Source organism: Perlucidibaca sp. (assembly GCF_057084925.1).
On the sequence record NZ_JBXMRC010000009.1, the window covers coordinates 1 to 113,236 of the forward strand.

Annotated in this window: 112 protein-coding genes, 3 tRNA genes and 1 other RNA gene (1 of these 116 cut by a window edge); 34 read left to right on the top strand and 82 right to left on the bottom strand. The window is 57.8% G+C overall.

Going from position 1 to position 113,236, the window contains the following annotated elements; all coding sequences use genetic code 11:
- The first annotated feature begins 44 nt into the window (after positions 1-44).
- The 3 genes from AC14IB_RS02375 to AC14IB_RS02385 all read left to right on the top strand — a co-directional run bounded on the left by AC14IB_RS02375 (position 45) and on the right by AC14IB_RS02385 (position 1,969).
- Positions 45-590 carry a LemA family protein gene (locus AC14IB_RS02375; protein WP_484230495.1) on the top strand — a complete coding sequence of 182 codons (546 nt, stop codon included), beginning with the start codon at positions 45-47 and terminating at the stop codon, positions 588-590.
- Between the two features lie 72 nt (positions 591-662).
- Positions 663-1,466 carry a TPM domain-containing protein gene (locus AC14IB_RS02380; RefSeq protein ID WP_484230390.1) on the top strand — a complete coding sequence of 268 codons (804 nt, stop codon included), beginning with the start codon at positions 663-665 and terminating at the stop codon, positions 1,464-1,466.
- Positions 1,466-1,969: a TPM domain-containing protein gene (locus AC14IB_RS02385; protein ID WP_484230391.1), complete on the top strand. Its 504-nt coding sequence runs from the start codon at positions 1,466-1,468 to the stop codon at positions 1,967-1,969. Before AC14IB_RS02380 ends, AC14IB_RS02385 begins: the two co-directional genes overlap by 1 nt.
- 6 nt (positions 1,970-1,975) lie before the next feature.
- Here AC14IB_RS02385 and AC14IB_RS02390 read toward each other — a convergent pair whose 3' ends face one another.
- From AC14IB_RS02390 to AC14IB_RS02430, 9 genes are all read right to left on the bottom strand, one after another.
- A complete protein-coding gene (locus tag AC14IB_RS02390) occupies positions 1,976-2,371 on the bottom strand; it encodes a DUF1499 domain-containing protein (protein WP_484230392.1) in 396 nt (131 codons plus the stop codon).
- Positions 2,372-2,460: 89 nt separating this feature from the next.
- A complete protein-coding gene (locus AC14IB_RS02395) occupies positions 2,461-3,639 on the bottom strand; it encodes a vWA domain-containing protein (protein ID WP_484230393.1) in 1,179 nt (392 codons plus the stop codon).
- Between the two features lie 15 nt (positions 3,640-3,654).
- Positions 3,655-4,503, bottom strand: a complete 849-nt coding sequence (locus tag AC14IB_RS02400) for an AAA family ATPase (protein WP_484230394.1) — start codon at positions 4,501-4,503, stop codon at positions 3,655-3,657.
- An 84-nt stretch (positions 4,504-4,587) separates the two neighbouring features.
- Positions 4,588-4,914 carry a hypothetical protein gene (locus AC14IB_RS02405; protein ID WP_068858823.1) on the bottom strand — a complete coding sequence of 109 codons (327 nt, stop codon included), beginning with the start codon at positions 4,912-4,914 and terminating at the stop codon, positions 4,588-4,590.
- Complete coding sequence (locus AC14IB_RS02410; RefSeq protein WP_484230395.1) at positions 4,911-5,237, bottom strand: YcgL domain-containing protein; 327 nt, start codon at positions 5,235-5,237, stop codon at positions 4,911-4,913. The genes AC14IB_RS02405 and AC14IB_RS02410 overlap by 4 nt, the downstream gene beginning before the upstream one ends.
- The gene (rnd, locus tag AC14IB_RS02415; RefSeq protein ID WP_484230396.1) at positions 5,234-6,406 is read right to left on the bottom strand and encodes a ribonuclease D; all 1,173 of its coding nucleotides are present in this window, start codon (positions 6,404-6,406) and stop codon (positions 5,234-5,236) included. The genes AC14IB_RS02410 and rnd overlap by 4 nt, the downstream gene beginning before the upstream one ends.
- The gene (locus AC14IB_RS02420) at positions 6,406-7,566 is read right to left on the bottom strand and encodes an acyl-CoA dehydrogenase family protein (RefSeq protein ID WP_484230397.1); all 1,161 of its coding nucleotides are present in this window, start codon (positions 7,564-7,566) and stop codon (positions 6,406-6,408) included. The genes rnd and AC14IB_RS02420 overlap by 1 nt, the downstream gene beginning before the upstream one ends.
- Positions 7,567-7,617: 51 nt before the next feature.
- Positions 7,618-8,016 (bottom strand): DUF6713 family protein, encoded by a 399-nt coding sequence (locus AC14IB_RS02425; protein WP_484230398.1) that lies wholly within the window; start codon positions 8,014-8,016, stop codon positions 7,618-7,620.
- A 30-nt stretch (positions 8,017-8,046) separates the two neighbouring features.
- Entirely contained in the window at positions 8,047-8,247 is a 201-nt protein-coding gene (locus tag AC14IB_RS02430) for a hypothetical protein (RefSeq protein ID WP_484230399.1), read from the bottom strand.
- Between the two features lie 196 nt (positions 8,248-8,443).
- Here AC14IB_RS02430 and AC14IB_RS02435 point away from each other — a divergent pair, with 196 nt between their 5' ends.
- Entirely contained in the window at positions 8,444-9,250 is an 807-nt protein-coding gene (locus AC14IB_RS02435) for a helix-turn-helix domain-containing protein (RefSeq protein WP_484230400.1), read from the top strand.
- Between the two features lie 10 nt (positions 9,251-9,260).
- Here AC14IB_RS02435 and AC14IB_RS02440 read toward each other — a convergent pair whose 3' ends face one another.
- The 4 genes from AC14IB_RS02440 to dnaX are packed head-to-tail and all read right to left on the bottom strand — an operon-like array spanning position 9,261 to position 12,595.
- Complete coding sequence (locus AC14IB_RS02440; RefSeq protein WP_484230401.1) at positions 9,261-9,869, bottom strand: DJ-1/PfpI family protein; 609 nt, start codon at positions 9,867-9,869, stop codon at positions 9,261-9,263.
- 37 nt (positions 9,870-9,906) lie between these two features.
- Positions 9,907-10,503: a recombination mediator RecR gene (gene recR, locus AC14IB_RS02445; RefSeq protein ID WP_484230402.1), complete on the bottom strand. Its 597-nt coding sequence runs from the start codon at positions 10,501-10,503 to the stop codon at positions 9,907-9,909.
- 3 nt (positions 10,504-10,506) lie between these two features.
- The gene (locus AC14IB_RS02450) at positions 10,507-10,836 is read right to left on the bottom strand and encodes a YbaB/EbfC family nucleoid-associated protein (RefSeq protein WP_484230403.1); all 330 of its coding nucleotides are present in this window, start codon (positions 10,834-10,836) and stop codon (positions 10,507-10,509) included.
- Positions 10,837-10,861: 25 nt separating this feature from the next.
- Positions 10,862-12,595 (bottom strand): DNA polymerase III subunit gamma/tau, encoded by a 1,734-nt coding sequence (gene dnaX, locus AC14IB_RS02455; RefSeq protein ID WP_484230404.1) that lies wholly within the window; start codon positions 12,593-12,595, stop codon positions 10,862-10,864.
- Positions 12,596-12,775: 180 nt separating this feature from the next.
- Here dnaX and AC14IB_RS02460 point away from each other — a divergent pair, with 180 nt between their 5' ends.
- A complete protein-coding gene (locus AC14IB_RS02460; RefSeq protein WP_484230405.1) occupies positions 12,776-13,999 on the top strand; it encodes an alpha/beta hydrolase family protein in 1,224 nt (407 codons plus the stop codon).
- Positions 14,000-14,057: 58 nt separating this feature from the next.
- Here the strand turns inward: AC14IB_RS02460 and AC14IB_RS02465 are convergent, their stop codons facing one another.
- From AC14IB_RS02465 to AC14IB_RS02485, 5 genes are all read right to left on the bottom strand, one after another.
- Entirely contained in the window at positions 14,058-14,348 is a 291-nt protein-coding gene (locus AC14IB_RS02465) for a sll1863 family stress response protein (RefSeq protein WP_068858794.1), read from the bottom strand.
- Positions 14,349-14,436: 88 nt separating this feature from the next.
- Positions 14,437-15,702, bottom strand: coding sequence for a BaiN/RdsA family NAD(P)/FAD-dependent oxidoreductase (locus AC14IB_RS02470; RefSeq protein ID WP_484230496.1), 1,266 nt, complete (start codon positions 15,700-15,702; stop codon positions 14,437-14,439).
- A complete protein-coding gene (locus AC14IB_RS02475) occupies positions 15,683-16,099 on the bottom strand; it encodes a hypothetical protein (RefSeq protein ID WP_484230406.1) in 417 nt (138 codons plus the stop codon). The genes AC14IB_RS02470 and AC14IB_RS02475 overlap by 20 nt, the downstream gene beginning before the upstream one ends.
- Positions 16,100-16,139: 40 nt before the next feature.
- Positions 16,140-16,235: signal recognition particle sRNA small type (ffs, locus tag AC14IB_RS02480), an RNA gene on the bottom strand.
- 99 nt (positions 16,236-16,334) lie between these two features.
- Positions 16,335-17,303 carry an alpha/beta fold hydrolase gene (locus AC14IB_RS02485; protein ID WP_484230407.1) on the bottom strand — a complete coding sequence of 323 codons (969 nt, stop codon included), beginning with the start codon at positions 17,301-17,303 and terminating at the stop codon, positions 16,335-16,337.
- A gap of 96 nt (positions 17,304-17,399) precedes the next feature.
- Here AC14IB_RS02485 and AC14IB_RS02490 point away from each other — a divergent pair, with 96 nt between their 5' ends.
- The 4 genes from AC14IB_RS02490 (at position 17,400) to AC14IB_RS02505 (ending at position 23,432) form a co-directional block, all read left to right on the top strand.
- Positions 17,400-17,930: a methylated-DNA--[protein]-cysteine S-methyltransferase gene (locus AC14IB_RS02490; RefSeq protein ID WP_484230408.1), complete on the top strand. Its 531-nt coding sequence runs from the start codon at positions 17,400-17,402 to the stop codon at positions 17,928-17,930.
- A 77-nt stretch (positions 17,931-18,007) separates the two neighbouring features.
- A complete protein-coding gene (locus tag AC14IB_RS02495; protein ID WP_484230409.1) occupies positions 18,008-19,279 on the top strand; it encodes a TolC family protein in 1,272 nt (423 codons plus the stop codon).
- The gene (locus AC14IB_RS02500; protein ID WP_484230410.1) at positions 19,276-20,358 is read left to right on the top strand and encodes an efflux RND transporter periplasmic adaptor subunit; all 1,083 of its coding nucleotides are present in this window, start codon (positions 19,276-19,278) and stop codon (positions 20,356-20,358) included. The genes AC14IB_RS02495 and AC14IB_RS02500 overlap by 4 nt, the downstream gene beginning before the upstream one ends.
- A complete protein-coding gene (locus AC14IB_RS02505) occupies positions 20,355-23,432 on the top strand; it encodes an efflux RND transporter permease subunit (RefSeq protein ID WP_484230411.1) in 3,078 nt (1,025 codons plus the stop codon). Before AC14IB_RS02500 ends, AC14IB_RS02505 begins: the two co-directional genes overlap by 4 nt.
- On the opposite strand, the gene AC14IB_RS02510 is transcribed toward AC14IB_RS02505, so the two are convergent.
- A complete protein-coding gene (locus AC14IB_RS02510; RefSeq protein ID WP_484230412.1) occupies positions 23,426-25,189 on the bottom strand; it encodes a cation:proton antiporter in 1,764 nt (587 codons plus the stop codon). The genes AC14IB_RS02505 and AC14IB_RS02510 overlap by 7 nt on opposite strands.
- Positions 25,190-25,326: 137 nt before the next feature.
- Here AC14IB_RS02510 and AC14IB_RS02515 point away from each other — a divergent pair, with 137 nt between their 5' ends.
- Positions 25,327-26,373 (top strand): MBL fold metallo-hydrolase, encoded by a 1,047-nt coding sequence (locus tag AC14IB_RS02515; RefSeq protein WP_484230413.1) that lies wholly within the window; start codon positions 25,327-25,329, stop codon positions 26,371-26,373.
- A gap of 23 nt (positions 26,374-26,396) precedes the next feature.
- Here AC14IB_RS02515 and AC14IB_RS02520 read toward each other — a convergent pair whose 3' ends face one another.
- The 3 genes from AC14IB_RS02520 to AC14IB_RS02530 all read right to left on the bottom strand — a co-directional run bounded on the left by AC14IB_RS02520 (position 26,397) and on the right by AC14IB_RS02530 (position 28,629).
- The gene (locus AC14IB_RS02520) at positions 26,397-27,263 is read right to left on the bottom strand and encodes an SDR family oxidoreductase (RefSeq protein ID WP_484230414.1); all 867 of its coding nucleotides are present in this window, start codon (positions 27,261-27,263) and stop codon (positions 26,397-26,399) included.
- Between the two features lie 117 nt (positions 27,264-27,380).
- Entirely contained in the window at positions 27,381-27,608 is a 228-nt protein-coding gene (locus AC14IB_RS02525) for a GlsB/YeaQ/YmgE family stress response membrane protein (RefSeq protein ID WP_484230415.1), read from the bottom strand.
- Positions 27,609-27,651: 43 nt separating this feature from the next.
- Positions 27,652-28,629: an SMP-30/gluconolactonase/LRE family protein gene (locus AC14IB_RS02530; RefSeq protein WP_484230416.1), complete on the bottom strand. Its 978-nt coding sequence runs from the start codon at positions 28,627-28,629 to the stop codon at positions 27,652-27,654.
- A 28-nt stretch (positions 28,630-28,657) separates the two neighbouring features.
- On the opposite strand from AC14IB_RS02530, the gene AC14IB_RS02535 reads away from it, so the two are divergent.
- Positions 28,658-29,590, top strand: a complete 933-nt coding sequence (locus AC14IB_RS02535; protein WP_484230417.1) for an alpha/beta hydrolase family protein — start codon at positions 28,658-28,660, stop codon at positions 29,588-29,590.
- A gap of 12 nt (positions 29,591-29,602) precedes the next feature.
- Here AC14IB_RS02535 and fumC read toward each other — a convergent pair whose 3' ends face one another.
- The 5 genes from fumC to AC14IB_RS02560 form a co-directional block, all read right to left on the bottom strand.
- On the bottom strand, positions 29,603-30,988 hold the full coding sequence (gene fumC, locus AC14IB_RS02540; RefSeq protein WP_484230497.1) for a class II fumarate hydratase: 1,386 nt from the start codon (positions 30,986-30,988) through the stop codon (positions 29,603-29,605).
- An 8-nt stretch (positions 30,989-30,996) separates the two neighbouring features.
- A complete protein-coding gene (locus AC14IB_RS02545; protein ID WP_484230418.1) occupies positions 30,997-31,263 on the bottom strand; it encodes a DUF2789 domain-containing protein in 267 nt (88 codons plus the stop codon).
- A 74-nt stretch (positions 31,264-31,337) separates the two neighbouring features.
- Positions 31,338-31,412, bottom strand: a tRNA-Glu gene (locus AC14IB_RS02550).
- 5 nt (positions 31,413-31,417) lie between these two features.
- Positions 31,418-31,493, bottom strand: a tRNA-Ala gene (locus AC14IB_RS02555).
- A gap of 132 nt (positions 31,494-31,625) precedes the next feature.
- Positions 31,626-32,111, bottom strand: coding sequence for an Lrp/AsnC family transcriptional regulator (locus tag AC14IB_RS02560; RefSeq protein ID WP_484230419.1), 486 nt, complete (start codon positions 32,109-32,111; stop codon positions 31,626-31,628).
- A 143-nt stretch (positions 32,112-32,254) separates the two neighbouring features.
- Between AC14IB_RS02560 and AC14IB_RS02565 the strand changes: the two genes are divergently transcribed.
- Positions 32,255-33,910 carry a 2-isopropylmalate synthase gene (locus AC14IB_RS02565; protein WP_484230420.1) on the top strand — a complete coding sequence of 552 codons (1,656 nt, stop codon included), beginning with the start codon at positions 32,255-32,257 and terminating at the stop codon, positions 33,908-33,910.
- On the opposite strand, the gene gltX is transcribed toward AC14IB_RS02565, so the two are convergent.
- Both gltX and AC14IB_RS02575 read right to left on the bottom strand, forming a co-directional pair.
- The gene (gltX, locus tag AC14IB_RS02570) at positions 33,911-35,437 is read right to left on the bottom strand and encodes a glutamate--tRNA ligase (protein ID WP_484230421.1); all 1,527 of its coding nucleotides are present in this window, start codon (positions 35,435-35,437) and stop codon (positions 33,911-33,913) included. It abuts the gene before it with no gap.
- A 103-nt stretch (positions 35,438-35,540) separates the two neighbouring features.
- Positions 35,541-38,540 carry a parallel beta-helix domain-containing protein gene (locus AC14IB_RS02575; RefSeq protein WP_484230422.1) on the bottom strand — a complete coding sequence of 1,000 codons (3,000 nt, stop codon included), beginning with the start codon at positions 38,538-38,540 and terminating at the stop codon, positions 35,541-35,543.
- Between the two features lie 160 nt (positions 38,541-38,700).
- On the opposite strand from AC14IB_RS02575, the gene AC14IB_RS02580 reads away from it, so the two are divergent.
- Positions 38,701-39,201: a YMGG-like glycine zipper-containing protein gene (locus tag AC14IB_RS02580; protein ID WP_484230423.1), complete on the top strand. Its 501-nt coding sequence runs from the start codon at positions 38,701-38,703 to the stop codon at positions 39,199-39,201.
- A gap of 55 nt (positions 39,202-39,256) precedes the next feature.
- Here AC14IB_RS02580 and AC14IB_RS02585 read toward each other — a convergent pair whose 3' ends face one another.
- The 20 genes from AC14IB_RS02585 to leuC form a co-directional block, all read right to left on the bottom strand.
- Positions 39,257-39,616, bottom strand: coding sequence for a VanZ family protein (locus AC14IB_RS02585; RefSeq protein ID WP_157686324.1), 360 nt, complete (start codon positions 39,614-39,616; stop codon positions 39,257-39,259).
- A gap of 53 nt (positions 39,617-39,669) precedes the next feature.
- Positions 39,670-39,746 (bottom strand) — tRNA-Val (locus AC14IB_RS02590).
- Positions 39,747-39,872: 126 nt separating this feature from the next.
- Positions 39,873-40,814 (bottom strand): lysophospholipid acyltransferase family protein, encoded by a 942-nt coding sequence (locus tag AC14IB_RS02595; RefSeq protein WP_068858751.1) that lies wholly within the window; start codon positions 40,812-40,814, stop codon positions 39,873-39,875.
- Entirely contained in the window at positions 40,811-42,022 is a 1,212-nt protein-coding gene (locus AC14IB_RS02600; protein WP_068858749.1) for an O-succinylhomoserine sulfhydrylase, read from the bottom strand. Before AC14IB_RS02600 ends, AC14IB_RS02595 begins: the two co-directional genes overlap by 4 nt.
- 24 nt (positions 42,023-42,046) lie before the next feature.
- Positions 42,047-43,552 carry an amidophosphoribosyltransferase gene (purF, locus tag AC14IB_RS02605; RefSeq protein WP_484230424.1) on the bottom strand — a complete coding sequence of 502 codons (1,506 nt, stop codon included), beginning with the start codon at positions 43,550-43,552 and terminating at the stop codon, positions 42,047-42,049.
- Positions 43,553-43,561: 9 nt separating this feature from the next.
- On the bottom strand, positions 43,562-44,080 hold the full coding sequence (locus AC14IB_RS02610; RefSeq protein ID WP_068858745.1) for a CvpA family protein: 519 nt from the start codon (positions 44,078-44,080) through the stop codon (positions 43,562-43,564).
- A 68-nt stretch (positions 44,081-44,148) separates the two neighbouring features.
- Positions 44,149-45,033, bottom strand: coding sequence for an SPOR domain-containing protein (locus AC14IB_RS02615; protein WP_484230425.1), 885 nt, complete (start codon positions 45,031-45,033; stop codon positions 44,149-44,151).
- Positions 45,034-45,036: 3 nt separating this feature from the next.
- Complete coding sequence (folC, locus tag AC14IB_RS02620; RefSeq protein ID WP_484230426.1) at positions 45,037-46,302, bottom strand: bifunctional tetrahydrofolate synthase/dihydrofolate synthase; 1,266 nt, start codon at positions 46,300-46,302, stop codon at positions 45,037-45,039.
- Positions 46,299-47,165: an acetyl-CoA carboxylase, carboxyltransferase subunit beta gene (accD, locus tag AC14IB_RS02625; RefSeq protein WP_484230427.1), complete on the bottom strand. Its 867-nt coding sequence runs from the start codon at positions 47,163-47,165 to the stop codon at positions 46,299-46,301. Before accD ends, folC begins: the two co-directional genes overlap by 4 nt.
- A gap of 44 nt (positions 47,166-47,209) precedes the next feature.
- Positions 47,210-48,016 carry a tryptophan synthase subunit alpha gene (gene trpA, locus AC14IB_RS02630; RefSeq protein ID WP_068858737.1) on the bottom strand — a complete coding sequence of 269 codons (807 nt, stop codon included), beginning with the start codon at positions 48,014-48,016 and terminating at the stop codon, positions 47,210-47,212.
- Positions 48,013-49,236, bottom strand: coding sequence for a tryptophan synthase subunit beta (gene trpB, locus AC14IB_RS02635; RefSeq protein ID WP_068858735.1), 1,224 nt, complete (start codon positions 49,234-49,236; stop codon positions 48,013-48,015). The genes trpA and trpB overlap by 4 nt, the downstream gene beginning before the upstream one ends.
- A complete protein-coding gene (locus AC14IB_RS02640) occupies positions 49,233-49,868 on the bottom strand; it encodes a phosphoribosylanthranilate isomerase (RefSeq protein ID WP_068858732.1) in 636 nt (211 codons plus the stop codon). Before AC14IB_RS02640 ends, trpB begins: the two co-directional genes overlap by 4 nt.
- A 133-nt stretch (positions 49,869-50,001) precedes the next feature.
- The gene (locus AC14IB_RS02645) at positions 50,002-51,000 is read right to left on the bottom strand and encodes a FimV/HubP-related protein (RefSeq protein WP_157686323.1); all 999 of its coding nucleotides are present in this window, start codon (positions 50,998-51,000) and stop codon (positions 50,002-50,004) included.
- Positions 51,001-51,111: 111 nt separating this feature from the next.
- Positions 51,112-51,927, bottom strand: coding sequence for a tRNA pseudouridine(38-40) synthase TruA (gene truA, locus AC14IB_RS02650; protein WP_484230498.1), 816 nt, complete (start codon positions 51,925-51,927; stop codon positions 51,112-51,114).
- An 11-nt stretch (positions 51,928-51,938) separates the two neighbouring features.
- Entirely contained in the window at positions 51,939-53,591 is a 1,653-nt protein-coding gene (locus tag AC14IB_RS02655) for a FimV/HubP family polar landmark protein (protein ID WP_484230428.1), read from the bottom strand.
- 50 nt (positions 53,592-53,641) lie between these two features.
- Complete coding sequence (locus AC14IB_RS02660; RefSeq protein WP_484230429.1) at positions 53,642-54,616, bottom strand: Asd/ArgC dimerization domain-containing protein; 975 nt, start codon at positions 54,614-54,616, stop codon at positions 53,642-53,644.
- Positions 54,616-55,746, bottom strand: a complete 1,131-nt coding sequence (gene asd / locus AC14IB_RS02665; protein WP_484230430.1) for an aspartate-semialdehyde dehydrogenase — start codon at positions 55,744-55,746, stop codon at positions 54,616-54,618. Before asd ends, AC14IB_RS02660 begins: the two co-directional genes overlap by 1 nt.
- A gap of 38 nt (positions 55,747-55,784) precedes the next feature.
- Entirely contained in the window at positions 55,785-56,858 is a 1,074-nt protein-coding gene (leuB, locus tag AC14IB_RS02670) for a 3-isopropylmalate dehydrogenase (RefSeq protein WP_484230431.1), read from the bottom strand.
- A 27-nt stretch (positions 56,859-56,885) separates the two neighbouring features.
- Positions 56,886-57,539 (bottom strand): 3-isopropylmalate dehydratase small subunit, encoded by a 654-nt coding sequence (leuD, locus tag AC14IB_RS02675; RefSeq protein WP_484230432.1) that lies wholly within the window; start codon positions 57,537-57,539, stop codon positions 56,886-56,888.
- A 29-nt stretch (positions 57,540-57,568) separates the two neighbouring features.
- Positions 57,569-58,987, bottom strand: coding sequence for a 3-isopropylmalate dehydratase large subunit (gene leuC / locus AC14IB_RS02680; protein WP_484230433.1), 1,419 nt, complete (start codon positions 58,985-58,987; stop codon positions 57,569-57,571).
- Positions 58,988-59,249: 262 nt separating this feature from the next.
- Here leuC and AC14IB_RS02685 point away from each other — a divergent pair, with 262 nt between their 5' ends.
- The 5 genes from AC14IB_RS02685 to AC14IB_RS02705 all read left to right on the top strand — a co-directional run bounded on the left by AC14IB_RS02685 (position 59,250) and on the right by AC14IB_RS02705 (position 63,365).
- Complete coding sequence (locus AC14IB_RS02685; protein WP_484230434.1) at positions 59,250-59,462, top strand: AbrB/MazE/SpoVT family DNA-binding domain-containing protein; 213 nt, start codon at positions 59,250-59,252, stop codon at positions 59,460-59,462.
- Complete coding sequence (locus tag AC14IB_RS02690) at positions 59,462-59,854, top strand: PIN domain-containing protein (protein WP_484230435.1); 393 nt, start codon at positions 59,462-59,464, stop codon at positions 59,852-59,854. Before AC14IB_RS02685 ends, AC14IB_RS02690 begins: the two co-directional genes overlap by 1 nt.
- 3 nt (positions 59,855-59,857) lie before the next feature.
- Positions 59,858-60,754: a LysR family transcriptional regulator gene (locus AC14IB_RS02695; protein WP_484230436.1), complete on the top strand. Its 897-nt coding sequence runs from the start codon at positions 59,858-59,860 to the stop codon at positions 60,752-60,754.
- Between the two features lie 180 nt (positions 60,755-60,934).
- Positions 60,935-62,134, top strand: coding sequence for an alkane 1-monooxygenase (locus AC14IB_RS02700; protein ID WP_484230437.1), 1,200 nt, complete (start codon positions 60,935-60,937; stop codon positions 62,132-62,134).
- Between the two features lie 145 nt (positions 62,135-62,279).
- Positions 62,280-63,365 carry a calcium/sodium antiporter gene (locus tag AC14IB_RS02705; RefSeq protein WP_484230438.1) on the top strand — a complete coding sequence of 362 codons (1,086 nt, stop codon included), beginning with the start codon at positions 62,280-62,282 and terminating at the stop codon, positions 63,363-63,365.
- Here the strand turns inward: AC14IB_RS02705 and AC14IB_RS02710 are convergent.
- Positions 63,351-64,247 carry a metal-dependent hydrolase gene (locus AC14IB_RS02710; protein ID WP_484230439.1) on the bottom strand — a complete coding sequence of 299 codons (897 nt, stop codon included), beginning with the start codon at positions 64,245-64,247 and terminating at the stop codon, positions 63,351-63,353. The genes AC14IB_RS02705 and AC14IB_RS02710 overlap by 15 nt on opposite strands.
- Positions 64,248-64,347: 100 nt before the next feature.
- On the opposite strand from AC14IB_RS02710, the gene AC14IB_RS02715 reads away from it, so the two are divergent.
- A complete protein-coding gene (locus AC14IB_RS02715) occupies positions 64,348-64,971 on the top strand; it encodes a TetR/AcrR family transcriptional regulator (RefSeq protein ID WP_484230440.1) in 624 nt (207 codons plus the stop codon).
- On the opposite strand, the gene AC14IB_RS02720 is transcribed toward AC14IB_RS02715, so the two are convergent.
- The 3 genes from AC14IB_RS02720 to AC14IB_RS02730 are packed head-to-tail and all read right to left on the bottom strand — an operon-like array spanning position 64,949 to position 70,679.
- Positions 64,949-68,008, bottom strand: coding sequence for an efflux RND transporter permease subunit (locus AC14IB_RS02720; RefSeq protein ID WP_484230441.1), 3,060 nt, complete (start codon positions 68,006-68,008; stop codon positions 64,949-64,951). The genes AC14IB_RS02715 and AC14IB_RS02720 overlap by 23 nt on opposite strands.
- Positions 68,005-69,168 (bottom strand): efflux RND transporter periplasmic adaptor subunit, encoded by a 1,164-nt coding sequence (locus tag AC14IB_RS02725; protein ID WP_484230442.1) that lies wholly within the window; start codon positions 69,166-69,168, stop codon positions 68,005-68,007. Before AC14IB_RS02725 ends, AC14IB_RS02720 begins: the two co-directional genes overlap by 4 nt.
- Complete coding sequence (locus AC14IB_RS02730; protein ID WP_484230443.1) at positions 69,165-70,679, bottom strand: efflux transporter outer membrane subunit; 1,515 nt, start codon at positions 70,677-70,679, stop codon at positions 69,165-69,167. Before AC14IB_RS02730 ends, AC14IB_RS02725 begins: the two co-directional genes overlap by 4 nt.
- A 68-nt stretch (positions 70,680-70,747) precedes the next feature.
- On the opposite strand from AC14IB_RS02730, the gene AC14IB_RS02735 reads away from it, so the two are divergent.
- From AC14IB_RS02735 to nhaD, 9 genes are all read left to right on the top strand, one after another.
- Entirely contained in the window at positions 70,748-71,380 is a 633-nt protein-coding gene (locus AC14IB_RS02735; protein WP_484230444.1) for a TetR/AcrR family transcriptional regulator C-terminal domain-containing protein, read from the top strand.
- 10 nt (positions 71,381-71,390) lie between these two features.
- Positions 71,391-71,996 carry a trimeric intracellular cation channel family protein gene (locus AC14IB_RS02740; RefSeq protein WP_484230499.1) on the top strand — a complete coding sequence of 202 codons (606 nt, stop codon included), beginning with the start codon at positions 71,391-71,393 and terminating at the stop codon, positions 71,994-71,996.
- A gap of 91 nt (positions 71,997-72,087) precedes the next feature.
- On the top strand, positions 72,088-72,468 hold the full coding sequence (locus tag AC14IB_RS02745) for a response regulator transcription factor (protein ID WP_484230445.1): 381 nt from the start codon (positions 72,088-72,090) through the stop codon (positions 72,466-72,468).
- A complete protein-coding gene (locus AC14IB_RS02750) occupies positions 72,465-73,196 on the top strand; it encodes a YaiO family outer membrane beta-barrel protein (RefSeq protein ID WP_484230446.1) in 732 nt (243 codons plus the stop codon). The genes AC14IB_RS02745 and AC14IB_RS02750 overlap by 4 nt, the downstream gene beginning before the upstream one ends.
- Before the next feature lie 100 nt (positions 73,197-73,296).
- Positions 73,297-74,301: a HEAT repeat domain-containing protein gene (locus AC14IB_RS02755; RefSeq protein WP_484230447.1), complete on the top strand. Its 1,005-nt coding sequence runs from the start codon at positions 73,297-73,299 to the stop codon at positions 74,299-74,301.
- Positions 74,291-75,760 carry a glycosyltransferase family 2 protein gene (locus AC14IB_RS02760; protein ID WP_484230448.1) on the top strand — a complete coding sequence of 490 codons (1,470 nt, stop codon included), beginning with the start codon at positions 74,291-74,293 and terminating at the stop codon, positions 75,758-75,760. Before AC14IB_RS02755 ends, AC14IB_RS02760 begins: the two co-directional genes overlap by 11 nt.
- Before the next feature lie 35 nt (positions 75,761-75,795).
- Complete coding sequence (locus AC14IB_RS02765; protein ID WP_484230449.1) at positions 75,796-76,647, top strand: class I SAM-dependent methyltransferase; 852 nt, start codon at positions 75,796-75,798, stop codon at positions 76,645-76,647.
- Entirely contained in the window at positions 76,644-77,495 is an 852-nt protein-coding gene (locus tag AC14IB_RS02770) for a PPK2 family polyphosphate kinase (protein ID WP_484230450.1), read from the top strand. Before AC14IB_RS02765 ends, AC14IB_RS02770 begins: the two co-directional genes overlap by 4 nt.
- A 120-nt stretch (positions 77,496-77,615) precedes the next feature.
- Positions 77,616-78,902 carry a sodium:proton antiporter NhaD gene (nhaD, locus tag AC14IB_RS02775; protein ID WP_484230451.1) on the top strand — a complete coding sequence of 429 codons (1,287 nt, stop codon included), beginning with the start codon at positions 77,616-77,618 and terminating at the stop codon, positions 78,900-78,902.
- Positions 78,903-79,261: 359 nt separating this feature from the next.
- Here the strand turns inward: nhaD and AC14IB_RS02780 are convergent, their stop codons facing one another.
- Positions 79,262-79,543 carry a hypothetical protein gene (locus AC14IB_RS02780; RefSeq protein WP_484230452.1) on the bottom strand — a complete coding sequence of 94 codons (282 nt, stop codon included), beginning with the start codon at positions 79,541-79,543 and terminating at the stop codon, positions 79,262-79,264.
- 458 nt (positions 79,544-80,001) lie between these two features.
- Between AC14IB_RS02780 and AC14IB_RS02785 the strand changes: the two genes are divergently transcribed.
- From AC14IB_RS02785 to AC14IB_RS02795, 3 genes are all read left to right on the top strand, one after another.
- Positions 80,002-80,406 carry a helix-turn-helix domain-containing protein gene (locus tag AC14IB_RS02785; protein WP_484230453.1) on the top strand — a complete coding sequence of 135 codons (405 nt, stop codon included), beginning with the start codon at positions 80,002-80,004 and terminating at the stop codon, positions 80,404-80,406.
- 66 nt (positions 80,407-80,472) lie between these two features.
- On the top strand, positions 80,473-82,707 hold the full coding sequence (locus AC14IB_RS02790) for a VIT and vWA domain-containing protein (RefSeq protein WP_484230454.1): 2,235 nt from the start codon (positions 80,473-80,475) through the stop codon (positions 82,705-82,707).
- Positions 82,708-82,772: 65 nt separating this feature from the next.
- A complete protein-coding gene (locus tag AC14IB_RS02795) occupies positions 82,773-83,396 on the top strand; it encodes a hypothetical protein (protein WP_484230455.1) in 624 nt (207 codons plus the stop codon).
- Between the two features lie 64 nt (positions 83,397-83,460).
- Here AC14IB_RS02795 and AC14IB_RS02800 read toward each other — a convergent pair whose 3' ends face one another.
- Positions 83,461-83,595: a hypothetical protein gene (locus AC14IB_RS02800; protein WP_484230456.1), complete on the bottom strand. Its 135-nt coding sequence runs from the start codon at positions 83,593-83,595 to the stop codon at positions 83,461-83,463.
- Positions 83,596-84,099: 504 nt separating this feature from the next.
- Here AC14IB_RS02800 and AC14IB_RS02805 point away from each other — a divergent pair.
- On the top strand, positions 84,100-84,948 hold the full coding sequence (locus tag AC14IB_RS02805) for a LysR family transcriptional regulator (RefSeq protein ID WP_484230457.1): 849 nt from the start codon (positions 84,100-84,102) through the stop codon (positions 84,946-84,948).
- A 71-nt stretch (positions 84,949-85,019) separates the two neighbouring features.
- Here the strand turns inward: AC14IB_RS02805 and AC14IB_RS02810 are convergent, their stop codons facing one another.
- The 20 genes from AC14IB_RS02810 to AC14IB_RS02905 form a co-directional block, all read right to left on the bottom strand.
- The gene (locus tag AC14IB_RS02810) at positions 85,020-85,937 is read right to left on the bottom strand and encodes a nucleotidyl transferase AbiEii/AbiGii toxin family protein (RefSeq protein WP_484230458.1); all 918 of its coding nucleotides are present in this window, start codon (positions 85,935-85,937) and stop codon (positions 85,020-85,022) included.
- Complete coding sequence (locus tag AC14IB_RS02815) at positions 85,930-86,694, bottom strand: type IV toxin-antitoxin system AbiEi family antitoxin domain-containing protein (protein ID WP_484230459.1); 765 nt, start codon at positions 86,692-86,694, stop codon at positions 85,930-85,932. The genes AC14IB_RS02810 and AC14IB_RS02815 overlap by 8 nt, the downstream gene beginning before the upstream one ends.
- Before the next feature lie 94 nt (positions 86,695-86,788).
- Positions 86,789-87,037 carry a DUF2274 domain-containing protein gene (locus AC14IB_RS02820; RefSeq protein ID WP_484230460.1) on the bottom strand — a complete coding sequence of 83 codons (249 nt, stop codon included), beginning with the start codon at positions 87,035-87,037 and terminating at the stop codon, positions 86,789-86,791.
- Positions 87,034-88,329 carry a TraB/TrbI/VirB10 family type IV secretion system protein gene (locus AC14IB_RS02825; RefSeq protein ID WP_484230461.1) on the bottom strand — a complete coding sequence of 432 codons (1,296 nt, stop codon included), beginning with the start codon at positions 88,327-88,329 and terminating at the stop codon, positions 87,034-87,036. Before AC14IB_RS02825 ends, AC14IB_RS02820 begins: the two co-directional genes overlap by 4 nt.
- Positions 88,310-89,287, bottom strand: coding sequence for a P-type conjugative transfer protein TrbG (trbG, locus tag AC14IB_RS02830; protein ID WP_484230462.1), 978 nt, complete (start codon positions 89,285-89,287; stop codon positions 88,310-88,312). The genes AC14IB_RS02825 and trbG overlap by 20 nt, the downstream gene beginning before the upstream one ends.
- 10 nt (positions 89,288-89,297) lie before the next feature.
- Positions 89,298-90,005 (bottom strand): conjugal transfer protein TrbF, encoded by a 708-nt coding sequence (trbF, locus tag AC14IB_RS02835; RefSeq protein WP_484230463.1) that lies wholly within the window; start codon positions 90,003-90,005, stop codon positions 89,298-89,300.
- Between the two features lie 2 nt (positions 90,006-90,007).
- Complete coding sequence (trbL, locus tag AC14IB_RS02840; RefSeq protein ID WP_484230464.1) at positions 90,008-91,279, bottom strand: P-type conjugative transfer protein TrbL; 1,272 nt, start codon at positions 91,277-91,279, stop codon at positions 90,008-90,010.
- Positions 91,272-91,541 (bottom strand): EexN family lipoprotein, encoded by a 270-nt coding sequence (locus AC14IB_RS02845; protein ID WP_068858626.1) that lies wholly within the window; start codon positions 91,539-91,541, stop codon positions 91,272-91,274. Before AC14IB_RS02845 ends, trbL begins: the two co-directional genes overlap by 8 nt.
- A 13-nt stretch (positions 91,542-91,554) precedes the next feature.
- Positions 91,555-92,277: a P-type conjugative transfer protein TrbJ gene (gene trbJ, locus AC14IB_RS02850; protein WP_484230465.1), complete on the bottom strand. Its 723-nt coding sequence runs from the start codon at positions 92,275-92,277 to the stop codon at positions 91,555-91,557.
- Positions 92,274-94,700, bottom strand: coding sequence for a conjugal transfer protein TrbE (trbE, locus tag AC14IB_RS02855; protein ID WP_484230466.1), 2,427 nt, complete (start codon positions 94,698-94,700; stop codon positions 92,274-92,276). Before trbE ends, trbJ begins: the two co-directional genes overlap by 4 nt.
- A gap of 7 nt (positions 94,701-94,707) precedes the next feature.
- Entirely contained in the window at positions 94,708-94,974 is a 267-nt protein-coding gene (locus tag AC14IB_RS02860; RefSeq protein ID WP_068858621.1) for a VirB3 family type IV secretion system protein, read from the bottom strand.
- Positions 94,971-95,312: a TrbC/VirB2 family type IV secretion system protein gene (locus AC14IB_RS02865; RefSeq protein ID WP_484230467.1), complete on the bottom strand. Its 342-nt coding sequence runs from the start codon at positions 95,310-95,312 to the stop codon at positions 94,971-94,973. The genes AC14IB_RS02860 and AC14IB_RS02865 overlap by 4 nt, the downstream gene beginning before the upstream one ends.
- Positions 95,309-96,238, bottom strand: a complete 930-nt coding sequence (gene trbB, locus AC14IB_RS02870) for a P-type conjugative transfer ATPase TrbB (RefSeq protein ID WP_484230500.1) — start codon at positions 96,236-96,238, stop codon at positions 95,309-95,311. The genes AC14IB_RS02865 and trbB overlap by 4 nt, the downstream gene beginning before the upstream one ends.
- 62 nt (positions 96,239-96,300) lie before the next feature.
- Positions 96,301-96,783, bottom strand: coding sequence for a CopG family transcriptional regulator (locus AC14IB_RS02875; RefSeq protein ID WP_068858615.1), 483 nt, complete (start codon positions 96,781-96,783; stop codon positions 96,301-96,303).
- On the bottom strand, positions 96,780-98,729 hold the full coding sequence (locus tag AC14IB_RS02880; protein WP_068858614.1) for a conjugal transfer protein TraG: 1,950 nt from the start codon (positions 98,727-98,729) through the stop codon (positions 96,780-96,782). Before AC14IB_RS02880 ends, AC14IB_RS02875 begins: the two co-directional genes overlap by 4 nt.
- Before the next feature lie 243 nt (positions 98,730-98,972).
- A complete protein-coding gene (locus AC14IB_RS02885; protein WP_068858612.1) occupies positions 98,973-99,464 on the bottom strand; it encodes a DUF411 domain-containing protein in 492 nt (163 codons plus the stop codon).
- A complete protein-coding gene (locus AC14IB_RS02890; protein WP_068858610.1) occupies positions 99,461-100,048 on the bottom strand; it encodes a c-type cytochrome in 588 nt (195 codons plus the stop codon). The genes AC14IB_RS02885 and AC14IB_RS02890 overlap by 4 nt, the downstream gene beginning before the upstream one ends.
- A 15-nt stretch (positions 100,049-100,063) precedes the next feature.
- Positions 100,064-101,521: a multicopper oxidase family protein gene (locus AC14IB_RS02895; protein ID WP_484230468.1), complete on the bottom strand. Its 1,458-nt coding sequence runs from the start codon at positions 101,519-101,521 to the stop codon at positions 100,064-100,066.
- Entirely contained in the window at positions 101,521-101,823 is a 303-nt protein-coding gene (locus AC14IB_RS02900; protein ID WP_068858608.1) for a hypothetical protein, read from the bottom strand. The genes AC14IB_RS02895 and AC14IB_RS02900 overlap by 1 nt, the downstream gene beginning before the upstream one ends.
- Before the next feature lie 39 nt (positions 101,824-101,862).
- Complete coding sequence (locus tag AC14IB_RS02905) at positions 101,863-103,566, bottom strand: TolC family protein (protein WP_484230469.1); 1,704 nt, start codon at positions 103,564-103,566, stop codon at positions 101,863-101,865.
- 154 nt (positions 103,567-103,720) lie between these two features.
- On the opposite strand from AC14IB_RS02905, the gene AC14IB_RS02910 reads away from it, so the two are divergent.
- Positions 103,721-104,413 carry a heavy metal response regulator transcription factor gene (locus tag AC14IB_RS02910; protein WP_068860622.1) on the top strand — a complete coding sequence of 231 codons (693 nt, stop codon included), beginning with the start codon at positions 103,721-103,723 and terminating at the stop codon, positions 104,411-104,413.
- On the top strand, positions 104,394-105,776 hold the full coding sequence (locus AC14IB_RS02915; protein ID WP_484230470.1) for a heavy metal sensor histidine kinase: 1,383 nt from the start codon (positions 104,394-104,396) through the stop codon (positions 105,774-105,776). The genes AC14IB_RS02910 and AC14IB_RS02915 overlap by 20 nt, the downstream gene beginning before the upstream one ends.
- Before the next feature lie 19 nt (positions 105,777-105,795).
- Here AC14IB_RS02915 and AC14IB_RS02920 read toward each other — a convergent pair whose 3' ends face one another.
- The 7 genes from AC14IB_RS02920 to AC14IB_RS02950 all read right to left on the bottom strand — a co-directional run.
- Complete coding sequence (locus AC14IB_RS02920) at positions 105,796-106,425, bottom strand: RNA polymerase sigma factor (RefSeq protein WP_068858603.1); 630 nt, start codon at positions 106,423-106,425, stop codon at positions 105,796-105,798.
- The gene (locus AC14IB_RS02925; protein ID WP_484230471.1) at positions 106,422-109,547 is read right to left on the bottom strand and encodes an efflux RND transporter permease subunit; all 3,126 of its coding nucleotides are present in this window, start codon (positions 109,545-109,547) and stop codon (positions 106,422-106,424) included. The genes AC14IB_RS02920 and AC14IB_RS02925 overlap by 4 nt, the downstream gene beginning before the upstream one ends.
- On the bottom strand, positions 109,544-110,842 hold the full coding sequence (locus AC14IB_RS02930; protein ID WP_484230472.1) for an efflux RND transporter periplasmic adaptor subunit: 1,299 nt from the start codon (positions 110,840-110,842) through the stop codon (positions 109,544-109,546). Before AC14IB_RS02930 ends, AC14IB_RS02925 begins: the two co-directional genes overlap by 4 nt.
- Entirely contained in the window at positions 110,839-112,110 is a 1,272-nt protein-coding gene (locus AC14IB_RS02935) for a TolC family protein (RefSeq protein WP_484230473.1), read from the bottom strand. The genes AC14IB_RS02930 and AC14IB_RS02935 overlap by 4 nt, the downstream gene beginning before the upstream one ends.
- Before the next feature lie 100 nt (positions 112,111-112,210).
- Positions 112,211-112,468 carry a hypothetical protein gene (locus AC14IB_RS02940; protein ID WP_484230474.1) on the bottom strand — a complete coding sequence of 86 codons (258 nt, stop codon included), beginning with the start codon at positions 112,466-112,468 and terminating at the stop codon, positions 112,211-112,213.
- A gap of 181 nt (positions 112,469-112,649) precedes the next feature.
- Entirely contained in the window at positions 112,650-112,901 is a 252-nt protein-coding gene (locus tag AC14IB_RS02945; RefSeq protein ID WP_484230475.1) for a hypothetical protein, read from the bottom strand.
- Positions 112,898-113,236: the 3' portion of a YnfA family protein gene (locus tag AC14IB_RS02950; RefSeq protein WP_227512995.1), read on the bottom strand. It continues 6 nt past the right edge of the window; only the last 339 of its 345 coding nucleotides appear in the window; the start codon falls outside the window, past its right edge; it ends in the stop codon at positions 112,898-112,900. The genes AC14IB_RS02945 and AC14IB_RS02950 overlap by 4 nt, the downstream gene beginning before the upstream one ends.

Sequence of the window (113,236 nt, forward strand, 5' to 3'; positions counted from 1 at the left end):
AACGCTCACTTTTTGCTTTCTTCGCCCTACTCACTTCGCTGCTGATGACCAGCTGCGGCTACAACACATTGCAGGCGCAGGACGAAGCCATTAAGGCCAGCTGGGCCGAGGTGCTTAACCAATACCAACGGCGCAGCGATTTAGTGCCCAACTTGGTGAATACGGTGAAGGGCTACGCGTCGCATGAAAAAGAGGTTCTGATTCAGGTCACCGAGGCGCGCGCCAAAGTCGGCAGCATTCAAATGGATGCAGACAGCGTCAATGACCCGGCCGCTCTGAAACGCTTTAGCGAAGCCCAAGGCGGGCTCACCTCGTCATTGTCCCGACTTTTGCTGGTTACCGAGAACTACCCGCAGCTGAAGTCCGATGCCTTATTCCGCGATTTACAGGCGCAACTAGAAGGCACTGAAAACCGCATTACGGTCGCGCGTAACCGCTACATTCAAGCCGTGCAAAGCTATAACACCACGGTTCGCTCCTTCCCCAGCAACCTCACCGCCATGGTGGTTGGCTTGCAGGTTAAGCCGAGCTTTACCGTTGAAAATGAAAAGGCAGTAAGCACCGCACCTGCCGTGAACTTCGGTCAATAAGTGCGGGCTTTCGGCGCTGTTCTGTTCAGGCTGAGCTTGGGCCTGATATTAAGTATCAGCTCAGCGCTGAGCATGGCGACATCTGAGCTCTCGCCTGCCAGCCTTAGCTCAGAAATCCCTGTTCCCGCCTTGCAGCAGCGGGTCACTGACCTGACCCAAACGCTCAGCGCCAGCGACCTGCAAACACTGGAGCAGCGACTAGCCGCTTTCGAGCAAGAAAAGGGCAGCCAGCTTGCGGTGCTCATGGTCGCTACTACTGAAGCTGAGGGCATTGAATCCTTTGCGATTCGCGTCGCAGAACAATGGAAACTAGGCCGCAAAGGTATCGACGATGGCCTCATCCTCGTCATTGCTAAAGACGACCGTCGCTTACGCATCGAAGTGGGCTATGGCCTAGAAGGGGTGATTCCAGACGCCATTGCCAAGCGCGTGATCAGTGAAACCATCGTGCCTCGCCTGAAAGTGGGCGACTATGCCGGTGGTATTGATGCAGGCATGACACAGCTCATGGCGCTGATTGACGGAGAGCCACTCCCTCCTCCCTCACGTCAGGCTTCAGAGTCCTCAGAAAATAACCCACTGGGCATGGCGCTGATGGCCGCGATGGTGGTCGGGCAAATTTTACGCAGCCTACTGGGGCCTGTTTTAGCCGGCGGCATCATTGGGCTGGGCTTGTTTGGGCTGACCTGGCTCATCACAGGCGCGCTGGGCATGGCCCTCATGCTCGGCTTGGGCGGATTTTTTGTCACGCTGCTGGGCATTATGGGCTTACTGAATCAAGGCGGCAGACGCGGCGGGTTTGGTGGAATGGGCGGTGGTGGTTTTGGCGGCGGCGGTGGTGGTTTTGGTGGCGGGGGAGCATCCGGCAGATGGTAATGCAACGATTGAAACGTATGCTTAAACACGGCCTAAGCAGTGACTGGCAGCGGCGTAGATGTTTCCCCAGTCAGAGCTTGGATAAGATCGAGGCGGCCATCCGTGACTGTGAGTCGGCTCATGCCGGTGAGATTCGCTTTGCCGTGGAAACCGCGCTGCCCTTTCGGGCGCTGTGGCAAAACCAATCACCGCGCGAACGCGCCATAGCGATTTTTGCACAGCAGCATGTCTGGGATACCGAACACAACAATGGTGTCTTGGTTTATGTCTTATTGGCCGAGCGGGATGTAGAAATCGTTGCCGATCGCGGCGTGGGGAATACGCGGGTCGATGCCCGTGAGTGGGAGGCCTGCTGCCAGGTGATGGAAGAGCACTTCCGCCGAGGTGAGTTTGAGGTCGGTGCTGTTGCAGGTATTCAGGCCGTAGCAGCCGTTTTGCAGCGGCACCCACCGGCCCTGCCCGATGCATGCAATGAACTGCCCAACAGCACCATCCTGCTCTAACGGCGTTTAAAGCTGAGATCGAATCGCTTCAATGCGCTTGCGGTTTACACCCAGATCGCTGTAGCCCAAACGCGACGCTGAACGCACATGCACCACGCCGCGATCGGCATCGAGTGCAAACTCCACATCATCCACATAGCCCATGAGCGGGCTGGTGAATTCGGCATACACGTAGCTAGGCGTTTGCTGAATCACCTTAGCCCCTTTCTGCGCCGCTACCACTTTAGCCACCTTGGCGAAGTATACGTTGGCATCGCCCTGCACCTTAAACGGCAAAATAGCGGCGTAATGGCCGGGTGCCGCCTGACTATTTACCGAGTTAGGCTTATTTGAAGGGGGCTTCAAATAGCCGTTATGAAAGCCCAAATCGGTGGGTCTGCTGCCAGAGAATAGTCCCATCATACTTCCCCAAGAGTTTGCGCTGACGCAAAGCATCAGCAGGAAAAAAAGGCCGGTGCGGCGAGGTGCTGTCATTGTTATTGGCTCACGATTTATTTGCTCAAATAACGCATAGCGTCTTCGATGCCTTTCAGCGTCAAGGTATGCATGCGGTTTTCCAGCAGCTGCAACGTCATTTCCGTCGATGGCGTCATCTTCCAGTGCTTTTCCGGCTCCGGATTCAGCCACACCACTTTCTGAAAATGATTGGTTAAGCGTTGCATCCAGACTGCGCCCGGCTCTTCATTGAAGTGCTCTACCGAGCCGCCCACCGACTGGATCTCATAGGGCGACATGCTGGCATCGCCAATAAAGATCACGCGATAGTCCGAGGCATACTTGTGGATGATGTCGTAGACCGAAGTGCGCTCGCTCCAGCGCCGGAAGTTGTTCTTCCACACCGACTCATAGAGAAAGTTGTGGAAGTAGAAGAACTCCAGATGCTTGAACTCAGTTTTGGCAGCCGAGAACAGTTCTTCGCAGACACGCACATGCGGATCCATGGAGCCGCCCACATCAAAGAACAGCAGCACTTTCACCCGGTTGCGACGCTCAGCGACCAGCTTGATGTCGAGCATACCGGCGTTGTGGGCGGTGTGGCGGATGGTGTCATCGATGTCGAGAATTTCTTCCGCGCCCTGTCGCGCAAAGCGGCGCAGACGGCGCAGCGCCAGCTTGATGTTGCGAATACCGAGTTCAACATTATCATCGAGATTACGGAACTCGCGCTTCTCCCAGACCTTGACCGCGCTCTTGTTGCGCGACGGCCCGGCCATGCGGATACCTTCCGGATTCGCGCCGTAAGCGCCAAACGGTGAAGTACCGCCGGTGCCGATCATCTTGTTGCCGCCCTGATGGCGCTTTTCCTGCTCATTCAAGCGCTCCATGAATTTCTTCAGCAGCTCTTCCAGCGAACCAGCCTTCTGCAGCTCGGCCAGCTCTTCCGGCGACAGCTGCTTTTCCAGCTCTTTACGCAGCCAGTCTTCCGGGATCTGCTTGCTCAGATCGTCCATCGACACGCTATCGAGGCCATCGAAGTAAGCCTTAAACGCACGGTCAAACTTGTCGAAATGGCGCTCATCCTTGACCAGCGTGAGCTTGGCCAACTGATAGAACGCCTCTTGATCGGCATAGACTAAGCCGGACTTCAGCGCCGCATTGAGGTCGATGAGCTCACGAATGCTGGTCGGCACTTTGAAGTCACGTAACGTCTGAAAAAAATGGACCAGCATGGGAGCGCCCTCGCCTTACTGTGCGGTTTCGCGTCGATTCATAAAGGCTAAACGCTCAAGCAGCGCCACGTCGGCTTCGTTCTTGAGCAGCGCACCGTAGAGCGGTGGAATCGCCTTACGGGTGTCGCGGTTACGTAGAATGTCTTCCGGAATATCGTCAGACAAAATGAGCTTCAGCCAGTCGATCAGTTCCGATGTGGTCGGCTTCTTCTTCAAACCCGGCACTTTGCGCAGGTCAAAGAAGATATCCAGCGCGTCTTTAAGAAGCTGCGCTTTCACATCGGGGTGATGCACTTCCACGATCTTCTTCATAGTGTCGGCATCGGGGAACTGAATGTAGTGGAAGAAACAGCGACGCAGGAAGGCGTCTGGCAATTCTTTCTCGTTGTTCGAGGTGATGATGACGATGGGACGCTGCTTGGCTTTGATGGTCTCGCCGGTCTCGTAGACAAAGAACTCCATCTTATCGAGTTCGGTGAGCAAATCGTTCGGAAACTCGATGTCGGCTTTATCAATTTCATCAATCAGCAACACCACACGCTCTTCCGCCTCAAAAGCTTCCCAGAGCTTGCCCTTCTTGATGTAGTTACGGATGTCGTGGACGCGCTCGGTGCCGAGCTGGGAATCACGCAGACGAGAAACCGCATCGTATTCGTACAGACCTTGCTGGGCCTTGGTCGTTGACTTGATGTGCCACTGGATCAGGCGCACACCAAAGGCTTCGGCGACCTGCTCGGCCAGCAGGGTCTTGCCGGTACCGGGCTCGCCCTTGATCAGCAGCGGCTTCTGCAACGTAACGGCAGCATTGACCGCAAGCGACAGCTCCGGCGTGGTGATGTAACGGTCGGTCCCGATAAAGGCCATGGTATTCCCTCAATAAATTCACAATCAAAAATGCAGACTAGCGTGATGCAGACTGCGTGTCAGCCGAACAAGGATTCAGCGAAATTAAATCGACTCGCGACGACGCCGAGCTGCATCGAGCACTAATGCCAAACCACCAAACAAAAACCACGGCAATATCGCCTTAAACACACCCAGCGGCGACTTCATGAGTAGCTGCAATAAAACCAGCATGAGCGCAGGCGCTAAACTCAGATTGCCCTGCTCGGCGAGCAAGGCGGGGCTAAACAATACCACCAGAAAAAACAGGCGCGCGAGCCGTTCACTGTTGGGGAACCAAACCGCAAGGTGAGGCGTAATAAAGACGCGATACAACACGGTGGCCGCCGCCAAATACAACAGCCAACAAATCAGGTAAATCATCCAGCTCATGATGATGACTCCGAGTCGGCGTTATCCGCGGCCGAGCGACGACGCCAGGCCGGCGCGTCTTGCGCATGGGCACTAAACGATTCCGGAGGGGGTGGCATCTGCAAATAGAATTGCTGACTCGCCAATTTTTCCAAGACCTGCTCAATATCGGCACGGGCCAGCTTGCGTTCCGGCACTAAGAACATATCCGTGACATGACGCGGTGTGCCGAACATCTGCATCAAAACCTCAGGTACCTGCTTCAAGCCCACGGCTTTAGGCACGTACAAATACATTTCATCTTTCTTCGAGCTCTTATAAATCGAGCACAGCACAGGACTCATGACACTTTCCTCATACGCGACCACTGCGCCAATTCATCGCGATAGCTTAGCAGGACTTGCTCCACGCTCAGACTGAGTAACGGCGCGCGCCAACCCGGAATTTGCGCAATACCGGCGGCAATATCGTGATCAACAGCAGCCAACACGACCTTATCGGCCAAACGTTTGCGCCATAGAACATCCAATGGCAGTTGCACGGTTTGAGCGACATCCGCCAAGCCCTGCTTGAGCGCATCATAAACGCTACTGGCCTCGCGGGGCAGCGGCGGTGAAAGTCGCGATGGCAACGCCGCTTCCGGCAAGGCACGCGCCGCAGCGACTAACGCCAGCAATTCGGCGCCATCGCGACGCGCCACGCGAGGATTCAGCTCAGGAATGCCTTGAAAGTCAGCGGCATTTCTCGGCTGACGACGAGCCATCTCAAACAAAGACAGTGGTTTTAGTAAATGCCCACGCGGCACATCGCGCGCCACCGCTTCTTGTTCCCGCCAAGCCATCAACGCCTGCAGCACAGCAAGCTCACGCGGCGATAAACGCCAGGCATTGCCATGTTCCTGGTAGCAGGTCTCAGCATTCACTGGCTGGGCTAAACGGCAAACCTCCGCGCATTCCGCCGCGTAAATTGAGGCCAGTCCCCGTGCCTGCAAGCGCTGCATGAGCTCAGTATAGAGTGCTGGCAGGTGGCGCACATCCAAGGCCGCATAGTCGAGCTGATGCTGAGTTAAGGGCCGCTGCAGCCAGTCCGTACGTGAGGCATCCTTGGGAATCTCAATGTCCAGCACAAGCTGCAAAGCTTTCTGATAACCGACCTGCAAACCCTCGCCGAGCATCGCCAACGCAATTTGGGTGTCGTGGATGGTGCCGAGACCTTGCGAGGTCAGCGGCGTCAGCACTTCCAGATCTTCCGAGCAAGCATGCAGCACTTTCAGCGGACCTTGCGGGCCAAGCACGGCATCGAGCATGCGCAGATCAGGGATGGCAATCGGATCGACCAGCGCCTCGCCCTGCCCGTCGCCGAGCTGGATCAGCCCGATCTTCGGGTAAAAGGTATCGACGCGGATGAATTCGGTATCGAGTGCGAGGGGTCGGGCTTGCAGCCAGCGCGGCAAGGTCGCTTGCAGACCCTCCGCGCTGTCGAGGTAAAGCGTTTCTGACGCAGTTTGATTCACTAGAGTTCCAGTTGTTTGGCAATCACTTCGTTCATGATCTCGTAAGTACCGCCGCCAATCGAGAGAATTCGGTTGTCGCGGTATAGTCTTTCGACCAGTGACTCGCGCATGAAGCCCATGCCGCCGAAAATCTGCACCGCCTCGGTGGTGACAAAGTCGCTGGTCTGGGTGGCGAAATTCTTCGCCATCGACACTTCCTTAATCGACGGGATGCCTTCGGCGATGCGCGCGCCCACGCGATAGGTGAACTCTCGGCTGGCTTCGAGGCGCGGGGCCATGTCGGCGAGCTTGTGGCGGATGATCTGCATCTGGCTCAGATGCTTGCCGAAGGCCTGACGCTCACGCGCCCAGCGTAAGCTTTCCTCGAGCGCCAGTTGCGACGTCATATTGGCCATCACGGCCAAATTTAGACGCTCCATCTGGAAGTTGCTCATGATCAGCAGGAAACCGGCGTTTTCGCTACCGATCAGATTTTCCGCCGGCACAATAACATTGTCGAAAAAGATCTCGGCGGTGTCAGATGCCCACCAGCCCATCTTCTTCAACGGTTTTCCGGTGGACACACCGGCACGCGAACGCTCGATCAGCAACAGGCTGATGCCGGCATAGCCAGGCCCGCCGGTGCGCACGGCGGTGACATAGAAATCGGCACGGATGCCAGAGGTAATATAAATCTTACTGCCGGTAACGACATAGTGATCGCCATGCTCATCACTGTGACTGCGCACGGCGCGGGTCTTCAGACCGGCCACATCGGAACCGCCGGACGGCTCGGTGATGGCCAGCGCAGCGATCATGTCGCCAGCGAGTACCGGCGGGATGAACTTGTCCTTCAGTGCCTGGCTGCCCCATTTCTCGAGTGGCGGCAGCGCGATATCGAGCGAACCGAGGCTGGCCGCAAACCCACCCGAGCCACAGCGCATGAGCTCTTCGGTAACCGCGATTTTTAGAAACACATCATCACCGGTTCCGCCATAAGCCGGGTCATGGCCCACACCCAGCAGTCCGGCATCACCGGCTTTTTTATAGATTTCGCGTGGAAAACTGCCGGCCTCTTCCCAATCATTGATAAACGGTAGGATTTCGCGCTCATTGAATTGGCGGGCCGTGAGACGAGCCTGCTCGTGAATATCGTTGAAATAATGCGTGTACAGACTCATGAAAATACTCCCAGACGCCGCGAGGAATAGCGGCGTGACCGGGCGGTTCTATCATTCAGCTGTCGGTGCATCAAGCAATTTGTGTCGGCTAAGCCAAAGAAAATAAAAGGCCAACACAGCGGCCCCATAAATCAGGCTTTGCGACAGCAGAGAATGAAACGTGTAAAGCGGATCTGCACTTAAACGAAAGTGCAGACCGGCGTGAATGACCGCAAAGATAGCGAGAGCTTGCTCAGTGCGGTCACGCACCGAAACGTTTGCATGCCGCATCAAGGCCAGTAACGCTGCAAAGAGCGGGACATGGAGCAAAACAAACCAAAACTGGCCTTGAGCTGGGGGCAAATCGCGTAGCACATAAAGTAAACGCCATTCGGACTGGGCAACGGCATCCAACTCATGTGTCATCAGCATCGCTAACAACACATAAAAAACGTAATTTCGCAGATTCAATTGAGCCTCCAAAGATTCAAGTTAGGCCGATTAGCGTGTGGCTGATGGCTTTTTAGTGAGCAAATACAGCAAGGGGCCAAATGAGCCCAGCATCAGCGTGGCCAGCAGCCAAGGCCAGGCGTTTCGCCCTGTGGTTTGAGCATCACGCCACAGCCAAACCATGACCAAGGACAATGCAATCACCAGATCAATAAAGATCTGCATACCCGCCAGACTTTGCAAAGGCGACATGAAAAGGCCGATTTAACCCACCTCTCGCAGGGCCATCACAGTCAGTGCGCCAAATAAAAAAAGAGTGATTGTTATGAGTGTGCGCTGCATGGTGCTACTCCTGAGATTAGGTGAACCGACTATCTCGACATTAGGTTATGGCCGCAATTACCTCAGAGGTCATTGAAAGGTTGGAGTACTGTGGTTGAATACCCACATGAATACACAGCCTTTAAATCACCTCACCCACACCCTGCAACGAGCTCGCCGGGCAAAACGCTATAGCCAACTGGAGCTGTCGCTGCGCTTGCAAATTTCGCAACGTCATCTCAGTTTTGTTGAAAGTGGCCGAGCCAAACCCAGCCGTGAGCTACTCATGGCCTGGCTACAAGAATTGGAGACACCTTTGGTGGTGCGCAATGAGGCCATGCTGCAAGCAGGTTATGCGCCTGCCTACAGTGCCGCCCCGCTCAATGACCCTTCGTTGGCGCAGGCAAATGAGGCGCTGACTCAGCTGCTGAACGCCCATGACCCCATGCCCGCGCTTGTCATCGACGCCGGCTGGAACTTATTGCACATGAATCGTGGCGGACAATGGCTCACCGCAACGCTGATGCCTTGGGCGGCCAATTTGCCCGCCGACATGCCCGTGAACTTGCTGGATGTGATGGCTCACCCAGAAGGCCTGACAAAACACATGACTAATCTGGCTGAGGTAGGGCCAACGCTGCTGGCTCACCTTCGGCACGAGGCCAGCATGCAACCGGGAATCGACGAAAAAGTAGATGCGTTCGCGGCGCTGTTACGCGAACGTTTAGGCTCATCACACCTATTTACAAACGTGCGGCCTAGTGCCCCGATTCTCACCACGCGCTTCGCGACGGCCCATGGCGAGCTGGCGTTCTTTAGCATGTTCACGACCTTTGGCACGCCACAGGACATCACACTGGCATCGCTGCGGGTAGAGCATATGTTTGCGGCCGATGACGCCACACGAAACGTAATCAACGCGCAGCTAACGTGATTATTTGCGGTTAACTAACGTTTTCATTCCAAACAACATCCATTTGTTTGGCCGTGAGCAGTGCCAGCTCACGACTGACCAAACGCTCAACCAAATGCAAGCTCATGTCGATGCCAGCCGATATACCCGCCGAAGTCACGATTTTGCCCTCATCTACCCAACGCGGACCGGCCACCACCGTGACGGCCGGATAGCGCTCACGCAACGCTGCGATGTCTTCCCAGTGCGTGGTCGCGCTGACGCCCTGTAATAGCCCTGCTTCAGCCAACAAAAAAGCCCCCGTGCAGACGGATGCGGTCAATTCACTCTGCTGCGACTGTGCAGCAATCCAGCGAACCACCTCGGGCTTTTCCAGTTCAGCATCCACCACGCCGCCGGCAATCAACAACACATCCACCGGTGGGTGACTGGCGAAACCGTAGTCCGGGTGAACCACGAGGCCTGCGCGAGCCTGAACCGGAGCCCGCGCTTGGGCTACCGTAAAAACGGAGAACGGTAATGGCTGGGCGGGGTTATTGCGTTGGAACACACGCGATGCTGTGGTGAAAACCTCGTAGGGGCCTGCGAAATCCAGGACTTCCGCATTGGGGAAAAGGTAAATCGCGATGGCTATTGTCATAGGAGGCGTGTCATAAGCGGCGTGTCTGGCCGCTGAGCTAAACCGGCCGTCGCCCGCTCAAGGCATGCGTCAGCGTGCTACCGCCCAAATATTCCAGCTCGCCACCCACGGGCACGCCCTGCGCCAAACGCGTCACCATCAACGGCAAGCCACGCGTGGCTTCACGCAGATAATGCGCAGTCGCCTCACCCTCCACGCTGGGATTGGTCGCAATGATCAGCTCTTCGATCTCAGGCGTCGCCCGTAAACGCTCGATCAGTGCCGGCAAGCCCAGTTCGTTAGGGCCGATGCCGTCGAGGGGCGATAGACGACCGAGCAGGACAAAATAGCGGCCTCGGTAGCTACCGCTCTGTTCAAGGGCGATAACATCCATGGGACTTTCCACCACACAGAGCAGGTGTTGCTCGCGGCTGCTATTGCTGCAGATATCGCAAATGGGCTGCTCGGTGAGGTTGCGACAGATACTGCAGTGCTCAACATGGTGCAGCGCCTGCTCTAACGCACGGGCCAAGCGCAGTCCGCCCGGTCGCTGACGCTCCAGCAGAGTCAACGCCATGCGCTGCGCTGATTTCGGGCCTACACCCGGCAGAATGCGTAAGGCATCAATAAGTTCGCGCAGCAGCGGGCTAGGCATGGCTTAGAACGGCATCTTGAAGCCGGGCGGCAAGCCCATGCCGGCCGTAGCCGAGCCCATGGCATCTTTACTCGCGGCTTCAACTTTACGCACAGCATCGTTTACCGCAGCGGCAATCAGGTCTTCCAGCACTTCTTTATCTTCGCTGAGCAGGCTGTCATCAATGACCACACGCTTCACATCGTGCTGACCATTCATGGTGATTTTCACCAGTCCCGCTCCGGACTCGCCAACCAGTTCGGCTTTCGCCAAGGCTTCTTGTGCCTGGGCCATCTTTTTTTGCATCTGCTCCTGCATGCGCTGAGCTTGTTGCATTAATTGCTGCATATTCATTGGCTTATATAACCTATCTAAAAAGTTAATGAGGAAGAGTGATGGAGTCCGCAACCAGCGTTGCATCGAATGTGGTCATCAGCGCTTTCACCACCGGGTCTTGGCGCAGTGCCGCCTCGGCGTTGACTAAGCGCTCATTCTGCAGGCGCTGGCGACGCTGAGCCGGTGTTTCTTCGCTGGGCTCAACAAACTCGAGAGGGATGTTGCGATCCGGAAACTGCTGCGCCAGCTTTTGCTGCAACTGCGGCAAGGCTTGACCGCCCGCTAGCATCTGATGGCGTGGCGATACGTGCAGCTCCCAGCGGGTTGGTGAGCGCTCCACCAGCAAGGCATTACGCGCCAAATTAATGGCAGCGCCGGTTAAACCTGAATGTTCAACCCAATCGGCCCAACGCTCCCCTGTCCAAGTGGAAGTCGCCACCGCAGGCTGCACCGCCGCTGGCACCGACGCTGACATAGTGGCCGACACAGCATCTGGAACAGGCTCAGGCTCAGGCTCAGGCTCAGGTTCAGGTTCAGTGGCAGCAACGTGTACAGGCATTACTGGCGCAGCTGGTGCAACAGCCGCTGGTGCAGTAGAAACCGCGCTCACCGTGCTAGCTGCCACCGCGACAGGCGCACGCTGAGTGGGCACGCTCATGACCGCACCACCACTACCACCCGCTACAGCTGGGTTCAGCGGCCGAAAGGCCAACATGCGCAGCACCGTCATTTCAAAGCCCGCACGCGGATCAACAGCCAGTGGTAAGTCTCGACGGCCTTGAATCGCCATTTGGTAATACAGCTGCAAATCTTCGGCAGTCAGCGCCGCTGCGAGATTCAGCAGGCGATCGCGATCACCCTCGGCATTGTCGATAGCATCGGGCACGGCCTGTGCCACCGCCAAGCGATGCAGCACGGTAATGATTTCCCCTAGCGCACCGGCAAAATCAATACTCTGATCGGCCATGCCTGCAACAACGTGCAACAGAGCCGCGGCGTCACCAGCGTGGATAGCATCCAGCACGCGGTACACCAAGTCACGATCAATAGAGCCCAGCAAGCTACGCACTTCCGCTTCGCGCAGCAGTCCCTGACCAAACGCAATGGCTTGGTCGGTCAACGACAAAGCATCACGCATAGAGCCTTGCGCCGCGCGCGCCAGCAACCAGAGCGAGCCTTCATCACTGCTAATGGCCTCCGCTTGCAGCACATGCTGCAAATGCCCGACCACGCGCTCCGGCGTCATGGGCTTCAGCGCGAATTGCAAGCAACGCGACAGAATGGTGATGGGCAGTTTTTGCGGGTCAGTGGTGGCGAGCAAAAATTTGACGTGGGGCGGTGGCTCTTCCAAGGTCTTCAACAGTGCGTTAAACGCGGCCTTGGACAGCATGTGAACTTCGTCAATCAAGTACACCTTATAGCGCCCGCGTGTAGGCAAATATTGTGCGTTATCAATCAGTTCGCGCACATTATCAACGCCGGTGTTAGACGCCGCGTCAATCTCTAGCAGGTCGGCAAAACGGCCATCTTCAATTTCTCGACAACTACTGCAGACACCACAGGGCGTGGCCGTGATGCCGGTTTCACAATTCAGGCAGCGCGCCAGAATGCGCGCAATCGTGGTTTTGCCCACGCCCCGCGTGCCGGTGAGCAAATAGGCATGATGCAGCCGGTTCTGTTCCAGCGCATGGCTGAGCGCGCGCGCCACCACATCCTGTCCGACCAACTCCTCGAAGCGGCGCGGACGGTATTTGCGGGCCAACACCTGATAGCTCATGCGAATATCCGTTAACAATGAAATCTAGCCTATCGTAGCGGATGCTTCGCGTTGGCCCAAGCCATTCGTGACCTGTTCTGGTCAGCAAAATCCGCATGGCGGCACAACTGACAACTCGCTATTGCACAATGACTCATGAGTCGCTACTTTCCCGCATCTTCATTTTTTACAGGGATCGTTATGTCCTCGCCTGCCCAGCGCGTTTCACGAATTGCCAATCAAACCTATCAGCGCGCTAGCAAAATCATTAGCCACCAACCGTGGTGGCTGGGCCTGCCCGAAGACTTTGCGCAATGGCCCGACCGCTTTGATTTAGACACGGTGCCGCAATTGATGGTGCGATCCACTGCCGCCGTCGACACCGTGTTGCGTACGGGCCTAGCCACCCTCGCCGGCATTTTGGCTATTCCCACCACGCTGCGCCCGCGCTTAGTGGCACTCGACAAAGCTAATCGAGGCTTTTATCAGCAGCTTGCTGCAGAGGGAGATGCCACACGTTGCTATCCGAAACCAGCGCGCGGCGTCACCATGACTCGTCACAAGCCCGGATTTTTAGACTACCGACCCGACGTGGGCCATGTGGAGGTGCTGTCCTTCGAGAGCGCCTTCAAAACCCTGAATCCGGCACTGCAAGATCATTACAGCCAGTTCACCCGCAATCGCACCGCTTGGGCCGAACACTGGCAACACGGTGACCGCCCCCGGCCAACCATAATCGTGATTCATGGCTTTACTGCCGACCCGTATTGGCTAAACAGTCGCTTCCTCGCCCTGCCTTGGTTCTATAAGCAGGGCTACGACATCTTACTGGTCACCTTGCCCTTTCACGGTCGCCGCCAAGAGCGCAGCTCGCCCTTCAGCGGCCACGGCTGGTTCTCGCATGGCTTCAGCCACATGAATGAAACCATGGGCCACGCCATTCACGATATTCGCGTCTTTATGGATTATCTGGAAGAACGAGGCGTGCCGCAGATGGGCGTCACCGGCATCAGCCTCGGTGGCTATACCTCGGCCTTGTTGGCCTCAGTTGAAGAGCGCCTGAGCTGCGCCATCCCGAATGTGCCGGTGGTGAGCATCATGGACATTGTGTTGGAGTGGTATCCGGCCAGCTGGATTGCTCGCGCGGGCATGAAGCTAGGAGATATTTCCGTAGCAGAGGCTCGCGCCTCAGTGGCGATTCAATCTGCGCTGAGCTTTAAGCCCAAAATTGAACGTCAGCGGCTGATGTTGATTGCCGGTGCTGGCGACCGCTTTGCACCGCCAAAACACACGCATATTCTCTGGGAGCATTGGCAGCATTGCCGTCTGCACTGGTTTCCGGGCAACCACCTGATTCATCTCGATCAAGGTCGCTACCTGCACGCCATGCGCAGCTTTTTGAAACACATTAAGTTTGTACCCTGAACGGGCTAGTGTGTGCGATGCCGGCTTGTACCAAACGTACAAGCCGGCTTAAACCACCTTAGGACTTGAGTTTGTCCAGCAGGGACTTAACGGTGTTAGTTGCTTCACCGACCAAGCCTTCAACGGTGGCTTTAATTTCGTCCACTTTGCCTTCACCAGCCGTCAGCAGCTCATCAAACTTGCCTTGTGCATCAGCCTGTAGCCCTTTTAGTTTTTCTAACTGATTATTCAGTTCAATTTTAGCGTCAGCACTGGCGCCTTCGGCCTTGGCTTTTAACACCTCGGCTTGTGCTTTCCATTCATTAAGCTGGGCTTGTAACTTCTGCTGGTATGCGTCTAATGCACTCATGATCAACTCCTGTTATCGACAGCGTTATGCGGATACTTTCCGCACAAGACTTATTCTTATAAACCTATGTCTGCACAGGGTAAAGGCCTCACCGACTGAAGGCTGTGGCTAACCAGTCAGCCGCACCCTGCCCAGCAACGCGCCCCGTAGCCCAACACGCCGTTAGCAAATAACCGCCGGTGGGCGCTTCCCAGTCCAGCATTTCTCCCGCACAAAACACACCGGGCATGGCCTGGAGCATGAGCGTGGGGGTGAGTGACGACCAAGCCACTCCGCCAGCCGAACTAATGGCTTCATCCAAAGGGCGCGGTGCGAGCAACGTGATGGGCAGTGACTTCATACGAGCGGCCAGAGCAGCGGCATCGACTAATTCAGACTCAGAAACGACTTCGCGTAGCAACGACGCCTTAACACCTTCCAGTCCGATGCGTTGCCAATGACGCGCCAGCGTGAGTTTTCCGCGTGGCTTTGCTAAGGCCGCGTGTAGCTGGGCTAACGGCATATCCGGCAGCAAATCCAGCACGATTTCCGCACGGCCCTGTGTGGAAATGCGATCGCGAATGGCCGCTGAATGGGCATAAATCAAACTGCCCTCCAGGCCCCATTGAGTCAGCACACACTCGCCTTTACGCGCTGGCATCGATAACCAAGGCAGGTCCAAGCTGATATTTTTGAGCGGCGAGCCGGCCCGTTGCTGCAAAATCGGCGACCAGGCCGCTTCAAAACCACAATTAGCCGGCCGCAAGGGCTGCACGGCAACGCCACGCTGCTGTAACCAAGGTAGCCACGCGCCATCGGAACCTAAGCGAGCCCAGCTGCCACCGCCGAGCGCCAAGACAGTCACGCGGGCTGTCACCAAGCACTCACCCGACGGCCCCGTAAACGTCAGCGCGCCAGACGCATGCCAGCCCGTCCAGCGCTGTCGCGTGTGAACCTGCAAACCTTGGCTGCGCAGACGTTGCAACCAGCGTCGCAGCAGGGGTGCCGCCTTCATTTCCTGTGGGAACACACGCCCCGAACTGCCCACAAAAGTCTGCACGCCAAGGCCATGCACCCAGTCGCGCAACGCGGCGGCATCGAACGAAGAAAGCATGGGCGCTAACTGCGGGGAAGACTCGGCATAGCGTGCGAGAAACGCGTCAGCCGCTTCAGCATGGGTGATATTGAGGCCGCCGATACCGGCGAGCAGTAACTTGCGACCCACCGATGGCATGGCATCGAAGAGATCAACACGATGCCCCGCCAACAACAGCTGCTCGGCGGCCATCAGGCCGGCAGGCCCACCGCCAATAACAACGGCTGTTAGTGGCTCAGCGCCCTGCTCAAGCCAAGGGTCAGTCACGCGATCCGTCATCACGGCCGAGACGCTTCAGTTCGGCAAAACGAACAATGACATAGGCAATCAGCGACACCACGAAGAACACCAGCAGCATCCAGGCAATGCCTTGCAGCGTCTCGATGACGGTGCGGTAAAGCTCCAGCACCCAGCGCTCGGTGGTCAGCGTCAGGATCATGGCGTCCTTATCACCGGCCATGGGCGAGATATAGCGTTCTAAGTCGTAAATGCGCACGCCGGAGGAGATACCCACCACGAAGATGGCGAATTGCATATAGCGCTGCCAGGCCTGAAAAATATCGTCAGCGATGAGGCGTTGCAGAATGCGTTGCAGCGGTTGTGCAAAAGCACGAGCAGCGAGCAAAGAAACCAGTGCAGACAGCACCAAGGTCACAAACAAGAGGGTCAGAAACATAATGCCTCCGCCAACAGGGTAAAGCGGGGTTGGGTGGCAACCCTACCAGCCCGACCTCGGCACAGACTCCATGACGACCGTTGCTTCCTTCCGGACCTGGCGGGATTAACCATTTTGCCTTGCGAGGAGACCGGCAGGGTCACCATAGCGTCACTCATGGCTGAGCGAGCGCGCAGTATAGAGAAAAGCCCCCGCGCTGCAAACGCTGGCGAGCGCTTTTCCGGTTCAAATCAGCTCAATCGCGATTGAAAGCATCGAGCTCTTGCTTGAGTACGCGCATGACCTGCATGGAGTTCACCATTTCCATGTGGCCCACACCGGGCAGCGTAATTTCTCGGCCATAGTGAGCTGCCACGCGAGCATTGCTCTGCGGCGCCACAATGCTGTCATGGGGAGATACCAGCGTAATAAACGGGATCGGGCATGGCTGAGCCTCTGCTTCAGCGGTGAGCGCTGCAGCCCAGGCATTGCCAGGCGTCAGTTGCTGAATAATCGGGCCCATGTTTTCCTTGCCCTCCGCCAGCACCGTGCCATTCAAGGGCGAGCCCACTGCAATGGCTAACGCTGACTTGGCCAAACCACCAAAGCGATGCAGATATAGGCGTATGACCAAACCACCCATGCTGTGGCCAATCAGAATGACGCGCTCGGCTCCTGTGTCCTGCAAGACCTCATCTACAAACCGCGCCAGATGTTCAGCGTTTGGCTCAACACCGGCAAAAATAGGTTCGGGGCTCACGCAATACACTTGACCGTAACCATTGCGCAGCAAGTATTTGCGCCACGCATAGAGGTAGCCACGGTTGGTGAAGAAGCCAGGGACTAGAACGATCGGCAAGCCTTTATGTGGCAGGCCAGACGGGGGATTGTTGGGCACCAGCCAGGGCTCGAAAGCAAACAAGAAGGGATACGTCAGAATGGCCGCCCACCACTCACGTAGCAGCATGGCCACGGTCGCTGCACAGCCAATTTCATGCTCTGCGAGCTTCGGTGAGCGGTTTTTCCACGTGGGCAGCCAGTTACCCAGCGTCATCAGAAAGCGTAAGGACACAAAGACCAGCAAAGAAATGGTCACAACACGGAACGGTGATGCCCCTTGAACCATGACGGCATAGCTACCAATGCCGATATACAGCGCCGCCTCAATGAGGAATGCCTTAAAAAAGCCACGACCATGGCCAGTAAATCCTTGCTCTTGCACCATGAGTGCAGCTCCTTTGTCATTTTTATAAGTAGAGATTGGCGGGCTCAATACCTACGATAGGATAGCTGACAGAACTCGTCCCAGAAAGGCCACGCCATGACTCAACGGTATCGCGACTTGAATAGCCCCATGGGCCCGCTTCGCCTGCTCGCCAATGACACGCACTTCACCGGCCTCGCACTACCCTTTCGTCGTCGCAACGGCGTGCTTCAGCCACTTGCAGCCGCCGAGCCCGACTGGCAACACCACGCCGATCTCCTGCCCTCGGTGGCCGAACAACTAAACGCTTATTTTGCCGGCAAGCGACAGGTCTTTGAACTTGAGGCCTTTGAGTTACCTTGCGCTTTCCACGGGACCGAATTCCAACGCGAAGTCTGGCAGGCCTTGATGCGCATCCCCTATGGCAAAACCTGTTCCTACGGAGATATTGCACGTCACATCGGGCGACCCAATGCGGTTCGTGCCGTGGGCGCTGCCAATGGTGCGAACCCTATCCCAATCATTGTGCCCTGCCACCGTGTGATCGCCGCCAATGGCGCACTGCATGGCTTCGGCGGGGGGCTAGAGCTTAAACAACGGCTGTTGCAATTAGAGCAAGGCCATTATCAAGACTTTAGACTAATCTAAACAAAAGTTCATTTCGCAGACGCTCGTTGGCAAGACAATTTAGATAGACTCCATGGCAAAACCATTTGAGCACTGCCATGAACCCAGAACCATTGCGCCTGCCCCGACTCGTGCTCGGCGCCCTACTGTTTCTGCCCTTATTGGTCACCGCTAATTCATCGGTTTACGGCCCTGACAACCATGAGCATAAAGAGCTGGTGCGAAGCAATTCGCTGACTCTAGCTGCCGCTATTGCCGCCGCCCAACAAAATGCTCCGGCCCAAAGCGCTCTCCTCGCGCATCAACAAGAGGGTGACATTCTCCAACGACGTAGCGCCCTGTGGCTGTCGGCAGCACCGGCTGTGCAATGGCGCTATCAGACGGATGCGCTGAATAACCGCAACACCCCCGCCAGTGCCAGCCTGCGCGAAAACGAAGTGGGCGTGGAACTACCGCTGTGGCGCTGGGGTCAGCGCGATGCGGCGCAAGCCGAAGGCGAAAAGGCGCAAACCTACGCACACCAGTATCGGCAATGGCAGGCCTGGCAAATTGCAGGCGAGGTGCGTGAACTGTTTTGGCAGGAGCAGCTGCAGGCCTGGCTGGTGACTCAGGCCGAGGCCGATGTCACCGCATTCAAGGCCTTGGAAAGTGACATCGAACGCAAGGTCAAGGCCGGTGAAGTCGCTCCGCTGGAGCGCCTGATTGCCGAGAATGCCCGGCGCGAACGCGAGCTGCTGCTGCATGAGGCCGAGACACAACATATTGACCTGCAATTTCGCTGGCGCACGCTGACCGGTCTTGGCGCTCTGCCGCTGCATGGCGAAGAGACTCAGACTGACAGCAGCAAGCCCTGGCCGCCATTACTCACCGCACAGGCCTGGGCCGAGCGCCAGCAAGAGGTGGTCAGGGGCCTGAAAGCACAAGGCTCGGGGGCTCCGAAACTGCTTATCGGCAGCCGGCGCGAACGCGCTCAAAACGATGTCGCGGACAGCGTGGGCATCACCATCACCCTGCCCTTTGCCGGCCAGACACATGCCCGGGCTCAGCATCTGCCGGCGCAACTGCAGCTGGCTGAAGCCGAAGACAGTGTGCGCCGGGAGCAGCGCGCCGCCACCCTGGCGCATCACGAAGCGCATCACGAACTCAATGCCCGCACGCTGGCACTGCAGCAACTGAGCGCACGACTGGCACTCGCCGAGCAGGAAATCCGCCTGACGCGCAAGGCCTACCAACTGGGCGAAACCAGCCTGCAGGAGCGGCTGCTCGGTGAGCAGCGTTATGCCGACATCGCACGCCAGCACGGCAGCGCCCGTATTGCCCGGCAATGGGCCATCGCCCGATTCAATCAAGTTCAAGGAGTCACGCCATGAGGGCGCGTTCGTACGGTCTGTTTCTGCTGCTTGCCAGCACCCTGACGCAGGCAGCACCGCTGCTGACACTGACCGCCGCGCAGATTCAGGCTTCAGGCATTCGCTTCGAGCCGGTTAATGCCGGGCAAGCCGGACAGGGCCTGCCCTTTAATGGCCAGGTTGAGGCGGCGGCTGATTCGCAATGGGTGGTGACAGCACCGCTGGCTGGCGTGGTGACGCGCCTGCGCGTGGCCGAGGGCGACAGCCTGAGCAAGCAGCAGGTCTTGCTGGAAATCGCCGCACCGGAAGCACCCGCGCTGGCCGCCGAGCTCAAGCGCACACAGAGTGCGGCGAAGCTGGCCAATGCCGAACGCCAGCGCGATCGCGCTCTGCATGCCGAAGGCATCATCGCTGCCCGGCGACTGGAGGCCAGCGAGCAAAAAGCCATCGAGGCCAATGCCGCCTTTGCTGCCGCCCGCCAGCAGCTCAGCCTGCTCGGCCTATCTGCCGGTGATGCCAGCCAGGGCCGTGTTTTTCTGCGCGCCCCGGCTGCCGCCCGCGTGATCAGCCGAACCGTGCAGCTCGGCCAGCGCGTCAGTGCCGGCGATGCCTTGCTTCAGCTCGCCGACCCGCAACATCTAGTGCTGGCCTTGTCGGTGCCAGTCACCGAATCTCAGCGCTTCCAGCGCGGCCAGACGCTGCGCCTGAGCGACCCGCAAAGCGATCGCGAGCTGGCCATCCGTGCCGAGATTCAACAGGTCGGCTGGGGCAGCGCCAGCGCCGGTAACCAAATTCGCGTGCGTGCTGCCCTGCGCGGCGACACCAGCACCCTGCGGCCGGGCCAATGGCTGCGCGCTCGCACGCTGGCCACGCAAGCACCGGCGGTCACCGCCCTCAGCGTGCCCACACGTGCGCTGCTCACCGTCGGCGGCAAGCACTATGTTTTTCTCGCACGCAATAGCGGCGTGCAACCGGTCATCGTGACCCGGCTGGACAGCGGCAGCGAGCGCAGTCAGGTGCAAGGCGAACTCAGCGCCAGGGATCGCGTCGCGGTATCCGGCCTGATCACCCTGAAAAGTCTGCTGCAGGCCGCGCCATGAAGCTGGAGCAACTCAGTGCCGCCGCCCTGCAGCGCCCGTTTCTCAGCGTTTTTGCGCTGGTGGCCCTGATCGCCACCGGCATTCATGCCAGCCTGACCCTGCCGATTGATGCCTTCCCGGACGTGTCCGCACCCCAGGTCAAAGTCATCCTGAAAGTGCCGGGCATGACGCCGGAGGAAATGGAGAGCCGCGTCACCGTGCCGGTGGAAGTCGATCTGCTCGGCATCCCGCAGCAAACCATGCTGCGCTCGACCTCCAAGTATGGCCTGTCCGACATCACCCTCGACTTTGCTGAAGGCACCGATATTTACTGGGCACGCAGCCAGGTCAGTGAGCGCCTGAGCGGCGTCATGGCGAGCCTGCCGGCCGATGCTACTGGCGGTCTCGCGCCCATCACCACGCCACTCGGCGAAATGTTCATGTTCACGGTGGAAGGGCCGCAGCCGCTGGTCGAACGCCGCGCCCTGCTGGACTGGGTGATACGCCCGGCGCTTCGCACGCTGCCCGGCGTAGCCGATGTGAATGTGCTCGGCGGACTCGCCGGAGCGATTGAAGTCGCCCCCGATCCAGCTCGTCTGGCCGCCGCCGGCATCCGCGTGGATACCCTGCGTGACGCCTTGCTGACAAATAACAGCAGCACCGGTGCAGGCCGCCTCGGCGCTGGCGAGGAAGCATTACTGGTGCGCCTGCAAGGCCGGCTGAAAACCCTCGACGATGTAGCAAATCTGGTGGTGTCGGCTCAGGGCGATGTGCAGATTCGCGTGCGCGATGTGGCCGATGTGCGTCACGGCTCGCTGACGCGCTTCGGCGGTGTCACTCATAACGGCAAGGGCGAGACCGTGCAAGGCCTGGTGCTGGGCCTGCGCGGCGCCAACGCCAAGGTCGTGGTCGCCGAGGTCAAGCAACGCCTGGCCGAGCTGGCAAAGACCCTGCCCGCCGGCACCCGCCTCGAAACCGTGTATGACCGCAGTGCGCTGGTCAATCGCGCGGTGCATACCGTGAGCAAGGCCCTGCTCGAAGCTGTTGCGCTCGTCGCCGTGCTGCTGGTCTTGTTTCTCGGCCATGTCCGCGCTGCCGTCACGGTCGCCGTGGTGCTGCCGCTATCGGCCTTGTGGACCTTCCTGCTCATGCGCTGGACCGGGCTCAGCGCCAACCTCATGAGTCTGGGGGGCCTCGCCATCGCCATTGGCATGCTGGTCGATGCCGCCGTGGTGGTGGTCGAAAACATCGTGGCGAAACTACAGGAAGAAAAGGAAACGCCGATAGGCGCTGCCAAAACCGCGCTGATCATCGCCGCCATTCGCGAGGTGGCCGTGCCCGTCGGTGCCGGCATTGCCATCATCGCGCTGGTGTTCCTGCCGCTGCTCACGCTGGAAGGCCTGGAGGGCAAGCTCTTCGCGCCGGTGGCCATGACCATCCTGTTCGCGCTCGCCGGCTCGCTGCTGCTGTCGCTGACCATCATTCCGCTGCTGGCGCAGTGGCTGCTCAAGCGCGAGGCCGACGAAGAGCCCTGGCTGCCCCGCACCATCGCCAAGCACTATGCGCCGCTGCTGGACCGCGTGCTGGCCCGGCCGAAGCCCCTGCTCATCGGTGCCGGCCTGCTGCTGGTGCTCAGCGCCGGCGTCTACACGCAAGTCGGCAAAACCTTCATGCCCACGCTGGACGAAGGCGACTTCATCGTGCAGCTGGAAAAGCTGCCGTCGATCAGCCTGGAAACCTCGCTGGCCATCGACACGCGGGTGCAGCAGGCCTTGCTCAAGGCCGTGCCCGACATTGCCAACATCACTGCACGCACCGGCACCGATGAAATCGGCCTCGACCCCATGGGCCTGAACCAGACCGACACCTTCATCAGCCTGAAGCCGGACAACGAATGGCAGTTGGCCAGCAAATCCGCGATCGTGGACAAGATCCGTCAGGTACTGCACAACTTCCCCGGCATCGAGCTCGCCTTCACCCAGCCCATCGAAATGCGCGTGTCGGAGATGATCATCGGCGTGCGCGGCGACCTCGCCATCCGCCTGTTCGGTCCGGACCTGAACCGCCTCAATGCGCTGGCGGAAGAAATCGCTGGCATTCTGCGCGGCATCAACGGGGCCGAGGATGTCTATTTCGTGGAGAACAACGGTGTGCAGTATCTGCAGATCGTGCCCGATACCGATGCGCTGGCGCGTGCCGGACTCGCAGTGGATGACTTTGCGGCGTTGATGCGCACACAGATCGAGGGGGAGCAGGTCGGCATCATCAGCCAGACCGGTCGCCGCGTACCGCTGATCTTGAGGGGCCAGGACAGTGCCCGCACGCCGGACTCGCTGGCACAAACGCTGATCACCCTGCCCTCCGGCGAGCAGATCAGCCTCGGCCAGCTCGCGCAGTTCGAACGGGTTGATGGCCCGGTGCAGGTCAGCCGGCAGCAAGGCCAGCGCTATCAAGTCGTGCTCGCCAATGTCAGCGGTCGTGATCTGGTCGGTTTTGTCGATGAAGCGCAGCAGAAAGTGGCGCAGCAGATCAAGCTGCCGACCGGCTACAGCCTGACCTGGGGGGGCGAATTCGAGAACCAACAGCGCGCCGCCCAGCGTCTGGCGATTGTGATCCCCATCGCACTGGTGCTGATCTTCCTGATCTTGTACATAACCTTCCAATCTTGGCGACAGGCCGCGCTGATTCTCGCCAACATCCCGCTCGCGCTGATCGGCGGCGTGCTGGCACTGGCGGTGTCCGGCGAATACCTGTCGGTGCCGGCCTCGGTCGGTTTCATCGCTCTGCTCGGCATCGCCGTGCTCAATGGCGTGGTGCTGGTGAGCTGCTTCAATCAGCTGCGCAGCACCGGCATGAACCTGACCGACGTCGTTCGTGAAGGTGCCCTGCGGCGTCTGCGCCCGGTCATGCTCACGGCTTCGATGACGGCGCTGGCGCTGATCCCGTTGCTCTTCGCCACCGGCCCTGGTTCCGAGATTCAGCGGCCGCTGGCGATTGTCGTCATCGGCGGCCTCATCACCTCCACCGCGCTGACGCTATTCCTGCTGCCCGTGCTGTACCGCCGCTTCGAACGCAGTACCGCCGGAGCTCAGTGACGCTCATCGCCAGCGTCACTGGCCAGCGTCTCGCGCAGGGCAATCTGCACCTGCGAGTGCCAGCGCACTACCGACGGCCAGACCGTCAGTGCCAGCAGCATGGCCAGCATCAGCACGGCCACGAACAAATGCAGTGGCGGCAGCAGGATGGAGCTGAGCCCGGCGATGAGCAGCAGCATGGCCAACAACGCCAAAACCGGTAATACGCGTGCCAACAGCTGACGCAGCTTAAAGCTCTGCAGGCCAATGGCCGGACCACCCACAGTCAGCTCCGCCAGAATCAAACTCAGCGCCTCCAACTTACGGTAAGCCGCCACCATAAAGGGGACTGACAAGACCAGCGACATCAACCAATACGCGGTGTTATGCCAAGCCGGCGAAATTTGCGGCAGGTTCTGACTGAAATCGGACTCACGCAGCACAAACGCGACGGCGAGGAAGATGCCGGCAATCACACAAAAATTCAGTAGCACATGCACTAATATGCGACGAATGATCGCCGTCATCTGTGCTTGAGCCACGCTCGGGCCTAAGCCACTGAGCCACGCGCTGTAGGCCGCAAGGCTGTCATGCCAACTGACGGGGAAGTAGCGCCGAGCCAGGTCGGCCAAGGGGTCGGAGGCGCGAATCAAATACGGTGTGAGCAAAGTGGTTAATACCGACACGGCCACGACGATGGGGTACAAAAAGGAGCTGGTGACCCCCAGTGTCAAACCCAAGGTCGCGATAATGAAAGAGAACTCACCAATCTGTGCCAAGCCCATGCCGACTTTCAGGGAGGTGCGCGCATCCGTTCCCGACACTAAGGTGCCCACGGTGCAACTCACCACCTTCCCCACAACAACCACCAGCGTAATGAGCAAAATTGGCTGCCAGTACTGGCTAATCACCGCTGGGTCTACGAGCATGCCAATGGTGACGAAAAAGATCGCGCTGAACATATCGCGCAGGGGTTCAACCAGCGACTCAATCTGCTTGATTTGCCGCGACTCAGCCATGATGGCGCCCATCACGAAAGCGCCTAGCGCCATGCTGTAGCCAATCTCCACGACCAACAGGCAAAAGCCAAAACACAGTCCCAACACCGTAATTAACAACATTTCACGGCTTTTGTAGCGGGCGACAAGTGCCAGTAGGCGCGGCACCAATAATAAGCCTGCCAGCAGTGCCACCACCAAAAAAATCCCCAGTTTGCCTAGGGTGCCGACCACCGCGCCCACACTGACCACGCCGGTCACGGCCAGGCCCGAGAGCAAGGCAATGAGCGCAATGGCCAAGATGTCTTCAACAATGAGCACGCCGAAAATTAGCTGGGCAAAACGCTGACGCTTCAGGCCCAACTCCTCCAAAGCCTTCACGATGATGGTGGTTGAGGAAATCGACAAAATAGCGCCGAGAAACAAAGCATCCATTTCTGACCAACCAAAGGCTAGGCCGATCTGATAACCCAGCCACATCATCAACACAATTTCGGTGATGGCGGCAATAATGGCCGTGAGTCCCACGGCTTTTAGGCGCTTTAAGCTGAACTCCAAGCCCAAGGAAAACAGCAGAAACACCACGCCCAGCTCGGCCAGGGTTTGAATCGTGGCGATGTCAGTAACCAAGGGAACGGGCGGCGTATGAGGCCCCACGATCATACCGGCGAGCAAATAGCCCAGCACCACCGGCTGTTTCAAGCGATGAAACAGCAGTGAAATCAGACCCGCAATCATCATGATAATGGCGAGGTCTTTTAGAAATTCCGTATGCGCCAAATCTGGCTCCCTCATAAAAATGGGCGAAAAATTGGACTGAGTTTAGGCCAAATCTCGGAAATAGCGCGCCTGAACAGCTGCCAATACCGGCAATTATCGGCACTATCGCAACTAACTGATTGACTGCGATAGCCGCTATGCCTTTGAAAATGTTCGTACTCTTATTTGGCTTGCCGCTGCTAGTGGCCTGTCAAACACATAATGCTTACTACAATAGCCAGAAGCCGCATCACAGCCGCGAGGGTTTTCACAATAACTATCCGGGTCGCGAGCCCGACATGGGCGACTTCTTTCGCTGGCAATGGCAGCGACTGTTGCGGGATGCGCCGGAACAACGCGCCGATCTCGTCCCTTGGCAAGCCATCAACACATCCCAACTCACGACCACCCAAGGTCGTTCGGCCACCTGGCTAGGCCATGCCAGTGTATTACTAAATAGTCACGGCGTTCGCGTACTCACGGACCCGATTTTTTCTGATCGCGCCTCCCCCCTATCGTGGCTGGGGCCGAAACGGTTGACACCGCCGCCCATTTCTCCAGAAAAACTGCCCTTTATTGATGCAGTGGTGATATCCCACAATCATTACGATCATCTCGACCTGCCCAGCCTAAAGCAGCTTAACGCGCAGATTGGTGGCCCACCGTTATTTATAGTGCCTCTGGGCAATGCGGCACTGCTGCGCCAGCAAGGAATCACCCACATCAAAGAGCTGGACTGGTGGGACAGCCATACCCTACGCGATGACCTGCGAATCACGCTAGTGCCAACCCAGCACTGGAGTAAGCGCTATTTGCTCGGGGATCGTAACGAGGCGCTGTGGGGCGGTTATGTGATTCAGCATCGCGGCAAGCACGCATTTTTTGCCGGCGACACAGGCTACTCCAAAGACTTCCGCGATATCCATGCGCGTTTCGGCGCAATGGATTTCGCCATGATTCCCATTGGGGCTTATTTGCCGCGCGACTTTATGCAACGCCAACACATAGACCCGGCACAAGCCGTACAAATTCACTTAGATGTGCAGTCTCGCCTGAGCCTAGGCATTCACTGGGGTACGTTTATCTTGACGGATGAAGCCATTCAGCAACCGTCCCAGGATCTAGCACAGGCCTTAACAAACGCTGACGTAGATCCTGAGCGGTTTCCACACTGGGCTATTGGTGAGACACGCCAACTACCCTAATGCGGTCTGAGTCTTTATCTGCGTTAGTCCTTCACCGCCTTGGGTTTCACAGCACGGTGAAAACCGTTCTGCGGCGGCATGCGGTTGTGATCCGGCAACGGGAACAGCTTGGTATTAAGCGATGAGCCGCCATCCACACAGAGGCAAGCACCCGTCATGTACGATGCCGCCGGCGACAGCAGGAACACGATGGTGCTGCTGATTTCATCTTCGTCACCCATACGCTTGGCAGGAATCAGGCCGCGCATTTGCGGAATTACCGTCTCGGCAAAGGCCGGGTCATAGCGATCCATGCCGCTGGACGCAATGAAGCCGGGCGCAACCGAATTCACGCGCACACCGGCAAACGCCCATTCCACCGCTGCCGTTTCCGTAAAGCTGAACATACCAGCACGCGCTGCACCGGAGTGCCCCATACCCGGCATGCCGCGCCACATGTCGGCAATGATGTTCACGATGCTGCCGCCATGAGCCAGCATGTACTGGTTGAACACCTCGCGGGCAAACAGGAAGCCGCCGGTGAGATTGCTGTTCACCACCGCATCCCAGCCCTTCTTGGAGATGTGCATGAGCGGCGACGGGAACTGGCCGCCAGCATTGTTGACCAGCCCGTGGATGGCACCGCGTTCGGCCAGTACCTGTGCCACGGCATCCTTCACCGCCTGCTCTTCACGAATGTCGAGGCTCACATACGATGCCGAACCGCCGTCTTCAACAATCTCGGCCACGGTTTTTTCCAGACGCTCGACAGAGCGACCCACCAGCACCACATGCGCGCCCAGCGCGGCCAGTTCGTGCGCGGTGCAACGGCCGATGCCGGAGCCGCCACCCGTCACAATATGAGTTTGACCCGCAAACAGGTCGGAGCGAAAAACAGAACGATAAGACATGAGAAATCCTTAATACATAAGCAAGCAGAAAATGCCCGCACATGACACAAGAGCATGACCGTAAAGTCAATTACGAATATGCCGGGATCTCATGACTTGCCCGGCAACTGTCCTGTCCTAGGACTTCAGCTGATTAACAACAAAGAGCAGCACGATGGCCCCGATCAATGCCGTCACAAAACCGCCGGCAGCAATGCCGACGGACTGGAACACGAAGCCGCCGATCACCGAACCCAGTACGCCAACGACCATATTGCCGAGCAGACCCTTACCACTGCCCTTCATGATCAGACCGGCCAGCCAGCCGGCAATGGCACCTATCAGCAGAAACCCGATGACATGCATGACGCTTGCTCCTTCTGTGTGAAACGCTATGTTTGCACGCGACTCAGCGCGCGTTCGGCCTGAGGATACTCAAGCGGTTGCCATAAGGCGATGAGGTATCGCCAATGATACCTTTCTGCGTGATCAGCACATCGCCGGGCGCAAACAGCGGCCCGTTGGTCAGGCGTACGCTGGATGGAAACGCCAGCCCCAGCGGGTCCGTCTGCTGCAGTACCGTACCGTCAAAGCCGATCAGTGCCACATTGCCCTGAACGAAAAGCGACACCAGCAAGCCCTCACCGACCACGCTCAGGTCATCAGGAATGGATGGCAACGAGGCGATAACCTGGCGCTCGCCGGGCAGGCCATCGCTGCCGATCAGGATGCGCTCGATGCGGCCCAGCGCCGGCGGCATCAGGCTGCTGTCCGTCACATAGAGTTCACGGCCGCGAATGGCGATGCCGTTCGGCGCGGTCAGGCCGCTGGCCAGCCAGACTGCCTGACTGAGCACCTTGAACGGGTCGGCCGAGTCCAACACCACGCGCACAATTTTCGGATCGGGCAACGCCGTCGTCGCCAACGGACCATTGGTCAAATACAGCGCGCCATCCGGCCCGGCGGCCAAGCCATTGGGCGCTGCCAGACCGTATTCGTGAATAGCCTGCAGTCTGGGCGATGGCGTCAGGCGAGCGGCATAGAGCCGGCCATCGAAGCAATTGGCATATAGCACATCGCCGCGCTGGGCCAGCCCCGTGAAATTGCAGGCGGCATCGTTGATCGGGGTGGCGGTATACACATCGCCGCTGCGAAGAATTTCAAACACCCCCGTACCGCCTGACACAAACACTCGCCCATCCGGCGTGGTCAGCGTGTTCTCAGCATCGGGGATGGTGGCAATGTCGATGACCTGACCACAGGTGTTGGACACGCACAGCGGCGGCAGGGCATCGGTATCCGGTGCCAGCGTGGCAGGAATGCTGCTATCCGTACCGCAGGCGGCAAGCAGCAGAGGCAGCAGGCAGAGCAATTGTCGCGTCATCATGTTCTTCTTGTTGAGCGGTTGTGCACTGATGGTACATTCAGTCCGTCACTTTTCAGCAACTCATTATTTTCAAGATCATTGTCGTGAGGTCCGCATGTCTGCCGAACTCTTTACCCTGCCCGTGTCCACGCCTGAAAAATCAGCTTATGCCGTACCCGTCCGCTGGTTCAACGCCAGCAGCAGCGGTGCTGCCATTCTGCTGATGCCGGCGCTGGGCATCCCGGCGCGCTACTACGATCCGCTCGCCAGTGCCCTGCAAGCAGCCGGCACAGCTGTGCTGATCATGGAGCAGCGCGGACACGGTGACAGCGCCCTGCGGCCCTCGCGCAGCGTCGACTTCGGCTATCGCGAAGCACTCGATGAAGACATTCCCGCCCTCCTCGGCTGGCTGCACAGCCAGCGGCCCGGCCAGCCCGTCGTGCTCATGGGTCACAGCCTCGGAGGCCACTATGCCAGCATGACGGCCGGCCGCAGCCCTGAACGCATCGCCGGCGTCATTCTCAGCGCCTGCGGCACAGCCTGCTTTGAAGCCTTCGAAGGCAAGGTACGCAACCAGCTGCGCGTGCTCATCATGATGATCCCCATGCTGACCCGCGCCTTCGGCTACTATCCCGGCGACAAGGTCGGCTTCGGAGGCCGCGAAGCGCGCCGGCTCATGCAGGACTGGCTGCAGCTGGCCCGCCACAACCGTTACGCAGCCATCGGGCTGGATGAAGATCTGGAAGCCGGTATCCGCCACTTCAACAAACCCTTGCTGATGCTGCGCATGGCCGACGATGACTTTGCCCCGAAGGCCGCCATGGATGCGATGCGCGCCCGCTTCAGCAGCGCCCAGGTCAGCGAGCGCGTGCTTGATGCCACCACACTGGGTGATCGCGCCGATCATCTGCGCTGGGTACGCACGCCACACGCCGTGGCCGGGGGAGTCCGTGACTGGCTGACCAGCCACGGCTGGCAATGAGGTCGCCGCAACCTAAGCCGGCCCCAGCATCTGCTCGGGCCGCACCACGCGGTCAAACTCCTCAGCGCTGACAAAGCCGCCAGCGACCGCCTCCTCGCGCAGCGTCGTGCCGTTGTGATGCGCGCGCTTGGCAATCAGCGCCGCGTTGTCGTAGCCAATCACCGGCGCCAACGCCGTCACCAGCATCAGCGAACGCTCGACCAGCTCGGCAATGCGCGCCTCGTTGGCCGTCATGCCGCTGATGCAATGATCAGTGAAGCTGCACGCCGCATCCGCCAGCAAGCGGATGGACTGCAGCACGTTGTAGGCAATCACCGGCTTGAACACATTGAGCTCGAAATGCCCCTGAGCACCGGCAATGGTGGCCGTAACGTGGTTGCCCATGACCTGGGCGCAGACCATGGTCAGTGCCTCGCACTGAGTCGGATTGACCTTGCCCGGCATGATCGACGAGCCCGGCTCGTTCTCCGGCAAGGCCAGCTCGCCGAGACCGGAGCGCGGCCCGGAGCCGAGCAGCCGGACATCATTGGCGATCTTGTTGAGACTGACCGCCAGCGTGTTGAGCACGCCCGACAGCTCGACCAAGGCATCGTGACTGGCCAGCGCCTCGAACTTGTTCAGCGCCGTGACGAATGGCAGGCCGGTACAGCGCGCCACCTCGGCCGCAAACAGCTTGTCGAAACCGATGGGCGTATTCAGACCGGTACCCACCGCGGTGCCACCCTGCGCCAGCGGATACAGACGCGGCAAGGCATCGTGCACACGCGCCAGACCGAGCTGCAGCTGCATCGCGTAGCCAGAGAACTCCTGGCCCAACGTCAGCGGCGTGGCGTCCTGCAAATGCGTGCGCCCTATCTTGATGATGTGCTGCCAGTCCTCGGCACGCGCCGCCAAGGCCTGCTGCAGATGCCGCAGCGCCGGCTGCAGGCGGCCATGAATCTCCTCGACCACGGCAATGTGCATGGCCGTCGGGAAGCTGTCGTTGGATGACTGGCTGAGGTTGCAATGATCGTTGGGATGCACTGGCTGCTTGCTGCCCATGGCACCGCCAAGGCGCTGGCTGGCGAGATTGGCAATGACCTCGTTAGCATTCATGTTCGACTGCGTACCGGAGCCGGTCTGCCAAACTACGAGTGGAAAGTGCTCATCCAGGCTGCCATCCATGACCGCCAGCGCTGCCTCAGCAATGGCCTCGCCCAGCCTTGACTCGATACGCCCCAGCGTGAGGTTGGAGCGAGCTGCACAGTACTTGACCATGCCTAGCGCCCGAATCAACGGCGCAGGCAAGCGCTCGCCGCCGATATCAAAATTCTGTAGGGAGCGCTGCGTCTGCGCGCCCCAATAACGATCTGCCGGCACCTCGATTACACCGAAACTGTCGCTTTCTGTACGTGTGATCTGGGTTTTCATGCGCGATGCATCAAAGCATTGAGTTGATCGACGGCGGCAGCCCAGTCGGAGTCTTCGCGCATGGCATCGCGAATGAACTGCGCCTGAGCTGGCGACCAGCATTCGGCGCGATGCAGCAGTACGTCACTGGCCACGCGATGCTGCGCGGCAAAGGCAGTAATGGCCTCATCGCTATTGGCCAAACCTAGCTGAGCAAACAGACTGTTGAGGCAGTGTGCGGAAGTATCCATGGCGATCATCTCCGTGTAGATGACGACCATCATGGCCCTGCTCGCGACGTAACGCAAAAGGCCCAGAAAGCAAAAAGCCCAGTCATTTCTGACTGGGCTTTGCTATGTGGTGACCCCACCGGGAATCGAACCCGGGTTACCGCCGTGAAAGGGCGATGTCCTAACCGCTAGACGATGGGGCCAAACGTGGTGGAGCTAAGCGGGATCGAACCGCTGACCTCTACAATGCCATTGTAGCGCTCTCCCAGCTGAGCTATAGCCCCACGTTACAGAACGACATCTGGGTGTGTCGTCGTTCAGTGGCGCGAATCTTAGGGATGCCGAGTAAGGCTGTCAACACGCTTGTCAGAAAAAGATGCTCGTCTGCGCAAGGAATGTGCAAGTCAGTGGAAAACTCAGAGATAACTCAGCGGTAAGGCCGTGGTATCCACCACTTTTCGCATGACGAAACTCGAGTGCACACCACTCACCCCCTCAATGCGAGTGACCTTGTCGAGCAAGAACGCTTGGTAGGCATCCATGTCGGGCACCACGACTTTCAGCAGGTAATCTGCACTCTGACCCGTAATGAGGTAGCACTGTTGCACTTCTTCAAAGGCGCGCACCGTAGCCTCGAAGTTTTCGAAGCGCTCGGGCGTATGGCGATCCATGCTGATTTGAATCAGCACCGTCAGGCCCAAGCCCAGCGACTTACTATCGAGCAGCGCAGCCCGCCCGCGAATGACCCCGCTCTCTTCCAGTTTTTGCACCCGCCGAGAACAGGGAGATGGCGACAAGCCGACACGATCCGCCAGCTCCAAATTAGACAAACTGCCGTCCTGCTGCAAAGCAGCCAAAATCAGCCGATCGTGCCGATCAAATTTCGCAGAAACCTCACTCATCGCAATTTATCACCCGTTAAATCAAATTAATTAGCATAATTCACCAATTTATAGTCTTAATGCCAGATTTTCGCAAGCACATTGCGCAACTGCCGCCCTACACTGCTCACCTATTCAGACCACGCTCAGTCAGGAGCAGCACCATGGCTTACGATTTCCGCAAATACCGCCCCACGCCCGTGGTCGTTCGCCCGCAACGCCGCTGGCCCGACCATGTCATCACACAAGCCCCGCGCTGGTGTGCCGTGGATCTGCGCGATGGCAATCAGGCCTTGGTCAAGCCCATGACGGTTGAGCAGAAAACGCGTTTGTTCCAGTTGCTGGTGAAGGTTGGCTTCAAAGAAATTGAGGTTGGATTTCCAGCGGCCTCACAGCCCGACTTTGATTTCGTGCGCCAGCTCATCGAGCAGCAGCAAATTCCGGACGACGTCACTATTCAAGTCTTAACGCAGGCGCGTCCGGAATTGATTGCACGCACCTACTCATCGCTGAAAGGCGCCAAACGCGCCATTGTGCATGTCTACAACTCCACATCCCGCACACAGCGCGAGCAGGTATTCCGTACCGATGTGGCCGGCGTGAAAGCCATTGCCGTTGCGGGCGCCCACTGTGTGGCCGAGCACGCGGCACAACACCCCGAAACCCAATGGACATTTCAGTACTCGCCAGAGAGTTTTACCGGCACCGAACTGCCGGTGGCTGCCGAAGTCGTCAATGCGGTGATTGAGGCATGGCAGCCGCAAAACGGGCAAGCTGTCATTATTAATTTGCCAGCTACTGTTGAAGTCAGCACGCCCAATGTCTTTGCCGACAGCGTGGAGTGGATGCTCGAACACATGCACCATCGCGAACATGTCACGGTGTCGCTGCACACGCACAATGATCGCGGCTGCGGCGTGGCAGCTGCTGAACTCGGCGTTATGGCCGGCGCCGATCGCGTGGAAGGCACCCTACTTGGCAATGGCGAGCGCACCGGCAACATGGACCTGGTCACCATGGCCATGAACCTGTATAGCCAAGGCGTAGACCCTAAGTTGGATTTCTCTGACATGCGCAGCGTCATCGACACCGTGGAAGCGGTTACCGAAATTGCCACGCACCCGCGCCATGCCTATGCCGGCGAGCTGGTGTTCACGGCCTTTTCTGGCAGCCATCAAGATGCCATCCGCAAGTGCCTGAACAACCAGACTGAGGCCGTCTCGGCCGAACACCCGTGGGATGTGGCTTACTTACCCATAGACCCGCGTGATTTGGGTCGTCGCTACGAGGAAGTGGTGCGCATTAACTCGCAGTCTGGCAAAGGCGGTGTGCTGCATGTGCTGGAGCAGCAGTTCGGCATCACCCTGCCGCGCTGGTTGCAGATCGCGTTTTCGCGTGTGGTGCAGGAGGATGCGGAGCGTGGTGGCGGCGAAGTCGATGCCAGCCGCATCCATGCCCTGTTTCAGCAGCACTATGTGGCCACCCCCGAAGGCTGGCGCTTAAATGGCTACACCTTGGACCGTGCCGACGACATCGTGACGGCCAGTATTACGCTGAGCCAAGGCGCGGTACTTCAAGGCCAAGGCAGTGGCGTGGTGGGAGCGCTCATTGCTGCCATTAGCCTGAAAACCGGCTTAGTGCTGGAGGTGGAAGGTTTTGATGAGTTCTCGCTGGGCAATAACACCGGCGCCAATGCCATGGCCTGCGTGCGGATCCGTCAAGGCGAGCAGATTGGCGAGGCCGTGGCGCTCGCCGAAGACACCACCGCTGCCGCCCTGCAAGCCGTGCTATCGGCTGCCGGGCGGGCGCTCAGCGCCTGATCACGCATCAGGCTGCTGATTCACTAACGACTCGCCGCGACGGAATGCGGCGAGCTGCTTTTCCAACGCCTTTGTTTCGTTCTTCGACACGCCACCCAGCACCGCAATGGCTTCGCGCAAGCGTGCACGCGTCATGTCCGGCCCCATAATAGCCATGGCTTCCATGACCGGCGGTGCCGATGGCGTACCCGCCATGCTGACAAAGAACGGCGCCATAAAATCGCGAAGTTTAATGCCCAGCGCCCCGCTCAGGCGTTGCAGCAACTCGCTGATGTGCGCGTGCTCCCAGTGCCGCAACGCTTCCAGCTCCCACAGGGCCAGTTGCAACAAGCCCTTGATTTGCTCAGCACTCAGGTTTTTATGCGTGAAGCTTTCCGGCGTTAGCACAACCTTACCGGCAAAGAAGAAGCCGGCCTTATCCACCGCTTCCGACAAGGTGCTAACACGAGTCTGAATCTGACTGGCCACACGTGCCAGGAACTCGGGCGATGCCCAGCGCTGAAACGCCGCCACAAACTGATTCAACGGCAAGCTTTTCAGCCACTGGCCATTGAGCCATGCGAGCTTCTCCACATCAAAAATGGGGCCGCCCAACGACACACGTTGTACATCGAAATGCGCGATCATCTCAGCCAAGGTGAATTGCTCACGCTCATCCGGCATGGACCAACCCATGCGGCCCAGGTAATTCAGCAGCGCTTCTGGCAAATAGCCCATGCGCTCGTAATACGTAATGGAGGTCGGATTTTTACGCTTGCTGAGCTTGGATTTGTCCGGGTTACGCAGCAGCGGCAAATGGCACAGCTGTGGCATATCCCAGCCGAAATACTCGTAGAGCAGCTTGTGCTTGGGCGCCGAGCTGATCCACTCCTCGCCTCGCAGCACATGGGTGATCTCCATGAGGTGGTCATCCACCACATTGGCGAGATGGTACGTCGGCAGACCGTCGGCCTTCATCAAGACCTGCATGTCCACTTCTTTCCAATCGATGCTGATGGTGCCGCGCAGCAGGTCGTTGACCTCGCAAACACCCTCACGCGGCACCTTCATACGAATCACATGGGGTTCACCCGCTGCGACTCGAGACGCTACTTCTGCGGCGGGCAAGTTGGCGCAGTGGCCGTCATAGCCCAGCGCGCCTTTGGCCGCAGTCTGCTCGGCACGCAGAGCATCCAAACGCTCACTGGTGCAGAAGCAGCGGAAGGCATGGCCCTTGTTTAACAAAATCTCCGCGTGCTGCTGGTAAATCGCGCTGCGCTCACTCTGCCGATACGGCGCGTGGGGGCCGCCAATATCCGGACCCTCATCCCAATTCAAACCCAACCACTTGAGCGACGACAGAATCTGCTGTTCCGACTCCGGCGTGGAACGCTGCTGATCGGTATCTTCAATACGCAAAATGAATTGGCCGCCATGCTGGCGCGCAAAGCAGACGTTAAACAGTGCCACATACGCGGTGCCCACATGCGGGTCGCCCGTTGGCGACGGAGCAACACGGGTACGAACAGGTTTGGTCAGGGCAGTCATGGCAGGGCTTCACCGAAAAATCACGAGGCGCGCAGTATAAATAAAAAGGCCGGGCCCCGATCAATAATCGTGACCCGGCCTTCATAAATGCACGCGATAACGCTTAGTGCGAAACGCGCTTCGGCAGGGACTGCTCGCGGCGTTGATCCGCCGAGTTCATACGTGGCGAGCCCGCAAAACCGCTCAGAATCGCTGTCAGCTGGTCGGGTGATAAACCTCCGCTGCCTAATTTCTGCAGTTGGTTGATAACCTGCAACAATTCACCCGGCAGCAGCTCGGTGACCAGTAACGGTAGCTGACTGTCGTTACAACTCTCTTCGTTCTGAACTAAGTTGTCATCTAAGTTGTTCAACGCCGGCAATTGGTTCTGCACCCAGTCATTAACCAAGGCAGAGGCCTCACCATGCACCACCGTGCGGGCAATGGACGGCATACGAATACCGGCTTCGGCCGAGCCTACGCGGAATGGCAGAATTGACGATGCGGCCTGACCCAGCACGATATCGTGCTTAAAGCCACCAGAGCCACGTCCTGCGGCCACCGGCTTTTTGCAGATGCCATAGCGCTTATCGACAGTCCGGTAGCTATCCAAGAACAGGCCGGAGTTAGAGCCGCCGCCATTGGGGTTATGGCAGTGCATGCAGTTCACTTCAAAATAGGCGCGCACACGCTTGTGAACGTCCAACGGCGAACCCGCGGTTTCGCCGGTGCTGCCCGGCAAATCCCAGACCGGCAATTTAGCATCGTGCGTGGCCGGCACCTCATTGAGCCAGCCCTTACTCACCATAAAGGCCAGTTGATTTTCACCACTCAGGTCTTTGTTGCTACCACGATCCATGTTGCGAGCTTTGGGACCTATTGGCGCCGAGCCAGCTTCACGGTCATCGCCACCGTGGCAGCTGATACAGTTCAGTGCCGCCGGGATGGTGTACTGCGTCGCCGTACCGGTGTAACGCGCACGCGCACCATTTTTCTTCACATTCGGGTTGGGATCGAGGTAGTCCCACGACACCGAAGCCGAACCACCCGCCAGGCTGAGCACCGCCTTGGTGTTGTTACCACTGGCATCTTTTTGCCAAATGTAAGGCAAGCCCACCCAGTTATCGCCCGCTGTGGTTTTACGCTTAATTAGCAAACGCGTTTCCACCACATTCTCACTGAGCAACTTGCCTGCAGAGTCTTCCTTACGGAACGTAAAGGTCTTCGAAATTACCGTGCCTACGGGGAAGAACAAGGTCTCGGTAACGCCTTGGCGACTGTCCTGGTATTTGGCTTGCTGCGCTGTAGCACTCCCCACTGCCGTCGGCGGCAAGAAAATCACGCGGTACTTGCTGGCATAATCGGTAAACAGCGTGGTGTTGAGCTCATAAGGCATCACCCCGTCTTTGCCATTACCCGCCGAAAGTGGATTCTTGGGGTCCGAAAACAAACCATACTGGCTCAACTCAGGGCAGTTGTAGGTGGCCAGCGCCGCCCAGTTCACCTCACCCGGCTTCACTGCAGCACAGGCTTTTTGCACCTCGGCATCGGACGGACGCGCAGCTTCTTTGGCTGCCTTATAGGGCAACTCCAGAACCGGCACAGCACGCGTTGGCAAATCGCAATTATGCGGCGCTAAATCGGTCGAGCCAGGGGTAATCAGCTGCTGCGCCAACTCCGGCCCCAAGTCCGTGCGGTTGAGTTTGGCATTCAGGAACGGCGTGTTCAGCGGGTTACCGTCATGCTTGTTATTCGTGATGCAAATCCCATTTTCCGGCTTTTTCAGCTTGCCTTGGGCATTGAACTTCCACGCATTGTATTTGCAGGTAGGCTCCTTATCGGAGCGATCCCAATTTGGGCGACCGCGCTCATCCACACGTGCCTCGTTGCGACCCTTTTCATTGGGGTTTGGCTGATTCAATGGAATGCCGTCTTTATCTTTCGGGTACTCGGTACAGCCGTTGGGCGTGTCTTCACCACCATCCCAAACAATGTCCGCACCGCGCCCGAAATTTTTCACCCGCAGCAAGAGCGGCAGCGCTGAAGCCACGCCACGATCCGCGCTAGGCAATTGCGGGTTACTCCCGTTATTACGGAAGGTGTTGTTGCGAATTTCCACGCCTTCGGGGTAGAAATCGTAGCGCAGATCCGGATACTTGTTGTCCACCAAACCAAAATTGACCACGGCGATGCCAATAGTGTCGTTGTCGTAAATTTCGTTGCCGTAAATTTCGAGCTGGTCTGAGGCCAAAATGAGCATGCCGGTACCGCGCGGTGTCAGGCCCACAATGTTGCCAATCGGCGCAAAATTTTCGGTGTTATTGCCGTAACTTTTGTTATTTCGCACGATGTTCTTTTCGCCGTACTGACGCAGGTCGGGCAAATCGAAAATCAGAAAGCCACCCGTGTTTTTCGTGGCCACGTTGTTTTCGAAAATCGCCCGGTAGGTGTTCTCAAACTCATAGCCCGCCACATTGTAGGTGGCCAAGCAATTACGCACGATGATGTCGTTGGACTGGCCCACATACACACCCGCATCGGACGCACCGTGAGCTTCACAGTTCTCCATCAGAATATGGCGCGTCTCCACAGGATACAGCGCATACGCGCCCACATCCGAACGCGGGGTATAGCCGGGGTCTGTTTCATCGCGGCCTGCCAGATCGTGCCAGCGCGCACGCACACCCCGCATGGTGATGAAGTTCGAGCGGAAAATACGAATCCCGTTGCCCGGCGTGTCCTCTACCGTGAAGTCTTGCAGAGTCAGGCCGTCGGAATAGGACGCGTTAATGCCCTCGGCACTATCGCTCTTGGCAAAGTTTAGGAAAGTTTTCTTCATGCCCGCGCCCTTCAGGGTCAGGCCCTGCTTGCTGTTAATGAGCAAGCCGGTCGGCATATCAAACTTGCCTTCACAGAGCAGCACGGTATCGCCGGCACTGGCCTCAAAAATGGCCGAGAGAATGTTGTTACGGGCATTGGCGTCAGGCTTGATGCATGCGCCGTCATTCACGCGAGGCGTTGCGCCATTGCCATCGCTGGTGCTAGGGCGTGAGCACGCGGTAAGAGCCAAAGTCGTAGCCAAGGTGACAGCAAGGGCTGCCACGCGAAATACAGGGATGCTCATAAGCAACTTCTCTTTTTTTATTTTCACGGTTGATGACAACCGTGCGGTGTTACGAAAGTACTACAAACACCATTTATCGGGAAACGCAATTTTGTAAAAACGTCAACCGAAGCAGAGACTCAGACATTAATACGGTGAACCCAAACGAAGGAGCTTCACCATGTGGAAACCCGTTGCTAGTGCACTGATGGTCGTTGCACTGACTCAACCCGTTTACGCGGGCTCATCGGACGCCGTCGTCGGAGCCGTCATTGGTGCCGGATTTGGAGCTGTCATTGGTCACAGCCTGGACGGTCGCCAAGGCGCACTCGTCGGCAGCGCCATCGGTGCCGTGGCCGGTACTGCGTTGGCAAACAACCGCCAGCCAACGCATCAGTCGCACGGCTATACACAGCCTGTTTACGCACAGCCTGTCTATGCCCAGCCCACTTATCCGCCCGTGCGCTATCGGCCAGTCCATAACCAGCCTGTGTATGCACAACCCATTTATGTGCACCCGGCCTACACTCAACCAGTGCAGGTGGTGTATCGCGAAAATGATTACCGCCCGCGCCACTGGCGCCAAGAGCGCCGTGAGTGGCGGGAGTCTCGCCGAGACTATAAGCATGGGTATCAGCACGGGTATCGTGAAGGACGCCGTGATGAGAGTCGCTGGGACTAAACCATTAACCCTAAAACGCTAAAACCTGCCGAGGCGGGTTTTAGCGAAACCATTTTCAGCGCGGTATTCGAGCTCGCCAGCGCAAAAGAACCCACCCCAAGCCAATGCCCACGGCATCTGCCAACACATCCAACCCCTCGGCACTTCGCCAAGGGGTCATGGCCTGTGTGAGTTCTGTCAGTAGCGCCACCACGAGCAGTATCCACACCACCCGGCCCTGCCGCCAAAGCCAAAACGCCGAGACTGTGAGCCAGAAAAATAGGGCGGCATGAATCAGTTTGTCGGAGTAGCTAAACGCCAGCGGCTCAGGCACCGCCACCGGCACTAACAGGAGCAGCCAAATGGCCAGCACATGGGAAAGCCAGAGGACTTTAAGCCACATGCTCTTTTTGCCATTCACTTTTGAACTCGCCATTTGAACAATCCAAAAAAAACCCGCAGCGCCGAAGCGATGCGGGTTCCGTAATTTGGTAGGCACTAGCAGACTCGAACTGCTGACCCCCACCATGTCAAGGTGGTGCTCTAACCAACTGAGCTAAGCGCCTAAGTCGCTTCAGTACATCCTGAAGAGGCGCGCATGATACTCAAGCTGTACGTGACTGACAACCACTCGCCCGCCTGATTGCTTAAAAAGCCAACAAGGCTATTGGTCTGAGATCAATCGCCTGCTTTTAATCGCCAGAGGTGAGGTAATCCGCCTGATAGGTCAGGCCAACGCCGCGATAGGGATCTGGCATGTGCTCGCTGCGCTTGAAACGTTTGTAGCTCCACTGGTATTGCTCGGGTGCAATATTGATAAAGCGCTCCATGGCGCGATTCATGGCCGTGGTCGCTCGCAGGGCGTCTTCGTGATTGATATCGGGGTCGCCTGCGTGGAAATACAAATCGAAACCCTGGCCATCGGCGCGACGCATACAACCCATAACGATGACACGACATTGTGTTTTCGCCGCGAGCTTGGGCACCATCACGCCCGTCCACGTGGAGAGCCCAAAGAACGGCGCAAATATGCCACCATTCTGGCCTGGAATGTGGTCGGGCAAAATGGCCGTGAAACCGCCTTTGCGCAAGCCTTTAAACACAGCGCGTACGCCGCTGTCATCAGTAGGCACCACGGTGGCGTGCAAACGACCACGCGACTCCGCCACTAAGGCATCCACGCCGGGCTGCTTGCCCGGCTTATACATAATGATGGGGGCGGTGTACTGATTGATCCACGCGTTCATGAACTCCCACGTGCCCCAATGCGGAACAATAGCGATTACTCCCTGCCCCGCCGCTAATGCCTCGTGGAAGATTTCTTCGCCGTGGGTATCGCGGATTTGCGATACGCTATAGCTTGGCGGCATGCCCCAAGTCTTGGCAAACTCAAAGGCGGTCATAGCGGTACTCCGCAATGAGGCCTTAACCATGGTTTGATGCCAGGCATCCGATTGCTGCGGATAGCACAGCTGCAAGTTACGCAGCACGGTTTGATAAATACCGGAACGGGGAAAGCAAGCCACGATGCCGCCCAAAAAGGCGCCAATGCGCTGCAATAGCGGCAACGGCAAACGCGCAAAGAAGCGGAGTAGCGCCAGCGAGAGGCGATCTTTGAACGCTAGCGGCTTCATGATTGCGCCAGTAAGCCGCGCTGACAGTCCGCGATCAGGTCGTCGATATCTTCTAAGCCCACAGCAATACGAATTAGGCCTTCACTGATGCGAGCCGCCGCTTTCGCTTCCGGGCTTAAACGGCCATGCGTGGTGGAGCCGGGATGCGTAATGGTGGTGCGGGTATCGCCCAAGTTAGCGGTAATGGACATGACCTGGGTGGCATCGATAAATCGCCATGCGGCCTCACGCCCACCCGCCAATTCAAACGACAGCACGCCACCAAAGCCACGCTGCTGGCGCTTAGCCAATTCATGCTGAGGATGTGACGCTAAACCGGGGTAATGCACGGCGGCAATGCCCGGCTGCGCTTGCAGCCATTGCGCTAGTTTCAACGCCTGCGCTGAGTGAGCCTCCATACGCAAACGCAAGGTCTCCAGGCCCTTCAGAAACACCCACGCATTGAACGGGCTGAGTGACGGGCCGCAGGTGCGCACCACGCCGTAAATGTCTTCCATGAGCTTGTGCGGCCCCACCACCGCGCCACCCAAACAACGACCTTGGCCATCAAGGTATTTGGTGGCGGAGTGAATAACTAAGTCAGCGCCCAAGGCCAGCGGCTTTTGCAGCGCCGGCGTACAAAAGCAATTATCGACCGCGAGCAAGATGCCGTGCTCATGCGCGATCTGGCTTAAGGCCGAAATATCCACGAGCTCGCCCAAGGGGTTGCTGGGCGTTTCCACAAAGAACAGCTTGGTCGCCGGCGTAATGGCGGCGCGCCAGCTGTCCAGATCCGCCAACGGCACAAAGCGCGTGGTGATGCCGAACTTGCGAGCGTATTTGTCGAACAAGACATTGGTGGTGCCGAACAGGCTTTGCGACGCGACGATCTCATCGCCGGCTTTCAGCAACCCGAGCACGGTGGCAAGGATGGCGGCCATGCCCGAGCTGGTGGCCACGGCGCGGGCTCCACCCTCCAAGGCTGCCAGTTTTTCTTCAAAGCCGCGCACCGTGGGGTTGGTAAAACGCGAGTAAATATTGCCGGCTTCGGTACCGCCGAATCGCGCCGCCGCTTCGGCGGCACTAGCAAAGACAAACGACGAGGTCAGGTAAATTGACTCGGAGTGCTCACCTTCAGCCGAACGAAAATTACCGGCACGCACCGCCAAGGTATCAAACCCTGCAATATCAAACGGCGCAGGCGTGGTGTTCTCGGGCACATCAGACATCGTTTTCTCCCAAGCCCAACGGGCTTAGCCGTTGGCGAGGTCTACCATGGTGGAGCCGTGACGGCTTTGCTTTTTGGCCGAATCGCTGCGTGACGCCTGTAGCTTATCGAGATAGACATCATCAATATCGCCTGTCACATATTCGCCGTTAAACACGGAGCAATCAAATTGTTGAATGTCCGGATTGCCTTCGCGCGCGGCTGAGATCAAATCTTCGAGCTTTTGATAAATCAGCGCGTCCGCACCAATCAAATCACAGACCTCTTGATCGGTACGACCGTGCGCGATGAGCTCGTCCTTGGCTGGCATATCAATACCGTAGACATTCGGAAACTTGACCGCAGGCGCTGCCGAGGCGAAATAGACCTTATTCGCGCCCGCATCGCGCGCCATTTGAATGATTTCGCGACAGGTGGTGCCGCGCACAATGGAGTCATCCACCAGTAGTACATTCTTACCAGCAAACTCCAGCTCAATCGGGTTGAGCTTTTGACGCACCGACTTTTTGCGCTGGCCCTGCCCCGGCATGATGAAGGTACGGCCGATGTAGCGGTTCTTCATGAAACCTTCGCGATACTTGACATTGAGTTGGTTTGCCAGCTCCAGAGCCGCCGTGCGGCTGGTGTCTGGAATAGGCATGACCACATCAATGTTCAGATCGGGATAGTCGCGGGTAATGGTATTGGCTAGCTTCTCACCCATGCGCAGTCGCGCTTTGTACACTGAAATATTGTCAATGATGGAGTCGGGGCGTGCGAAATACACGTGCTCGAAAATGCACGGCGAGTACACGGGATTTTCCGCGCACTGGCGCGTGAACAACTCACCCGCTTCGTTAATAAAGACCGCTTCGCCCGGCAACAAATCGCGTACCACGCGAAAGCCCAGCGAGGTCACAGCCACCGATTCCGAGGCCACGATGTACTCTTTGCCGTCTGGCGTATCGCGCTCACCAAAAATAATGGGGCGAATGCCGAAGGGGTCGCGGAAACCCACAATGCCATAGCCAGTAATCATGGCCACCACCGCGTAAGCACCACGACAGCGCTTATGCACGCCACTCACGGCAGCAAAAATGTCATCCACACTGGGGGCGATTTTGCCGTTGGCTTGCAGCTCATGGGCAAAAATATTGAGCAGTACTTCGGAGTCGGAGTCGGTATTAACGTGGCGCAAATCGGTGAGAAAGATGGCCTTGGCCAACTCTTGGGCATTGGTCAAATTACCGTTATGCGCCAGCGTAATGCCGTATGGCGAGTTCACATAGAACGGCTGAGCTTCAGCCGAGCTGGACGAGCCCGCAGTGGGGTAACGAACATGGCCAATACCAAAGTTGCCAGCCAAGCGCAGCATGTGACGGGTATGGAACACGTCGCGCACCATGCCGTTTTCTTTGCGTAAAAATAGGCGACCATGTTCACTGGTAACAATACCGGCAGCATCCTGGCCTCGGTGTTGCAATACCGTCAGGGCGTCATACAACGCCTGATTGACCGGCGTCTTTCCGGCAATGGCAACAATTCCGCACATGGCAACCTCTCAGGGTGACGATTTCGACGTCGGAGACGCCGAAGGGATAGGACGAACCAGCGTTAACGCTTGCTGCTGTAGCGAGCGCGCCAGAGATTCATATTGCAAAAAGGTTTTTGGCAGCAAGGCGTTGCGATACCAGCTGTCATGCTTCACGAAAGGCGCCATGAGCATGAGTGCGATAAGCACCAGCAATCCGCCCCGTAGCGCCCCAAAAATGCCGCCCATGAAGCGATCGATCAAGCTCAAGCCACCACCATGCACCACTTGACGCAGCACGGTGCCAAGTAGGCTAAAGGTCAACAAAGTGCCAAAAAATAGACCGCCATAAGACAACACGAGGCGTATTGAGGGTGTGCTAACAAAACCCGCTAACCAAGCGGCTAAGGGCTCGTTAAAGCTGCGCGCAATGATGATGGCCAGCACCCAGCCCGCTAAGGCAAAGGCTTCGCGCACGAAACCGCGCATAAAGCCAAAAATCAGCGAAAGCGCCAGAACCGATAAGATGACTAAATCTGCAGGATGCATAAGGCTCGCTAACCTGCCCGTATTAGGGACAGTAAGGGGTAGCAATCTGGGCGCGCATCATACCAAACTCACGGGCGATAGGCTTGAATCCAGCCACTCAATTTTAGCTGGGGATCTTCCGCTAAACGCCGCTTAATAGATTCGGCCACTGACTTATCGAGCTCTGGGCCAATAATGACGCGCCAGCTATCGCCCGTAGCTGCCGAACTGGCGCGATAACCTTTGGCGCGCAGCTTCTCCACCAAGGCATTGGCTTTCTCGGGCGCATTAAGACGGGCCACCTGCACCACCCAGGCCTGAGGCAAGGCCGGATCCGGATCTGTCGGTGTTTTGGTGGCTTGTGCGACAGCTGCCTTTTTATCGGCTACCGCTTTTTCGGCCGCAAGTTTTTCGGCCTTGGCCTTATCTGCAGCGGTCTTTTCTGCAGCAGCCTTCTTCTCGGCTAAGGCTTTTTTCTCGGCTAGGGCTTTGTCAGCTAGAGCTTTTTTTTCTGCTGCCGTTTTTACCACGGACTGATCATCTAACTTAGCTTGTGCAGCCGCCGCTGCAGCAGCCTCAGCTTTTAACTTTGCGGCCTTCTCGGCAGCAAGATTTGCCGCGAGCTGTTGCTCGGCTAATGCATCCGTGCCGGGCGCAGGACGAGTGGCGGGTTCTTGCAAACGGAATTGCTCTGGCGTGGCCGGTGTGGGCGCTGGCTCTTCCGTGATCGCGGGCTCTACGGGATAAAACGTGGGCTCGCCGTGACTGGCGCTGATCTCTTTCGCCATGTCTTGCGCTTGCTGCTGCAGCGCTGGGGCTAAGTCCTGCGTGGTTGGCGTTGATGGCGCCGAAGGCGGTGTGGGTGGACGCAGCGCTTGAACCCCGGCGCCTTCAAGCAAAACCGGCAGAAACAGAATCGCGGCAGCCAGCAGCACCACGCCACCTAAAATTCGTTGCTTCACTGCGATATCCATGACTCACGCACCTGCTGACAAAACGGCCGCGACCGTTAGAAATGATCCGAAAACAACGATTCTATCGCCGCCTTGAAGTGCTTGGCGAGCTGCGCTGAGCGCCGACTCCACCGTTGTATATTGCCCGCCAATACAGGGGTTGCTGAGCGCTTGCTGGAGCTGGTCGGCTAATCGCGCTGCCGTTTGCCCTCGCGGGCCCGACAAGTCCGCCAACCACCAACAATCCACCGACTCTGCCGATGCCGCGATCACGCCCGCCACATCCTTATCCTGCAACATAGCGAAGACAGCATGGGTACGCTGGCCCGGCAGGGGTTTCGGCAAATGCTGCCAAAGAAAGCGTGCGCCGTGCGGATTATGCCCGACATCGACCCAGACTTCAGGCAGCCCGGTTAAGCGCTGCAAGCGCCCGGTGACATAGGCGTGAGGCAAGCCCTGCCGAATCGCCGCCTCGCTGATGCGTAGGTCGCTTACTGCTGCCAGTGCGTGCAAAGCGGCTATGGCGGTGGCCGCGTTATCACAGACCACACTAGGTGCAGGCAAGTCGGTGTAAAGCGTATCGCCAGCTTGCCAAGACCATGCGCCGGCCTCGTCGAGGTCTGCGAAATCGTAATGCTGCCCTTTTTGCCACATCGGTGCCGATAGTGACTGTGCCTGCATCAACAACACCGAGTGCGGCTCACGCTCACCCAGGACCACCGGGCATCCTGCACGCATAACACCGGCCTTTTCTTTGGCAATGGCTGCAATGGTATCGCCCAGCCAGTCCTGATGATCGAGATCGACACTGGTGATCACGGCCACGGTGGCATCGACTAAGTTCACGGCATCCAAGCGACCGCCCAAGCCCACTTCCAGCACGACTAAGTCCGGCGCCTGCTGCTGAAACCAGTAGAAGGCCGCCAAGGTGGTGTGTTCAAAATAGGTCAGCGAAATATCGCCCCGCACGGTTTCAACGGCATCTAATGCGGAGACGAGTTCGGCATCACTAATGAGCGTGCCGTTGATGCCGATGCGCTCATTGAAATCGACTAAATGGGGTGAGGTGTAGTGTGCGACGCGCCAACCCGCAGCACGACCCAGGGCCATTAGCGTGGCCACCGTTGAGCCTTTGCCGTTCGTGCCGGCCACGGTAATCACGGGCGCCTGAAACTGACGCACATGGAGACGATTCGCCACAAGACCGACACGCTCCAGCCCCATATCAATGGCACTGGGGTGACGGCGCTCTAAGGTGTGTAGCCAGTCGGCTTTAGACTGCGAACTCACACCGGGAAATGCGTAAACTTGGCCAACAAACGGAACAACGTATCGCGCATTTCATGGCGGTGAATGATGATGTCTACCGTGCCATGCTCTAGCAAAAACTCCGATCGCTGGAAGCCTTCCGGCAGCTTCTGACGCACGGTTTGTTCAATGACACGAGGGCCAGCGAAACCAATCAGCGCATGAGGTTCCGCCGCATTCACCTCGCCCAACATGGCCAAACTGGCCGACACACCGCCATAGACCGGGTCGGTGAGCACAGAAATATAGGGCACACCAGCCTGCTTCATACGCTCTAACGCGGCGGAGGTTTTCGCCATTTGCATCAGCGAGAACAAGGCTTCTTGCATGCGCGCGCCACCCGAGGCGGCAAAGCAGATCAGTGGCACACGGTGGATCAAGCAGTACTCAGCGGCGGCCACAAAACGACCACCAACCACCGAGCCCATGGAGCCGCCCATGAAATCGAATTCAAACGCCGCCACCACCACGGGTAAATTATTCAGCGTGCCTTTAATCACCACCAAAGCATCTTTCTCGCCGGTACTGGCTTGCGCTTCAGCAATACGGTCGGCGTAGCGCTTGGAGTCTTTAAAACGCAGGATATCAATCGGTTCAAGATCGGCCGCGAGTTCTTCTTGGCCTTCAGCATCTAGGGTCAGCGCAATGCGCGCACGAGCGCCGATACGTAAATGATGTTGGCAGCGCGGGCAGACGTGCTGATTGCGCTCCACCTCAGCCTCATAGAGCACGGACTCGCACTTAGGACACTTACGCCACAGGCCTTCCGGCACTGAAGCTCGGCGATCTGTCGGGCCTTGTTGCCCCACATTCGGCAGGATACGTTCCAGCCAGTTTGCACTCATGTTGACTCCCAAGAGCCACCGGATCGCGGCGGCTCAGATGGCCCTCAGGCCTGATCAATCGCGGCGCGCATGGGCGCCAAGATCGCGGTCAAAGCAGCGGGAATCGCTGCAGTATCGTGGGCCAGTTCGCCCAAACGCTGCACTAGCACCGAGCCTACCACCACGCCATCGGCATGGCGCGCGACGGCCGCTGCCGTTGTGGCGTCCTTGATACCAAAACCAACGCCAATGGGCAATTGCGTGATGCTGCGTAATTCAGCAATTCGCGCCGCAACGGCGTCAGTATCGAGCGTGGCGGCACCCGTCACACCCTTCAGCGACACATAGTAGACATAGCCACTGGCCGCATCGGTAATGAGTTTAGCCCGTGCCAACGACGTGGTGGGTGCCAACAAATAAATGGGGTCCAAACCGACTCGTTTGAGCTCAAGGTCGAGGTCTTCGGCCTCTTCCGGCGGCAAATCAACGGTCAACACACCATCCACGCCCGCCGCTTTAGCCGCATCGGCGAAGGCCGCCACACCCATAATTTCAACGGGATTGAGGTAGCCCATTAAGACCACCGGCGTGTGGTCGTCTTGCTGACGAAACTCGCTGACCATAGCCAGCACTTGGCGCAGACTCACGCCATGCTTGAGGGCGCGCTCGTGGCCAAAGGTGATGGTCGGGCCATCGGCCATGGGGTCGGAAAAGGGCACGCCCAATTCCAGTACGTCAGCACCCGCCTTCACCAGCGCATGCAGGGCGGCCACGGTGACACCCGGCTCCGGATCACCGGCCGTAATGTACGGAATTAAGGCTTTGCGTCCGGCCGCTTTCAGAGCCGCGAAACGATGGGCTAAACGACTCACAGCTTCATCTCCAGGCCGTCCAACGCGGCTACCGTCATCAAGTCTTTGTCTCCACGACCCGATAAATTCACAATAATGATCTCGTCTTTCGCCATGGTCGGCGCCAGTTTCACGGTGTAGGCCACTGCATGGCTGGATTCCAGCGCAGGAATAATGCCTTCTTTGCGTGTCAGCGTGTGGAAACCATTCAACGCTTCCGTGTCATTAATCGCGACATACTGCACGCGGCCAATATCTTTCAACCAGCTGTGCTCCGGGCCCACACCGGGATAATCCAAGCCGGCCGAGCAGGAATGCGTTTCAATAATCTGGCCATTGTCGTCGGCCATGAGGTAGGTACGGTTACCGTGCAAGACGCCCATACGACCCGCGTTCAGTGGAGCCGAATGCTGGCCATCGCCAGCCGCAATGCCATGGCCTGCGGCTTCCACGCCATAGATTTTCACCGATTCATCGGCCAGGAACGGGTGGAACAAGCCAATGGCGTTAGAGCCGCCACCGACACAGGCGACCAAGGCATTGGGCAGTTTTCCCGTTTGCGCGAGGCATTGGCGGCGCGCTTCACGACCAATCACCGATTGGAAGTCACGCACCATCATGGGGTAAGGCGCAGGGCCAGCGACGGTGCCGATGATGTAGAACGTGTCATCAACGTTGGTGACCCAATCACGCATGGCCTCGTTGAGGGCATCTTTCAGTGTTTTCGAACCCGATGTCACCGGCACCACAGTGGCGCCCAGCAACTTCATGCGATAGACATTCGGCGACTGGCGCTTGACGTCTTCGGCGCCCATATAGACTACACATTCCATGCCCAGTCGTGCCGCAATAGTGGCTGTTGCTACGCCATGCTGCCCTGCCCCGGTTTCTGCAATGATGCGGGTTTTGCCGGACAGCTTGGCAAGCAAGGCCTGCCCGATGGTGTTGTTGATCTTGTGCGCGCCGGTGTGATTCAGATCTTCGCGCTTGAGGTAAATCTGTGCGCCACCGAGCTCACGACTCAAGCGCTCGGCGTGATACAGCGGTGATGGACGACCCACGTAATGCGCCAGATCGTGATCGAACTCTGCCATGAAGGCTGGATCGTTCTTAAGACGGGCATAGAGCTTGTCGAGATCATCCAACGCCCCCATCAGCGTTTCCGAGACAAAACGGCCACCGTGCTTACCAAAACGGCCACGGGCATCGGGGAACTGCGAGAAATCTACCGGTTGACTCATGCTGAGCGAACTCCTGCCAGAAAAGCTTCAATTTTGACGGCGTCTTTTACGCCTTTTGCCGCTTCAACACCGCCACTCACATCCACCGCATAGGGCCGTGTTTGCATAATGGCTTGCGCGACATTTTCCGGGGTTAAACCACCGGCCAGAATAATGGCGCGCGAGGTTTGTTTGGGCACTAAGGCCCAATCGAACTGCAAGCCCGTGCCGCCATGCTGCGTGGGGTGATAGGCGTCGAGCAAAATGCCCGAGGCCAGCGGCCACTGCGCCATGAGCGCGCTCACATCCTGGCCAGGCTGCACGCGCAAGGCCTTGATCCACGGGCGGCCGTATATCACGCAGGCTGACTCTGGCTCATCACCATGGAACTGCAAACAATCCAAAGGGACTTCCGCGAGGGTGTCGCGAATACGTTGCTCACTGGCATCTACAAACAATCCCACCGTGGTCACAAAAGGCGGCAAGACGGCGATGATGGCAGCCGCTTGCGCTGGCGTCACCGCACGCGGACTGGTGGAATGAAACACAAAGCCGAGAGCGTCTGCGCCCGACGCCACTGCCGAAAGTGCATCGTCAATTCGTGTGATGCCACAGATTTTGACGCGAACACGGGAACAAGCTTGAGTGGACAAGGTGCGCTCAGTGAGAAAGTTTTAACAGAAATCGAGTGTAGCAAAGGCAAAAGGCAGCGTCAGGTGAAGTTGCACCAGACACTGCCTTTTGTGCGAGGTTTGTCGTGCCTTAGCCCGACTTTACCCAGCGAAATTAACGCTTGCGGGCGCTGATACGCTCAGTGATAAACATACCCGTCAAAAACAAGCCTAAAAATACCAGCAGCACATTCGAGAAATAGCTGTATCCCAGCAGCTTCGTCTTTGCCGCCTCGTCCAGTTCTGCGGGCGAGGTCCCTGTTTCGGCGAGTGCTGTGGGTGTCTCACTTTCAGGCATAGCTTCAGGATTAAGGGCGGAGATCTGCTGATCGAGCTCAGTGACTCGCGTCTGCAAATCGGTAATCTGCTGCAGCATCTGAGTGCGCTCAGACTGCAAAGACTCCAGCGTGGGTTCAGCACCCACATCCGCTAAAACTTCGGCGTTATCGGCTTCGGCAGCAGCCACCAGCTCAGCTGGCTCTGGGCTGGGCTGGACCGCAACCGGAGCAGCGACAACGGGAGCCGGTGCGGCGACAGGCTTAGGAGCCGCCTTGGGTGCAGCTACTGGTGCTGCCGCAGGTTTCGCAACGGGCTTTACGGCCGGTTTTGCGGCGGGTTTATCGGTAAATGCAGCCGCTGCAACCTGACTTGGCTCGCTGCGAGGGGCCACGGCAGCTGCCTGTGCGGGAGCCAAAGGCTCAGCGCCATCGCTGGATACTTTCGAGGCCACTTGCTGAAGCTGACCAATGCCGGCCGCTCGGATCGACACCATGAAGCTGACAAAGTCGCCCTCCACAGCGGTACTCGAGGTGGCACGCGCAATAACTTTGCCAGAGGGCAAGGCAATGATTTTGAAGCGCACGTTATCGGCCCAGTCTGGGCGCGACAAACCCACTCGGGTATGTTCTGCACTGGACGCTACGGATACGCTCAGATCACGCAAATTTGCACCCTGAAGATCGACCAACTCGATGTCCATACGCAGGGGCTGATTCGTTGCTGACCACACCACCATGTCATTGACAGAGACCGCCAGTGCAGGCGTAGAAACGGTAGCCATCATCAAGGCCAGAGCAAGGGCGTGGGGTGCGCGAGTGAAGCGAGTGCGGGGCATGACTTTATCCTCATTATCAGTGTCTTGCAGTGCTGCTGAGTAAAGCGTTTTCACTCGCAGCTGCCAAGATGCATTTTTACTTAAAACCAACATATCTGGTTAAGAATGGCGTTATTCCGACCAAGCGGCAGCCCAAATCGGCCCAATAGGGCCACGCGGCAACTGAAACTCCGGCGGATAATGTGCATCGACAAAATAGAGACCATCCGGCGGCGCTGTGATGCCCGCCTGAGTTCTGTCGCGGGAAGCCAGCACTTGCGCCGCCCACTCCACATCGGCACGGCCATCACCCACAGCCAGCAGCACGCCCATGATGTTGCGCACCATATGATGCAAGAAGCCATCCGCCTGAATATCTAGGCGGATCAATTCACCGCGCCGACTTAAGTTCAGGAAATGCACATCCCGCACCGGGCGCTTGGACTGACACGCAACGGCACGGTAGGCACTAAAGTCATGCACCCCGACCAAGGCATTCGCTGCCGCTTGCATACGCGAGACATCCAGAGCCGCGTGATGCCACGTCGCTCGCCCCGCCAGCAGCGCAGAGCGTCGCGGGTGGTTATAGACAAAGTAGTGATAGCGTCGTGCAATGGCCTTGAAGCGCGCATGAAAATCGCCGGTTATGGGCTGAATCCAGCGTACTGCAACGGTTTCGGGTAACAGCGTGTTAATGCCCATGAGCCAGTTGCGCTCGTTGCGAATTGCGCTGCTATCAAAATGCGCGACCATGCCCGAGCCATGCACCCCGGCATCCGTACGACCAGCGCCATGCAAGGTAATGGGATGATTGGCGACGCGGGATATGGCTGTTTCCAAGGTTTCTTGGACGCTGACAACACCTGCTTGCTGTGTTTGCCAACCGCGAAAAGCTCGACCATCAAACTCAACGCCTATCGCCCAGCGCGTGCTGGGCGGCGTAATCATTTCAGACACGATTAGCTCAAACTATCGAGTATTTGCTTGGCCAGTGTTTGTTGCTCGGCACTGCCTCGGGTGATGACGGTTTGCAGCAACTCTTTCGCCAGATCAGTTTCCTGCATGTCGATATAGGCTTGGGCTAAATCTAAACGGGTTTGCAAGGCCGCTGACTCAGCATCACTCATGAAGTCGTACTCTGCCTCAGCCTCAACCTCAGCCTCGGCTTCAATCGGCACATTCATACCGACCTGCTCAGGCTCAATAAATGGCGACACCTCTGGTTCCGGTGCGGAATGTGCCGCCGTCCACGGTGGTGTTGGCAGCGACTCAAGGGGCTCGAACGCCACGTAATCATTGGCCACCGGTACGATAGGTGCTGCCCGAGCAACGAGTGCGGCATTGCTAGCCGCCGCCGCACGACGACGCAGAATAATCAGCAGGGCGATAAAAAAACCGACGGCCGCTGCCACCCAACTCGGGCGAATACTACTTTCAGCCGCAGGCTCTTTCGGCGCAGTGGTCATGGGTTCAGCACTGGGCTTGACGGCATTAAGCTGGGCCAGCTTGGCATCCAAGACCTTTAAGCGCGCATCTTTATCCTGACCTGCGTTTTCCAGATCCGCCAATTCCGCCTGCAGCGCTGCTCGCTCGGCTAGTAACGTATTTTTCTGTGTCGCTAATTGGGCCAGCTCATCGGCAATCAGTGCTTCCGCTTGCGCAGCTTCCGTCGAATCTGCCGCTTTTGGGCTGATGAGCGTCAGCGTCACTTCCTCGCTGCCTTCTGTGGCTGAGGTTGCAGGCGCAGCTGAAAGCGCGGGCTGATCTAAGGGCGCATGGGTTTGATTATTTGCCGCTGCCTGTCTTGCCGCCAGCCATTCGCGCGCTTGCTCAGGCCCGGGCAGCGTTAAGCCGGTGGATAAGGGGTAGCGCAGCAAGGCACCGCGTTTGAGCTGGTTAATGTTGCCATCAACGAAAATTCGAGGATTACTTTCCGCCAGCAATTGCTGCTTTTGTTCCAGCGATGCCTGCGGTAACGGCCACGCTTTCGCCAAGCCCGTTAAGGTATCTCCCGCCTTCACCCGGCCTGAAACCGGCTCCGCCGCAATTTGCTCAATTGGATCAACAAAGGCTTTCGCGCCCGGTGCGGGCTCTACGGGTGGCGGCAAGGTCGGCGCTACGCTATCGACCGTTAACGTCGCGGTGCCGGGTGCCGTGAGGTCAGTGGTGGCTAGGGTTTCTGCTAACTGAGGGGCTTCAGCGAGGGCGGGCGCTGCCGGGGTCATTTCCGGCAGTAAAACTGCGGTCACCTGCTGAACGCGAATATTGCCAGGCCAGATCAATTGCACCAAGAAATTCAGGTTGGCCTCTTGCTGTGGCTCCACACCAGAGATCACCGCCGTCACTGAACCCGTGTTTTGCATGAGCACTTGCCACTGATCGGATCCCACCGGTGGGATCAGGCCAAGGCGGCTGTAGTCTTCGGCGGGTGCAAGGATGACACGCGTATCGCTCGCTGCCACTGCGCCCAAGTCACTGAGTACCAGCTGAATTTTCAGTGGTTCGCCCAGCGCAGACAGCACGCGCATTTCACCCAGTGCCACCGCATAAGCGGAGCAGCTGTAGGCACTTAAGCAAGCTACTGCTGCCCATGACACGATGCGATTGTTCATCCCCGCTCCCATGACGCTATCCGCGCCAACCGACTATTTGCTGCGCTGAGTTAACCCTGAACCATGAGCGTTGCCAAGAGCGGCTGCACAATCCCGACGCGTAGCGGGTCGGCGAGCACGCAGGCCATGGCGTCTTGCGCCTCGACTTGCAGGCGCGACAAGGTGCCGGTGAAGTTCGCCACCCCTTGGCTGACCGGCGTCGGCAGTGTCTCGCCATCGCGATCTTCATGCACTTGCAGGTGATCCACCGACTCGCAAATGGTCAGCACATCTGCACGACTCAGCGCATCAGCATGCGTCCAGCGCAAGTCCATCACGGCACCGTAAAACACCGGCACGATAAACTGACGTACGCGCACCACCGTGCCCGGCAGTTGCTTTTGCAGCGAAGCCAGCAAGCGGCGCTCGCGCAGCGTACCCGTCGCCGGCTCGAAACTGCCATCTGCAGACAGCACATTGAAGGCGATCTGCTGCGGCCAGGTCTCTACCGTAATGCCACGACCGTTGAGCAACTCACCAGTCTGGCGTGCCAGCTCACGAACACCCTTCTGACCGCGCGCCGAAACCGGTGCCAGCACCGTCACTTCTAGGCGCTGCAGCGGCGATGCTGCATTCAGCTTTTGCACCAGCGGCGACAGGATATTGACCAGCGGCTCATCGAGCACAATTAGCAGACTGTCCGGGCCGGCTTCGGCCAGACTCACGGCTTGCGGGTGCGAGCGCAGGCTGCCACTGGCATCCCAAACACGCACACCGCGTGCCAGCAAGCGACCGGCCAGCTCGTCTGCCACATCGGCGGGCACGGCAAGGATGGCTTCGTTAAGGTCATCGAAATCAGCCGTATCGGCCTCTTCCACGGCCAGCGGCTTGTCGCGAAAGACACGACTCTCTTCGTTGGAGCGCGCGCTAGCAAAAAGACGCAGGCGGCCCACAAAAGCCCCCTGCTCTTCCAGCGCATCAAAGAATGCGCGACCGAGTTCACCGGTCACGCCAAACAGACCCAGGGACTGCGTAATAGCGCCCATCAGGCTGCCGTTCCGCGAGCGAGCAGAATGCGCAGCATACGACGCAGCGGTTCTGCCGCGCCCCAGAGCAACTGGTCACCGATCACGAAAGCCGAGATATATTGCGGGCCCATGTTGAGCTTGCGAACACGGCCAACGCCGATCTTGAGGCCGCCGGTGATGCTCGCCGGGGTCAGCTCGTTGACGGTGATGTCGCGATCGTTCGGCACCCACTTCACCCAATCGTTACCGGACTGGATGATGCTTTCGATTTCGCTCAGCGGCAGATCCTTGTTCAGCTTCAGGGTCAGCGCCAGGCTGTGGCAGCGCATCGCGCCGATGCGCACGCAGAGGCCATCCACCGGAATCACGGCGTCGGTCCCGAGGATCTTGTTAACCTCGGCCTGACCCTTCCACTCTTCCTTGGACTGGCCGTTGTCGAGCTGCTTGTCGATCCACGGGATCAGACCGCCCGCCAGCGGCGCACCGAAGAACTCACGCGGCACATCGTTGCGGATGGTCTGCGCTACCTTGCGGTCGATATCCAGAATCGCTGAAGCCGGTGTGGCCAGCTCGTCTGCGACAGCAGCGTTGATCACACCCATGCCCTTAAGCAGTTCGCGCATGTGGTTGGCACCACCGCCCGATGCCGCCTGATACGTCATGGAGCTGACCCACTCGACCAGACCTTCGCGGAATAGCCCACCCACGCCCATGAGCAGAATGGAGTTGGTGCAGTTGCCGCCGATGAAGTTCTTCACGCCCTTGGCCAGCGCAGATTCGATCAGGCCGCCATTAACGGGGTCGAGAATAATCACCGCGTCATCTTCCATACGCAGTGTCGACGCCGCGTCGATCCAGTAACCGTTCCAACCGGCTGCACGCAGCTTCGGGAAGATCTCGGTGGTGTAATCGCCGCCCTGGCAGCTGATGATGGTGTCCATCGCCTTCAGAGCGTCGATGCTGTGGGCGTCCTGCAGAACACCTGCATGAGCGCCGCCGGCCTTGCCACCGAAGGCCGGCGCCGCAGCGCCCGGATTCGAGGTGGTGAAGTACACCGGATCAATCACGGCGAAATCATTTTCTTCCACCATGCGCTGCATCAGCACCGAACCCACCATGCCACGCCAACCGATCAGACCTACTTTCATGTTCGTTCTCCTGAGAATTTGTTAAAGCGCAGCGCTAGTTAAAGCGCGGCAACGACCGCTTCGCCCATGGCTTGCGTGCCAACCTGGGTCGTGCCTTCGCTGTAAATATCGGGGGTACGCAGGCCCTGATCGAGCACGCGACCGACGGCATCCTCAATGGCCTTAGCCGCAGCATCGGCCTTGAAGGTGTAACGCAGCATCATCGCCACCGACAAAATAGTGGCCAATGGATTCGCCACGCCCTTGCCGGCGATGTCCGGCGCGGAACCGTGGCAAGGCTCGTACATGCCCTTCTTAAACTCATCCAGCGACGCCGACGGCAGCATGCCGATGGAGCCGGTGAGCATGGCCGCTTCGTCGGAGAGAATGTCGCCGAACAGGTTGCCGGTCACAATCACATCGAACTGCTTGGGGCGGCGCACCAGCTGCATCGCGGCGTTATCCACATACATGTGCGAGAGCTCGACATCCGGGTATTCCGGCGCGATCTCGGTCACGACCTGCTTCCACAGCTCGGTGACTTCCAGCACATTGGCCTTGTCCACCGAGAGCAGCTTCTTGTTGCGCTGCTGCGCGAGCTGGAAAGCGACATGCGCGATGCGGCGGATCTCGGACTCGCTGTAAACATCGGTGTTGTAGCCCTGACGCTCGCCATTCTCGAGAATGCGGATGCCGCGTGGCTGACCGAAATAGATGCCGCCAGTCAGCTCACGCACGATGAGGATGTCGAGGCCGGCAACCAGCTCGGTCTTCAGCGACGACGCATGCGCCAGCTGCGGATACAGAATGGCCGGGCGCAGGTTGGCGAACAGGTTCAGCTCGGAACGGATCTTCAGCAGGCCACGCTCCGGGCGGATAGCACGCTCGATCTGGTCCCACTTCGGGCCGCCGACGGCACCGAGCAGAATGGCATCGGCCTTGCGGGCGGCATCCAGCGTGACGTCCGGCAGCGGCACGCCATGCGTGTCGATGGCGCAGCCGCCGAGTAGCTCGTGGCTCCAGCTCAGGCCCAGGCCAAACTGGTCGTTGACCTTGGCCAGCACTTTCTCGGCTTCTGCCATGATTTCCGGGCCGATGCCGTCACCGGCCAGAATAACAATATGTTTAGTCATCTAAATCAATCTCTTAAATTGGTTTGTTCAAGCGCGATGCAAGCTATTAAAGACCCACGGACGGGCCAGCTGAGCCTTGCTTTCAAACGCCTTAATGGCATCACCATCTTGCAAAGTCAGGCCAATGTCATCGAGACCGTTGAGCAGGCAGTGACGGCGGAAGTCATCGACCTCGAAGCCGAAGGCCTCGCCGCTGGGCGTAATGACCTGACGCTTTTCCAGATCGACTGTGATCTCGTAGCCTTCCGTCGCGAAGCATTCGCGGAAGAGCTGATCGACCTGCGCTTCCTCAAGAATCACCGGCAACATGCCGTTCTTGAAGCAGTTGTTGAAGAAAATGTCGGCATAGCTCGACGCGATCACGGCACGGAAACCGTACTCATCCAGCGCCCACGGCGCATGCTCGCGCGACGACCCACAACCGAAATTCTGTCGCGCCAACAGCACGCTAGCGCCTTGGTAGCGCGGCTGATTGAGCACGAACTCGGTATTCAGCGGACGCGTCGAGCAATCCTGACCGGGATAACCCTCGTCCAGATAGCGCCACTCATCGAACAGGTTCACGCCGAAGCCGATGCGCTTGATCGACTTCAGGAACTGCTTCGGGATGATCTGGTCGGTATCAACATTGGCGCGATCTAACGGGGCTGCGATGCCCTTCACCACCGTAAATTTCTGCATGATTTATCTCCTCTGGCCCGGGGCCTGCCTCAGAACGTACGCACGTCGACAAAGTGGCCGGCAATCGCTGCCGCCGCTGCCATCGCCGGGCTGACCAGGTGAGTACGACCGCCGTTGCCCTGGCGACCCTCGAAATTGCGATTGGATGTAGATGCGCAGTGCTCGCCCGAGCCCAGCTTGTCGGCATTCATCGCCAAACACATCGAGCAACCGGGCTCGCGCCACTGGAAGCCGGCATCCAAGAAAATCTTGTCCAGCCCTTCGGCTTCGGCCTGCTGCTTCACCAGACCCGAACCCGGCACCACCATAGCCTGCTTGATGGTGCTGGCGACTTTGCGGCCCTTGGCGACGACAGCGGCTGCGCGCAAATCCTCGATGCGCGAGTTGGTGCAGGAGCCGATGAACACGCGATCGAGCTGGATGTCGGTGATCTTCTGCCCGGCCTTGAGGCCCATGTACTGATAAGCGCGCTCGAAGGAACTGCGCTCGACGGCATCTTCGGCGTCGTCCAGCGTCGGCACCGTGGCGGTGACCGGAACCACCATCTCCGGGCTGGTACCCCAGCTCACCTGCGGCTCGATGGCCGCGCCATCCATAACCACAACGGTGTCGAACACGGCGTCGGCATCGGAGTGCAGGGTTTGCCAGTAGGCCACCGCGGCATTCCACTGCTCGCCGGTCGGCGCAAAGGGCTTGCCCTCGAAATACGCGATGGTCTTGTCGTCGGCGGCAACCATACCCACACGGGCGCCGGCTTCGATGGCCATGTTGCAGACCGTCATGCGGCCTTCCATGCTCATGTCACGGAAGACCTGACCGCCGAACTCGATGGCATGGCCATTACCGCCGGCGGTGCCGATCTGACCGATGATGGCGAGCACGACGTCCTTGGGTGTCACGCCGGCACCGAGCACGCCGTCCACACGGACGAGCATGTTCTTCGATTTCTTCTGAATCAGGCATTGCGTGGCGAGCACGTGCTCGACCTCCGACGTGCCGATGCCGTGCGCGAGGCAAGCGAAGGCGCCATGGGTAGCGGTGTGTGAATCACCGCAGACCACGGTCATGCCCGGCAGCGTCAGACCCTGCTCCGGGCCGACCACGTGCACGATGCCCTGGCGCACATCATTGATGGTGAACTCGACCACGCCGAAATCGCGACAGTTGTCGTCCAGCGTCTGCACCTGGATACGCGAGGTCTCGTCGGCGATGGCAGCGACGCCACCGGCGCGCTCTTCGCGGTCGGTCGGCACGTTGTGGTCCGGCGTGGCGACATTGGCGTCGATGCGCCAGGGCTTGCGTCCGGCCAGGCGAAGGCCGTCGAAGGCCTGCGGCGAGGTCACTTCGTGCAGCAATTGACGATCGATATAAATGAGGCAGGAGCCATCATCGCGCTGGGTCACGAGGTGGTCATCCCACAACTTGTCGTACAGGGTCTTGCCGGCCATCACAGCCTCCTTAGCAGATCACGCCCCACTACACAGGCAATGGGGGATTTCGGATGAGGCAAGATTAATGTGATGCTTTAGATAAATCCAATTTATAGTTTTTATATTATAAATTACTTAATAGAATATATGGCCTCAACCATTCACCCAATTCTCCACCCCCAGCTTCAGCACACGCACAGAAGGTTTCAGAGGCGCTTGCTGATAGATTGTCAGCGGCGTAATCTTACAAAATTAGCATCGACATACAAAAGGTACGAAAATGGCTGCAACCGCCACGCTGTCCAGCAAATTTCAAATCTCTATCCCCAAGGCCGTGCGAGAACAACAGCAGTGGCAGGCGGGCCAGGAGTTCGTGTTCATTCCCAAGGGCGCTGGCGTGCTCGTCATGCCGGTGCCAGCACGCAACACCCTGCAAGGCATCGCGCGCGGGGCCAACCCAGACAACTTCCGTGACCGGCAGGATCGCTATTGATGCGCGTCGTTGACACATCGGCCTGGATTGAATGGCTGCTTGACTCGCCAACCGGCAAACAGCTCGCCGCTGACCTGCCCGCTGAAGCAGACTGGCTGGTACCCAGCATCGTGCAACTTGAGTTGAACAAATGGCTGACCCGAGAGTTGGGCGAAACGCGCGCCGATCAAGTCATTGCCTTCAGCATGACTTGCGTCGTCATCAATCTCGACAGCCGTATCGCGCTGCTGGCTGCAGACCTGCATCGCGAACATGGCTTAAGTACGGCCGATGCCATCATCTATGCGACCGCCCGCGATCAAGGTGCCGAACTGCTCACCTGCGATGCCCATTTCAAGGATCTGCCCGGCGTTCGCTACTACGCCAAGACCGCTTGGCTGATGGAGTCCTGACCCATGGATACCGCCGTTCTCAAGGCCTTCATTGAAGTGGCCCGCCACGAATCCTTCTCGAAGGCCGCGGAAACGCTGCACCTGACACAACCCGCCGTGACCAAGCGCATCCAGGTACTGGAAGAACAGCTGGATGCGCCCTTGTTTGACCGTGTCGGCCGCCGTGTGACGCTGACCGAGGCCGGTCGCGCCCTGCTGCCCCGCGCCCGGCAATGGCTGCACGAGCTCGACGACATGCGCCGCCTAGTCAGCGACTACTCCGAAGCCGCGACCGGCCAGCTCACCGGCACGCTGACGGTCGGCACCAGCCATCACATCGGCTTGCACCGCCTGCCGCCGGCGCTGCGCGCGTTCAGCACCGCGCATCCGCAGGTGCGGCTGGACATCCGCTTCATTGACTCCGAACAGGCTTACGACGCCGTGCTCTCCGGCGAGCTGGAGCTGGGCATCGTGACGCTGCCGCCAGCGCCGGATGACCGCCTGGTGGCAAAAGTGATCTGGCCCGACCCGCTGGCCTTTGTGGTCGCCGCCGGGCATCCGCTGGCGTTGCGCGCTCAGAAGCAACGCGCTGGCATTGCCGCCGCTGATCTAGCCCCCTACTCCGCCATCCTGCCGTCATCCTCGACCTTCACCCGCCAGATCGCCGAACAGATGTTCCAGCGCGAGGGCCTGACGCTGAACGTGAGCCTGGTCACCAATTATCTGGAGACGATCAAGATGATGGTGTCCATCGGTCTCGGCTGGGGTGTGCTGCCGGCCAGCATGTGCGATGCCGAGGTGGTGGCCGTGCCGGTGCAAGGCGTGGCGCTGAGTCGTGACCTGGGCGTGGTGCATCACCCGAGGCGCGCGCTGTCGCGGGCGGCGCAGGCGATGCTGGCGTTATTGGAGCAGGAGGGGTAATCTCCCAGGAACTCAAGCACTAGACCACGCAGTCTCTGTCGCTAATCGTGACATCGACCGATGTCACACACATTCATGGCATACCGGCGTTTTAAGAGATAAAAGCGGCTTTTTGCAGTTATTGCCGCCACGCGATCTGTTGATAATGACCCCACAGTCAACTGACCGCTGGATAAGCCCATGAACGCCACCGTAACCGAACACCTGAACGCGCAAACGGCGCAGAACGAATCTGCCAAGCCCGACTGGAAAGACCCTAAGCGCTATCTCTGGCTACTCAGCCCGGCACTGCCGGTGATTGGCTTGGCGGCCGTTTCCGCCTATGCCGTTGCGCCGAAGACGCTGCGCGGCTTGTCCTGGGCGGGTCCGGCCCTGGTACATGGCATTATTCCGGCATTGGATCGTCTGATCGGCACTGACACCAGCAATCCGCCGGAGGACATGATCGAGAAGCTGGAAAACGACAAGTATTATCAAGCCATTGTGAAGGCGTTTATTCCGGCTCAGTACGCCACCACCTTCTTGGCCACCTGGCTAGTCGGTCGTCGCAAGGACATGCCGCTCACGGACTATCTCGGTCTGACCCTGACCGTGGGTGCAGTCAATGGTATTGCCATCAACACCGGCCACGAGTTGTCGCACAAGCATGACAAGCTCGATCGGTTCTTCTCCATGCTGGCCTTGGCCCCCACGGGCTACACGCACTTCGCGGTTGAGCACCCGTTCGGCCATCACAAGCGCGTCGCCACGCCGGAAGATCCTGCCAGCAGCCGGATGGGCGAGAGCTTCTGGAAGTTCCTGCCGCGTACCGTCATCGGCGGCTTCAAGTCCGCTTATGAGATCGAGAAGCGCCGTCTGGAGCGCAAGGGCAAGAGCTTCTGGTGCTTAGAGAACGAGTTACTGCAAGGCTGGGCCATGAGCGCCGGTTTCTTCGGTGCGGCGACCCTCGTTGGTGGCCCACGTGCCATCCCCTTCTTAGTGGGTCAGGCTGCCTACGGTGCTTCGCTGCTGGAAGTGATTAACTACATCGAGCATTACGGCCTGAAGCGCGCACAGAATGAAAACGGCAAGTACGAACGCACGCTGCCGGAGCACAGCTGGAACAGCAATGAAGTGGTGAGCAACTTGTTCTTGTACCAGTTGCAGCGCCATAGCGATCACCACGCTCACCCAACGCGCAGCTTCCAAGCCCTGCGCCATTTCGAAAATGCGCCACAGCTGCCCGGCGGATATGCGTCGATGTTGCTACCTGCCTACTTCCCATCGTGGTGGTTCGGCATGATGGATCAGCGCGTGGTGGATCACTACAAGGGAGATCTCAGCAAGGTTAATATTGATCCAGAGCGGCGTGAAGAGATTATGGCGAAATACGGCAACTAACGCCAAACGCCCATAAATGACCGGCAGAGGCTCACGCTAATGTCGGTTTTTTTATGCCTCTGCGCTAGCTGGTTTCCCCTAAAGCGCAACTGATCGGCTAAAGTTCGGCAAGCTCATCAACCAAGATATTTTCGGAGCACTTGTCATGACGATCTTGTTGTTTATTGTTGGCCTAGGCCTACTCGTTCTTGGCGCAGAGGCCTTAGTGCGCGGGGCCTCCCGCATGGCTGGGGCCTTGGGCATTTCGCCGTTGGTTGTGGGCCTAACGGTTGTCGCGTTCGGCACCAGTTCACCGGAGTTAGCCGTGAGCGTGAAGTCGGCCTTTGCTGGCCAAGCCGACATCGCCATTGGCAACGTGGTGGGCAGCAACATTTTTAACGTGCTGTTTATTCTGGGTTTATCCGCCATCATTGTGCCGCTTATTGTGGCTCAACAGCTGATTAAGCTTGATGTGCCCCTCATGATTGGTGCATCCGTACTGCTTTGGGTGCTCGCGCAAGATGGCACGCTGAGCTTCCTAGACGGCGCCGTCTTATTTTTTGGCCTCAGCGCCTATATCGCACTGCTCATTCGCCAGAGCCGTAAAGAAACGGCCGCCATTAAAGCGGAATACGATGAAGCCTTTGCAGCGCCAAACGAGCCCATGAACTGGCTGAGCAACCTCGCCTTAGTGCTGGGTGGTTTAGCGATGTTAGTGCTGGGCTCGCGCTGGTTGGTGGAAAGCGCCGTGACCTTTGCTCAGCACATGGGCGTGAGCGAGCTGGTGATTGGTCTGACCATTGTGGCCGCAGGCACCTCGCTGCCAGAAGTAGTTACTTCCCTCATTGCAGCCATTCGTGGTGAGCGCGACATTGCGGTGGGCAATGTGGTGGGCAGTAACCTGTTTAACCTAATGGGTGTCTTGGGCTTAGCCAGCATGGTGGCTCCCGCCGGGTTGCCTGTGTCGGCCTCCGCTATCGCATTCGACATTCCCATCATGATTGCCGTGGCCGTGGCTTGCTTACCCATCTTCTTTACCGGCGGCATCATTAGCCGCGGTGAAGGCGCATTGTTTCTGGGCTATTACGTGGCCTATACGCTGTATCTGATTATGGCCGCCAATCAACATGCGCAGCTTTCCTTGCTGCGCGATGGCTTGCTGTACTTCGCGCTGCCCTTAACGGCCATTACGTTGCTGATCATTGCCACGCAAAGCCTGAGGAAACACGCCAGCCCTTCAAGCAGAAGCTAATGCTTCAGAGTTTTTATACTCGTCCAGCAGCTCGCCGTAACGGCCAAACAAACGCTCGCGCCATTCATTCTCTAGCGCCTGCGTTTGTTGCTGTGACGGGTGGAAACCGGGTTTCACGTAGGCAGGCATGTGTTTAAGCACTCCGGAGATAAACCCGTTTTTGCCAAACAGAGCTCGCAGACCACGCAGATTCTCTTGAACACTCAATAACTGCCCTTCCTTCAACAGCAATACGCCCCAACTGGCAATGATCGGCGGCGCCAAGAGCGCCAGAACAAGACCAAGCGCGATCCGGCGCTCGGCCAGCGTGCCTCCAACCTGCTCGAACACATCGTAGGCCACAGACTTGTGCTCGAGCTCCTCGAGTGCATGCCAGTACCACAGTTTTAGCATTTCGCCATCGGAGCTGTTTCGAAACGCCTCATGCGTAAGCCATTGCTCGGCAAGATGTGCAGTGAAATGCTCCATCATGGTGGTACAGGCCAGCTGCAAGCGTGGCGAGAATCGCTCGAGCTGCCGCAAGCTCCACTTCACCGCACGGTCGGGCGTTTCAACATCTAAATTACGCGCTGAAAAAAAGGCATTCAGACGGTCATGCTCACGGCCGTGCAAGGCTTCCTGGCCGATGAAACCGGCAATTTGCGCTTTAAGAACCGGGTCACTGACTTGATCTCGAAAACGCCGAACAGACTCCACAAAAAATCGCTCTCCAGGCGGAAATACGCCAGAGAAAACCACAAAAACTAGGCTGGCAAGCGGGTTCTGATTAAAGAAAAAGTAACGATCAGCCTCAACGGGGAAGCTGAATTTCACGTGACGCGGTGGAATACCCACTTGGGCACCGCTGAACCTGCGGGTAGTGGCTTGGACAGTGGCAGACATGATGATTCTCCAATCGGCTTATATTGACATTGTTGACTGGCACAACCGACCATGAGAAATTATTCCGAACTACTGTTCGGATTCAACTCGGATACTGCTCATGCCTCGTGCTCCTCGTCAGCAACGCGCCATCGCCACCGTCGATGCCATTCTTGAAGCCGGATTCATCAGCCTCACCCGCCATGGTCTGGCGGCCACAACCACCCGCCATATCGCCGACATTGCCGGCATTGGCGTGGGTTCGCTCTATGAGTATTTTGAAAATAAAGAGGCGGTTTACGCGGCCATGCACGAACGCTTCGTGGCGGAGGTAGTAGCCATGCTGCAGCCGCTGGCCGCCGTGATCGTGAAGCAGGACATCCACGGCGCCGTCACCACCATCATCGGGCGTTTGCAGGCGTTTCTCCGTGAGAACGATTCGCGCTATCTGCATTACGCGCAAAGTGCCATGAGCCTGGAAGTGAGGGTCGGGCTGGACCCAGTGATACGTATCTTGCAGGAGATGATCGTGCACTATGTGATGCACCATCCGGAACTGATGCGGATGCGGCGCATGGCCACGATGAGCTATATCTTCGTCAATGGCAGCATCTTCGTTATCCTGCGCCACCTCACCGAGCCATCCCCCTCGATCAGCACGGAAGAGCTGATCGAGGGGCTGTCGGAAATGCTCAGCCACTATGTGGCCATGGAGCTGCAGCTTACGGCGCCACCGGCCGCTTGATCTTGAACCACGCGGCGTAGAGCGCCGGCACGAAAAGCAGCGTGAGGCCGGTTGCCACCACCAGTCCGCCCATGATGGCGATCGCCATCGGCCCCCAAAACACACTGCCGGACAGTGGCACCATGGCCAGAATGGCCGCCGCCGCCGTCAGCACCACGGGTCGTGAGCGCCGCACGGTGGCATCAACAATCGCATCCCAGGGCGCGACACCCTGGGCGATGTCCTGATCGATCTGATCGACCAGAATCACCGAGTTGCGCATGATCATGCCGCCCAGCGCGATGACACCGAGCAGGGCCACAAAGCCGAACGGCACCTGAAAGATGAGCAGCGCCGGCACCACACCAATCAGCCCCAGCGGTGCCGTCATAAACACCATGAACATGCGCGAGAAGCTCTGCAGCTGCATCATCAACAGCGCCAGCATGACGATGAGCATGACCGGAAATACTGCACCCAGCGCTTGGTTGGCCTTCACGCTTTCCTCGATGGCACCGCCCTGCTCTAAGTGATAACCCGGTGGCAGCTTATCAATCAGCGGCTGCAACGATGGCCAGATCTGCTGCGTGGCATACGGCGCCTGCACGCCATCGACGACATCGCTGCGCACGGTCAGCACGGTGTTGCGATTGCGACGCCACAAGACCGGTTCTTCGAAGGACGGCTCGACCTTGGCAATCTGGCTCAATGGCACCACGCCGCCGGTTTGCGAGAACAGGGCAATGTCGCCAACGCCATTGACGGCCAGACGTTCTTCCGGCGTACCACGTACCACGACATCAATCAGCTCTTCGCCACGGCGAACCTGCGTCACCGGGGCGCCGGAAAGCACAGTTTGCACGAGGTCCGAGATGTCGGCGCTGGTTATGCCGAGCAGGCGTGCCTTGTCTTGGTCGACATCGAGCTTGAGCGAGCGCACTTTTTCATCCCAAGTCAGCTGGGTGTCACGCACGAGCTCGCTCTGTCGCACGATATCGCGCACCTCGTGAGCAATGCGACGCACCTCGTTGGCATCCGGCCCGACCACGCGGAACTGCACCGGGAAGCCGACCGGCGGACCGAACTCCAGACGCAGCACGCGCCCGCGCACGGTCGGGAAAACCTGATCGGCATTGAACAGGTCGAGCAGGCGTTTACGCACAACTTCACGCGCTTCCAGACTGCCGGTTTTGATGACGAACTGGGCGTAGCCCGGATTTGGCAGCTCCGGCTGCAGCGAAATGTAGAAGCGCGGCGAACCAAGGCCGGTATAGGCGGTGAAGAACTCGATGTCTTTGTCTTTGGCCAGAATCGCTTCCAGACGCTTGACCTCGGTCTGCGTCGCTTGGAATGACGCACCTTCCTTGAGACGCAGTTCAACCAGCAACTCCGGACGCGAGGCGGTGGGGAAGAATTGCTGCTGCACCAGCTTCATGCCCAGCATTGAGGCCACGAACAGACCGACCGTGGCGACCAGCACGCGTTTGCGATTAACCACGCAGTAATCCACGAGCTGACGCAGCTTACGATACACCGGCTTGTCGTAAGGGTCGTGATGCGCCCTCTCGGCCAGATTTTTGGGCAACAACAGCACGCCCAGATACGGCGTGAACACCACGGCCACGAACCACGACACCATGAGCGCAATGCCAACGATCCAGAAGATGCCGCCGGCGTATTCACCCGAGGTGGATTTGGCGAAGCCCACCGGCATGAAGCCGGCGATAGTGACCAGCGTGCCGGTCAGCATCGGGAAGGCGGTGGAGCTGTAGGCGAAGGTCGCGGCTTTCACGCGATCCCAGCCCTGCTCCATTTTTACCACCATCATTTCCACGGCGATGATGGCGTCGTCCACCAGCAGACCGAGGGCGATGATGAGCGCACCGAGCGTGATGCGGTCGAGCTGCCAGCCGAACGCCAGCATGATGACCGCGACAATGCCCAGCACCAATGGCACCGACAAGGCCACGACGATGCCAGTGCGCCAGCCGAGGAACAGGAAGGACACCGCCAATACGATGACCAGCGCCTCCAGGAAGGACTTTTCGAACTCCCAGACCGAATCAGCGGCGACCTTGGGTTGGTCCGCATACTTGTCGATCTCGATACCCACCGGAAGGTCGGCACGAATCTTCGCCAGCTCGGCATCCAGATCCGCACCCAGCGTGAGGATGTTGGCATTGGGCGACATGGTGACGCCGATCGCGAGCACCGGGTGGCCGTTATGGCGAATGGTGAACGACGGTGGATCTTCGTAGCCGCTGTAGATCTTGGCGATGTCGCCAAGACGTAGCAGATTGCCACCGGCCTCGATGCTGATTTCCGAAATGTCTTTAACGGAATGCAGGCTGCCATCGATGCGGGTAAATAGACGGTCGCTGCCAGTATCAACAAAGCCCGAGGGCTTCACCTGATTCTGCTGCGCGATAGCCTCGAACACGGCCTGCGCCGGCAAGCCCAGCGCGGCAAGACGCCGACTCGACAATTCGACATAAATCTTCTCGGCCTGCTTGCCGAGGATATTGACCTTGTTGGTATTCGGCACCGTCTGCAGGCGGCGTTTGATCTGCTCGGCAAACTCCTGCAGCTCTGCCTGAGTCACGCCATCGCCGCGCAGGGCATAGAGCGTGGCATAAACATCGGTGTATTCGTCGTTATAGAACGGGCCACGCACGCCAGCCGGAAAATCGCCCCGGGCATCGCCAATTTTCTTGCGTGCCTGATACCACAACTCTTTCAATTCGGCGCCGGAGTTGCGGCCGTTGATGGTCAGCGTCATACCGCCGTAGCCCTGACGGGCAAAACTCTGCACATAGTTCAGACCGGGAAGCTCCTGCACGGCCCGCTCCATGCGATTGAGCACCTGATCCTGCACTTCCTGCGCAGTCGCACCGGGCCAGACCACCACGGCGGTCATCGCCGGCACATTGAAGTTCGGATCTTCCAGGCGGCCGAGCTGGCGAAACGAAAACACGCCCGCCAGCAGCGAGGCAATCATCAGGAAAATCACCATCGCACGATGGTTTACCGCCCACTCGGAGAGGTTGAAACCCTTCATGAACGGTCCCCTGCGCTCTTGGGATTAGCACCGAGATCAAGCCCGGCACCGCTGCGCTCAACCGCGCGCACCGGCATCTTCGCATCCAGCTTTTGCACGCCGGCGATGACCACCTGCATGCCGTCCTGCAAGCCCGTCACCGTCACCGTGTCATTCTGGTAGGACAGCACGCGGACGCTTTGCCGCGACAGGCGCGACTGCTTGGCCGGCACCACCCAGACCGTGGTCTGACCCTGTGCCTGCATCAGTGCCGATGCCGGCAGGCGAATAGCGCTGCTGGCAGCCGAATGACCGGCACCGACCAGCGTGACCTGCGCGGTCATGCCAAGTCGCAGCTGGGCACGATCCTCCGGTGATACATCGCGCAAGCTGAAACGGGCGCGATAGGTGCGCAGCGGCTGGCTCGCGGACGGCGCGATCTCACGTAATGTGAGCGCAAAGCGCTCTGATGGTGTGCCCCAGACCTCGGCCTGCGCCTGCTGCTTTGGCAAACTGGCGACCAGTGCTTCGGGGATATCCGCCGAAATTTCAAACTCGCCCTGGCGTGCCATGGCCACAATGGGCTGGCCCTCGCCCACGACCTGCCCGGCTTCAGCGCGGATGGCGGTCACTACACCATCGTAAGGCGCAACCAGCGTGGCATAGCGGGCACGGTTACGCGCCAGCTGAACCTGTCGGCCAGCCTGCAAGGCACGCGCCCTGGCGGCATCGGCACGCGCTTTCTGGCGCTCGTTATCGGCCACACTGACCGCGCCATCGGCAACCAGCGCCGCGAAGCGCTGCTGATCCAGACCAGCCTGATCGGCATCGACCTTGGCGGCTGCGGCCTGATCTTCGGCTGCCGACAGCGCCAGCGCGTAATCACTGGCATCCAGTTGCAACAGCGCCTGGCCCTGGCGCACGACCTGTCCAACCTCGACCAGCCGCTTGCCAATGCGCCCGCTGGCCTGAAAGCCGATCTCGGTGGCATACCGCGCCGACACCACGCCAGGCACGCTGCGAGCATCCGATTGGGCCTGGCTTTTCACCGTCATGACCAGCACCGGATGCGCCAGAACCGGCGGCGCTGCCTCCGTGGAGCACCCGTGCAGAAACAGAGTGGCTACGATACTGGCGGCAGGAATGGTCAGGCATCGCGGAAGCGCAAAAAAGGAAATCATGACTGAGTACTCGTCTGGATGGCGGGGGTGACGTTTGCCGGTGTTACGTTGGCCGGTTTGGTCGCAGGTGTTTGCCAGCTGCCGCCCAGCGCCTTATGTAGCTGGATGGTGTTGAGTGCACGCTGGGCCTCACTCTCGACCAGCGACTGGTCAGCCGCCAGCGTTGCCCGCTGCAGCGTCTGCAGCTGCAGCAGATCAATCTGACCGGCGCGATACAGGCTCTCGCCATGCCGCAGGGCTTTGTGTCGCGCCGCTGCAACCGCGGTCAGCAAGCCACTGCGGCGGCGCTCATCGTTCAAGGCTGCCAGGCTGACCTCGACTTCTTCGACGGCCGTCAGGATCAGTTTCTCGTAATGGATCAGCGCCTGCTGCTCACGCGCAGTCTGCGCCTCGATGCCGGCCCGCACTCGGCCATTAAACAGCGGCGCCGAGAAAGCCAGCGCCACGTTCGAGTAACGCACGGGGGCCAGTGCGATACTGTTAAGCGTCAGATCCTGGCCGCCAAACACTGCATTCAGAAAAAATTTCGGTAAATAATTCAACCGCGCTTCCTGAAGCCGGTCACTTTCTGCCGCCAGCTGCTGCTCGGCAGCCCGCAGGTCGGGTCGCCGCGCCAGCAGCTCAGCCGGCTGACCGGGAGCGACAGGACCGGGGTCCGGCCATTCACCCAGCGTCGACGCCGGGACGGTATCAGGCAAACTCGGGTCCTGGCCCATGAGCACCGCTAGTCGGGCCTGGGTGGCCACCACCAGGGTCTGCAACGGCGGCTGCAAGGCTTCGGTATTCAGCCGTTCGCCGCTGGCCAGCTCCACATCCAGCTCGCTCGCCATGCCGGCAGCAAAGCGCTTGCGCGTCAGCTCCTCGGTTTTGCGCAGCGTTGCCACAATGTCATTGAGCAGGAGCAAGCGCTCGCGTGCGCCGCGCAGGATGAAATACTGACGGGCGATTTCGCTGCTCACCAACAGGCGCGTGCCATCGATGCCCGCCTCAGCGGCCAGCAAATCACGCCCGGCAGCTCGGCGTGCGGTCCGGGCGGCGCCGAACAGGTCCAGCTCCCAGCTTAGATCCAGTGCCACCCGCGTGCTTTCTGTATCGGGTGAACCATTCTTGAAGGGTGCCGGCAAACCGCTGCGGTTGTCAGCTTGCGACCCGGTCAGCGCCAGCGAGGGCAGCAACCGGGACTGCGCAGCGGTGGTCCCGGCTCGGGCCTGCTGCACTCGCGCCAGCGCCAGGCGGGCATCGTGATTGCCGGCCAGCCCGCGCGCGATGAGCTGATCCAGCACCGGGTCCTGGAACACTTGCCACCAGTTACCGTTTATCGCTGCCGTAGCCGCCGCGCCTTGCTGATAAGCCGGCGATAACTTTACCGCCGGCTTCAAAGGCGTCCCCGAACAGGCCGCGAGCACAAAGCCGCTCATCGCCAGCAAGAAAAGTCGTCGCCAGAGCACGGGACGCGCCGGCGGCGCCGGACGCAACAGGAAACGATTGCAAATCGACAGAGCTGAACGCATGCTTTGACCATTAAGTGGACTTAGGCGTATAGTAATATTGCCGATTTACTGGACTGTCAAGTAAATAAATGAGCGACGTCATCAAAAGCAAGCGTGGCCGCCCCCGCGACCCGGAGCGCATGAAGCGCGTCATCGAGAGCGCGTCACAGCATTTTCTCGAGCAGGGATTCGATCGCGCCAGCATGGAGTCGGTAGCGCAGAATTCTGGTGTGTCGAAGATGACGCTTTACAACTACTTCCCCAGCAAAAGCCTATTACTGGAGGCCTGTGTGGGTTGTCGAACCGATGCTATGTTTGCATCGATTACCGAAAGCGAATTGGATCCCTCAAAGCCGAGGCAAGCACTGACACTGATTGGCACACAATTTCTCAGTCTCATGCGCGCAGACGATGTCATCCGCCTACATCGTATGTTGTACGGGCTTGCGACATTGCATCCTGACGTGTGTGCGGGTTATTACAAAGCTGGCCCAGAACGCGTCAACAACTTAGTGTCTAACTTTCTATCGGCATCGGTTTTGGCTGGAAAGTTGCAAGTTAATAACATACCCCTAGCCTGTGATCAGTTTTTATCGCTATTTCTTGGAAGACCCCACTTGCGAGCCACGTTGGGTCTAGGCATTCCTGATGCTGCACAAGATCAATACTTGGTGCAGGAAAATGTGAATTTATTTTTGGCACGATACGGTATAAATCACTGAGAAACTCATGCTGTTATCGATTATCTACCTAGTAGCCATTACGGCCGAGGCCATGACAGGCGCACTTTCTGCAGGTCGTCGCCACATGGACCTGTTTGGCGTCATCATTATTGCCTGCGTTACGGCCTTGGGCGGCGGCACCTTGCGGGATGTCGTGCTCGGGCACTATCCCGTTGGTTGGGTGGCTAACCCCGAGTACCTCTTAATTACGGTTATTGCCGCGTTAGTCACGGTGCTGCTTGCCCCGGTCATGCACCATTTCAAGCGCGCCTTTTTGGTACTGGATGCGCTCGGTCTGGTTGCCTTCAGTTTAATTGGTTGCGCCATTGCCCGTGACATGCAGCTTTCACCGCTGATCTGCATGATTAGCGGCATGATGACCGGCGTGTTTGGCGGCGTGTTACGGGACGTGTTGTGTAATGAAATTCCGTTAGTGTTTCAAAAGGAGCTCTATGCGGTGGTCTCGTTACTGACTGCTGGCGCTTATTGGTTACTGTTGGAGTGCGCTGTATCGCCCAATCTCAGTATTTTTGCCTGTTTAATTGGCGGATTTTGTTTGCGTATGGTTGCCATTTACAAAGGCTGGGAAATCCCCAAGTTTATCTACAAAGATTGAACACTTGGGCGACAGCGCGCTTACAAGTTAATCAGTAATTTCATTGCATACTGTTAGCAATTGAGCAAATTTTGCAATCAAGGAGCTCGTCATGTCCTCCCCTCGGGTTGTTCTTGTCGAAGATGATGAAATGTCTGCTCAGTTGGTGCGTTTCATTGTGCAGCGCCAAGGCTTTGATTTTACACATGTCGCTGATGGTCAAAAAGCGCTGGACATGCTGAGTAGCCAGGAACCACCGGCTGCGATCATTCTCGATTGGTTACTGCCCTTTGTCGATGGCATGGTGGTACTTGAGAATATTCGCCAATCTCCCACCTGGGCGCACGTGCCTATTCTCGTGCTCACCGGCAAGACTCGTGAGGAAGACATTGTGAAAGCCCTCGATGCCGGCGCCAATGACTTTATTGCCAAACCTTTTCAGCCCGCAGAGCTCGCTGCCAGACTCAAGCGCATCGTGCGAGTCGCGCCATGAAAGCCCTTATTTGCTTTTGCTGCCTGCCTTTAACCGCGCTGGCAGATACGGGTTGGGTCGAGCTCAGTGCCGATTATCAGCACTACAGCAAAGGCCTGAGCGCTGCACAAACGCTCAGCGTGGCGGGCTCTTTGAAACAAGCTACGCGCACCCTGTATGGCGAGGTTAGCGACTACCAACGCGGTAAGGCGCATGATACTCCCATTCAGGTTGGGGCCTATCAATCGATCACAGCCACCGGCAGCCTGCACGTAGAAGGTACATGGACTGCCAATCCGCTGATTAAGCCCAAACATCAAGCCTACTTGAGCTGGTATCAGTCTTTGCCCGGCGGATGGACTGTTGAGCCCGGCTATCAATGGACCAGCTACGAGACTGTTTCAGTTGAAAAGGCCAGCGTGGTTTTCGAAAAGTACGTCGGTTCATATCGTTTGGTTTATGGCGCAGGGCGAGTATCACTGGCTGGCGAAACCGCGTTCAATCATCGCCTGCAAGCGGATTGGTTTTATCGTGACCAAGACAAGTTGAGTGCTGGCTTTGCCTTTGGTGACGACCAAGAGGTATTACCGAATGGCCAAGTCATTCAAACCCCGGTGCGCAACTATTTTGTGGCAGGTGCTCATAGTCTAAACCCATCGTGGCAGCTGCTCTGGCAGCTGCAGCATACCGATCAAGGCGACATTTTCCGGCAGCAGGGAGCACGTCTTGGAATTCGCCACCAGTTCTGACGCTACGCTCAGTAGTGTTCTTTACTTCACTCTCAGCTTCTTTTTCGCAAGTGCTGTCAGCCTGTTATTTTGTTTTTTTATGCGGATTAAGCGCCAGCGTATGGAGATTCGCTCCGCTAAAGTCGAGCAACAATGGCGAGAGTTTTGCTTTCAAGCGCTCATGGTCCAAGAGCCTGAAAAGCTGCCCCCGATGGATCAGCGTGACCTCTACGACTTAGTCGAAATGTGGCTGCAAACCTTTGACCGCATTCGTGGCGCAGATGCTGCCAAAGGCCTGATTCGGCTCGGGCAATGGCTGGACTTTGAGAACCGACTGCTCCCTTGGCTCAAATCAAACACCATAGATGAAAAGCTACTCGCCATCATGGCACTCGGCTTACTGAAAGAGCGCCGGGCATTGGATGATATCCGTGAGCGCATCGATGACCCTTACCCACTCATCTCTCTCGCGGCCATGAAAGCATTTATGGAAATTGAGCCGGAACAAGGCTTGCCTGAGCTCTTAAAACGAATAGACACCCCAGGCTGGCCTATTGGTCGAGTGCGCCAACTGATCAGTGCTGCACCGCGTACCTTGCAGACGCACTATGTGACCTTGGCAGCAGAAACACTGAGCGAAGCGCAAATGCCCAAGCTCTTTGAGCTGATCTACGCCCTCGCGCCTTCAGAGGCCAGTGACGCAGCTAAGCTTGCCTTAAGACGGTTCCCCGACAGCGCGCCACTACTACTGGTCATTATTAAACACACCACAGACCCGCTGTTTATACCTTTGGTCAGAGCCAGCTGTAAAAATACGCTTCCAGCCGTTCGTCATGAAAGCCTTAACGCCTTGGGGCGTCTGGGCGATCTGCATGACAAAGCACAACTGATCCATACGCTCAATAGCGACACTTGGTTAAATCAACAAGCCGCCGCACACAGCCTCATGAGCATCTTGAATGAGCCTACGGCCGCTCAAGCTATCATGTCTGTGCTGACAACAGAGTCAGCACGCCTACACTGGTCAGAGTTACTCTTCCATAAAGGTTGGCTGGCGCTAGAAATCGAATCCATATGGGTATGTAGCGACACCACCCCACGAGTTCAGGTGGCCTATGATGGTTGAGTGGTATTGGGTCGCACCGGCCGCTATCGGCTTTGGTTGGCAAGGGCAATTAATTAATGGCCTGTTCTGGTTCTTTTTGATTTATCAAATCATTGTGGGTACGAGTTATATCTCGCTGAATATTGTTGCACTGTATGTGGTGAAAAAAAGTACACGCGGGGGCAAAGACCTGCACTTGCCGCGCGTCTATGAAAGCAGCCTGCCTGGCGTCAGCATATTGCTCACGGCTTATAACGAAGAGCAGCTCATTGCCACCTCAGTTCGTTCCCTGTTGCAGCTGGATTACCCATTGTTTGAATTGATTGTGATTCATGATGGCGGCAGTGACGACACCCTCGGCGTGATGCAACGCGAATTTAATATGTATCCCTGCCCCTATGCGTTTGAATACGCGGTGTCGTGCAAACCCATTAAACAGGTCTACCGCTCCCACAACCACCCCAACTTAATCATGGTGGATAAGGCCAATGGCGGCGGTAAAGCGGATGCCAACAATGCCGGTATTAACGTAGCGCGTATGCCGCTGTATTGCGGCATGGATGCCGACTCCATTTTGGATCGCGACAGCCTGCTGCGCGTGGTGCGAACTTTCTTGGAGAAGCCCAATACCATCGCGGCCGGTGGTAGTGTGCGTATTGTTAATGGCTGCCAAGTCCACGATGGCCGCCTCATCAAAACGGGACTACCACAGTCGTGGTTATCGCGAATTCAGGTGCTGGAATACTTGCGGGCATTTCTCTTCGGCCGGCTGGGCTGGTCGCGGCTGCAAGCCTTGCTCATCATCAGCGGCGCGTTTGGCGTGTTTAAACGTGAAAATGTCATTGAAGTGGGCGGCTACCTGTCAACTAGCCTAGGCGAAGACATGGAGTTGGTGGTGCGTCTGCACCGCTACGCGCTTGAAAAAAAGCGCCCCTATACCATCAATTTCGTTCCCGATCCGGTGTGTTGGACAGATGCCCCGGAAGATCGACCAACCCTGCGTAAGCAACGCATACGCTGGCAACGCGGTCTTTTAGAAACCTTGTATGCCCATCGCAAACTGTGCTTTCAAAAGGGCTCTGGAAAAGTGGGCTGGCTGGCCTTCCCATTTATGGTGATTGTGGAAGCGTTGAGTCCCATCATCGAAGTATTGGGCATGATTTTCACTATTTTGCTGGCGTATTTCGGCTATTTGAATGTCGGCGCCAGCTTACTGTTCTTAGCTGCCGTGGTCGGTTTGGGCTTGCTCTTGTCCTCACTGGCCTTGGTGCTGGAGGAGCGTAGCTTTCACGTCTACCCCAGCTTTAGAGATACCGCCACGCTGTTCCTCTGGGCCGTACTGGAGAACTTTGGTTATCGCCAAATGAATTCGTGGTGGCGCTTGCAGGGCACTTGGCAATGGTTGCGAAAATCGGAATCGAAATGGGGTGTGATGGTTCGTAATACATCGTGGATGACAGAGAGCACACCCTCCAAGTAATCTCGGGACTTATTCACTCATAGAGCCGTATCACTATGCCCCGCGATAACCCGGAACTGATTAGCCCCACCGCGCACTACACCGGAACGGTCTGGTTACACCATGGCTTATCGCACCCCGCATTTGCGACCCTTCAGGGGCAGGCATTTTACTACGCGCTTAAAGCGCCTATGGCCGCAGCTAAACTATTGGGCGGCCCCACGCTAGAAGCGTTTTTACTCGCTCGACATCGCCTGATCGATTTGCAACTTGAACGCGCCATAGAGTCGGGTGAAATTTCTCAAGTCATCGAAATTGCAGCAGGCTTATCCCCTCGGGGCTGGCGCTTTGCATCGCGCCATCGCAACCGAATTACCTATATCGAAGCCGACCTTGTAGACATGGCTAAATACAAGCACAGCTTGTTGCAAGCGGGCGGCCTGAACTCAGATCAACATCATGTCCGCATCATCAATGCACTCGCGGATACCGGCGCTGACAGCTTGGCTGAAATTGCCGCCAAACTCGACCCGAACAAGGGCTTGGCCATTATTACGGAAGGCTTGGTGAACTATTTCGACACGCCGACTGTCGAGCGCATGTGGGCGCGCTTTGCGGGTGTGCTCAGTGGCTTCCAACATGGGCTGTATTTATCGGATCTACACATCAAGGCCAATAACCGCGGCCCCGCCACACGCACCTTCATGAGTTTGCTATCGACCTTTGTCGGTGGTCGTGTGCACCTTCACTTTAAAGATACGGGTACGGCCGAAGCCGCACTCACACAGGCTGGATTTAGCCAAGGCGTATTGCTAAAGCCCAGTGAGTTTCGTGAGCAGCTTCCGGATTGCCGCCCCCCCGGTGTGGATGTAGTTCGCGTGGTCTGCGCCAGAACGGTTAGCAAATGACTAGCTCGCTACTAACACGCTGGGCCTGGAGTGAGGGGCGGCCAAACCCAGACAAACTCGCCACGGCCATGTCCAAAGCTGATTTAGCGGCGCTACCCGAACTGTCTGAGTGCCTAGACGGTTTATCTGAAGCCCAGCGTAAATTACACGCGAATGGGCAGCACGCCGTTTTACTGATTCTGCAAGGCTTGGATGCCAGTGGTAAAGACAGCCTTCTGCGTACCCTGGCACAGGGTCTGGATCCGGCTGGCTTTCGCGTTTACTCCTTTGGCCGTCCCAGCCCGGAAGAGCTGAAACATGACTTCCTGTGGCGCGTCATTCCTAAGCTGCCGGCCTTTGGGCAAGTAGTGGCGTTTAATCGTAGTCATTACGAAGCCGTGCTTGCCGAGCGTTTGCTGCCGGGTGCTGAAACCAGCAAACGCTTTTGGCAAGCGCGCTACCGCAGCATCAATGCCCTCGAAAAACACTGGCAGGACCACGGCACACAGATCATTAAGGTCTGGCTACATCAGTCGGAGGCTGAGCAAAAGCAACGCTTGCTGAAACGCTTAGATGAACCCAGAAAACGCTGGAAATTTGACCCTTCCGATCTCGGCACCTTTGCTCTGCGTGAGCCCTACCTCAGTGCCATGGCCGATATGGTAGAGGCAACCAGTACGCCTGATGCACCTTGGCACCTCATTCCAGCCGACAGTAAAGCGCAGGCACGAGCGGCCGTTGCGGGCATGTTACGGGAGCAGTTAAGCCAACTCGCACCGGAATATCCCGACAGCGACCCGGCGCTCGACGCACGTTATCGTGCCCTACTCTCGGCTGGCAAGGCAGCAACTCCGGAGACCAACAGCTGAGCACAGATCTGTCAGTGATCACCAAGACGAACGGTAGGCCTTCTGGCCTACTTTAGCCCAGTTCCAAGCTTAGAATGTGCTATCTCAAGCCTTATCAAAAGCACTCAATTCGGGAACACCATGATCACTGCACTGATTTTAATCTTTGTTTTAGCCTACCTAGCCATCGCGCTTGAGCATCCCCTTAAAGTCAATAAATCCGCCTCAGCGCTAGTAGGCGCAGGCTTGCTGTGGACGATTTACGCCATCGCCACTAACAACACAGACGTTGTCAGCCATGAGCTGTCAGAAACACTCATCAGCACCGCGCAGATTGTCTTCTTCCTGATTGGCGCGATGACTATTGTGGAAGTGATTGACGCGCACAATGGCTTTGAAGTGGTTACCCGAAACATCAAAACCACCCAACTCTCCTCATTGATGCTTTTGGTGGGTGTGGTGACATTTTTTCTTAGCGCCATTCTCGACAACCTCACCACCACCATTGTCATGATCTCGCTGCTCAAGAAACTCATTAATAAGCACAGTGATCGCCTGCTCTTTGCGGGGATGGTCGTGATTGCCGCCAACTCGGGCGGTGCCTGGTCTCCGATTGGCGATGTCACCACCACCATGCTGTGGATCGGCGGCCAAATCACCCCAGTCAATATTATTCAGGGCGTGTTTTTGCCCTCGATCGTGAACCTCGCGGTCCCGCTCGCAATAGTCAGCTTCATGCTACGCGGAAAGCCTGTTGTGGCGCCCGCCCAGCCGGTTAATTCGGCCACGGAAAGCTCAACGACGGCGCTAGAGCGTAATCTGGTGTTCTTTCTGGGCCTCGGAGCTCTCGTCTCCGTGCCCATCTTCAAAACCGCCACGCATTTACCCCCCTTTATGGGCGTGTTTTTCGGCTTAGGTATTCTTTGGCTAGTCGCCGACCTGCTGCATCGCAACAAGGCTGAAGAAGACAAGCAACACCTGACGCTAGTGCATGCGTTAACCCGTATCGACATGTCATCCATCGTGTTTTTTATTGGTATTCTTTTGGCGGTAGCGACCCTTGAGCACTCGCACGTCCTCACTGATTTAGCGAGCTGGTTAGACAACACCCTAGGCCGCCTAGACATCATTGTGTTTTTGATTGGCGTTGCCAGCGCGATTGTCGATAACGTTCCCCTCGTGGCTGCTGCCATGGGCATGTACAGCCTAGAGCAATTCCCCACCGACAGCTTCCTATGGGAGTTCTTGGCTTACTGCGCGGGCACCGGCGGTTCGATTTTGATTATTGGCTCCGCTGCAGGCGTCGCTGCGATGGGCTTAGAAAAAATCGAATTTGTTTGGTATGTGAAAAACATCAGCCTGTTGGCATTGGCCGGCTATATTGCGGGCGCTCTGGTTTACGTACTTCAGTTTAACTTGCTGCATTAAGCAAAAACCCTCGCCAGTCAGCGACTGAGCGAGGGTTTTCTTTGTTAGCCATGTGCTTAGGCGTGATTTGGAGGAGAAGGAGGGATTCACTACACTATTAAAATCAGTATCTTAAAGATAAAATATCTAATTATACCAACAAAAATACCTACAAATAAAAAGCGCACTAAAATTGAAAATTTAATGGTCTGATCACCAAATTCATAAGACCAAGGCTGAGGACGGATTGTGTCAGTCATAAAAATCAGAAAAGTCAATAGATGCCGCTTGTGTGCTGCCCAGATTTCACATGCACCAAAAAGTGACTCATGTCTAAGCCAAGGTATCTTCGACATCCAAAACAAAAATATAGCCCTGAATCAGTCTGCAGGGAAAAATAACCATCTGAAGTTTTTAGCAACAAATTCCAAAACCATACTAAATGCCAATCCGCCATAAACCAATTGAAGAATCATCCAATTTGAATTGGCTATTGCTTCATACCAAGGCACAACCATCAACGTAGCTGGGAAAAAAGCTATAGATATCGCAGCTGCAATAAATCCGAATTTATCGAATATTAAATCGATAGATAGCCACATCCCGTATAGGGAGCATAAAAATGCAACCATATATCCAAATATTGATACTACCAAAGACATACAAACTCCTGAAAACTATGAACGTTATGTTTTATTAGATTTAAAAAGTGTCCTACATTTGCTGCTGCCACGGCTCTGGCCTCAAGGAAAAATCTCTTAATTTTAAAACGAATCAAGTCAGAGAACTTTTTGTCGTAGTAAAGTCGCCAGAGATGCGCTTAACCGTTACTCTCCTATCGTCTAAATCAGTCAGCAACAGATGACTCTTGGATGCTTGGGTGGAATCCCCTATGAATCAGCACAGCAAGTCCCTAAAGAGGCCTCTCGGGCTCTTAACGAACCGCGAGTTCTGAATTAATCATCACCGTACTTCCTTGTTAATTGCTAGTAACTATCTGCGCTAGAACTAAGCAAAACAACCCTGTTTTACACATCGACCACAGACCAACAACGGTTTGACACTAGTCAACTTTATTGACAGCATTATTATCACTATCGCTGTCAATGAGATCTAAGCCATGGCAACTGTGTTCAGTTTGCAGCAACTGGTCGAACTAACCGGGCTGCCACTACGAACGATTCGCTACTACATACAACTTGGCTTGGTAGACAGGCCGGAGGGTGAGCGACGGACTGCGACTTACCACCAGCAGCATTTGCAGCAGTTGCTCAGCATCAAGCAATGGAGTGATGCCGGTTTGTCGCTAGAGCGGATTCGGGGGCTGATTGCTAATCCGCAACAAGTGCTCTCGCATCTACCGGAGCAGGCCCTACCAGGAAGCATCGCCGTGATTCGACAAATCACACTGATGCAAGGGTTAACGCTCAATGTGGATGCTCACAGCGCCCAAGTGAGTGAAGAGCAGTTACAAGCCCTTGCACGTGCTGTGTTAGCGGCTTGGCAAGACATTAAAGCGCCATAAACGGCAAGGAAAAGCACCAAAAACAGCCATGACCAACATGGCTATTTAGGACTCAGGAGCATCAATATGAAATGGTTATCTGAACTTTCCGCACACACTCAAATCGAAACGGCACCACATAAGAACGCGTTTAAAGGCATCGATGGCACGCTTGAGCTTAAGGGCCCATTGGCTGAGGTCAGTCTGAACTTTAGCTATGAAAATACCGGTGACGACGATCTTGAATTACATCTAATTTTTCCCTTGGCAGCAGATGCGGTGTTGCTGGGTGTTGACCTTGAAATTAACGATGAAGTCTTGCTTGGCAAGATTCTTCCCGCGGACACCGCCGAACAAGATTACGAAGACGCCATCAGCGAAGGCAATACGCCGGTGCTCATAGAGCGCCTTCCTGAAAACCAAATCCGTATGCAATTGGGTAACTTGATGCCCGAAGAAAAAGCGGTCGTCACCTTACGCTACGCACAGTGGGTTTCGCCGAAGTCCGGCGAATGTAAGTTCACGCTACCCACGACGATTGCTCCCCGCTTTGGTGCTCAGCCCATAAGCCACGGGCTGCCACAGCAGGCGAGCCAAGATGCTTTAGTGGCATATCCAATTTCGCTATATGTAAAGTCAAATATTGAGCATCACCGTGATTTAACTTGTCCCTCTGGCCATAACTTAACGGCGCTTGCAGATCCAGCTATTGAATACAACTACAGACTGCCAGCTAGGGGAGAATACTGTTTCTGTGGGTTGATGAACCGAGATCTCGTCATCACGTGGCAATCGCCAAGCACTGTCGGTCAGGCTCTACTGATCTCTCCAGATCAGCCTTCAGACCACGCGGCGTTGTTGGCTCAATTCGAACTTCCAATAAGCGCTGACTTACGTCAGCAATCCAACCCCGTAACCCTAAAATTACTCATTGACTGCTCGGGCTCTATGGCGGGTGACAGCATGGTGGCCGCACGTGAAGGAGCCTTGCATGCACTAACTCAACTTCGCGACGGAGAACATTTCGCCGTCAGCTTGTTTGGAAGCTCAGTGGAGCCAATGACGCAAGGCCTGCAGGTATGGAGTTCCAAAAATCGCGCTTCTTGGCGACGCGCCCTAGCCAATGTGGACGCTACGCTGGGTGGCACCGAAATGGAATTGGCGCTTAAACATTGCTTGGCAATGGGCGATGCAAACCTCGAATCATCGGGCAGTGACATCCTGCTTATTACCGATGGCCAAGTCAACCACATCGACGCCATGGTGAAAAAATTAAGCAAAGCCAAGCATCGCGTATTTGCTATTGGCGTTGGTCATGCGCCAGCTGAGACACAATTAGCGGCACTGGCACTCGCGAGTGGTGGCGAATGCCTTTTAGTCAGCCCCGGAGAAGACCTCCGCGTCAATATTGAACGTTTAATGTCGCGCATGCGCGCTGCACAAGTTCGTGATCTTCAAGTGCTGTTGGCAGATAACGAGGCACACTGGCTAGCCGATCTTCCCCAGCGCGCTCCTGCAAATGGAGTCTTTCAGCTTTACGGGCTGCTAAACCGTTCGAGCTGGAATGGGCAACTCATCGTTAGCGGAAATATTCAGGGTAAAAACCAGCTCTGGCGAGTAACGCTACCCACACAAAACACGACATCGGCGGCGGCCTCAACCCTTGTGCATTATCAGCGTGTTACCACCCTCCCTGCTAAGCAACAAGCTGCGTATGCCCAGAGTTACGGTCTATTGACCAAACACACGCGCTTACTGTGCGTATACGAACGTGCTGAAAACAAAAAAGCAGGCTCGATGCCGGTGCTGGATGACATTCCGCACATGACGCACTTAACAATGACCCGCATGAGACTGAGTCCATCTGCGAGTTATGACGAATGCTTCATGGAGATGCTCGACAGTCCGATGGCTTTACCTCAGTACCTTGAACTTAATATCGCCAAACGTGAGCGTCATTCGGCACCCAGGGGAACACACGCCGAATCACCTTCAGCCCTAATCAGTTGGCTATCTGCTGCCCCTTCGCTCGAAGTGCTCTGCGAGCGTATGACACACATGGAAATGGAAGGTCTACCCGAAGCCTTTAGAAACGTACTCTGTGTGGCTGACGATGAGCGTCGGGGCCAATTGATCTTAGCGTGGCTGACGTGGCTCTTTGACAAGCATCTGCCCCCGCAATTCGAACGTTTGCTTCATGAATGGGAGAGCGTTTACGAGCTCGCATCACCAAGGCGGCTAATGAACGCCCTCACCCGCCTTCAAAAACAACTACCTACCGGCCCATGGCTAACTGAATTCAATAGCCGCCTTAAACACTAAAAACTGAATACCCCCAAATGCCCCAAGGAAATCCTTGGGGCAATCATCCTGCACGGAGTTACACCATGAAAAAACTACTGCTAGCCACCTTACTCATGTCTTCTTCAGCCTTTGCTGATAACTCAGCGCTAACTGCCGAGTTCACCGCCGGCTACATTCCCATGCAAGATGTGAAACTTAAGGCGCTTGGTGTCGCGGCAACATTAGAGAACGATGGCTACTTCTTCCGCGCTGCCTTAAATGATGGCAAATTTCGAGCGTTTGGCAGCATGCAACAAGTCGAAGGCTCAACCTGTGGCACCGTTTGTATAAGCCATGAATTGACTGAAACCCGCGGCGGCCTAGCCTTCACTGCGCTGGATAATGGTCAACTTAAAGTCGTTCCCCGTGTGGAATATGTGACGTTGGAGCGGAATGTTGATGGAGATGTTGCAGACGTCAATGGTGTCGCTTTTGGCAGCGATGCCACACTAACGCTGGCACCAAATCTGAATATTTTTGGCGGCGCTAGCTACATCAAGTTAGACGATTACAAAGGGCCTGAACTAATTCTTGGTGCCACATTAAAAACGGAAGTGGTTAACTTAGTGGTGGAAGGGCGCCATGTAAAACTGAAAGATTCAGCAAACGACCTCGAATTTACTAGTAACGAGTTAAAACTGGGTCTACAAAAATCGTTTGATTTTTAAGCTCAACGTGTGAGCTAGTCCAAATTTAGTGGTCAACTACCTTGCCGATCAAAGTTAAGTATGGTCACTGGCGAAAGGCAAGGTATCCCACTTGGTTCATCACCAAGCGCAATGCTTGAGAGAAGGAGATGCCGGCTTCAACCATCGAATCGTCCTGCGCACGAACAAAGTAGGTTGCCGCACTGTCGTGGATAGGCATGTCATCCGTACTCAATCGCTTATGGATATATTCCGTTGCCGGAAATAGGAACCCAGCGGGCACTTGCCCTAAAAAAAGGGGGCAGCTTCAGTCGAACTTGGCTAGGGTGATACTGGGCAAAATACTGGCCATAAAGACAAATCTGTAGGGCGTCGGTAGCTTGTCAAGCAGACAGTCAGGTTTATATAGCTATCTCATGACAAGCCTTGTCGCGCTGCAGGGCATCAAATTTCAGTGGAGATATCCTTAGCTGCGTATTTACTGATGTGTCCAGAAAGCTTCCATTTTAGGTGATTTCACCATGTCATTTAAACACTGCGGGTCTTAATCCCTGACCCGAAACTACTGAATCACCTCACCGTTACGAATTAACCACGCTTGATTTACACAAAAACAGCAAAATCAGCAAATAAAATTCCATAAGATGGATTTATACAAAATATCTATACATTACAAATACATGACATCACTTGATAAGTAATCCAAGGATTGGAGCCACCGCCAATGGAATTGCGCCACTTACGCTACTTTATCGCCGTTGCTGAAGAGCTGCATTTTCAACGCGCCGCAAAACGACTGCACATCGAGCAGTCGCCTTTATCGCGCGCCATCAAAGACCTCGAAAATCACTTGGGTGTCAGGCTTCTGGAACGCACCACACGCTGCACAACCATCACAAAAGCAGGCCAGGTTTTCTTGGCCGAGTCCCGGCGAATACTGGCTGCCGTTGAACAAGCAAAATCAGCCATCAAGTCTGCTTCGCTTGGCTACAACCAGCAGCTGCGTATCGCCATCACCGACGGTGTGCCGCAGCATCGTGTCAGTACCTTGATTAGCAAGCTTCGCCAGCACAATCACGAGCTGGATGTGCGGCTATATGAAATGACACCGAACAAGCTGCAAGAGGCCATTCACAGTCACGAAATTGACCTGGGCCTTGCATTGGTTGCCCCCGAAGATCCTGACATTGAATCAGCGCCACTGTGGCACGACGGACTTTGCGCACTACTACCTGATCATCACTCGTTGGCACGAAGCCATGATTTCACCATAGCCGAGTTGAGCAGCTATCCACTGATTCTGCCGGCTGCGAAGGGTGTGAACTCAGTTCATACGCAAATTCATCGCTTGGTCAGGCAGACCAACAAGCATGTGAATGTTGTCCAGCTCACGGATAGCATCAACTTGATGATTACTCTGGTCGCATCGGGTCTCGGCATCGGATTTGCCTCTATGGCACAGCTCAGCGGGCATGGCCAAGATGATGTCGTGATCAAGCCATTGACAGGGCACTCTCCGGTTATCACGACTTACATGCTGCACCAATCCCTCTCGCGGTTCTGCCGTTCATGAAATTGCTGGAAGATGACATACCCGCACTGCCGAAGCTTGCCTAGCCAGAGGCCAGACTATCAATCACTCAATCAGAGCCCGAACAGCGCCGTCAGCTGCGCCGATTGACGATTGAAATCATCCGGTCGCTTGCTTTGGAATGTCTGAAGGTTAGCGAGTTTCCAGCGAAGTGCTGGGAGCTCTTCTGCATGGGGGCAAGTCAGTAACGACCAGTCAGGTTCTGCTTGTGACAAACCCGAGAGAAAGCGCTTCTGGTTCATGGTCAACCGCTGCGGAATCTCCGTTCTTAATCGCTTTCTGACGGCGAGCAACTGTTCCAATTTCACTTCCTCGGTTGTCATGCCAACGAAGTTGTCTCGGTACTCCAAGCTGATGTCTTTGTCATTGCCGAACAGGACTTCATGGATCGGCCGGTTGTGGCCCGCCAGATAGGTGACGAAGCACTCCAGTGTTGCGTCGCTCAATCCGTCCTGTTCAAGCATCTGCATCGCGTCGAACAAATCGCGTGGATGCTGTCTGTCCATGGCCGCCACCAACTTGCTGCCATACAACTCAGCCGAATTCAGCACGGGCAATATGAGGTCAACCCCAAACAAATCAGAGGCACGCTGACACAACGGCTGGCGCACGATGGGCATGACCGTGCCACGGAACACGATATTGACCTCAATCTTGACCAGAGCGTCTTCGTTCGACACTAACAACTTGGTTTCGCCTTGATCATTGGCGGCAATCCGCTTCACAGCCAGACCACTGCTCTCCAAGCGAGCGGCAATTCCATCAAGCTCATTGGCTATTTCCCGCAGTGCTTCATCACGCAGCGTGAGATGAGGGACATAGACCACATCAATATCGACAGACAGTCTCGGCATGTCGCGCAAGAAGAGGTTAATGGCTGTGCCACCCTTCATCGCGAAGATAGTGTTAGCAAAGATCTCGGGTGCGACCTGCAACAGCAGGCGAACGGTGTCCGCGTAAAACTTATCCATGAGGACTCAAACTCATCAAATTGCCATCCTTGAGACGGGTGACCCAACGACTGCTACTGCCAACCGGGATTGAATACATCGACAACAACGCATCGACATCAAGCAGTTCGGTTTCCCGCGCCCATGCTAGGAACAAACGCACTGTCTTCACGCTGGTACAGCAGCTCAGCAACTGCCCCATCACGGCTACGCGCGGGCTGCGAAGACTCTCGAACAATGCCATCGCCTCTTCGACGCTTTGCTTGGTGCCAACATCGTGCAGCAGCTCCAGCACAGCACGCTCCGGCACGGAAACGACCAGCCCCTCAGTAACGCCCGGTGGCGTATGTACTGTTTTGGCATCAAGGCCTGCTTGCTGTGACCAGTCAAAAAGCTGAGCGCCGACATAGCGCGCTGGAAAAGGCGTGGTGAACCATGTTGGCAGCGTGTAGGGACGAACATCCCCCCAAAGCACGAGCGTTTCGCGTCGCGCCAGGTTGTGACGAACGCCCTGCAAGGCCAGTGCTGACTTGCCCGCGAGATGCAAACCCGGCACTCGATGTTGCAGCAGCTTGATGCCACCATGAGCTGACCAGTCATCGCCGGCGAAGGCATATACACCCTGCCCCAATCGCACCAACCAGCCGCTCTCGACATATTTGGCTGCGAGAACAGCACTGATACCCAGTGCTTTGAGGCCGTCCAGATCAAATGGTTCACCGCGTGGCATGGTGACCTGCAGCGTTTTGATTAGATTTGTTCGAGAATTTATAGTCATAGGCTAAAAATAGCACACTTTCTAAGCATTACATGCAGTGCATGATTAGATTTCGCATTGGAATTATAGCCTAGTTATAATTTTAGCGATAAATCTAAACATCTCGAACTGTTTGAGACTGCACCGTAGCAGAACCACGAAAACTCTGCCGAAATCCACGATCCCGCGCCATAAAAGCTTCCAGCATGTGCGGGACCAAGGCCGTCGCATCGACGGCCTCACCCCAAGTCTGGCTATGCAGCTCCGCATAGCGATCCAACTGCGCCTTCAGCTCCACCGTCAGTGAGATGGTGAGCTTCACGGTTTCCGTCTTGGGCAGTGGCCCGAGTCTCAGGGCAGTCATTGCGGCATCCCCTTGTTGAAAAACAACGGCTGATAGGGTTTGAGCACCAGATCCTTGTTGACCATAACCCGCATCACAAAACCTGGCCGTATTGTCAGCGTGGGCTGGATGCTCAAGTTGCGGCGCGTCAGCTCCTGACCGACCGTATTGATGGATTCTTGGATGCTTTCACGGGTAGCCACGACGACTCGGCCATCTGCGCCACTGGTATCTGGTGCAGCCAACTCGGCTCCGACACCCAGCAGCGTGGAAAGTGCTACGCCAGACAGAATCCGATCCCAGTGCCAGTCCACGCCATCTTCAAGTCCGGCATAGCCAGCGAGATCAATGCCGGGCAAGCGATCCAGCGAGATCGACGAGGTATCCGGCAGGATGACGCGCTGCCAGACCAGCAGTACACGACGCTGGCCGAACGCCACTTTGCTGTCATAGCGACCAATCAGGCGTGAGCCTTGCGGGACCAGTAAGTAACGGCCGGTGGCCGTGTCGTAGACCGGCTCCGTGACTGAAGCGATGATCTGGCCCGGCAGATCGGAGTTGATGCCCGTGATCAGCGCTGCTGGAATCAGCGTCCCCGCCATCACCTGATAAGGCGATACCGGCTTTTCCAGATTTCGGGTATTACGCTTTTCCGTATCTCCGGCTCGCTCGGTGAAGGCCTGTTTTTGATCCTGCATGTTCTGAGTAGCGGTAGGGTCGCCCTGCTGCGGACTGCTACTCAGCTGTGCCGACAGTGCATCGAAGGGGCTGGCTGAGTTAGCCATAGCCGCTGGTGCTGCGGCAGAGGCAACAGCACCACCCTGCCCAGCCTGACTGCTCCGAAAGAACACCGAGGACTTCGCGACCTCCTCCTGGCTACGACCATATTGGCCGTTGGCCATCGCCGGCGAGCCGCCATGATAGGTTGGCGTATAGGTGCCGGCCCGCTGAGCATCCAGCATCGGTTTCGCCAAATCGCCCGGCAGCGGATCGCCCAACGCCGGCACGCCAGGTGGCAAGCCGTTAAGCTGCTGCGGCATCTGGTTGTAGTCCTGCGGCAAGGCATCAATGGTTTCAGCACGCGATACGCGCTCAACATTGTGCAGCTCCGGGCCTTGCTCGGAGGCTTTCCGCTGCACCGGCTGCAGCGACCACGCCGTGACACCGAGCAAGACCAGCGAGACGGTGCCAGCGCCGGCCATGAGCACCTTGCGATTGAGTCGCGTCACCGGGCGCGGCTGTGCGCGCAGCGCCAGACTCTCCGGATCGACTTTTGGTGGCAAGCCAGCAGGATCAATCGTGGCTGTCGTCATGACGACCTCCCTTCAAATCATTACGAGCAATCCGTACGGCTTGCGCCTTGTCGCCACCGAGGCGTAACTCAGCGGTGCCAAACAGCCGATCCACGATGTAGTACGGGGCGCGATAGCGGTAGTTCACCAACTGGCCATCACCTTGCGGGCCAACCACGAACAGCGGCGGTAACTCACCTTGGGCGATGCGCGCCGGGAATTGGATATAGACATGCTCGCCATCATCGAAGGCACGCACGGGCCGCCAAGCTGGTTTGTCGCCCGAGATCTCATAACGAAAACGGAGTTGCTCCAGCGACAGGCCTTGAGCTACAGGCGCTTTGGCATCGGCGATGCTGGCCTGCTTCTGCAAGGCCAGCATGCGGTCCTTGGGATACTCCCACGAGGCCGAGGCCATCCATGCTTTCTCGGTCGCGGTCAACTCCAGAAGGTAGGTACGGCGATTGGTGTTGATGACCAAATTGGTTCGGATGCCGCTGCGCGTCGGCTTGACCAGAATGTTCACGCGTTGCGTCGCACCAGCACCGCTGGTGGTGTCACCGACGATCCAGCGGACTGTGTCGCCGGCCGAGACCGTCACCAGTTCTTCGCCCTCTTGCAGGGCAATCACGGTGACGCGGCCGGGGCTGGTGAAGAGCTGATAGAGCGCGCCATCGGCATAGGGCCAGACCTGAATCGCGTTGATGTAGCCCTCCTGCGATGGGATCACGCGGGCTTCCTGATTGGCGCGCGCCACCCGCGACTTGGCATCGAGCGGTTCCTTGATGCCTTCTTTGCCTTCTAACGGCAGACGCTTGAGCTGGTTCGGCAGCGGTAACAGCTTGGGCACTTCCACAATTTGTATGGGCTTGGGGATCTCCGGCAGTGGTTCAGCCTGCACGGCATCATCCAAAGGCACGGATGGCTGACTGGCACAACCGGCCAGCAGCAGAACAGCAAACGCAGCGGATCGCTTCATGGTGTGACTCCTAACGAGGGGTAGCGGTGTCGACCGAGCCCAATTCGCGGCTCCAGCTCAACCCGTTGATGTAGATGCCGAGGGGGTTCTTACGCAGGCGTGCTTCGTCACGCGGCGGTTGCTGCACGATGGACAGCACCGCCGTCCAGCGTTCCTGCCCGGTGGGTGTGCCACTGTCGTAGTGGCGCTCGATCCAGCGTACTTGGAACGAGTTGTCGCTGGCGCGGACAACGCTGGTGACTTCCACGGAGACGGATTTGCGCCCGACCTGGGCGAACGGATCATTCACACGGGCAAATTCATTGAGCGTTGCCGCGCCTTTGTCGGTGGTGTAGTCGTAGGCCTGCAGCCAGTTCTGACGCACCACAATCGGGTCGATGGCCAGCGAACGGACATTGCTGATGAAGTGCGCTAGGTGAAATGCAATCTGCGCATCCGCTGGCGTGTACGGAGTCAGTGCCTCACCGATAGCGCGCACCTGCCCGGTCTTGTCCACTTCGACGACATAGGGCGTAACCAACGACTGGCCTGATCGCCATGCCAGTGCACCGGCCATGATCAAGCTCAGTGACAAACAGCCGAATGCCATCAGTCGCCAGTTCTGCGCCTGCACGCGGGCTGCGCCGAGGCGTTGATCCCAGACCTGACCGGCTGCCTGATAAGGCGTGACAGGTTCGGGGGTTTCCGAATAGCGCACTTGGGCGCGTTTGAATCGCATAGTCATTTCTCCGAATCGTCACGCAGGCTGGGGCTGGCACCGCTGCCGCCGTGATCGGCCGAGCGCATGACATGAGCTGTGGTGGATACACCTTGGGTAATGCGTTGGTTGCGCTGCAGGCGTTGCGCCCATTCGGGCGACTTACCTGCGCTTTGTGGTCCGTCTGAGGAGGGATTGCTGTCGGATGCGTTGCTGCTAGAGGAGCCGACGGCACTGCGCACACCGCGTTGCACAGCGGCAGCGCCTGAGCGTGCAACATTGACGATGCCGGCGGCTGCTCCACGCCAGCCGCCATCGGTGGTGGCCGCACCGGCGCTGTAGGCATCGCGAGCACCACCGGCCATGGAGCTGGCTGACTTCACGGCCGAGCTACCGACTGAGCCGGCCAGCTTGGCTCCGCCCATGGCGGCAGCACCGGCACCAACGGCAATCCCAGTTGCGCCCAGCGCTGCACCGGCAGCAGCACCTGCACCGAGTTGCGGCGCACCGGCAATCAGGCCACTGGCGATGCCCGGCCCGAAGATACCCAGTGCAAACAACGAGAGCGAAGCCAGCATGATCGCCAAGGCTTCATCAATCGAAGGCTCCGCACCTTGCGGCGCTTGAAACTCACCAAAGATCGTCGAGCCGATGCCGATGATCACGGCCAGCACCAGTACCTTGATGCCGGATGAGACGACATTGCCGAGCACCCGCTCGGCCAGAAAGGCCGTCTTGTTCCAGAGCGCAAAAGGCACCAGCACAAAACCCGCCAAGGTGGTCAGCTTGAACTCGATCAGCGTGACGAACAGCTGCACAGCGAGCACGAAGAAACTGATGATGACGATGACCCACGCGAAGAACATCACCGCGATGGTGTCGATATTCATGAAGAAGTCGGGGAACCCGGAGAGCTGTTTGATGTGGGCCATGATCGGCCGGCCAGCATCGATGCCGACCTCGGCCAAGCGACCGGGCTGCAGCAGCTGGGCTTGCGTCATGTTGCTGCCAGACGCCACCAACCCCAGACCCGAGAACGAGTTGAAAATGATCCCGGCCAAGCTGTTGAAGTTGCCGATGATGAAGGCGAAGGCACCGACATAGAGGATCTTCTTGAGCAGCTTGCTTAACACCTCATCGCCGCCCATAGCCCAGAACAATCCAGCCAGCGTCATGTCGATGACGATCAAGGTGGCACTGAGCCAGGCCACCTCGCCACCCAACAGACCAAAGCCTGAGTCGATGTAGCGCGAGAAGACATCGAGGAAGCGATCAATGACCCCGATGTCATTCATGGCGAACTCCGCCACCCGGCGTGTATCGCGTCTTGCCATCGCCCCAGAAGCGGCGATGCTGCGCTTCGCTGACGATCACGCAGACACGCTCATCCAGCGTGTCACGCTCCAATCGGCACTTTTGCTGAAGCGCTTTCAATTCGTCAGGGTGAGCCACGAGATACTCCACCGTGATATCCGGTGCCGGCTGGCTGCAGCCAACCAGCCCGAGAGCCCCCGACATGAAAAGAGACAGGCACAACGCAAGATGGCGGGTCGTCATGATCCGGTGCTCCTTAGCGGTTGTAGAAGTTCACAGCGAACGGCGTGTAGCGTGTGCTGTCGCTGTGAAAGCGTTGGCGCACTTCGCGAGCGCGCTCTTCAGCGGCCACCGTGCGGGCTTGTTCAAGCGCTGCCGCCCGCCCCTGCGTGATCTGCAGCTGCTGCGCCTGAATCGACTGGCGCGCCTGCAAGGCGAGTAGCTGGTTGGTCGCTTGTGTGGCTTGCAGACTGCCGACGGCACCTTGGCTCTGCGCCACCAAGTCGGTCAGCACCGACTCGTCCGCCGCAAAGTTCTGCGCGGCCTGCGCCTGCATTTGCATCGAGGTTCGCAAGGCTTGTAGCGAGTTGCTCCAGCGCTCGCGGGAGTCAGCGGCCATGCGGCTACCCGAGACCGTACCGGCATAGGCTTCGGGGTAGAGGCGCGCAAAGGTGGTGTCAGCCTGCGACACCTCGTAGGCCAGCCCTTGCGCCTGCTGGATCAGGCGATTGGTGGTCGCCAGTGTCGATTGCAGCCGGCCGCTGGCGTTGTAGTTGAGGCCGCGTAGGTTCTTGGCATCGTTACTCAGCATTTGCGCCTCGTTTTGCAGCTGCCGAATCTGGTTGTTGATTTGCTCCAGCGTGCGAACCGCTGTCAGCAGGTTCTGGGTGAAGTTGCTGGGGTCAAAGACAGTGATCGCGGCGGCCGGTTGCGACAGACCTAGGGCGATCACGAGGGATAACGCGAGACGAGTTTTCATGAGGGTTTCTCCGAAGCGTGGGGATAGCGGGCCAACAGGTCAGCGGCCCAGGTCAGCCCGGCATGACGCAACCAGGCCAAAGCAAAGTCGGCGGGATCGATGACGCCTTTGAAGGCGTTCATGGTCTTTTGATGTTGGGGGCTCGAAGCACCGGCAAAGGCCAGCGTGACCGGACCGAGGCCCAGCTCGAAGATGCGATTGCCGAGTCGGGACTGGTAGTAGTACTCGCGCTTAGGCTCCGCCCGCGCGATCAGCTGAATCTGGCGAGCATTGAGGCCAAAGCCTTCGTAGATTTCACGCAGCTGCGGCTCTACCGCCTGTGGGTTGGGCAGGAAGATGCGACTCGGGCAGCTCTCGATGATGGCTGGGGCGATGGTGGAGCGTTGAATGTCGGCCAGCGATTGCGTGGCAAAGATCACCGAGACATTGCGTTTGCGCAGGGTCTTCAGCCATTCGCGAATGCGGCCGGCGAAAGCTGGATCATCGAGAAACACCCACGCTTCATCGAGGATCAGCAGTGTCGGCTGACCATCGAAGCGTTCTTCGAGTCGCTTGAACAGGTAGCTCAGTACCGGCAGCACGGCGGCCGGACTGTGCATTAGCTCTTCCATCTCGAAGCACTGCACATCCGACAGCGCGAGACGGTCGGCGTCGGCATCGAGCAGACGACCGAAGGGGCCACCCAAGGTGTAGGGCTGCAAAGCCTGACGCAGTGGATTGGATTGCAGCAGCACCAGCAAGCCGGTCAGCGTGCGTTGCTCCAACGGCGCACTGGCGAGACTGCCGAGCGCCGACCAGAGCGAATCCTTGACCTCGGGCGTGACCACCACGCCTTCATGTAAAAGCAGGCCGGCCAACCACTCGGCGGCCCAGCTGCGCATACTGTCTTCGTCAATGCGTGCCAGTGGCTGGAAAGCAATCGCCCCCTCCTGCCCTAGGTCGTAGTGATCGCCACCGAGACCCAGCACGGTGGCACGGGCAGAGCCGCCCTTGTCGAAAACGAACAAGCGAGCACCGGGATAGCGCCGGAACTGCAGCATGAGTGTCGTCAGCAGTACCGACTTACCCATGCCGGTTGGCCCCACCACCAGCGTGTGGCCGACATCGCCGACATGCGTGACTAGCCGGAACGGTGTCGCGCCATCAGTGCGCGTCACGATCAATGGCGGTGCATCGAGATGCTCATTGCGCTCAGGACCGGCCCAGACCGCTGAGATCGGCAACAGGTGGGCCAGATTGAGTGTCGAAATTATCGGCTGCCGGACATTGGCATAGGCATGGCCCGGCAGTGACGATAACCACGCATCTACGGAATTCAGGGTTTCCGTAATGGTGACAAAGCCCCTACCCTGAATCGCACGCTCGATGGCGCGAATCTTCTCATCTGCTGCGACTGGGTCGGCATCCATGACCACCACCGTGGCGGTGACATAGCCGAAGGCGACTTCGTCGCTGCCCAGCTCCTGCAAAGCGGCATCGGCATCAGCGGCCTTGTTGTCAGCATCCGAATCAACCAGCGGGCTCTCTTGCTGAAATACGGATTCCCGTAAAAGCGTCAATACGCCTTTACGCTTGGCAAACCACTGCCGGCGCAGGCGCACCAGCTCGCCTTCCGCTTGCGACTTGTCGAGGCACAGAAAGCGTGTGCTCCAGCGATAGGCAAAGCCGAGCCGGTTCAGGTCATCGAGCAGACCTGGCCAAGTCGAGGTCGGGAAGCCGCGTACCGAGACGATGCGCAGATGCTGATCGCCCAATCGCGGGGCCAGCCCACCGGCCAAGGGCTCGTCGGCCAACAAGGCATCCAAGTAGAACGGCACTTCAGGCACGGCGACTGAGTGCTGTCGCGTCGAGACGGTGCGATGCAGGTAGCTCAGTGTCTGGCTGTCATCGAGCCAATCCAGCTCCGGCATAACGCCATCGAGCAGGTTATAGAATCGCTCCGCTTCCGACTGAAAGAACGCCAGCTGTTCGCGCCAGTCCACGCCCTGCTTGTGACTATGCTCATAGAGCAGTCGTGCAGCTTTCGCGCGCGACTCTTCCGGCGGCAGATAGCACAGCGTGAAGTGATAGCGGCTCTCGAAGTGACTGCCCGCCTCCTCGAAGGCTGCGCGGCGTTCTTCATCGACCAGCCAGGACAAGGCATCCGGGAAGTCTGATTGCGGATAGCCAGCAGCGGCCTGCCGCTCGGCATCGACAAACAGTGCCCAGCCCGAGCCCAAACGACGCAGCGCGTTGTTGAGTCTCGCGGTCGTGGCGACCAACTCACTCTCGGTGGCACTGTCGAGGTCCGGCCCGCGAAAGCGTGCCGTGCGTTGAAAGGAGCCATCCTTGTTGAGCACCACACCGGGTGCGACTAGCCCCGCCCACGGCAGCCAATCGGCTAACTGGGCAGGACGCTTTCTGAACTCGGCAAGATTGATCATGGCGACCTCAGACATCGAGCAGGTTTTTGTGTTTGAGGTGGCGCGCGAACACTTCCATGAACTGCGCGTCTTGTTTGGCTCCCCACACCGCGAGGGTGTGCCCGGCCAGCCACAAGGCCAGACCGGGCAACCACAACTGTAGTCCCAGTCCTACAGCGGCCGCCAAGGTGCCGTTGACCACGGCTACCGTGCGCGGCGCACCGCCGAGCAGAATCGGTTCGGTCAGCGACCGATGCAGGGGTACTTCAAAGCCTTGAGCGATGGGCAGTGTCATGACACCACCACCCCGCCCGAGAAGCTGAAGAAGGCTAGGAAGAACGAAGAGGCGGCAAAGGCAATGGAGAGGCCAAAGACGATCTGGATCAGCTTGCGAAAGCCGCCGCTGTTATCGCCAAAGGCCAGCGCCAAGCCGGTCACGATGATGACGATGACCGCCATGATGCGAGCCACCGGGCCTTGCACCGAGTCGAGCACGGATTGCAGCGGCCCCTCCCAAGGCATGTTGGAACCAGCGGCATGGGCTTTGGCGGCCAGAAGTAGGTTTAACGCCAGCAAGCCGGCGGACTGGTAAAGGCGTAAAAACGGTTTTACTGAAACGCGTAAATGCGTCATGTCGGATCTCCGGATTCAAGGTAAACAGCGGTCAACGAGTAGCTGTGAGCATCAAAGCCAGTGACGCAGGCGATCTCCTGCACGCGGCGTTCGCGGCCGCGTCCGGCAATGAAGACGATGATGTTGACCGCCTCGGCGATCAGCGCACGAGGTGGCGTCAGCGCCACTTCGAGAATGAGTTGCTCAAGACGGGTCAGTGCGCCCATGGCCGAGCCGGCATGGATGGTGGCAACGCCACCGGGATGACCCGTGCCCCAAGCCTTGAGCAGGTCCAGCGCCTCTCCCCCTCGAACCTCACCAATGACAATGCGATCTGGCCGCAGGCGTAGCGTCGAGCGCACCAGCTCGCTCATCGAGACCACGCCCGGCCGTGTGCGCAGCGGCACATGGTCTTCAGCGGAGCACTGCAGCTCCATCGTGTCTTCGAGAATGATCACGCGATCACCCGTGACTGCCATTTCGGCCAGCAAGGCATTGGCCATGGTGGTCTTACCGGAGCTGGTGCCACCGGCAATCAGGATATTCAGCCGGCCTCGCACGGCCTTCTTGAGAAAGTCAGCTTGATGCGCGGTGAGGATGTTGTCGGTGACATAGTGATCCAGCCGAATCACGCCCATGGCGCGTTTACGAATCGCGAAGGCCGGGGCTTTTACCACCGGAGGCAACACGCCCTCAAAGCGCTCGCCGGTCTCTGGCAATTCCGCCGAGAGAATCGGCGCACCGACATGCACTTCGGCGCGGACATGCGCCGCGACCAAACGGATGATGCGTTCGGCATCGGCTGGGGTCATCGAGATGCCCACGGGGGCACGGCCAGAGCCGAGCTTGTCGAGCCAGAGTGAGCCATCGGGGTTTAGCAGAACCTCAACGACCTCGGGGTCTTCCAAGGCCTGCGTGATGATCGGCCCCATGGCCGTGCGCAGCATGCGGATGCGCCGCTCAATCGCGGTGGTTTCCAGCGTGACTGGAATGACAAAGGCTGGGCTGTTCATATCAGCCCACCGTCATCCGGTGTGCTCGTGGCCGGTGCAGCCGGATCGTCCATCGCAAAGAACTGGCCGGCATCCGGAAAGACCTCTTCCTGGATGTCTTTCACCAGACTGCGACCCCGCATCAGGTTGCGGCCCAGCTGCTCGATGAACTGCTGAAAGCGTAACCGGCCTTGAGCACGCGCGGCCTCCTGCTGTGCCTCGGGCACCGGCGCACTGACGGTCAGGAAGTAACGGATGTAGAGCGCCAATGTCTCGATTAGGATGTTCTGATCACGCTCCAGCTTGTCGAACTGGTTCGACAGTCGATCCAGCCGTTTAGCGAACGCCGCCTCACGACGGTCAGCCGCATCCGGCGACAGGAACGAGGCCAAGGCAGCGGCAATGATGGAGGATTTGGACAAGCCCTTGAGCGCAGCCAATTCCTCCAGCCGGCGGGCGTGATCGGTTTCGATGAAGATGTTCAGGCGAGCGCGGCTCATAGCGAGATTCCGTCATTGGGGTCGAGGGCAGCCATGCGCGCCGTGCGCAAGGCCTTCAAAGCAGCTGGGCGTGACGCGGTAGCAGATGAGTCGTCATCGAGCAGACCGACATCGGTGCTGACGCGCGGTGTCAGGGCTGGCAGGTCACTGCCTGCGGGCAAGCCAGAGGACAGCAAGGCACTGCTCTGATCAGCGAAGAGCGCAAGCTGACCGGACCAGTCGTTCGGTCGTGCGGCTGGCGAGTCGGTAAAGCCGCTCTCCGTCAGCACGGGCGGTGGCAGCACACGGCCTGTGAAGTTGGCGTCGGCGTAGTAGCGGATCTTCTTGGCTTGGATCGGCGGATGGCCGGAGACCATCACCACTTGATCATCCGGCGGCAGCTGCATGACTTCGCCCGGCGTCATCAAGGGGCGTGCTGTTTCCTGACGCGAGACCATGAGATGCCCGAGCCACGGGGCAAGTCGGTGGCCGGCGTAGTTGCGCTGTGCTTTCAGCTCAGTGGCGGTACCTAATGCTTCCGAGATGCGCTTGGCGGTGCGCTCGTCGTTAGTGGCAAAGGCAATGCGGACATGACAGTTATCGAGGATGGCGTGATTGGGGCCGTAGGCTTTGTCGATCTGGTTTAGCGATTGCGCAATCAAAAAGGCACGCAGGCCATAGCCCGCCATGAAGGCCAGCGCACTCTCGAAGAAGTCGAGCCGGCCCAACGCGGGGAATTCATCGAGCATAAGCAGCAGCTTGTGCTTACGCTCGATGCCGTCACTGCCATCGAGCGACTCGGTGAGGCGCCGGCCAATCTGATTCAGCAGGAGACGGATCAGCGGCTTGGTGCGGCTGATGTCGGACGGCGGCACGACCAAATACAGCGACACCGGATGCTCAGCGCTGATCAGATCGGCAATACGCCAATCACAGCGCGAAGTGACTTCGGCCACCGTCGGATCACGGTACAGCCCCAGAAAGCTCATGGCCGTGGACAGCACGCCAGAGCGCTCGTTCTCGCTCTTATTCAGCACTTCGCGTGCGGCTGATGCCACCACCGGATGCACGACCTCGCCCAGGTGCCGTGTGGTCATCATCAGATGCAGTGCCACATCGAAAGAGCGTGCCGGGTCAGACAGAAAGTTGGCGACACCGCGCAGCGTCTTGTCGCTGCCGGCATAGAGCACATGGAGGATGGCTCCGACCAGCAAAGCATGGCTGGTCTTCTCCCAGTGGTTGCGCTTCTCCAGCGCACCTTCGGGGTCTACAAGAATGTCGGCGATGTTCTGCACATCGCGCACTTCATGGGCACCGCGACGGACTTCCAGAAGCGGGTTGTAAGCAGCTGACCGAGCATCAGTAGGGTTGAACAGAACGCAATGCGAGAAACGTGAGCGCCAGCCAGCGGTCAGGCTCCAATTCTCGCCTTTGATATCGTGGATGACGGCGGAGCCCGGCCAGGTCAGCAGGGTCGGCACGACGAGGCCAACGCCTTTGCCAGAGCGCGTCGGCGCGAAGGCCATGACATGCTCCGGACCTTCGTGACGCAGGTAGCTGGACTCCAGCTTGCCCAGAAACACGCCGGCCGAACCGGTCAACCCGGCTTGCTCAATCTCAGGCTCAGTGGCCCAGCGTGCTGATCCATAGGTAGTGACCAGTTGAGACTGACGACTGCGCCAAACAGATGCAGAAATGGCGAAGCCAACAGCGACCAGACTGCTGCCAGCGGCAATCAGGCCGCCGGTCAGGAAGACATGCGGGGCATAGACATCGAAGAAGTACCACCAGTGGAACAGCTGCCACGGGTAGTAGATCGGGGTATCAGCGAGGAAGAACCATGGCAGACCGAGCTGGGTCTGATAGGCCAGTGCAATGGCGACATACTGTGTCGCGCCCCAAGTCCCCAGCAGCACAATGCCGAGGACCAGCAGCACCTGACCAACCAGCACACCGGACGCCTGCATGGCGACCTCCCGAAGCTCGCGAACCAGCACGCGGAGCTGCGTGCTGTTCGTCGAGAGTCGGTGTCGGAGTGGTGCTGGTCAAAGACCGTTGAGGTCTATATCCAGACAACCTAGGTCAACAGGTATGCCTTGAGAAGTTACGCCATTACAATAGCTTGATCAGCGACTGCGCCGTCATTGATGGCGTGAAGTCGCTTTCCTTTCCTGACACCTGAGCCCGCTCAAGAATCGGTGACCTATCGCTCACTCGCCATGCTGAGCATAAGTTGTGGCCACTTCACCGCTGAAGAGCAGAGTCTCGTACGGCATGCGTTTATCCCCCACTTCCATACCCGGTGAACCTACCGGCATACCGGGCACTGCCAGCCCCTGAGCCTTAGGCTTCTCTTGTAGCAGTCGCTTGATGTCCGCCGCAGCGACATGCCCTTCGATCAGGTAACCACCGACCGTGGCAGTATGACAGGACGCCAGGCGCGCCGGGATGCCCAAGCGCGACTTAACGGCATTCATTTCCTCTTCATCGCGGACCTCGACAGCAAAGCCTTCAGCCTTGAGGTGGTCAACCCACTTGCCACAGCATCCGCAGGTCGGGCTTTTGTGAACCACGATGGTATTAGCCGCCGCTTGGGCTATTGGCTGGGGAGCATTGTCAGAAAGCAGACTGAGAGCACCCAAACCGCCAATGATCAAGACCAGCAGGCCGATGGCCCAGAATGTGTTGTGTGATCGACTCATGGTGTCATGCCGTCCTCGGTATGCTTCGCGTGACCACTCACGGGCTCCGCGCGGGCCGTCAAAATCTGATACTGGGTCTCGTCAAGCTGCGGCAGCTTTTGCAGAAAAGCGACCATGGCCCAGATCCTCGCATCATCATGGGTTTTGCCCCAGGCCGGCATGCCGGAGGCCTTGATGCCGTGCTTGATGATCCAGAACTGGCGGGCAGCACTGACTGCTGCATCGCCATGATCATCACCGCCATGGCCATGCTCAGCGGTGCCCTTCGCCAGATTAGGCGGTCGTGGATACAAACCCATGGCCATGTCAGAGCTTTTCACACCGGGCTTGAGATGGCAGCCCGCGCACATGTCATTGTAATCCGCGCCCCCACTGAGCAGCATCTGAGCATCATCAAGAAGTGGTACGGCAATGTCTTTGCTGCGCACCGCTATCGACCGTTCACGCAATGTCTCCAGCGCCCAATAGACCGGCTTGGTGTGTTCGTCATCCGCCCCCATGGAGTAGATGCCGGAGTAGAGAAAGCCCAGCCCTGCAAGCGCTCCCAGCGCGCCCAGCCCCAACAGGATCTTCATCGTTTTCATGAGTCAACTCCTGCTTTAACCACCATGACTTGAATGATCCATGCCCGGCATGTCGGGCATGGTGTTCGGCGTAGCCGCTGGCTTGTCGGCAGTTGTGCCATAAGGATTACGGCGAACCGGCTCACCGAAGTCGGGGCTCTTGCTGACACGCCGGGCAATCTTGTCCTTGGGGTAGCGATACCAGCCGGGATCGGTGAAGTCGTTGCTTGGTTGGTTATCGCGGACCTTGACTATGGTGAACATGCCACCCATTTCGATGGGACCGAACTGACCTTCGCCCGCCATCATCGGCAGTGTGTTCTCTGGCCCCTTCAGGCCCATGGCGACATGACCACTGTGCTCGCTCATGCCATTGCGCCCCATCGCGCCATAGCCCGGTAACATTTTGCGAATCTCAGCCTCGACACCGGACTGATCGACTCCGGCTGGGTTGGGAATCCCATGACCCATCGGGCCCATGGTGTGGTGAGCCATGTGGCAATGCAGCGCCCAATCACCCGGCTCTGTGGCCACAAACTCGATGTCGCGCATCTGGCCCACACCAACAATTTCAGTCACTTCTCTGCGCCATTGGGCTTTCGGCCAGCGCCCCGCATCAGTGCCGGTGACCCAGAAAGGGTTGCTGTGCAGATGGATAGGATGATTCCACATCGACAAGTTGCCGATACGAATGCGCATGCGCTCGCCAGTACGCATGACCAGAGGATCAATCGCCGGAAAAACCTTGCTGTTGAAGGACCAAAGGTCGAAATCCTGCATCACGGAAGGATCTGGCCGATAAGTGCCTGGGTGCATCGCCCAGTTGTGCAGCAAGAAAGCGTAGTCCCGATCAATGGGAACTTCTTCTCCAGCTTTGGGATGGATGATGAACAGTCCCATCATGCCGAAAGCCATTTGGGTCATTTCATCCGCATGTGGGTGGTACATGTGGGTGCCGTGCTGCTTGAGTGTGAACTCGTAGACAAAGGTCTCTCCGGCCCTGATCGGTGGCTGATTCAGACCCGATACCCCGTCATAGCCAGCAGGCAGATCAATCCCATGCCAATGCACGCTGGTCGGTTCGCCCAGCCGGTTGGTCACGAAGATCCGGACACGATCACCTTCAACAACCTCCAGCGTCGGTCCTGGTGTGGTGCCGTTATAACCCCAGCACTTGGCACGCGAGCCCGGTGCGAACTCGTGTTCGATCTCTTCAGCAACCAGATGGAACTCTTTGACCCCGCCGTTCATCTTGTAGGGCAGCGTCCAGCCATTGAGGGTGCGTACCGGCAGATAACCTTGGGCATGCCGCTTGGCTTTGGCCATGGCTGGGCTCGCCGTTGCCGGCGCACTGGCCATGCCCATGCCAGACATTCCCTCCATGCTGGACATGTCATGACTCATGGGCTGGGCCGAGGCATTGCGAGCAGCCCCTGCCAGCAGGCCGACACCGCCCACACCCGCCCATTGCAGCAAATCGCGTCGAGAAATCATTAGTGGCCTCCGTGCTCCGGCATTGTCATGTCATTGCCCATGCCGGGCATCTTGCTGTGATCCATGGGTGCAGCTTTGTCGTCGGCTGGCTTCTGAGTAGGCATGCATTTCATGTGCATCGCCTTCATGACTGGGTCATTCATGTCCATCTTTGCCATGTCCATTTTGGCCATCGAGGCGCAGTCTGGGCCGGCTTTGTTGGCAGCCGCTTGTGCAGCATGCATGGCGGGGTCATGAGCAAAGACGCTCTGGGTGGCCAGCAGTAGGCCAGCAATCAGTGTGGTACGGGTTGAGATATTCAAGATGTAGCTCCTTGGCGCTCAGTTATCGTGAGTGACGTTTCAATGACCTTGGTGAGGCGATGTGGTGGGCGTTGTTTCAGGTGCAGGTGCTGGGGTTGATTCCATAGCGCCCATGTCCGTCATGCTGCCGTGACTCATGCCACTCATACTGTTCATGTCATGGCCAGTCGTAACAGGCGGCTTCGGCGGCGTGGAAGCACCATGTTGACTGTGATCCATGCCTTCCATGCTCATGCCCTCCATCGCCGACATGTTGTGACCCGCATGGCCCGCGCCTGTAGGGGCGTCTTCCGGCAGCACAACTGGACTTATGCTGAGCGCTCCGATACGAACATCGCTGGGCAATGCGCCCCCGACAGCCCTGGCCAATCCCACACGCGCCTGCCAGTAATCACGCAAGGTCGCCAGATAGCCCTCATAAGCGCTGTATTCCTCACGCTTGGCCAGCAGCAGCTCGAACTGCCCCACGATCATGTAGTTCTGCAGCTCCTGTGTCCGAGCCACGATGGCCTCGCGCTGCGGAATGAGCCCACGCTGGTGGCGCAAGACACGGCTTCGGGCAGAAACCATACGGGCATAAGCTTTGGAAATACCGTTGGCGACCTCGCCTTCCAGCAAGGCAACAGCGGCCTTGGCTCGCTCCTGCAAAGCCTCTGCGCGTAAAACACCACTGCCGGACTTGCCGAAGATTGGCAGTTCAAAAGCCACCGTCGGCCCGAGAGAGCGGGAGTGATCAAAGTCACGCTCGCCCTCGATGCCAATCTCCAGAAAAGGCACCCAGCGCAAAGCTCTGGCCAGCCCTAGAGCATCCGTCGAGCGCTCGACCCGCATGCGCTCGACGACCAGATCGAGGCGCTGCTTCAAACCGAGATCGATGAGCTCCTGTGGTGCCGACTCATCAGCCACCGGCAACGGAAGGCGCGCCTCCAGATGCCATGATGTGTTGGTGGACAGACCCATCAAGATATTTAGTGACACCCGAGCCGACTCCGCCTCAGCCTGCGCAGCTTCCTGATCCAGCTCGGCCTGCTCAGCCGCCGCCTGTTCGCGCGCCAGCTCCAAGGCATTGATGTTTCCTGCGTCATGAAAGCGCTTAGCCAGCTCGGCCGATGCTCGCGCGGCCCTGGCAATCACGGTACGCATCTGGCCGATCTGGGCACTGCCAACCGCCTCGAAATAAGCCTGGTTCACATCAGCCGCCAGGCTTTGCAGCGCAAAGGCTGCTTCTGCCTGTCGATTGATCATCTCAGCCTTGGCCAAGCGACCACGGCTGCGAATGAAAAGCAGGTCAGTGAAGTTCTGCGCTAAGCCATAACCCAGCCGCGTGGCATCGCCGCTAACATCGGAACGCAGCGCAGAGAACAACAGCACAGGATTGGAGAGCCTACTGGCCTCCACCCAGTCCGCCTGATTCAGACCGAGGCGTGCATACTCCAGGCGTACCTTGGGATTGCGCAGCAAGGCGACACCAACCGCCCGTTCAGCCGTCAACGGCTGTGACAGCAGGCTGTCCACCTGCTGATTCAGATCAGCATCCGAAACATGAATACTCGTTGGCCTAGCAGCCAGTGCAGGATCACGCGCCTTGACCAGCGCATTGACGCTGGACAAACCACGATCTGCTGGCAGCGAAGCGCAGCCAGCCAACACCAACACCGCCACCAGCGGCAACAGGCGCATGCCAGAGTGGCTTGATAGAACCTTGGCAGCGGTAGGTGTCTGAGTAGACATGAACAGCGGCATGCGTGACCTCATCAACAGCGATTTGATGAGTGCATCATGCGGTGGGCTTCGGGACGCCAACCTGACCCCAAAATTACATTTTTGTCAGCATTACTTAATCTTCAGCAAACCCGCTATTGTTCGTTTGAAATACAGCAAGCATGAGAGGCTGGATGTGAAGATCCTGCTGGTGGAAGACGAAGCCAAGACAGGCGAGTACCTGAGAAAGGGCCTGAGCGAAGCCGGCTACAGCACGGACTGGGTCACCGATGGCCTGACTGGGCATCATCAGGCGCTGGTTGGCGACTATGATCTGGTTATCCTCGATGTCATGTTGCCTGAAATCACCGGCTGGCAAGTGCTGGCCGGTATCCGTAAGGCTGGGTTGTCGATGCCGGTACTTTTCCTGACAGCACGCGACCAGGTAGAGGATCGTGTCAAAGGTCTTGAGCTAGGTGCCGACGACTATCTCGTCAAACCCTTTGCGTTTGCCGAGCTGTTAGCCCGTGTGCGTACCCTGCTGCGCCGTGGGCGCTCGCGTGATACCGACACACTCAAGGTCGCCGATCTGGAGCTGGACCTGCTGCGCCGTCGTGCCATTCGTGCTGGTCGCCGCATTGACCTTACCGCCAAGGAATTCGCGCTGCTGGAATTGCTGATGCGCCGCCAAGGCGAGGTGCTACCGCGTTCGCTGATCGCTTCTCAGGTCTGGGACATGAACTTCGAGAGCGACACCAATGTGGTCGAAGTCGCCATCAAGCGACTGCGCACCAAAGTTGATACCGGCTTTGACACCAAGCTGATCAACACACTACGCGGCATGGGTTATGTCATGGAGGAAAAGACAAATGATACGCCTACTGCCTGACTCCATTACCGCACGCACCAGCATGCTCTTCACGCTGCTGGCTGCGCTGGTTTTTTCGGTGATGGGGCTGGTGATTCAAGCTTCGATTAATCGCCACTTCGTCGAGCAGGATCAAACCGTTATCACTGGCAAACTGGAGCTCATCAATAACATCCTCCAAAACGCGACAGCGACCGACAATACAACACGCATCCAGCGGCAACTGAGCAGTGCGCTGGTGGGCCATCACGATTTGGTGGTGCGAGTTCAGAACAGCGCAGGTCAGGACGTTTTCATGGCAGGGCATGATCGCTTGCCAGATGCCGCCATGATGACCGCGACAGGCTCTCTTGCTCTGCGCTCATGGTCAGATGGCACCATAGCGTACCGATTGGTAGTGACCGACATTTTGATGTCGGACGGAAAACCGGAATGGCGCGTCGGCATCGGCATCAACACGCTGCACCATGCAAAGTTTCTCGCGGCCTTTGAACGCGAGCTGCTACTCATTGGCTCTGGGGGTCTGTTGTGCATGGCCTTGTTCGGCTGGGTAGCCATTCGGCGTGGCTTAAGGCCTGTACAGAAAATGGCTGTTGTTGCTGAAAGTATTTCTGCTCAGCGGCTGCACAACCGGCTCGCCATCGAGACCATCCCTATCGAGCTGGAGTCACTGGCTCGTGCATTCAACGCTATGCTGGATCGGCTGAGTGACTCCCTAGAGCGACTGTCAGCTTTTTCATCCGACCTAGCTCATGAACTGCGGACACCCGTCAACAATCTGATGACGCAAACTCAGGTGCTGCTCTCCAAGCCCCGAGAAAATGATGACTACCGTGAGGTTCTGTATTCCAACCTGGAAGAGTTCGAGCGCTTGGCGCGCATGATCAGTGACATGCTGTTCCTAGCCAAAGCTGACAATGGCCTGATCATTCCACACCGTGAAACCGTGCAGCTGGCCAGCGAAATCACGGCCGTGCTGGATTTCTACGAGGCACTTGCCGCTGACAAATCGCTTACTCTGAACACCAGTGGGCAAGCACTGGTTATGGGTGATGCCCTGATGCTGCGTCGGGTGATCAGTAATTTGGTGTCTAACGCCGTGCGTCACGCCTACCCGGAAACTGTCATCCATGTGGCTGTCTCCACACAGGGAAACGAAGCCTGCCTCACCGTCCAGAATGTGGGAGACACCATTCCCGAGCAGCATCTGCCACATCTTTTCGAGCGTTTCTATCGAGCGGATGGCGCGCGCCAGCGCACAGAAGAAGGGGTCGGACTCGGGCTGGCCATCACACGCTCAATCGTATTTACTCATCAAGGCAAGATTAAGGTCAGCTCTCAGCACGGAATGACGCAATTCACGATAACGCTGCCACTGGCCTGACCCTGGCTGCTAGATACGCTCAGCACTCTCCAGTCGCCTGAAAATTCGACACCATGCTGTGCACACGCACACGAGCGCGATGCAGCAGCACTCGGAAATGCGAAGGCTTGATATTCAGTGTTTCACAAATTTCATCGGCACCCAGGCCGTCAATATCTCGCAGCAATAGCGCCATGCGCTGCCCGGTCGGGAGTGCATCGAAATGGCGCTCAAGGCAGTCACCCAACGCATGGGATTCGAGCAGTGCCTGCGGGGAATCATCCGTCCAGGACTCAAAGCGTTGTCGCCAATGGCCATCCGCCAGAAATGCGCCGTCCAGCGGGTCATGCTGTGGCTCAAGCCCTTCCAGCGATAGCACGGTATTTTTTCGACGCAGGTAGCTGTAGGCGCAATTCATCACAATACGAATCAGCCAGGTTTTCAAGCTTGCTCGGCCTTCAAAGCGCTCCATGCCCTTATAGGCGGCAATCCAAGCTTCTTGCACGATGTCGTCCGCTTGGTGTGGCGAAAAGTTGCGCGCGATGCTCAGCATCGCACCGCCATACAGCGTCATCGCCTCTCGCCAAGCAGCAGCATTGCCCGCTCTCAGCTCTTCAATGAGGCGTTGCTCCACTTGCTTGGTGGAATGAGTAAAAGAACGGTTACTCATCGCGTTTCTTTTCTCCGCATGAAATAGAAAGCAACCGGGACGATCAGCATCGACAACACAGGTGCAGTAAGCATGCCGCCGACCATGGGCGCGGCGATACGCTGCATGACCTCAGAGCCGGTGCCAGTGCCCCACATAATCGGCAACAGACCTGCAACAATGACCGCCACCGTCATTGCCTTTGGGCGCACACGCAGCACGGCACCTTCCTGGATAGCTTCCAGCAGATCGGCACGGCTGGTCCGGCCTTGCTCGACACGGCGCTGCCAAGCCTGCTTCAGGTACAGCAGCATGATCACACCAAATTCTGCAGCAACACCGGCCAGAGCAATGAAGCCAACTCCGCTGGCCACCGATAGGTTGTGCCCGAGCAGCCACAATAGCCAGATCCCACCGGCCAAGGCAAAGGGCAAGGTCGCCATAATGAGCATTGCCTCATCGACACGACGGAAGGTTAGGTAGAGCAAGACGAAGATGATCATCAGCGTGCCGGGCACCACGACCTTGAGGCGAGCTGTCGCGCGCTCAAGAAACTCAAACTGGCCTGACCAAGAGATGGCATAGGCGGGTGGCAGCTTGATCTTCTTGGCTACGGCCTCTTGCATGTCCTGCACCGCCGATTTGAGGTCGCGGTCGCGGATATCGACATAGACCCAGCCTGAGAGCCGGGCATTCTCGCTGCGCAACATCGGCGGACCGTCGCTGATGGTCAGTGCGGCGACATCGCCAAGACGGATCTGCGCACCGCGTTCGGTGACCACCGGCAGATTACGCAAACCCTCCAGTGAGTCGCGAAGCTCGCGCGGATAGCGCAGGTTGATCGGGAAACGCTGCAAGCCTTCGACCGTCTCGCCGATGTTGTCGCCGCCAATCGCCGCCGACACCACGCTCTGGACATCCGCGATGTTGAGGCCGTAACGGGCAGCGGCGTCGCGGTTGATATCGACATCAATGTAGCGACCACCGCGCAACCGCTCGGCCAGCGCCGAACTGACGCCCGGTACCTGCTTCACCACACGCTCGATCTCCCCAGTGAGGCGGTCGATCTCGGCCAGACTGGCCCCCGAGACCTTGATGCCGACCGGGCTTTTGATGCCCGTAGCGAGCATGTCGATGCGATTGCGAATCGGCGGCACCCAGATATTCGATAATCCTGGCACGCGCACCACGCGATCCAGCTCCGCCACCAGCTTGTCCGGCGTCATGCCAGCACGCCATTGCTCGCGCGGCTTGAATCGAATGGTGGTCTCGAACATCTCCAGCGGGGCCGGGTCAGTCGCGGTATCGGCACGCCCGGCCTTGCCGAAGACGCTGGCAACCTCGGGTACGGTCTTGATAAGCCTGTCGGTCTGTTGCAGCAACTGCGCGGCCTTGCCAGCTGACAATCCCGGCAGCGCCGACGGCATGTAGAGCAGATCGCCTTCATCCAGCGGCGGCATGAACTCGCCACCGAGACGGGACAGCGGCCACAGGCTGGCGACAACCACCAAGGCTGTGATTGCCATGGCTCGGCCAGGCCGGCGCAAGACCATGGCCAGTACCGGCTCGTACCAGCGAATCAAGGTTCGGTTGATCGGGTTGTCACGCTCGGCCGGGATGCGTCCGCGAACCAGATAGCCCATCAGTACCGGAATCAGCGTCACCGCCAGTCCAGCTGCTGCGGCCATGGCATAGGTCTTGGTGAAGGCCAGCGGCGCGAACAACCGTCCCTCCTGCGCTTCCAGCGTGAACACCGGAATGAACGACAAAGTGATGATGAGCAGCGAGAAGAACAGTGCCGGCCCGACCTCGACCGCTGACTCGCCAATCACCCGCCAGTGTTCATCAGGCTCGGGCTCGCGATCTGGATGATCATGACGCCAAGCTTCAAGGTGCTTGTGGGCGTTCTCGATCATGACCACGGCGGCATCGACCATGGCCCCGATGGCGATGGCGATGCCGCCCAGCGACATGATGTTGGCATTCACGCCTTGATAGCGCATGACAATGAAGGCCGCGAGTATGCCCAGCGGCAGCGAAATGATCGCTACCAGCGCGGAGCGCAGATGAAACAGGAAGGCCAAGCAAACCAGCGCGACCACGATGAACTCTTCCAGCAGCTTGTAGCCCAGGTTGCTGACGGCACGCTCGATCAGCTGCGAGCGATCGTAGACCGGTACGATCTCGACCCCTTTGGGTAGACTGGATTTGAGCGACTGAAGCTTGGCCTTGACGGCCTCGATGGTTGCCAGCGCATTGCGTCCGGAGCGCATGATGATCACGCCACCCACAGTTTCACCTTCACCGTCCAGTTCAGCGATGCCACGGCGCATCTCGGGGCCGATCTGCACTTGTGCGACATCACCAAGACGCACGGAAACACCTGCCGGCGTGGTGATCAGCGGAATGCTGCGGAAGTCATCCAGCGTCTTCAGATAACCGGTGGCCCGCACCATGTACTCGGCCTCGGCCAGCTCCAGCACCGAGCCGCCTGCCTCCTGATTGGCCTTCTGCACGGCGTCGATGACCTGCGTGTGGGCGATGTTGAATGCCCGCAGTCGGTCAGGATCGAGCACGATCTGGTACTGCCTGATCATGCCGCCGATGCTGGCCACTTCGGCCACATCCGGCACCGTCTTCAACTCGTACTTGAGAAACCAGTCCTGCAAGGCGCGCAGCTGCGACAGATCGAGATGGCCTGTCCGGTCTACCAGTGCATATTCATAGATCCAACCCACGCCTGTGGCATCCGGCCCCAGCGCGCTTCGCGCTTGCGAGGGCAAGCGTGACTGCACTTGGCTGAGGTACTCCAGCACACGCGAGCGCGCCCAGTACGGATCAGTGCCGTCCTCAAACAGGACATAGACATAGGAGTCCCCGAAGAACGAATAGCCGCGCACAGTCTTCGCACCCGGCACCGACAGCATGGTGGTAGTCAGTGGGTAGGTGATCTGGTTTTCAATCAGCTGTGGTGCCTGCCCCGGCCATGTCGTGCGTACGATCACCTGCACATCCGACAGGTCGGGCAAGGCATCCAGCGGGGTTCGATTAACCGACCAAAGCCCCGCAGCCGTGAGCATCAAGGTTGCCAGCAGCACCAAAAAGCGATTTCCGATGGACCAGCGTATGCATTGCGCGATCATTGCCCCATCCCCCGCATGTCCATCTTGCCGTCCATGCCAGCTGGCATGTCTTCAGCCTGCATACGGCTGCTAACACCCTTTAGACTGGCCTCGGAGTCCACCAAGAACTGGCCTGATACAACGACCTTCTGCCCCTTCTCTAGGCCGGTGAGTATCTCGACCTCTCCCTCACGCTCCAGACCGGTGGTGACATCTATTGGATGGAAGCTCCCAGCCTTATCAACCGTGAACACGACACTACGCTGCCCGGTGCGGATAACTGCCTCGACAGGCACCAGCAAGGCATTAGCACGCACTGCGCCTGCCAGTTGCAGGTTAGTGAACATGCCCGGCACCAGCTCGGCGTTCGGATTCGCTAGTTCGATGCGCGCCTTAAGGGTGCGTGTGGTCGCATCCACCTCCGGCAGCAGCGCGCTGACGCGGCCCGTGAAGACCTTGCCGGGCCAGGTCGATGAACTGGCCTCTACCCGACTACCAGGACGCACCTGCGCAGCCATCGACTCAGGCACCTCGGCGTTGACCCAGACACTATCGAGGCCATTGATGCGGAACAGGGTCATGCCCGGTGTCACTGTCATACCCTCGCGTATGCCCAGTTCCACCACCACACCGCTGACCGGGGCGACAATGGCCAGTCGCGCCTGTGTTCTGCCACTGCGCTCGACCAAGGCAATCTGTGCCTCGCTCATGCCCACCAATCGCATACGCTGGCGCGCACCTTGGCGCAAATCAGCACTGCCTTCACCGGTTATGCCGCGTACCGCCAAGAGCTCCTCCTGCGCCGCCACCCAGTCCGGAACATACAGCTCGGCCAGCACTTGGCCGCGCTGCACTTTGTCCATGGGTGCACGTACGCTCAGGCGCTCAACAAACCCCGAGGCCCGCGCTTGCATGATCGCAACGGCGCGCTCGTTCCAAGTCACGCTGCCAACCGCTGTCATACCAGACGACAACTGTCCCGATCTGACCTCCGCCGTGCGGATACCGAGATTCTGTTGAACCTGCGAAGCAATCCTGACACCGCCTTCTTCGGCATTCTCTCCAGTAGATTCATCGGCATAGACAGGCACGAGATCCATGTCCATGAAGGGCGACCTGCCGGGCTTGTCGAAGCGCTGAGCCGGTACCATCGGGTCATGCCAGTACAACACCTTGGACTCAGCCTTGCCGGCCTCGGTGCTGATAGGCGCTGACATGGCCATGCCTTGGTGCATGCCCAGACTGTAGAGGCCCCAGCCACCCAGCCCGAGCGAGGTGAGAGCAGCCACGGAAATCATCAAAGTTTTGCGTCTCATGGTGCGCTCCGGCTTTCATTAGGCAGTAAAAATTCCAGATCAGCCCAGGTCAGGGCTGTCTGCATTTCCAGTTGCGATGCTTGTAGTTGCCTATCCAGCAGGGCACGGCGTGCCGCCAAGACATCACTGAGCGCGCCTCGACCGCCGCGCCAAGAAGCGAGAGCGGCCTGGGTGCGTGACTTGCTCAGTGGCAGGATTTGCTCACGGTAGTGTTGCAGCCGACTCAGCCCCGATTGCCAGTCATCAACCATCGCGCGCACTTCCGCGACATGGGCGCGCAGCATGTCGTCACGCTCAGCTCTGGCCTGTTCGACTTGCGCCTGACGAGCGGCAAGCTCACGATTCTGGCGTCGTGCCTGATCCCATTGCAGAGGTACCGATACGCCTAGCGACACCATGTCGGAAAACGCCGAGCCCCGTTGGGCATAGCTGAGTTCGGCGGTCCAATCAGCCCGCTTGTTGGCTTCGGCCAGATGCGCCTCGGTATCTGCCAGCGCGATGCGGCGATCCTGCATGACCAGATCAGGGTGGCGCGTCAGATGTCCTTCCAGATCGTCGATCACGAAATGAATACGATCAAAGTCCGGTTTTCCGAGTAACGGCTGCCGGGTCTGCTCATTGCCCACCCAGCGCGCCAGCGCAGCGGTTGCCTGCTTGATTTGGCGATCCATGATTTGCAGCTGGTCTTCCAGCAACAGCATCTCGCCTCGGGTATTGATCATGTCGGTCGATGTGGTGCGGCCACCGCGATAGGCGGCCTCACTGGCGACCAGTTGCTGGCGCGCCTGCTGCAACTGCTCCTGCAACAACACACGCTGCTGACTCAGGAAGTAACTGGTCAGCCAAGCCTTGCCAGCGCCGCGCAAGACCTCGCTACGCACCAGCGCTTTGCCAGCAGCGGCAATTTCGGCCTCGCGCTCCTGGCGCTGTCGGCGCAAGTCCAGTTTCTCGCCACGAGTAAATTCCTGCGCCACGCCAACCTTGCGCATGGTCATGAAGTCACGGGTGATGCTGAAACGGTCACTGCCATTCACCGGCAGGTTGTCGATGCCGATGCTCAGCATTGGGTCAGGGCGCTCACCAGCAGCGACTGCCATCTCACGGGCCGAAGTCATCGCAGCATCTTGGGCGACCAGCTGACGCGATTGGCTCAAGGCGACTTGCTGGGCCTCAAGAAAGCTGAGCGATGCCGCCGACAAGGCGGCAGGCACCAGCGCTATCAGCGCTAGCACCACCCGACCCATTGGCCGGGAAATACGGAAATTCATGAGGTATTGCCTCGTCAATCAGGTTCAATGGAATGAACGACACATGCCTTGCAGGCATACGAGCTGATATGGCCAAGCGGGAGCCGGCCAAAACGAGGGCTTAATTCAGGAAGCGATGGAAGCGAATCGTTGGCGAGGGATGAATGATGGAAGGATCAGGAGGGCGGTAGGCCGATGCGGTGATATAGCCGGCATCAGGCAGGTCGAATGGCTGGAGAATGACCAGCAGAACGGGGGTGACATCTGGCAGCGGCAGCTTTTGAGCTACATCGTTGTGTTGCTGCAGATGCTGGCAGGTATTGTGGCAATCCTGCGCGGCAGAAGGCGTGTCCGTTTGCCCACCATGGCAATCCGTCATGGACTCCATTTTTGCAGATTCAACTGTCGCAGGCACAGCCGCCCAAGCCTGTACCTGACATATCGAGAAGATCGTCAGAACAAGGCTCATGAGGAGCGAGATGGATTTGCGTCGAACGGCAGTCATGGAAAGTATTATGCGCCCGTTTTCAGTCTTGGCAATGGCTCGGATCGTCGCAGCATCAATCAACGGAGGCGGAGCTTGCCCACTCCAGCGTCTCCTGCAAGTCCTGGTGCAACGCATCAAAGGTGCAGCGGGCACGCAGACAAGCCTGCTCAACCAATGATCTCTGCTCCGCATCGACGGTGCTCAACAGTGTCTCCAGCTTCTCGCAACAGGCATGTGCAGCATCGCGCTTGGCACGAGGGTCATTGACCGTCAGCTGATCATTTAACTGACGAAATATTTCCGCGATTTCATGCTCGACATTCATGTCGCAGATCTCCAACCCATAACAATGACGGCCATGCCCACCAGTGCAATGCCCGCACCCATCCAGTCGCTGGCATTCAGCGCTACGCCATCAACCCAGCGTAGCCAGAGCAGCGCCACCACCACATACACCCCGCCGTAGGCTGCATACACACGACCACTGGCCTCTGGGTGCAAGGTCAACAGCCAAGCGAACAGCATCAGGCTGGCTGCGGCCGGCAGAAGCAACCAGGGCGAGCCCTGCTTTTTCAGCCAGAGATAGGGCAGAAAGCAGCCAATGATCTCGGCCAAGGCCGTCACCACGAACAGCCCCAGCGTTTTCAGCAGAATCAGACT

Excerpts from the sequence above, each read along its gene's own strand:
- AC14IB_RS02730 (WP_484230443.1), bottom strand. The coding sequence starts at position 70,679 with ATGCGTTCAGCTCTGTCGATTTGCAATCGTTTCCTGTTGCGTCCGGCG.
- AC14IB_RS02935 (WP_484230473.1), bottom strand. The coding sequence starts at position 112,110 with ATGAATTTCCGTATTTCCCGGCCAATGGGTCGGGTGGTGCTAGCGCTG.
- AC14IB_RS02930 (WP_484230472.1), bottom strand. The coding sequence starts at position 110,842 with ATGAGACGCAAAACTTTGATGATTTCCGTGGCTGCTCTCACCTCGCTC.
- AC14IB_RS02505 (WP_484230411.1), top strand. The coding sequence starts at position 20,355 with ATGAAGCTGGAGCAACTCAGTGCCGCCGCCCTGCAGCGCCCGTTTCTC.
- AC14IB_RS02545 (WP_484230418.1), bottom strand. The coding sequence starts at position 31,263 with ATGATGGTCGTCATCTACACGGAGATGATCGCCATGGATACTTCCGCA.
- trbJ (WP_484230465.1), bottom strand. The coding sequence starts at position 92,277 with ATGAAAACTCGTCTCGCGTTATCCCTCGTGATCGCCCTAGGTCTGTCG.
- AC14IB_RS02725 (WP_484230442.1), bottom strand. The coding sequence starts at position 69,168 with ATGATTTCCTTTTTTGCGCTTCCGCGATGCCTGACCATTCCTGCCGCC.
- recR (WP_484230402.1), bottom strand. The coding sequence starts at position 10,503 with ATGCCTAGCCCGCTGCTGCGCGAACTTATTGATGCCTTACGCATTCTG.
- AC14IB_RS02770 (WP_484230450.1), top strand. The coding sequence starts at position 76,644 with ATGACTAGCTCGCTACTAACACGCTGGGCCTGGAGTGAGGGGCGGCCA.
- AC14IB_RS02905 (WP_484230469.1), bottom strand. The coding sequence starts at position 103,566 with ATGCCGCTGTTCATGTCTACTCAGACACCTACCGCTGCCAAGGTTCTA.
- AC14IB_RS02410 (WP_484230395.1), bottom strand. The coding sequence starts at position 5,237 with ATGAGTCCTGTGCTGTGCTCGATTTATAAGAGCTCGAAGAAAGATGAA.
- AC14IB_RS02815 (WP_484230459.1), bottom strand. The coding sequence starts at position 86,694 with ATGACTATAAATTCTCGAACAAATCTAATCAAAACGCTGCAGGTCACC.
- AC14IB_RS02865 (WP_484230467.1), bottom strand. The coding sequence starts at position 95,312 with ATGACGCATTTACGCGTTTCAGTAAAACCGTTTTTACGCCTTTACCAG.
- AC14IB_RS02515 (WP_484230413.1), top strand. The coding sequence starts at position 25,327 with ATGCCTTTGAAAATGTTCGTACTCTTATTTGGCTTGCCGCTGCTAGTG.
- trpB (WP_068858735.1), bottom strand. The coding sequence starts at position 49,236 with ATGAGTCAACCGGTAGATTTCTCGCAGTTCCCCGATGCCCGTGGCCGT.
- AC14IB_RS02660 (WP_484230429.1), bottom strand. The coding sequence starts at position 54,616 with ATGGGCGCTATTACGCAGTCCCTGGGTCTGTTTGGCGTGACCGGTGAA.
- gltX (WP_484230421.1), bottom strand. The coding sequence starts at position 35,437 with ATGACTGCCCTGACCAAACCTGTTCGTACCCGTGTTGCTCCGTCGCCA.
- trbF (WP_484230463.1), bottom strand. The coding sequence starts at position 90,005 with ATGCGATTCAAACGCGCCCAAGTGCGCTATTCGGAAACCCCCGAACCT.
- AC14IB_RS02485 (WP_484230407.1), bottom strand. The coding sequence starts at position 17,303 with ATGGTGCAAGAGCAAGGATTTACTGGCCATGGTCGTGGCTTTTTTAAG.
- AC14IB_RS02395 (WP_484230393.1), bottom strand. The coding sequence starts at position 3,639 with ATGCTGGTCCATTTTTTTCAGACGTTACGTGACTTCAAAGTGCCGACC.
- AC14IB_RS02790 (WP_484230454.1), top strand. The coding sequence starts at position 80,473 with ATGAAATGGTTATCTGAACTTTCCGCACACACTCAAATCGAAACGGCA.
- purF (WP_484230424.1), bottom strand. The coding sequence starts at position 43,552 with ATGTGCGGAATTGTTGCCATTGCCGGAAAGACGCCGGTCAATCAGGCG.
- AC14IB_RS02715 (WP_484230440.1), top strand. The coding sequence starts at position 64,348 with ATGCCTCGTGCTCCTCGTCAGCAACGCGCCATCGCCACCGTCGATGCC.
- trbL (WP_484230464.1), bottom strand. The coding sequence starts at position 91,279 with ATGAATGACATCGGGGTCATTGATCGCTTCCTCGATGTCTTCTCGCGC.
- AC14IB_RS02745 (WP_484230445.1), top strand. The coding sequence starts at position 72,088 with ATGTCCTCCCCTCGGGTTGTTCTTGTCGAAGATGATGAAATGTCTGCT.
- AC14IB_RS02495 (WP_484230409.1), top strand. The coding sequence starts at position 18,008 with ATGAACCCAGAACCATTGCGCCTGCCCCGACTCGTGCTCGGCGCCCTA.
- AC14IB_RS02765 (WP_484230449.1), top strand. The coding sequence starts at position 75,796 with ATGCCCCGCGATAACCCGGAACTGATTAGCCCCACCGCGCACTACACC.
- AC14IB_RS02700 (WP_484230437.1), top strand. The coding sequence starts at position 60,935 with ATGAACGCCACCGTAACCGAACACCTGAACGCGCAAACGGCGCAGAAC.
- trbB (WP_484230500.1), bottom strand. The coding sequence starts at position 96,238 with ATGCTGCGCACGGCCATGGGGCCGATCATCACGCAGGCCTTGGAAGAC.
- AC14IB_RS02600 (WP_068858749.1), bottom strand. The coding sequence starts at position 42,022 with ATGTCTGATGTGCCCGAGAACACCACGCCTGCGCCGTTTGATATTGCA.
- AC14IB_RS02690 (WP_484230435.1), top strand. The coding sequence starts at position 59,462 with ATGCGCGTCGTTGACACATCGGCCTGGATTGAATGGCTGCTTGACTCG.
- AC14IB_RS02585 (WP_157686324.1), bottom strand. The coding sequence starts at position 39,616 with ATGGCGAGTTCAAAAGTGAATGGCAAAAAGAGCATGTGGCTTAAAGTC.
- AC14IB_RS02490 (WP_484230408.1), top strand. The coding sequence starts at position 17,400 with ATGACTCAACGGTATCGCGACTTGAATAGCCCCATGGGCCCGCTTCGC.
- AC14IB_RS02735 (WP_484230444.1), top strand. The coding sequence starts at position 70,748 with ATGAGCGACGTCATCAAAAGCAAGCGTGGCCGCCCCCGCGACCCGGAG.
- leuD (WP_484230432.1), bottom strand. The coding sequence starts at position 57,539 with ATGCAGAAATTTACGGTGGTGAAGGGCATCGCAGCCCCGTTAGATCGC.
- truA (WP_484230498.1), bottom strand. The coding sequence starts at position 51,927 with ATGATTACGCCGCCCAGCACGCGCTGGGCGATAGGCGTTGAGTTTGAT.
- AC14IB_RS02880 (WP_068858614.1), bottom strand. The coding sequence starts at position 98,729 with ATGCAGGCGTCCGGTGTGCTGGTTGGTCAGGTGCTGCTGGTCCTCGGC.
- AC14IB_RS02750 (WP_484230446.1), top strand. The coding sequence starts at position 72,465 with ATGAAAGCCCTTATTTGCTTTTGCTGCCTGCCTTTAACCGCGCTGGCA.
- AC14IB_RS02440 (WP_484230401.1), bottom strand. The coding sequence starts at position 9,869 with ATGACAATAGCCATCGCGATTTACCTTTTCCCCAATGCGGAAGTCCTG.
- AC14IB_RS02755 (WP_484230447.1), top strand. The coding sequence starts at position 73,297 with ATGGAGATTCGCTCCGCTAAAGTCGAGCAACAATGGCGAGAGTTTTGC.
- AC14IB_RS02565 (WP_484230420.1), top strand. The coding sequence starts at position 32,255 with ATGGCTTACGATTTCCGCAAATACCGCCCCACGCCCGTGGTCGTTCGC.
- AC14IB_RS02450 (WP_484230403.1), bottom strand. The coding sequence starts at position 10,836 with ATGAATATGCAGCAATTAATGCAACAAGCTCAGCGCATGCAGGAGCAG.
- AC14IB_RS02385 (WP_484230391.1), top strand. The coding sequence starts at position 1,466 with ATGCAACGATTGAAACGTATGCTTAAACACGGCCTAAGCAGTGACTGG.
- AC14IB_RS02875 (WP_068858615.1), bottom strand. The coding sequence starts at position 96,783 with ATGAGCCGCGCTCGCCTGAACATCTTCATCGAAACCGATCACGCCCGC.
- AC14IB_RS02890 (WP_068858610.1), bottom strand. The coding sequence starts at position 100,048 with ATGAAAACGATGAAGATCCTGTTGGGGCTGGGCGCGCTGGGAGCGCTT.
- AC14IB_RS02465 (WP_068858794.1), bottom strand. The coding sequence starts at position 14,348 with ATGAGTGCATTAGACGCATACCAGCAGAAGTTACAAGCCCAGCTTAAT.
- AC14IB_RS02475 (WP_484230406.1), bottom strand. The coding sequence starts at position 16,099 with ATGTTTCTGACCCTCTTGTTTGTGACCTTGGTGCTGTCTGCACTGGTT.
- AC14IB_RS02435 (WP_484230400.1), top strand. The coding sequence starts at position 8,444 with ATGAATACACAGCCTTTAAATCACCTCACCCACACCCTGCAACGAGCT.
- AC14IB_RS02800 (WP_484230456.1), bottom strand. The coding sequence starts at position 83,595 with ATGCCTATCCACGACAGTGCGGCAACCTACTTTGTTCGTGCGCAGGAC.
- AC14IB_RS02375 (WP_484230495.1), top strand. The coding sequence starts at position 45 with ATGACCAGCTGCGGCTACAACACATTGCAGGCGCAGGACGAAGCCATT.
- trbE (WP_484230466.1), bottom strand. The coding sequence starts at position 94,700 with ATGATCAATCTTGCCGAGTTCAGAAAGCGTCCTGCCCAGTTAGCCGAT.
- AC14IB_RS02710 (WP_484230439.1), bottom strand. The coding sequence starts at position 64,247 with ATGTCTGCCACTGTCCAAGCCACTACCCGCAGGTTCAGCGGTGCCCAA.
- AC14IB_RS02390 (WP_484230392.1), bottom strand. The coding sequence starts at position 2,371 with ATGATGGGACTATTCTCTGGCAGCAGACCCACCGATTTGGGCTTTCAT.
- AC14IB_RS02805 (WP_484230457.1), top strand. The coding sequence starts at position 84,100 with ATGGAATTGCGCCACTTACGCTACTTTATCGCCGTTGCTGAAGAGCTG.
- AC14IB_RS02610 (WP_068858745.1), bottom strand. The coding sequence starts at position 44,080 with ATGCATCCTGCAGATTTAGTCATCTTATCGGTTCTGGCGCTTTCGCTG.
- dnaX (WP_484230404.1), bottom strand. The coding sequence starts at position 12,595 with ATGAGCTATCAGGTGTTGGCCCGCAAATACCGTCCGCGCCGCTTCGAG.
- AC14IB_RS02810 (WP_484230458.1), bottom strand. The coding sequence starts at position 85,937 with ATGGATAAGTTTTACGCGGACACCGTTCGCCTGCTGTTGCAGGTCGCA.
- AC14IB_RS02795 (WP_484230455.1), top strand. The coding sequence starts at position 82,773 with ATGAAAAAACTACTGCTAGCCACCTTACTCATGTCTTCTTCAGCCTTT.
- AC14IB_RS02460 (WP_484230405.1), top strand. The coding sequence starts at position 12,776 with ATGTCCTCGCCTGCCCAGCGCGTTTCACGAATTGCCAATCAAACCTAT.
- AC14IB_RS02420 (WP_484230397.1), bottom strand. The coding sequence starts at position 7,566 with ATGAGTCTGTACACGCATTATTTCAACGATATTCACGAGCAGGCTCGT.
- leuC (WP_484230433.1), bottom strand. The coding sequence starts at position 58,987 with ATGGCCGGCAAGACCCTGTACGACAAGTTGTGGGATGACCACCTCGTG.
- AC14IB_RS02405 (WP_068858823.1), bottom strand. The coding sequence starts at position 4,914 with ATGAGCTGGATGATTTACCTGATTTGTTGGCTGTTGTATTTGGCGGCG.
- AC14IB_RS02925 (WP_484230471.1), bottom strand. The coding sequence starts at position 109,547 with ATGATCGCGCAATGCATACGCTGGTCCATCGGAAATCGCTTTTTGGTG.
- AC14IB_RS02430 (WP_484230399.1), bottom strand. The coding sequence starts at position 8,247 with ATGTCGCCTTTGCAAAGTCTGGCGGGTATGCAGATCTTTATTGATCTG.
- leuB (WP_484230431.1), bottom strand. The coding sequence starts at position 56,858 with ATGACTAAACATATTGTTATTCTGGCCGGTGACGGCATCGGCCCGGAA.
- AC14IB_RS02655 (WP_484230428.1), bottom strand. The coding sequence starts at position 53,591 with ATGAACAATCGCATCGTGTCATGGGCAGCAGTAGCTTGCTTAAGTGCC.
- AC14IB_RS02705 (WP_484230438.1), top strand. The coding sequence starts at position 62,280 with ATGACGATCTTGTTGTTTATTGTTGGCCTAGGCCTACTCGTTCTTGGC.
- AC14IB_RS02580 (WP_484230423.1), top strand. The coding sequence starts at position 38,701 with ATGTGGAAACCCGTTGCTAGTGCACTGATGGTCGTTGCACTGACTCAA.
- AC14IB_RS02860 (WP_068858621.1), bottom strand. The coding sequence starts at position 94,974 with ATGACACTGCCCATCGCTCAAGGCTTTGAAGTACCCCTGCATCGGTCG.
- AC14IB_RS02915 (WP_484230470.1), top strand. The coding sequence starts at position 104,394 with ATGATACGCCTACTGCCTGACTCCATTACCGCACGCACCAGCATGCTC.
- AC14IB_RS02380 (WP_484230390.1), top strand. The coding sequence starts at position 663 with ATGGCGACATCTGAGCTCTCGCCTGCCAGCCTTAGCTCAGAAATCCCT.
- AC14IB_RS02525 (WP_484230415.1), bottom strand. The coding sequence starts at position 27,608 with ATGCATGTCATCGGGTTTCTGCTGATAGGTGCCATTGCCGGCTGGCTG.
- AC14IB_RS02520 (WP_484230414.1), bottom strand. The coding sequence starts at position 27,263 with ATGTCTTATCGTTCTGTTTTTCGCTCCGACCTGTTTGCGGGTCAAACT.
- AC14IB_RS02945 (WP_484230475.1), bottom strand. The coding sequence starts at position 112,901 with ATGAATGTCGAGCATGAAATCGCGGAAATATTTCGTCAGTTAAATGAT.
- AC14IB_RS02845 (WP_068858626.1), bottom strand. The coding sequence starts at position 91,541 with ATGACGACCCGCCATCTTGCGTTGTGCCTGTCTCTTTTCATGTCGGGG.
- AC14IB_RS02720 (WP_484230441.1), bottom strand. The coding sequence starts at position 68,008 with ATGAAGGGTTTCAACCTCTCCGAGTGGGCGGTAAACCATCGTGCGATG.
- AC14IB_RS02920 (WP_068858603.1), bottom strand. The coding sequence starts at position 106,425 with ATGAGTAACCGTTCTTTTACTCATTCCACCAAGCAAGTGGAGCAACGC.
- AC14IB_RS02785 (WP_484230453.1), top strand. The coding sequence starts at position 80,002 with ATGGCAACTGTGTTCAGTTTGCAGCAACTGGTCGAACTAACCGGGCTG.
- AC14IB_RS02645 (WP_157686323.1), bottom strand. The coding sequence starts at position 51,000 with ATGCCCCGCACTCGCTTCACTCGCGCACCCCACGCCCTTGCTCTGGCC.
- AC14IB_RS02530 (WP_484230416.1), bottom strand. The coding sequence starts at position 28,629 with ATGATGACGCGACAATTGCTCTGCCTGCTGCCTCTGCTGCTTGCCGCC.
- AC14IB_RS02825 (WP_484230461.1), bottom strand. The coding sequence starts at position 88,329 with ATGACGACAGCCACGATTGATCCTGCTGGCTTGCCACCAAAAGTCGAT.
- AC14IB_RS02760 (WP_484230448.1), top strand. The coding sequence starts at position 74,291 with ATGATGGTTGAGTGGTATTGGGTCGCACCGGCCGCTATCGGCTTTGGT.
- AC14IB_RS02895 (WP_484230468.1), bottom strand. The coding sequence starts at position 101,521 with ATGATTTCTCGACGCGATTTGCTGCAATGGGCGGGTGTGGGCGGTGTC.
- AC14IB_RS02780 (WP_484230452.1), bottom strand. The coding sequence starts at position 79,543 with ATGTCTTTGGTAGTATCAATATTTGGATATATGGTTGCATTTTTATGC.
- accD (WP_484230427.1), bottom strand. The coding sequence starts at position 47,165 with ATGAGTGCAAACTGGCTGGAACGTATCCTGCCGAATGTGGGGCAACAA.
- AC14IB_RS02615 (WP_484230425.1), bottom strand. The coding sequence starts at position 45,033 with ATGGATATCGCAGTGAAGCAACGAATTTTAGGTGGCGTGGTGCTGCTG.
- AC14IB_RS02885 (WP_068858612.1), bottom strand. The coding sequence starts at position 99,464 with ATGAGTCGATCACACAACACATTCTGGGCCATCGGCCTGCTGGTCTTG.
- nhaD (WP_484230451.1), top strand. The coding sequence starts at position 77,616 with ATGATCACTGCACTGATTTTAATCTTTGTTTTAGCCTACCTAGCCATC.
- AC14IB_RS02560 (WP_484230419.1), bottom strand. The coding sequence starts at position 32,111 with ATGAGTGAGGTTTCTGCGAAATTTGATCGGCACGATCGGCTGATTTTG.
- AC14IB_RS02820 (WP_484230460.1), bottom strand. The coding sequence starts at position 87,037 with ATGACTGCCCTGAGACTCGGGCCACTGCCCAAGACGGAAACCGTGAAG.
- AC14IB_RS02940 (WP_484230474.1), bottom strand. The coding sequence starts at position 112,468 with ATGACGGATTGCCATGGTGGGCAAACGGACACGCCTTCTGCCGCGCAG.
- AC14IB_RS02535 (WP_484230417.1), top strand. The coding sequence starts at position 28,658 with ATGGTACATTCAGTCCGTCACTTTTCAGCAACTCATTATTTTCAAGAT.
- AC14IB_RS02400 (WP_484230394.1), bottom strand. The coding sequence starts at position 4,503 with ATGGCCTTTATCGGGACCGACCGTTACATCACCACGCCGGAGCTGTCG.
- AC14IB_RS02470 (WP_484230496.1), bottom strand. The coding sequence starts at position 15,702 with ATGACGGATCGCGTGACTGACCCTTGGCTTGAGCAGGGCGCTGAGCCA.
- AC14IB_RS02685 (WP_484230434.1), top strand. The coding sequence starts at position 59,250 with ATGGCTGCAACCGCCACGCTGTCCAGCAAATTTCAAATCTCTATCCCC.
- AC14IB_RS02575 (WP_484230422.1), bottom strand. The coding sequence starts at position 38,540 with ATGAGCATCCCTGTATTTCGCGTGGCAGCCCTTGCTGTCACCTTGGCT.
- AC14IB_RS02595 (WP_068858751.1), bottom strand. The coding sequence starts at position 40,814 with ATGAAGCCGCTAGCGTTCAAAGATCGCCTCTCGCTGGCGCTACTCCGC.
- trbG (WP_484230462.1), bottom strand. The coding sequence starts at position 89,287 with ATGAAGCGATCCGCTGCGTTTGCTGTTCTGCTGCTGGCCGGTTGTGCC.
- AC14IB_RS02695 (WP_484230436.1), top strand. The coding sequence starts at position 59,858 with ATGGATACCGCCGTTCTCAAGGCCTTCATTGAAGTGGCCCGCCACGAA.
- asd (WP_484230430.1), bottom strand. The coding sequence starts at position 55,746 with ATGAAAGTAGGTCTGATCGGTTGGCGTGGCATGGTGGGTTCGGTGCTG.
- AC14IB_RS02500 (WP_484230410.1), top strand. The coding sequence starts at position 19,276 with ATGAGGGCGCGTTCGTACGGTCTGTTTCTGCTGCTTGCCAGCACCCTG.